This window comes from Gordonia sp. NPDC003376 (genome assembly GCF_053589235.1).
The window spans coordinates 57,672-171,008 of the sequence record NZ_JBSFRM010000007.1; the positions used below are offsets into that span (position 1 = coordinate 57,672).

General features: G+C 67.7%; 106 protein-coding genes, 1 tRNA gene, 1 pseudogene and 1 riboswitch (1 of these 109 cut by a window edge). Of the genes and pseudogenes, 69 read left to right on the plus strand and 39 right to left on the minus strand.

All coding sequences use genetic code 11. The features are described 5' to 3' along the window. From ACWDUA_RS09610 to ACWDUA_RS09670, 13 genes are all read left to right on the plus strand, one after another. Positions 1 to 32, plus strand: partial view of a class I adenylate-forming enzyme family protein gene (locus tag ACWDUA_RS09610; protein ID WP_449750787.1) — the 3' end only. The gene continues 1,633 nt to the left of window position 1, outside the view; 32 of the gene's 1,665 nt are visible here — the last part of the coding sequence; its start codon lies beyond the left edge, outside the window; the stop codon is at positions 30 to 32. Beyond that, a complete protein-coding gene (locus ACWDUA_RS09615; RefSeq protein ID WP_449750788.1) occupies positions 29 to 1,750 on the plus strand; it encodes a class I adenylate-forming enzyme family protein in 1,722 nt (573 codons plus the stop codon). The genes ACWDUA_RS09610 and ACWDUA_RS09615 overlap by 4 nt, the downstream gene beginning before the upstream one ends. After that, positions 1,747 to 3,015 carry an aromatic ring-hydroxylating oxygenase subunit alpha gene (locus ACWDUA_RS09620; protein WP_449750789.1) on the plus strand — a complete coding sequence of 423 codons (1,269 nt, stop codon included), beginning with the start codon at positions 1,747 to 1,749 and terminating at the stop codon, positions 3,013 to 3,015. The genes ACWDUA_RS09615 and ACWDUA_RS09620 overlap by 4 nt, the downstream gene beginning before the upstream one ends. A gap of 1 nt (position 3,016) precedes the next feature. Beyond that, entirely contained in the window at positions 3,017 to 3,562 is a 546-nt protein-coding gene (locus tag ACWDUA_RS09625; protein ID WP_449750790.1) for an aromatic-ring-hydroxylating dioxygenase subunit beta, read from the plus strand. Positions 3,563 to 3,630: 68 nt separating this feature from the next. Then, positions 3,631 to 3,831, plus strand: coding sequence for a hypothetical protein (locus ACWDUA_RS09630; RefSeq protein WP_449750919.1), 201 nt, complete (start codon positions 3,631 to 3,633; stop codon positions 3,829 to 3,831). Further along, positions 3,813 to 5,246: an OB-fold domain-containing protein gene (locus ACWDUA_RS09635; protein WP_449750791.1), complete on the plus strand. Its 1,434-nt coding sequence runs from the start codon at positions 3,813 to 3,815 to the stop codon at positions 5,244 to 5,246. Before ACWDUA_RS09630 ends, ACWDUA_RS09635 begins: the two co-directional genes overlap by 19 nt. Further along, on the plus strand, positions 5,246 to 6,436 hold the full coding sequence (locus ACWDUA_RS09640; RefSeq protein WP_449750792.1) for an acetyl-CoA acetyltransferase: 1,191 nt from the start codon (positions 5,246 to 5,248) through the stop codon (positions 6,434 to 6,436). Before ACWDUA_RS09635 ends, ACWDUA_RS09640 begins: the two co-directional genes overlap by 1 nt. 83 nt (positions 6,437 to 6,519) lie before the next feature. Further along, positions 6,520 to 7,221 (plus strand): nuclear transport factor 2 family protein, encoded by a 702-nt coding sequence (locus ACWDUA_RS09645; protein ID WP_449750793.1) that lies wholly within the window; start codon positions 6,520 to 6,522, stop codon positions 7,219 to 7,221. Then, complete coding sequence (locus ACWDUA_RS09650; protein WP_449750794.1) at positions 7,218 to 7,757, plus strand: enoyl-CoA hydratase-related protein; 540 nt, start codon at positions 7,218 to 7,220, stop codon at positions 7,755 to 7,757. Before ACWDUA_RS09645 ends, ACWDUA_RS09650 begins: the two co-directional genes overlap by 4 nt. A 5-nt stretch (positions 7,758 to 7,762) precedes the next feature. After that, positions 7,763 to 8,926, plus strand: a complete 1,164-nt coding sequence (locus ACWDUA_RS09655) for an acyl-CoA dehydrogenase family protein (RefSeq protein ID WP_449750795.1) — start codon at positions 7,763 to 7,765, stop codon at positions 8,924 to 8,926. A 46-nt stretch (positions 8,927 to 8,972) separates the two neighbouring features. Further along, complete coding sequence (locus ACWDUA_RS09660) at positions 8,973 to 10,289, plus strand: phytoene desaturase family protein (protein ID WP_449750796.1); 1,317 nt, start codon at positions 8,973 to 8,975, stop codon at positions 10,287 to 10,289. A gap of 54 nt (positions 10,290 to 10,343) precedes the next feature. Continuing rightward, positions 10,344 to 10,559 (plus strand): ferredoxin, encoded by a 216-nt coding sequence (locus tag ACWDUA_RS09665; protein ID WP_449750797.1) that lies wholly within the window; start codon positions 10,344 to 10,346, stop codon positions 10,557 to 10,559. 11 nt (positions 10,560 to 10,570) lie between these two features. Next, positions 10,571 to 11,800: an NAD(P)/FAD-dependent oxidoreductase gene (locus tag ACWDUA_RS09670; RefSeq protein ID WP_449750798.1), complete on the plus strand. Its 1,230-nt coding sequence runs from the start codon at positions 10,571 to 10,573 to the stop codon at positions 11,798 to 11,800. A 24-nt stretch (positions 11,801 to 11,824) separates the two neighbouring features. Here the strand turns inward: ACWDUA_RS09670 and ACWDUA_RS09675 are convergent, their stop codons facing one another. Both ACWDUA_RS09675 and ACWDUA_RS09680 read right to left on the minus strand, forming a co-directional pair. Next, positions 11,825 to 12,463 (minus strand): TetR/AcrR family transcriptional regulator, encoded by a 639-nt coding sequence (locus ACWDUA_RS09675; RefSeq protein WP_449750799.1) that lies wholly within the window; start codon positions 12,461 to 12,463, stop codon positions 11,825 to 11,827. A gap of 21 nt (positions 12,464 to 12,484) precedes the next feature. After that, positions 12,485 to 13,165: pseudogene (locus tag ACWDUA_RS09680) on the minus strand (PEP-utilizing enzyme); the annotation flags it as partial. A gap of 74 nt (positions 13,166 to 13,239) precedes the next feature. Between ACWDUA_RS09680 and ACWDUA_RS09685 the strand changes: the two are divergent. Further along, positions 13,240 to 13,779 (plus strand): PEP-utilizing enzyme, encoded by a 540-nt coding sequence (locus tag ACWDUA_RS09685; RefSeq protein WP_449750800.1) that lies wholly within the window; start codon positions 13,240 to 13,242, stop codon positions 13,777 to 13,779. Between the two features lie 71 nt (positions 13,780 to 13,850). Beyond that, positions 13,851 to 14,924, plus strand: a complete 1,074-nt coding sequence (locus tag ACWDUA_RS09690; protein WP_449750801.1) for a phosphotransferase — start codon at positions 13,851 to 13,853, stop codon at positions 14,922 to 14,924. A gap of 72 nt (positions 14,925 to 14,996) precedes the next feature. Here ACWDUA_RS09690 and ACWDUA_RS09695 read toward each other — a convergent pair whose 3' ends face one another. The 3 genes from ACWDUA_RS09695 to ACWDUA_RS09705 all read right to left on the minus strand — a co-directional run bounded on the left by ACWDUA_RS09695 (position 14,997) and on the right by ACWDUA_RS09705 (position 18,768). Continuing rightward, on the minus strand, positions 14,997 to 16,196 hold the full coding sequence (locus tag ACWDUA_RS09695) for a phosphotransferase (RefSeq protein ID WP_449750802.1): 1,200 nt from the start codon (positions 16,194 to 16,196) through the stop codon (positions 14,997 to 14,999). Between the two features lie 63 nt (positions 16,197 to 16,259). Further along, positions 16,260 to 17,963 carry a phytoene desaturase family protein gene (locus ACWDUA_RS09700; protein WP_449750803.1) on the minus strand — a complete coding sequence of 568 codons (1,704 nt, stop codon included), beginning with the start codon at positions 17,961 to 17,963 and terminating at the stop codon, positions 16,260 to 16,262. A 193-nt stretch (positions 17,964 to 18,156) separates the two neighbouring features. Next, a complete protein-coding gene (locus tag ACWDUA_RS09705) occupies positions 18,157 to 18,768 on the minus strand; it encodes a TetR/AcrR family transcriptional regulator (RefSeq protein ID WP_449750804.1) in 612 nt (203 codons plus the stop codon). A gap of 171 nt (positions 18,769 to 18,939) precedes the next feature. On the opposite strand from ACWDUA_RS09705, the gene ACWDUA_RS09710 reads away from it, so the two are divergent. From ACWDUA_RS09710 to ACWDUA_RS09780, 15 genes are all read left to right on the plus strand, one after another. Then, entirely contained in the window at positions 18,940 to 19,344 is a 405-nt protein-coding gene (locus tag ACWDUA_RS09710) for an SCP2 sterol-binding domain-containing protein (protein WP_449750805.1), read from the plus strand. Positions 19,345 to 19,381: 37 nt separating this feature from the next. Then, on the plus strand, positions 19,382 to 20,935 hold the full coding sequence (locus ACWDUA_RS09715) for an acyl-CoA synthetase (RefSeq protein ID WP_449750806.1): 1,554 nt from the start codon (positions 19,382 to 19,384) through the stop codon (positions 20,933 to 20,935). Continuing rightward, positions 20,932 to 22,191: a cytochrome P450 gene (locus ACWDUA_RS09720; protein WP_449750807.1), complete on the plus strand. Its 1,260-nt coding sequence runs from the start codon at positions 20,932 to 20,934 to the stop codon at positions 22,189 to 22,191. Before ACWDUA_RS09715 ends, ACWDUA_RS09720 begins: the two co-directional genes overlap by 4 nt. 26 nt (positions 22,192 to 22,217) lie before the next feature. Next, positions 22,218 to 23,009, plus strand: coding sequence for a coniferyl-alcohol dehydrogenase (locus ACWDUA_RS09725; protein ID WP_449750808.1), 792 nt, complete (start codon positions 22,218 to 22,220; stop codon positions 23,007 to 23,009). A 13-nt stretch (positions 23,010 to 23,022) separates the two neighbouring features. Beyond that, positions 23,023 to 24,447 carry an aldehyde dehydrogenase family protein gene (locus ACWDUA_RS09730; RefSeq protein ID WP_449750809.1) on the plus strand — a complete coding sequence of 475 codons (1,425 nt, stop codon included), beginning with the start codon at positions 23,023 to 23,025 and terminating at the stop codon, positions 24,445 to 24,447. 27 nt (positions 24,448 to 24,474) lie between these two features. Then, a complete protein-coding gene (locus ACWDUA_RS09735) occupies positions 24,475 to 25,503 on the plus strand; it encodes a spirocyclase AveC family protein (protein WP_449750810.1) in 1,029 nt (342 codons plus the stop codon). 42 nt (positions 25,504 to 25,545) lie between these two features. Further along, a complete protein-coding gene (locus ACWDUA_RS09740) occupies positions 25,546 to 26,466 on the plus strand; it encodes an MlaE family ABC transporter permease (protein ID WP_449750811.1) in 921 nt (306 codons plus the stop codon). Positions 26,467 to 26,527: 61 nt separating this feature from the next. Continuing rightward, positions 26,528 to 27,340 carry an ABC transporter permease gene (locus ACWDUA_RS09745; protein ID WP_449750920.1) on the plus strand — a complete coding sequence of 271 codons (813 nt, stop codon included), beginning with the start codon at positions 26,528 to 26,530 and terminating at the stop codon, positions 27,338 to 27,340. 3 nt (positions 27,341 to 27,343) lie between these two features. Continuing rightward, positions 27,344 to 28,393 (plus strand): MlaD family protein, encoded by a 1,050-nt coding sequence (locus ACWDUA_RS09750; protein ID WP_449750812.1) that lies wholly within the window; start codon positions 27,344 to 27,346, stop codon positions 28,391 to 28,393. Continuing rightward, positions 28,393 to 29,427: an MCE family protein gene (locus ACWDUA_RS09755; protein ID WP_449750813.1), complete on the plus strand. Its 1,035-nt coding sequence runs from the start codon at positions 28,393 to 28,395 to the stop codon at positions 29,425 to 29,427. The genes ACWDUA_RS09750 and ACWDUA_RS09755 overlap by 1 nt, the downstream gene beginning before the upstream one ends. After that, complete coding sequence (locus tag ACWDUA_RS09760; protein WP_449750814.1) at positions 29,415 to 30,407, plus strand: MlaD family protein; 993 nt, start codon at positions 29,415 to 29,417, stop codon at positions 30,405 to 30,407. The genes ACWDUA_RS09755 and ACWDUA_RS09760 overlap by 13 nt, the downstream gene beginning before the upstream one ends. A gap of 1 nt (position 30,408) precedes the next feature. After that, positions 30,409 to 31,506: an MlaD family protein gene (locus ACWDUA_RS09765; protein WP_449750815.1), complete on the plus strand. Its 1,098-nt coding sequence runs from the start codon at positions 30,409 to 30,411 to the stop codon at positions 31,504 to 31,506. Next, positions 31,503 to 32,492: an MlaD family protein gene (locus ACWDUA_RS09770; protein ID WP_449750816.1), complete on the plus strand. Its 990-nt coding sequence runs from the start codon at positions 31,503 to 31,505 to the stop codon at positions 32,490 to 32,492. Before ACWDUA_RS09765 ends, ACWDUA_RS09770 begins: the two co-directional genes overlap by 4 nt. Next, positions 32,489 to 33,499, plus strand: a complete 1,011-nt coding sequence (locus tag ACWDUA_RS09775) for an MlaD family protein (protein ID WP_449750817.1) — start codon at positions 32,489 to 32,491, stop codon at positions 33,497 to 33,499. Before ACWDUA_RS09770 ends, ACWDUA_RS09775 begins: the two co-directional genes overlap by 4 nt. A gap of 67 nt (positions 33,500 to 33,566) precedes the next feature. Further along, positions 33,567 to 34,220, plus strand: coding sequence for a hypothetical protein (locus ACWDUA_RS09780; protein ID WP_449750818.1), 654 nt, complete (start codon positions 33,567 to 33,569; stop codon positions 34,218 to 34,220). Between the two features lie 109 nt (positions 34,221 to 34,329). Here ACWDUA_RS09780 and ACWDUA_RS09785 read toward each other — a convergent pair whose 3' ends face one another. Next, positions 34,330 to 35,277 carry a hypothetical protein gene (locus ACWDUA_RS09785; protein ID WP_449750921.1) on the minus strand — a complete coding sequence of 316 codons (948 nt, stop codon included), beginning with the start codon at positions 35,275 to 35,277 and terminating at the stop codon, positions 34,330 to 34,332. 217 nt (positions 35,278 to 35,494) lie between these two features. Between ACWDUA_RS09785 and ACWDUA_RS09790 the strand changes: the two genes are divergently transcribed. Then, positions 35,495 to 36,130, plus strand: coding sequence for a TetR/AcrR family transcriptional regulator (locus tag ACWDUA_RS09790; protein WP_449750819.1), 636 nt, complete (start codon positions 35,495 to 35,497; stop codon positions 36,128 to 36,130). On the opposite strand, the gene ACWDUA_RS09795 is transcribed toward ACWDUA_RS09790, so the two are convergent. The 7 genes from ACWDUA_RS09795 to ACWDUA_RS09825 all read right to left on the minus strand — a co-directional run bounded on the left by ACWDUA_RS09795 (position 36,115) and on the right by ACWDUA_RS09825 (position 44,173). After that, the gene (locus ACWDUA_RS09795) at positions 36,115 to 36,948 is read right to left on the minus strand and encodes a hypothetical protein (RefSeq protein WP_449750820.1); all 834 of its coding nucleotides are present in this window, start codon (positions 36,946 to 36,948) and stop codon (positions 36,115 to 36,117) included. The two genes, ACWDUA_RS09790 and ACWDUA_RS09795, sit on opposite strands and share 16 nt — an antisense overlap. 24 nt (positions 36,949 to 36,972) lie before the next feature. Next, positions 36,973 to 38,157 carry a phosphotransferase gene (locus ACWDUA_RS09800; protein WP_449750821.1) on the minus strand — a complete coding sequence of 395 codons (1,185 nt, stop codon included), beginning with the start codon at positions 38,155 to 38,157 and terminating at the stop codon, positions 36,973 to 36,975. 83 nt (positions 38,158 to 38,240) lie between these two features. Further along, a complete protein-coding gene (locus ACWDUA_RS09805) occupies positions 38,241 to 38,837 on the minus strand; it encodes a TetR/AcrR family transcriptional regulator (protein ID WP_449750822.1) in 597 nt (198 codons plus the stop codon). A 71-nt stretch (positions 38,838 to 38,908) separates the two neighbouring features. After that, complete coding sequence (locus ACWDUA_RS09810) at positions 38,909 to 40,789, minus strand: DUF222 domain-containing protein (RefSeq protein WP_449750823.1); 1,881 nt, start codon at positions 40,787 to 40,789, stop codon at positions 38,909 to 38,911. Between the two features lie 224 nt (positions 40,790 to 41,013). After that, entirely contained in the window at positions 41,014 to 41,484 is a 471-nt protein-coding gene (locus ACWDUA_RS09815) for an SDR family NAD(P)-dependent oxidoreductase (protein ID WP_449750824.1), read from the minus strand. After that, positions 41,481 to 43,034 carry an acyl-CoA synthetase gene (locus ACWDUA_RS09820; RefSeq protein ID WP_449750825.1) on the minus strand — a complete coding sequence of 518 codons (1,554 nt, stop codon included), beginning with the start codon at positions 43,032 to 43,034 and terminating at the stop codon, positions 41,481 to 41,483. Before ACWDUA_RS09820 ends, ACWDUA_RS09815 begins: the two co-directional genes overlap by 4 nt. An 11-nt stretch (positions 43,035 to 43,045) precedes the next feature. Further along, a complete protein-coding gene (locus ACWDUA_RS09825) occupies positions 43,046 to 44,173 on the minus strand; it encodes a DUF5938 domain-containing protein (RefSeq protein WP_449750826.1) in 1,128 nt (375 codons plus the stop codon). A gap of 170 nt (positions 44,174 to 44,343) precedes the next feature. Between ACWDUA_RS09825 and ACWDUA_RS09830 the strand changes: the two genes are divergently transcribed. From ACWDUA_RS09830 to ACWDUA_RS09840, 3 genes are all read left to right on the plus strand, one after another. Further along, the gene (locus tag ACWDUA_RS09830; protein WP_449750827.1) at positions 44,344 to 44,973 is read left to right on the plus strand and encodes a TetR/AcrR family transcriptional regulator; all 630 of its coding nucleotides are present in this window, start codon (positions 44,344 to 44,346) and stop codon (positions 44,971 to 44,973) included. Between the two features lie 67 nt (positions 44,974 to 45,040). Further along, entirely contained in the window at positions 45,041 to 45,436 is a 396-nt protein-coding gene (locus ACWDUA_RS09835) for a hypothetical protein (RefSeq protein ID WP_449750828.1), read from the plus strand. Positions 45,437 to 45,446: 10 nt separating this feature from the next. Next, entirely contained in the window at positions 45,447 to 46,286 is an 840-nt protein-coding gene (locus ACWDUA_RS09840) for an alpha/beta hydrolase (RefSeq protein ID WP_449750829.1), read from the plus strand. An 83-nt stretch (positions 46,287 to 46,369) separates the two neighbouring features. Here ACWDUA_RS09840 and ACWDUA_RS09845 read toward each other — a convergent pair whose 3' ends face one another. Then, a complete protein-coding gene (locus ACWDUA_RS09845; RefSeq protein WP_449750830.1) occupies positions 46,370 to 47,794 on the minus strand; it encodes an aldehyde dehydrogenase family protein in 1,425 nt (474 codons plus the stop codon). Between the two features lie 164 nt (positions 47,795 to 47,958). Between ACWDUA_RS09845 and ACWDUA_RS09850 the strand changes: the two genes are divergently transcribed. The 3 genes from ACWDUA_RS09850 to ACWDUA_RS09860 all read left to right on the plus strand — a co-directional run bounded on the left by ACWDUA_RS09850 (position 47,959) and on the right by ACWDUA_RS09860 (position 49,594). Further along, entirely contained in the window at positions 47,959 to 48,279 is a 321-nt protein-coding gene (locus tag ACWDUA_RS09850) for a putative quinol monooxygenase (protein ID WP_449750831.1), read from the plus strand. Between the two features lie 128 nt (positions 48,280 to 48,407). Then, a complete protein-coding gene (locus ACWDUA_RS09855) occupies positions 48,408 to 49,133 on the plus strand; it encodes a TNT domain-containing protein (protein WP_449750832.1) in 726 nt (241 codons plus the stop codon). After that, a complete protein-coding gene (locus ACWDUA_RS09860) occupies positions 49,133 to 49,594 on the plus strand; it encodes an Imm63 family immunity protein (protein WP_449750833.1) in 462 nt (153 codons plus the stop codon). Before ACWDUA_RS09855 ends, ACWDUA_RS09860 begins: the two co-directional genes overlap by 1 nt. Positions 49,595 to 49,618: 24 nt before the next feature. Here ACWDUA_RS09860 and ACWDUA_RS09865 read toward each other — a convergent pair whose 3' ends face one another. The 4 genes from ACWDUA_RS09865 to ACWDUA_RS09880 all read right to left on the minus strand — a co-directional run bounded on the left by ACWDUA_RS09865 (position 49,619) and on the right by ACWDUA_RS09880 (position 54,385). After that, entirely contained in the window at positions 49,619 to 51,145 is a 1,527-nt protein-coding gene (locus tag ACWDUA_RS09865; RefSeq protein ID WP_449750834.1) for a DEAD/DEAH box helicase, read from the minus strand. Between the two features lie 297 nt (positions 51,146 to 51,442). Further along, positions 51,443 to 51,691, minus strand: a complete 249-nt coding sequence (locus ACWDUA_RS09870; RefSeq protein WP_449750835.1) for a hypothetical protein — start codon at positions 51,689 to 51,691, stop codon at positions 51,443 to 51,445. Between the two features lie 20 nt (positions 51,692 to 51,711). Then, the gene (locus ACWDUA_RS09875) at positions 51,712 to 53,247 is read right to left on the minus strand and encodes an alkaline phosphatase family protein (protein ID WP_449750836.1); all 1,536 of its coding nucleotides are present in this window, start codon (positions 53,245 to 53,247) and stop codon (positions 51,712 to 51,714) included. Positions 53,248 to 53,434: 187 nt separating this feature from the next. Beyond that, positions 53,435 to 54,385 carry a hypothetical protein gene (locus tag ACWDUA_RS09880; protein WP_449750837.1) on the minus strand — a complete coding sequence of 317 codons (951 nt, stop codon included), beginning with the start codon at positions 54,383 to 54,385 and terminating at the stop codon, positions 53,435 to 53,437. A gap of 49 nt (positions 54,386 to 54,434) precedes the next feature. Between ACWDUA_RS09880 and ACWDUA_RS09885 the strand changes: the two genes are divergently transcribed. Further along, entirely contained in the window at positions 54,435 to 55,895 is a 1,461-nt protein-coding gene (locus tag ACWDUA_RS09885; RefSeq protein ID WP_449750838.1) for a dihydrolipoyl dehydrogenase family protein, read from the plus strand. Between the two features lie 98 nt (positions 55,896 to 55,993). On the opposite strand, the gene ACWDUA_RS09890 is transcribed toward ACWDUA_RS09885, so the two are convergent. Next, the gene (locus tag ACWDUA_RS09890) at positions 55,994 to 56,638 is read right to left on the minus strand and encodes a GPR1/FUN34/YaaH family transporter (protein ID WP_449750839.1); all 645 of its coding nucleotides are present in this window, start codon (positions 56,636 to 56,638) and stop codon (positions 55,994 to 55,996) included. Positions 56,639 to 57,040: 402 nt separating this feature from the next. Then, positions 57,041 to 57,117, minus strand: a tRNA-Leu gene (locus ACWDUA_RS09895). 157 nt (positions 57,118 to 57,274) lie between these two features. Here ACWDUA_RS09895 and ACWDUA_RS09900 point away from each other — a divergent pair. The 3 genes from ACWDUA_RS09900 (at position 57,275) to ACWDUA_RS09910 (ending at position 61,235) form a co-directional block, all read left to right on the plus strand. Then, positions 57,275 to 59,623 carry an MMPL family transporter gene (locus ACWDUA_RS09900; protein ID WP_449750840.1) on the plus strand — a complete coding sequence of 783 codons (2,349 nt, stop codon included), beginning with the start codon at positions 57,275 to 57,277 and terminating at the stop codon, positions 59,621 to 59,623. Then, on the plus strand, positions 59,574 to 60,257 hold the full coding sequence (locus tag ACWDUA_RS09905; RefSeq protein WP_449750841.1) for a TetR/AcrR family transcriptional regulator: 684 nt from the start codon (positions 59,574 to 59,576) through the stop codon (positions 60,255 to 60,257). The genes ACWDUA_RS09900 and ACWDUA_RS09905 overlap by 50 nt, the downstream gene beginning before the upstream one ends. Positions 60,258 to 60,380: 123 nt before the next feature. Continuing rightward, positions 60,381 to 61,235, plus strand: coding sequence for a Bax inhibitor-1/YccA family protein (locus tag ACWDUA_RS09910; RefSeq protein WP_449750842.1), 855 nt, complete (start codon positions 60,381 to 60,383; stop codon positions 61,233 to 61,235). A gap of 94 nt (positions 61,236 to 61,329) precedes the next feature. Here ACWDUA_RS09910 and ACWDUA_RS09915 read toward each other — a convergent pair whose 3' ends face one another. Both ACWDUA_RS09915 and ACWDUA_RS09920 read right to left on the minus strand, forming a co-directional pair. Beyond that, entirely contained in the window at positions 61,330 to 62,553 is a 1,224-nt protein-coding gene (locus tag ACWDUA_RS09915; RefSeq protein ID WP_449750843.1) for an acetyl-CoA C-acetyltransferase, read from the minus strand. A 45-nt stretch (positions 62,554 to 62,598) separates the two neighbouring features. Further along, a complete protein-coding gene (locus tag ACWDUA_RS09920; protein WP_449750844.1) occupies positions 62,599 to 63,567 on the minus strand; it encodes an SGNH/GDSL hydrolase family protein in 969 nt (322 codons plus the stop codon). A gap of 126 nt (positions 63,568 to 63,693) precedes the next feature. On the opposite strand from ACWDUA_RS09920, the gene ACWDUA_RS09925 reads away from it, so the two are divergent. Further along, complete coding sequence (locus ACWDUA_RS09925) at positions 63,694 to 65,094, plus strand: cystathionine beta-synthase (RefSeq protein WP_449750845.1); 1,401 nt, start codon at positions 63,694 to 63,696, stop codon at positions 65,092 to 65,094. Positions 65,095 to 65,131: 37 nt separating this feature from the next. Further along, entirely contained in the window at positions 65,132 to 66,286 is a 1,155-nt protein-coding gene (locus ACWDUA_RS09930; RefSeq protein WP_449750846.1) for a cystathionine gamma-synthase, read from the plus strand. Between the two features lie 95 nt (positions 66,287 to 66,381). Here the strand turns inward: ACWDUA_RS09930 and ACWDUA_RS09935 are convergent, their stop codons facing one another. Further along, on the minus strand, positions 66,382 to 66,894 hold the full coding sequence (locus tag ACWDUA_RS09935; protein WP_449750847.1) for an SRPBCC family protein: 513 nt from the start codon (positions 66,892 to 66,894) through the stop codon (positions 66,382 to 66,384). 68 nt (positions 66,895 to 66,962) lie between these two features. Here ACWDUA_RS09935 and ACWDUA_RS09940 point away from each other — a divergent pair, with 68 nt between their 5' ends. Then, entirely contained in the window at positions 66,963 to 70,346 is a 3,384-nt protein-coding gene (locus tag ACWDUA_RS09940; RefSeq protein ID WP_449750848.1) for a BTAD domain-containing putative transcriptional regulator, read from the plus strand. Here ACWDUA_RS09940 and ACWDUA_RS09945 read toward each other — a convergent pair. The 3 genes from ACWDUA_RS09945 to ACWDUA_RS09955 all read right to left on the minus strand — a co-directional run bounded on the left by ACWDUA_RS09945 (position 70,275) and on the right by ACWDUA_RS09955 (position 72,629). Next, positions 70,275 to 71,108, minus strand: a complete 834-nt coding sequence (locus ACWDUA_RS09945) for an ABC transporter permease (RefSeq protein WP_449750849.1) — start codon at positions 71,106 to 71,108, stop codon at positions 70,275 to 70,277. The two genes, ACWDUA_RS09940 and ACWDUA_RS09945, sit on opposite strands and share 72 nt — an antisense overlap. Further along, positions 71,105 to 72,157: an ATP-binding cassette domain-containing protein gene (locus tag ACWDUA_RS09950; protein ID WP_449750850.1), complete on the minus strand. Its 1,053-nt coding sequence runs from the start codon at positions 72,155 to 72,157 to the stop codon at positions 71,105 to 71,107. Before ACWDUA_RS09950 ends, ACWDUA_RS09945 begins: the two co-directional genes overlap by 4 nt. Positions 72,158 to 72,320: 163 nt before the next feature. Then, positions 72,321 to 72,629, minus strand: a complete 309-nt coding sequence (locus ACWDUA_RS09955; RefSeq protein WP_449750851.1) for a hypothetical protein — start codon at positions 72,627 to 72,629, stop codon at positions 72,321 to 72,323. Positions 72,630 to 72,863: 234 nt separating this feature from the next. Here ACWDUA_RS09955 and ACWDUA_RS09960 point away from each other — a divergent pair, with 234 nt between their 5' ends. Beyond that, complete coding sequence (locus tag ACWDUA_RS09960) at positions 72,864 to 73,556, plus strand: DUF4352 domain-containing protein (RefSeq protein ID WP_449750852.1); 693 nt, start codon at positions 72,864 to 72,866, stop codon at positions 73,554 to 73,556. Positions 73,557 to 73,934: 378 nt separating this feature from the next. Here the strand turns inward: ACWDUA_RS09960 and greA are convergent, their stop codons facing one another. From greA to ACWDUA_RS09975, 3 genes are all read right to left on the minus strand, one after another. Next, positions 73,935 to 74,432, minus strand: coding sequence for a transcription elongation factor GreA (gene greA, locus ACWDUA_RS09965; protein ID WP_449750853.1), 498 nt, complete (start codon positions 74,430 to 74,432; stop codon positions 73,935 to 73,937). Between the two features lie 136 nt (positions 74,433 to 74,568). Next, positions 74,569 to 75,255: a queuosine precursor transporter gene (locus ACWDUA_RS09970; RefSeq protein WP_449750922.1), complete on the minus strand. Its 687-nt coding sequence runs from the start codon at positions 75,253 to 75,255 to the stop codon at positions 74,569 to 74,571. Positions 75,256 to 75,346: 91 nt separating this feature from the next. Further along, on the minus strand, positions 75,347 to 75,820 hold the full coding sequence (locus ACWDUA_RS09975; protein WP_449750854.1) for a DUF4307 domain-containing protein: 474 nt from the start codon (positions 75,818 to 75,820) through the stop codon (positions 75,347 to 75,349). Between the two features lie 141 nt (positions 75,821 to 75,961). On the opposite strand from ACWDUA_RS09975, the gene mca reads away from it, so the two are divergent. Genes mca through ACWDUA_RS09990 form a run of 3 tightly spaced genes read left to right on the plus strand, consistent with a single transcriptional unit; the run spans position 75,962 to position 79,220 of the window. After that, positions 75,962 to 76,828, plus strand: coding sequence for a mycothiol conjugate amidase Mca (gene mca, locus ACWDUA_RS09980; protein ID WP_449750923.1), 867 nt, complete (start codon positions 75,962 to 75,964; stop codon positions 76,826 to 76,828). Continuing rightward, complete coding sequence (locus ACWDUA_RS09985; RefSeq protein WP_449750855.1) at positions 76,825 to 77,196, plus strand: hypothetical protein; 372 nt, start codon at positions 76,825 to 76,827, stop codon at positions 77,194 to 77,196. Before mca ends, ACWDUA_RS09985 begins: the two co-directional genes overlap by 4 nt. A 23-nt stretch (positions 77,197 to 77,219) precedes the next feature. After that, positions 77,220 to 79,220, plus strand: coding sequence for a thioredoxin domain-containing protein (locus tag ACWDUA_RS09990; protein ID WP_449750856.1), 2,001 nt, complete (start codon positions 77,220 to 77,222; stop codon positions 79,218 to 79,220). A gap of 5 nt (positions 79,221 to 79,225) precedes the next feature. Here the strand turns inward: ACWDUA_RS09990 and ACWDUA_RS09995 are convergent, their stop codons facing one another. After that, positions 79,226 to 79,849, minus strand: a complete 624-nt coding sequence (locus ACWDUA_RS09995; protein WP_449750857.1) for a histidine phosphatase family protein — start codon at positions 79,847 to 79,849, stop codon at positions 79,226 to 79,228. 52 nt (positions 79,850 to 79,901) lie between these two features. Continuing rightward, positions 79,902 to 81,974: an ornithine--oxo-acid transaminase gene (gene rocD, locus ACWDUA_RS10000; RefSeq protein WP_449750858.1), complete on the minus strand. Its 2,073-nt coding sequence runs from the start codon at positions 81,972 to 81,974 to the stop codon at positions 79,902 to 79,904. Positions 81,975 to 82,071: 97 nt separating this feature from the next. Between rocD and ACWDUA_RS10005 the strand changes: the two genes are divergently transcribed. From ACWDUA_RS10005 to ACWDUA_RS10025, 5 genes are all read left to right on the plus strand, one after another. Further along, positions 82,072 to 82,518 (plus strand): Lrp/AsnC family transcriptional regulator, encoded by a 447-nt coding sequence (locus ACWDUA_RS10005; protein WP_449750924.1) that lies wholly within the window; start codon positions 82,072 to 82,074, stop codon positions 82,516 to 82,518. 314 nt (positions 82,519 to 82,832) lie between these two features. Further along, positions 82,833 to 83,927: a 3-deoxy-7-phosphoheptulonate synthase gene (locus tag ACWDUA_RS10010; RefSeq protein WP_449750859.1), complete on the plus strand. Its 1,095-nt coding sequence runs from the start codon at positions 82,833 to 82,835 to the stop codon at positions 83,925 to 83,927. Positions 83,928 to 83,979: 52 nt separating this feature from the next. Then, positions 83,980 to 84,188: riboswitch (cobalamin riboswitch) on the plus strand. A gap of 142 nt (positions 84,189 to 84,330) precedes the next feature. Next, positions 84,331 to 85,347, plus strand: a complete 1,017-nt coding sequence (locus ACWDUA_RS10015; RefSeq protein WP_449750925.1) for an ABC transporter substrate-binding protein — start codon at positions 84,331 to 84,333, stop codon at positions 85,345 to 85,347. A 10-nt stretch (positions 85,348 to 85,357) separates the two neighbouring features. Next, positions 85,358 to 86,413 (plus strand): FecCD family ABC transporter permease, encoded by a 1,056-nt coding sequence (locus ACWDUA_RS10020; RefSeq protein WP_449750860.1) that lies wholly within the window; start codon positions 85,358 to 85,360, stop codon positions 86,411 to 86,413. Then, the gene (locus ACWDUA_RS10025; RefSeq protein ID WP_449750861.1) at positions 86,410 to 87,228 is read left to right on the plus strand and encodes an ABC transporter ATP-binding protein; all 819 of its coding nucleotides are present in this window, start codon (positions 86,410 to 86,412) and stop codon (positions 87,226 to 87,228) included. Before ACWDUA_RS10020 ends, ACWDUA_RS10025 begins: the two co-directional genes overlap by 4 nt. Here the strand turns inward: ACWDUA_RS10025 and trhA are convergent. Continuing rightward, complete coding sequence (trhA, locus tag ACWDUA_RS10030) at positions 87,195 to 87,854, minus strand: PAQR family membrane homeostasis protein TrhA (protein WP_449750926.1); 660 nt, start codon at positions 87,852 to 87,854, stop codon at positions 87,195 to 87,197. The two genes, ACWDUA_RS10025 and trhA, sit on opposite strands and share 34 nt — an antisense overlap. A 99-nt stretch (positions 87,855 to 87,953) precedes the next feature. Between trhA and ACWDUA_RS10035 the strand changes: the two genes are divergently transcribed. The 3 genes from ACWDUA_RS10035 to ACWDUA_RS10045 all read left to right on the plus strand — a co-directional run bounded on the left by ACWDUA_RS10035 (position 87,954) and on the right by ACWDUA_RS10045 (position 91,067). Then, the gene (locus ACWDUA_RS10035) at positions 87,954 to 88,763 is read left to right on the plus strand and encodes an isoprenyl transferase (protein WP_449750862.1); all 810 of its coding nucleotides are present in this window, start codon (positions 87,954 to 87,956) and stop codon (positions 88,761 to 88,763) included. Between the two features lie 333 nt (positions 88,764 to 89,096). Continuing rightward, entirely contained in the window at positions 89,097 to 90,230 is a 1,134-nt protein-coding gene (locus tag ACWDUA_RS10040) for a lipase family protein (RefSeq protein WP_449750927.1), read from the plus strand. 90 nt (positions 90,231 to 90,320) lie between these two features. Then, positions 90,321 to 91,067 (plus strand): SDR family oxidoreductase, encoded by a 747-nt coding sequence (locus ACWDUA_RS10045; protein ID WP_449750863.1) that lies wholly within the window; start codon positions 90,321 to 90,323, stop codon positions 91,065 to 91,067. A 15-nt stretch (positions 91,068 to 91,082) separates the two neighbouring features. Here ACWDUA_RS10045 and ACWDUA_RS10050 read toward each other — a convergent pair whose 3' ends face one another. Next, positions 91,083 to 91,535 (minus strand): MarR family winged helix-turn-helix transcriptional regulator, encoded by a 453-nt coding sequence (locus ACWDUA_RS10050; protein ID WP_449750864.1) that lies wholly within the window; start codon positions 91,533 to 91,535, stop codon positions 91,083 to 91,085. Positions 91,536 to 91,594: 59 nt separating this feature from the next. On the opposite strand from ACWDUA_RS10050, the gene ACWDUA_RS10055 reads away from it, so the two are divergent. Then, a complete protein-coding gene (locus ACWDUA_RS10055; protein WP_449750865.1) occupies positions 91,595 to 91,960 on the plus strand; it encodes a cupin domain-containing protein in 366 nt (121 codons plus the stop codon). Between the two features lie 32 nt (positions 91,961 to 91,992). On the opposite strand, the gene coaA is transcribed toward ACWDUA_RS10055, so the two are convergent. Next, positions 91,993 to 92,934, minus strand: coding sequence for a type I pantothenate kinase (gene coaA, locus ACWDUA_RS10060; RefSeq protein ID WP_449750866.1), 942 nt, complete (start codon positions 92,932 to 92,934; stop codon positions 91,993 to 91,995). Between the two features lie 102 nt (positions 92,935 to 93,036). Between coaA and ACWDUA_RS10065 the strand changes: the two genes are divergently transcribed. The 8 genes from ACWDUA_RS10065 (at position 93,037) to ACWDUA_RS10100 (ending at position 102,522) form a co-directional block, all read left to right on the plus strand. Then, on the plus strand, positions 93,037 to 94,290 hold the full coding sequence (locus tag ACWDUA_RS10065; RefSeq protein ID WP_449750867.1) for a DUF885 domain-containing protein: 1,254 nt from the start codon (positions 93,037 to 93,039) through the stop codon (positions 94,288 to 94,290). Positions 94,291 to 94,359: 69 nt separating this feature from the next. After that, positions 94,360 to 95,667, plus strand: a complete 1,308-nt coding sequence (glyA, locus tag ACWDUA_RS10070) for a serine hydroxymethyltransferase (protein ID WP_449750868.1) — start codon at positions 94,360 to 94,362, stop codon at positions 95,665 to 95,667. A 143-nt stretch (positions 95,668 to 95,810) separates the two neighbouring features. Further along, positions 95,811 to 96,683, plus strand: coding sequence for an acyl-ACP desaturase (locus tag ACWDUA_RS10075; RefSeq protein ID WP_449750869.1), 873 nt, complete (start codon positions 95,811 to 95,813; stop codon positions 96,681 to 96,683). A 390-nt stretch (positions 96,684 to 97,073) separates the two neighbouring features. Further along, positions 97,074 to 98,384 (plus strand): PhoH family protein, encoded by a 1,311-nt coding sequence (locus ACWDUA_RS10080; RefSeq protein ID WP_449750870.1) that lies wholly within the window; start codon positions 97,074 to 97,076, stop codon positions 98,382 to 98,384. 176 nt (positions 98,385 to 98,560) lie between these two features. After that, positions 98,561 to 99,370 (plus strand): SDR family oxidoreductase, encoded by an 810-nt coding sequence (locus ACWDUA_RS10085; protein ID WP_449750871.1) that lies wholly within the window; start codon positions 98,561 to 98,563, stop codon positions 99,368 to 99,370. A gap of 59 nt (positions 99,371 to 99,429) precedes the next feature. Then, a complete protein-coding gene (locus ACWDUA_RS10090) occupies positions 99,430 to 100,695 on the plus strand; it encodes an acyl-CoA dehydrogenase family protein (RefSeq protein WP_449750872.1) in 1,266 nt (421 codons plus the stop codon). A gap of 35 nt (positions 100,696 to 100,730) precedes the next feature. Continuing rightward, complete coding sequence (locus ACWDUA_RS10095; protein ID WP_449750873.1) at positions 100,731 to 101,774, plus strand: phosphotransferase family protein; 1,044 nt, start codon at positions 100,731 to 100,733, stop codon at positions 101,772 to 101,774. A 58-nt stretch (positions 101,775 to 101,832) separates the two neighbouring features. Further along, positions 101,833 to 102,522 carry a TetR/AcrR family transcriptional regulator gene (locus tag ACWDUA_RS10100; RefSeq protein WP_449750874.1) on the plus strand — a complete coding sequence of 230 codons (690 nt, stop codon included), beginning with the start codon at positions 101,833 to 101,835 and terminating at the stop codon, positions 102,520 to 102,522. Between the two features lie 30 nt (positions 102,523 to 102,552). Here the strand turns inward: ACWDUA_RS10100 and ACWDUA_RS10105 are convergent, their stop codons facing one another. The 3 genes from ACWDUA_RS10105 to ACWDUA_RS10115 all read right to left on the minus strand — a co-directional run bounded on the left by ACWDUA_RS10105 (position 102,553) and on the right by ACWDUA_RS10115 (position 106,462). Further along, the gene (locus ACWDUA_RS10105; RefSeq protein WP_449750875.1) at positions 102,553 to 103,800 is read right to left on the minus strand and encodes an MCE family protein; all 1,248 of its coding nucleotides are present in this window, start codon (positions 103,798 to 103,800) and stop codon (positions 102,553 to 102,555) included. A gap of 146 nt (positions 103,801 to 103,946) precedes the next feature. Then, positions 103,947 to 105,449 (minus strand): class I adenylate-forming enzyme family protein, encoded by a 1,503-nt coding sequence (locus ACWDUA_RS10110; RefSeq protein WP_449750876.1) that lies wholly within the window; start codon positions 105,447 to 105,449, stop codon positions 103,947 to 103,949. A gap of 56 nt (positions 105,450 to 105,505) precedes the next feature. Beyond that, entirely contained in the window at positions 105,506 to 106,462 is a 957-nt protein-coding gene (locus tag ACWDUA_RS10115) for a phosphotriesterase family protein (protein WP_449750877.1), read from the minus strand. Between the two features lie 193 nt (positions 106,463 to 106,655). Here ACWDUA_RS10115 and ACWDUA_RS10120 point away from each other — a divergent pair, with 193 nt between their 5' ends. The 4 genes from ACWDUA_RS10120 to ACWDUA_RS10135 all read left to right on the plus strand — a co-directional run bounded on the left by ACWDUA_RS10120 (position 106,656) and on the right by ACWDUA_RS10135 (position 111,718). Next, complete coding sequence (locus ACWDUA_RS10120; RefSeq protein ID WP_449750928.1) at positions 106,656 to 107,660, plus strand: L,D-transpeptidase family protein; 1,005 nt, start codon at positions 106,656 to 106,658, stop codon at positions 107,658 to 107,660. A gap of 192 nt (positions 107,661 to 107,852) precedes the next feature. Continuing rightward, the gene (locus ACWDUA_RS10125; protein ID WP_449750878.1) at positions 107,853 to 108,653 is read left to right on the plus strand and encodes an alpha/beta fold hydrolase; all 801 of its coding nucleotides are present in this window, start codon (positions 107,853 to 107,855) and stop codon (positions 108,651 to 108,653) included. Next, positions 108,650 to 109,993: a hypothetical protein gene (locus ACWDUA_RS10130; RefSeq protein ID WP_449750879.1), complete on the plus strand. Its 1,344-nt coding sequence runs from the start codon at positions 108,650 to 108,652 to the stop codon at positions 109,991 to 109,993. The genes ACWDUA_RS10125 and ACWDUA_RS10130 overlap by 4 nt, the downstream gene beginning before the upstream one ends. Positions 109,994 to 110,176: 183 nt before the next feature. Further along, positions 110,177 to 111,718 (plus strand): APC family permease, encoded by a 1,542-nt coding sequence (locus tag ACWDUA_RS10135; RefSeq protein ID WP_449750880.1) that lies wholly within the window; start codon positions 110,177 to 110,179, stop codon positions 111,716 to 111,718. Between the two features lie 309 nt (positions 111,719 to 112,027). Here the strand turns inward: ACWDUA_RS10135 and ACWDUA_RS10140 are convergent, their stop codons facing one another. Together ACWDUA_RS10140 and ACWDUA_RS10145 are read right to left on the minus strand one after the other, a co-directional pair. After that, a complete protein-coding gene (locus tag ACWDUA_RS10140; protein WP_449750881.1) occupies positions 112,028 to 112,717 on the minus strand; it encodes a PIG-L deacetylase family protein in 690 nt (229 codons plus the stop codon). Between the two features lie 4 nt (positions 112,718 to 112,721). Further along, entirely contained in the window at positions 112,722 to 113,336 is a 615-nt protein-coding gene (locus ACWDUA_RS10145; RefSeq protein WP_449750882.1) for a class I SAM-dependent methyltransferase, read from the minus strand. Between the last annotated feature and the right edge of the window lies 1 nt (position 113,337).

Below are 113,337 nucleotides of genomic sequence, written 5' to 3' on the forward strand. Positions count from 1 at the left end.
AGCTTCGTGAGATCACCCCGGAGGCGAGATGAGCACCATCGACCAGCGACGTGAGGCGCTGCGCGAACGGTTCGGTGAGTGGACGCCCCGAACCCTCGACGGCCTGCTCGACGACTGCGCCGCCGAGTACGGCGACCGGCCGTTCGTCATCACCGACGATCTCACCCTGAACTACCGGGAGGTGGCCGAGCAGTCCCGGGTGCTCGCCGACGGTCTCGCCGCTCTCGGTGTCCGCCCGGGCGACCGGGTCGGCATGCTGATGGCCAACCATCCCGAGTTCGTCCCGGTCAAGTTCGCCATCGCCCGTACCGGCGCCATCGCGATCCCGTTCAACTTCCTCTACCGCACCGAGGAACTCGGCTACGTGCTCGAGCAGTCCGGCTGTTCGGTGCTGTTCACGATGACCGGTTTCGCCGGACTCGATCAGCTCACGATGCTCGACACCCTGAGCCCGGGGTGGGAGGGAGCACCGGCGATCGGTGAACTGCGGCAGGTCATCACGCTGTCCACCGACGGACGCCACCGGGACGGCGCGCTCACCCTCACCGACCTGTTCGCCCACGGTCGTGCCCACCCGGGGGCGGCGTCGGGGGCCGATCACCGACCCACCGACGTCGGCGACATGCTCTACACCTCGGGCAGCACCGGATCGCCCAAGGGCGTGATCGTCACCCACGATGCCGTCCTGCGCACCGCCTACGCGTCGGCATTGACCCGCGCCTATGGGGATGGACGACGAATCCTGTTCTCCCTGCCCTGCTACCACATGTTCGGCTACGTCGAGGGAATCCTGTCGGCGATGATGGTGGGCGGAGCGGTGATCCCGCAGACCTCCTTCTCGGCGGAGGGCTACCTCGCCGGGATCGCCCGGCATCGCGCCGACGACATCCTGTGCGTGCCCACCATGGCGGTGGCCATGGTCGAGAGCCCGGCACGCGACCGCTACGACCTCGGTTCGCTGTCGGCCATCCTCTGCGGCTCGGCGCCTGCGCCGATCTGGTTGTGGGAGAAGGTCGAAGAACTCTTCGGTGTCAGCGAGATCGTCACCGGGTACGGCATGACCGAATGTGGTGGTGCGATGACCCTGACCCGTCCGGAGGACCCGCTCGTGCTGACCTCGACCACGGTGGGCCGACCGAAACTCGCAGGTGCCGCCGGTGTTCCGGGGACCGACGAACTGTGCGTCTATTCCACCGCCGACCCCCTCACCGGTGAGGCCCTGCCCGCAGGTGACACCGGGGAGCTCGTCTCCCACGGACCCACCACCATGGTCGGCTACTGGGGCAAACCGGAGGAGACCGCGGCCGCGCTCGGCACCGATCGGGTGCTGCGCTCCGGCGATCTGGGCCGGGTCCGGCCCGACGGCTATCTCGAGGTCACCGGCCGCAGCAAAGAGCTCTACAAGAGCGGTGGAGAGCTCGTGATGCCGAAGGAGGTGGAGGACGTCGTCGCCGCCCTCGATGCGGTGAGCCAGGTGTTCGCCATCGGCCTTCTCGACGACCGGTGGGGCGAGATCGGTTGTCTGGTGGTGGTCCGGGCACCCGGCGCCACCATCACCGGTGACGAGGTCATCGCGCACTGCAAAGGCCATCTCGCCCGGTTCAAGGTGCCCAAGAAGGTGGTGTTCTGCGACGCCGACCACCTGCCGACCACTCCGACGGGCAAGATCCAGAAATTCCGACTGACCGACCTCGTGGCCAAGTCCACGACCGCCGGTGACCAGTCGACAACCCGAAAGGACGCGTCATGACCGCACTCGTCGGCCCCGACACGACGCCGGAAAGTCGCGTCGCCCATCTGATCCGACGTGATCAGGTGCACGGCTCGCTCTACACCGACCCACAGATCTTCAGCGAGGAGCTGAAGAAGGTCTGGTTCACCACCTGGGTGTTCATCGGTCACGAGAGCGAGGTGCCCGAACCCAACGACTACGTCCGCAAACGACTGGCCACCCAGGACATCGTGATGACCCGTGACCGGGACGGCGAGATCCACCTGCTGATCAACCGGTGCGCGCACCGCGGACTGCAGGTCTGCGATGACGCCCAGGGCAATTCGAGTTCGTTCCGGTGCCCGTACCACGGGTGGACCTACCGCAACACCGGTGAACTGCTCGGCTACCCGTACAACAAGGGCTATGGCGGCAAGGGCAAACTCGAACTCGGCATGGGCCGGGTGCCCCGGGTCGCGAGCTATCACGGGTTCGTGTTCGGATCGATGGCCGAGGACGGCCCCTCGCTGATCGAGCATCTCGGGGCCGCCGCCGGCGAGATCGACCGGCTGGTCGGACTCTCGCCCAGGGGTGAGGTGGCCCTCGACGCCGGCTGGCTCGCCCACAAGACAAGATCCAACTGGAAGTTCCTGGCGGAGAACGAGACCGATGGTTACCATCCCCAGTTCGTGCACGGGTCGATCTTCGGGGTCACCGGATCGCCGATCGGCGCCCTCTACAGCGACGCCTCGACGGCGGTCACCCGGGAACTGGGTAACGGGCACAGCGAGAACGACCTGCGTCCGGAGTTCCGCGGGTTCGCCGAACCGATGCGCTGGTTCGGCACCACGCCCGACCGCGTGCCGCGCTACGTCGCGGCGATGCAGCAGGCCTACGGCGACGACGCGCAACGTCGGATGATCGAGGGCGCACCGCATGTGATGATCTTCCCCAACCTGTTCATCGCCGAGATCCAGGTGTTCAACATCCAGCCGGTCGCGGTCGGCGAGTGCATCCAGTACGCCACCGCCGTGCAGCTGCGGGGTGGGGAGGAACTCAACCGCCGGATGATCTCGCAGTCCATCGGTTCGGTGGGTCCGGCCGGGATGCTGCTGGCCGATGACACCGAGATGTACGAGCGCAATCAGCGCGGGGTGTCGATGCTCGATCCCGAATGGCTCGACGTGCGGCGCGGCCTGACCCGTGAACGCACCGACGACAACGGTTTCACGATCGGTGCGGCCACCGACGAGACCGGCATGCGCGGTTTCTGGAAGCACTACCAGACCCTGATGGAGGCGTGAGATGACGACGACCACCGACCGAACCGATTCGGGTACCGCAGAACCGGGTCCGGTCCCGGAGGGCTGGACGCGCGACGAGGTCGCCGGGTTCCTCTACCGTGAGGCCAGGCTCGCCGACGAGAACGACTACGACAACTGGGAAGCGCTCTGGACCGATGACGCCCTGTACTGGGTGCCCTCCGGTGGTGCGGATGTCGATCCGCAGACCCACGTCGCGGTGATCTACGACAACCGCAGCCGGATCTCCACCCGGATGAAGCAGGTCAGGACCGGCAAGCGCTATGCCCAGGCCCCGCCGTCGGACCTGCGGCGCATCATCGGCAACATCGAACTCCTCGGTGGGCGTGAGAATGCCTCGGGTGAAGTTGATCTGGAGGTCGGCGCCAACTTCCTGGCGTTCGAGTCGCGGCTGCGGGACAACCAGCTCTGGGGTGGGCGCACGACCTATCGGTTGCGCCGCGTCGACGGTGAGATCCGGTTGGTCTACAAGAAGGTCGTGCTGGTGGACTGCGACAAGCCCATCCCCACCATGGCCTTCCTGATCTGAAGGGACGGTGAATCGTGGCGATCGAGATGAATGATCGTGGCCCCTATGACATCCCGGGGGTCGGTCCGGTGGTGGGTGGCGAGTTCGCCGAGGTGTCGGTGAACGTGGACACCACCGGCAACTCCACCCGGTTGCGGCTCGAGGATCTGAGGACCGGACGCGTCCGGTACCTCGATCCGCTGGAACTGGAGACCATCATCTGGCTCGAGGACGGGCACCTGACCGAACTCCTCGACCCCTCTGCGGACCGATGGCGGGACCGCAGTTGACCGGGACACAGATACTCGCGGGATCTCCTCGGTCGGCCGTCCTCGCCTATGGCGGGTACTTCCCGGACTGGCGTGTGGACCCGCGTGGAACGGGTACGGCCACCCGGATCACGGCCGCCTTCGACGAGGACGCGGTGACCATGGGTGTGGCCGCCGCCCGTACCGCCCTGGCGTCCGGCCCCGGCGGATTCGGGGTGGGCGCGCTGACCTTCGTGACGAGTTCGCCGCCCTACCTGGACAAGACCAACGCCACCTCGATCCATGCAGCCCTGGGATGTGACCGGACCGTGGCGGCATCCGACGCGATCGGTACCGCGCGGTCGACGATGGCCGGGCTGCGGGGAGCGCTCGGCGGCGTCCCGACCCTGCTCGTCGCGGCGGATGTTCGCACCGGCCTGCCCGGTTCGGCCGACGAGCGTGCCGGTGCCGATGCCGCGGTGGCGGTGCTGCTCGGTGCACCGACCGGTGGGTTCCCGGCCCTGGCGAACGTACTCGCCGATGTGTCGGTGACCGAGGAATTCCTCGACCGGTGGCGACCGCCGACCCAGGTGTTCGCGACCACCTGGGAGGAGCGTTTCGGCTTCGAGCGGTATCGCCCGCTGATCGTCGATGCCACCGCCCGCGTGCTCGCGGCGGCCGGACTCGAGTGTGCCGATCACGTGGTGCTGACCTGCCCGAACACCGCGGTCGCCACACGGGCCCGGACGCTGGTCGCCGGCGCCCGCTCGACGTGCGGCTCGCCGGTCGGATTCGTCGGGGCCGCGGATCCGCTGCTGGGTCTGGCACATGCACTCGACTCGGCCGGCCCGGACGAGACGGTGCTGCTCATCTCGGCGTGCGACGGTGTCGATGCGATGGTGCTGCGCACCACCGCGGCGTTGCCCGCTCGACGTCCTCCGGTGGCGCTCGCCGATCGGCTCGGCGGTGGCCAGGTCGTGCCCTACCCGACCTACCTGTCGTGGCGCGGTCTGCTCGACGTCGAGATGCCGCGTCGACCGGAGCCGGACCGGCCGGCCGCGCCGCCGTCGGCCCGTTCCGCGGACTGGAAGTTCGGTTTTCACGGGACACGCTGCACGGCATGTGGCTTCGTGCACCTCCCGCCGGTGCGGGTGTGTCGCGGATGCGGTGCGATCGACGAGATGACCGCGTTGCCGATGGCGTCGGCGCGCGGCACGGTGGCCACGTTCACCGTCGATCACCTCGCCTATTCGCCGTCGCCACCGGTGGTCGACGTGGTGGTGGACTTCGACGGTGGCGGCCGGACCACGGTCGAGGTCGCCGACGCCCGCCCCGACCTGCTCGCAGTGGGCACCCAGGTGGACATGGTGTTCCGCCGGATGTTCACCGCGGGCGGCGTGCACAACTATTTCTGGAAGGCGCGGCAGACGTCGCCGACCACAGACGAGGACATCTGATGGGCAGCAGAGGAATCGCGGGACAGGTCGCCATCGTGGCCATGGGCTGCACCCGGTTCGGCGAACTGTGGGACCGATCCACCGACGACATGCTGATCGATGCCGTCGGTGAGGCGCTGGGCAGTGTGGCGCTGACCGTCGCCGACGTCGACGCGTTCTGGCTCGGCACCCTCGGTTCGGGACAGTCGGGTCTGACGCTGAGTCGAGCGCTCGGCACCGATCACCAGCCGGTTACCCGCGTCGAGAACTATTGCGCCACCGGGTCCGAATCGTTTCGGAATGCCTGCTACGCGGTGGCATCCGGAGCGTATGACCGCGTGATGGCGGTGGGGGTCGAGAAGCTCAAGGACTCCGGGTTCTCCGGGTTGCTGCGAGCGGATCCACCCGGTGACGGTACCGCACCGGAACTGTCGGTGACCGCGCCGGCGGCGTTCTCGCTGCTCGACCCGGCCTATTGCGCCCGGTACGGTGTCGACCCCGGCGCGATGCGCGACGCCATGACGCATGTGGCGTGGAAGAACCACGTCAACGGAAGTCGGAACCCCAAGGCGCAGTTCCGGTCCGAGGTGTCCAAGACGACGATCGCCAACGCTCCCACGGTCGCCGGCCGTCTCGGCGTGTTCGACTGTTCCGGGGTGTCCGACGGCGCCGCATGCGCGCTTCTGGTGCGCGCGGAGGACGCCTACCGGTATACCGACCGCCCCGTGTTCGTCCATGCGCTGGCCCTGGCCGCGGCTCCCGGTCGCGGTTCGATGGACCCGGCGTATGACTACACCACCTTTCCAGAGGTGGTGCACTCGGCACGTGATGCCTACGCGCAGGCGGGAATCGAGGATCCCCGCCACGACATCTCCCTGGCCGAGGTGCACGACTGTTTCACGCCCACCGAGCTGGTCCTGATGGAGGACCTCGGCTTCGCCGAGTCCGGGCAGGCGTGGAAGGAGTCGTTGTCGGGGGCGTTCGACGCCGGCGGCCGGCTACCGGTCAACGTGGACGGCGGGCTGAAGTCGTTCGGTCATCCGGTCGGTGCCAGCGGGCTGCGCATGCTCTACGAGGCGTGGCTGCAGTTGCGGGGTGAGGCCGGGGAGCGGCAACTCGCCGAACCGCACACCGCCCTGACCCACAATCTCGGGGGCCGTCCCGGGGCATGCGTCTCGTTCGTGTCCATCGTCGGCCACGAACGGCCCTGATCCCCGTCGTCGCCGCTCCCGGTCGACGATCTGCCCGCGGGAGCTTCTTGCACCCATTTCTGAATTGAGGTTAAATTAAAAACGTGATCGAGATCCGCACTCCTGCCCGCACCGCCCACGCGTTGTACGACGCGCTGGCCGCCGGCGACGCCGATGGGATCCGGGGCCTGCTGACCCCCGGCTTCGTCGGGATCACCGCGGCCGGGCTCCCGCTCGGCCTCGGCGGCACCTACCACGGCCCGGATGCCATGATGGGGAAGTTCTGGTGGCCGCTCGGCAAGGTCTTCGCCGTCCGCGCCCACGCCGGCCACATCGACACGCTCGCCGACGACCGGCTTCTCGTGACCGGTACCTACCGCGGCACCTGCCGGGGGACCGGACGCCGCGTCGACGCCGCGTTCACCCACACCCTGAGCTTCGACGGCGACCGGATCTCCGAGCTGCACCAGCTCACCGACACTGCCGTCTGGCATGCGGCCCTCGACGGTGCCGAGCGCGCGACGGCGCCGGTCCACCCGGGACCCGATGTGACGCAGCTGGAGACGATCGACTATTCGGTCACCGACGGCGTCGCGCAGGTCCTCCTCGACCGACCCGCGCACCGCAACGCCATCGATCTCACCCTGGCCGAGGAATCCCTCGCGGTCGCCCGCGCCATCGCCGCGGACCCCGCGGTCCGCGCGGTGTTCATCGGCGGGAACGGTCCGGATCTGACCGTCGGCGGCGACATCGACGAATTCGTCACCGCGGCCCCGGAACACTCGGCACCCTCGCCGAGCGCATGACCGCGCCGTTCCACGAGGCGTTCCGCATTCTCGAGCGCATCGACGCCCCGATCGTCACCGCCGCCCACGGAGCGGTCGCCGGTGGCGGACTCGGCTTCGTCTACGCCGCCGACGTCGTCCTCGCCGCCCCGGACGCCGTGTTCACCACCGCCTTCAGCGGTATCGGACTCTCCGGCGACGGCGGCGGCACCTGGCATCTGCCGCGGATCGTCGGCGCCGCCCGCGCCCGCCGGATGTACCTGGAGAACCTGCGCGTCGACGCACCGACCGCACTCGACTGGGGCCTGGTCGCCGAGATCGTCCCGGCCGATGAGCTGCGGGCCGAAGCACTCACCCGCGCACAGCGATTCGCCCAGGGGCCGACACGCGGGTACGCCCGGCAGCGCCGCCTCCTGCGCGAGTCGTGGGGCACCACCCTCGCCGATCAGCTCCGCGCCGAGTCCGAGGGCATCCGTGACACCGGCAACACCGACGACGCGCACCACGCGGTGCGCGCATTCCTCGACAGAACACGTCCACGATTCGAAGGCAGGTGACCTGCGTGTCCGGTCTCATCCAGGATTCCGACGACCATCGCGCCATCCGCGAGAGCGTCGGAGCCATCGCCAAACACTTCGGGCCCCAGTACTTCCTGGACCGTGCCCGCACCGGCGGCGACATCGACGAACTCTGGGCCGAACTCGGCAAGGCGGGTCTGCTCGGCGTCCACCTACCCGAGGAATACGGTGGTGGCGGCGGTGGTACGGCCGAGGCGGTCGTCGTCGTCGAAGAACTCTCCGCCCACGGAATGCCGATGCTCGTCTGGGTGATCTCACCCGCGATCTGCGGCAGCATCCTGGCGGCGCACGCCAGTCCGGAGATGAAGCAGGAATGGCTGCCGGGACTCGCCGACGGCACCCGGAAGATGGCCTTCGGGCTCACCGAACCCGACGCCGGATCCAACAGCCACAACCTCACCACCACCGCCCGGCGTGACGGGGACGGCTGGGTGATCTCCGGCCAGAAGTACTACATCTCGGCCATCGAGCAGAGTGACGCCGTGCTGCTGATCACCCGTGACGCCGACCTGTCCACCGACGAGCGCAAGGCCCTGTCGATCTTCGTGGTCCCGACCGACACGCCCGGCCTGACATTCCAGCAGATCCCCACCTCGATCGTGTCCACCGACAAGCAGAACACCGTCTTCCTCGACGAGGTACGGGTGGGACCCGAGGCCCTCGTCGGTGAGGCGGGCAAGGGACTGCGGCAGGTGTTCGCCGGGCTGAATCCCGAGCGGATCCTGGTGGGCGCGATCTGCGGAGGCGTCGGCCGCTACGCCGTCGAACGTGGCGCCGACTATGCGCGCAACCGCAAGGTGTGGTCCACGCCGATCGGAGCACACCAGGGGGTGTCGCACCCGCTCGCGGAGGCCCACATGAACGTCGAGGTGTCCCGCCTGGCGACGCGGCACGCCGCCGAACTGGCCGATGCGAACTCGCCGGCCGTGGGCGAGGCCGCCAACATCGCGAAGTTCACCGCGTCGGAGGCCGCGCTGGCGGCACTCGATCAGGCCATCCAGGTGCACGGCGGCAACGGCCTCGCCCAGGAGTACGGCTTGTCGGACCTGTGGTTCGTCACCCGGCTGATGCGCACCGCACCGGTCAGCCGTGAGATGGTCCTCAACTTCGTCGCGCAGACCTCACTCGATCTCCCGCGCTCGTACTGAACGCGCGCCAGACACCGTCCATCCCAGCCCATCCCGGAGGAACACAGTGACCACGACAACCACCGACTTCGACGCCATCGTGATCGGCGCCGGCGCGGGCGGGCTCTTCACCGCCGCGCGTCTGGCCAAGCACGGATACCGCACCCTGGTGGTGGAGAGCCTCGACAAGGTGGGCGGACGTGCGTCCACCACCGAGATCGACGGCTTCAAGGTGAACGACGGTGCCATCGTCATCGAGGTCGGCGGGATCACCGAACGGACCTGTGCGGAGGTGGGGGCGAAGTTCGAGATCCGGGAACCGACCCCGCCCATCCTCTACCGCATCGCGGGCAAGGACGTCGATGTCACCGGCGGTGGCTGGGGCTTCCTGCTGGGCAAGCTCACCCGGCAGGGAGCAAAGCTGGTCAAGGGAATCGGCGCCGCACGCAACGATTCCGGACTGCCCGAGGACGAGTTGTCCACCGCCGACTGGGTACGCAAGTACACCAAGAACGAAGGCGTGCAGGGGATCTTCCGCAACATGTGTGCCTCGGTGTTCGCGGTGAGCTCCGAGGATCTGCCGGCGCGGGTGTTCCTGACCTACTTCACCCGCAAGAGTGCCTTCAAACGCTTCGGATTCCATCCGGAGGGATCGATCGGACTGTGGAATGCGTTGGCGGAGGCGTTCATCGGCCTCGGCGGTGAGTTGCGTACCTCCACCGAGGCCACGCGTATCCACATCGTCGACGGCGCCGTCACCGGGGTGAGCGTCCGATCCGGCGGCGTCGAGCAGACCGTCACCGCCCCGATCGTGGTGAGCGACATCGGTCCGCACGCCACGCTCGACCTCGCCGGCCGCGATGCATTCCCGGCCGGGTACGTCGACCTGGTGGAGGAGCGTCATCGTCCCTGCGCGATGATCGCGGTGAACTTCGCCGGCCGGGAACCCCTCATGGCCGCCCCCGGCATGCTGAGCTTTGCGACCTCGAAACGTCTCGCGTATGTCGCCAACTTCACCGAGACCTGTCCGGAGATGGCACCCGACGGGTGGCACCTGTACGTCGGGACATCGGTGCCCGAGCCTGCTGTCGGCGACTTCGACGAGGCGGCCGAGACCGCTCTGCTGTTCGACGACCTGAGGGAGAACATCCCCGGATTCGACCAGAAGGCAAGGATTCTCAGCACCACCATCACCCGCGACGGCTGGCCGCCGCAGCGTGCGGTCGCCGGATTCGATCTCCCGCACACCACCGATGTCGCCGGTCTCTGGAACGTCGGCGACGCGGTCAAGGAGTATGCCAACGGCGGTACCACCGCCTGTGCGGAGACCGCGGAGATCGTGACCGCGGAGATCGTCGCAGAGTTCCCACTCGGCCGTTCCTGACCCGCCGGAACCGTGACCGGGCCGGCACCCCAACCATCAGAGAAGGTGACAACCATGAAGGTGACAGTCGATTTCACCAAGTGCACCGGACTCGGCATCTGCGAGTCGCTGGCACCGGAGTTCTTCGAGGTCGACGACGACGGCGATCTCGTCCTGCTCCGCGAGGACATCGATCCCGACCAGCTGCAGGCGGTCGAGGAGGCCGTGGCCGGCTGCCCCACCGAGGCCTTGCGGATCGTGCGGGACACCGCGCGCGTCGCGCAATCCTGAGAGGATCGTCGATGACCGTGGAGAAGCTCGTCGTCGTCGGGGCGTCGCTGGCCGGGCTGCGGGCGGTGGAGGCCGCGCGCCGCACCGGGTTCGCCGGCACCATCACCCTGATCGGCGCGGAGAGACACCTGCCGTACGACCGCCCGCCGTTGTCCAAGGCGTTCCTCGAACCCGACGGGGAGGAGCCGCAGACGCCGACTTTTCGCACCGAGGAGACGCTGGCCGACGAACTCGGCGTGCAACTCGTCCTCGGGCATGCCGCCACCGGTCTCGACACCGAGGCCCGGGAGGTGCTCGTCGGGGAGATGCGATATCCCTACGACGCCCTGATCATCGCGACCGGGTCCACCCCGCGCGGAATCCCGGGCACCGAGACACTCGCCGGGGTGCATGCGCTGCGCACCCTCGACGATGCGCGGGTGGTCCGGCAGGCGCTGGCCGAGGGGGCGCGGACCGTGGTGATCGGCGCCGGCTTCATCGGGTCGGAGGTGGCCTCCGGCGCAAACAAACGGGGCGTGGACGTCACGATCGTCGAGGCGTTGCCCACCCCGCTGGTGCGCGCCACGGGAGAGCGGATGGGTCACGCGATCGCGGCACTCCACGAGCGCAACGGCACCGAATTACGTTGTGGGGTCGGGGTGTCGGCGATCGAGGGGGACGGGCGGGTCGAGCGGGTGGTGCTCGCCGACGGCTCGGTGCTCGACGCCGATCTGGTGGTCGTGGGTATCGGCGTGGTCCCGGCCACCGCCTGGCTCGAGGGCGCCGGGATCCGCCTCGACAACGGCATCATCTGCGACGAGACCCTCTGGACGGGGGTCCCCGGGGTGTACGCCGCCGGAGACGTGGCGAACTGGTTCAATCCGGTTCTCGGGGAACGGCAACGGATGGAGAACTGGACCGCCGCGGCGGAGCAGGGGGCGGCCGCGGTCCGCAACGCCCTCGACCCACAGAACGCGAAACCGTATGGCACCGTGCCGTATTTCTGGTCTGACTGGTACGACGTGCGGATCCAGTTCGTCGGTTCGCCGGACGCCGACGAAGTCCTCGTCGTCGACGGCGATCCCGATTCCGGCGGGCGCTGGGTGGCGCTCTACCGGCGGGGTGATCGGCTGATCGGGGCGCTGACCGTCAACGGTCAGGCCGTGATCATGAAGTACCGGGTCAAGATCTCCCAGGGGACCTCCTGGGACGACGCCCTGGCCTTCGCCGAGGCACGCAAGGCGAAGGCGGCCGCGGGGTGATCCCCGACGGCCGGCGGTGTCGGATCAGGCGCTGATCGCGCTCCGGACGAAGCCCTGTGCGTTCTCGACCACCTTGTCGACGCTGCCGCGGCGTGGACTCCACCATTCCGCCGCCCAGTTGAGCGAACCGAGGATGAGCATCTGCAGGATGTAGAGATCGAGGTCCTGCCGGATCACCCCATCGTCGTGGGCGTCACGGATCAGGTCGCGCCAGACCTTGCCGTACTTCGTCTCCTCGGCGACCTTGCGCTTGCGGATCTTCTCCGGGATCTGCCCGGAGTTGCGGATCGACGCGGTGGTGTATGCCGAGATCTCGAGTTCGTGGCGCAGGTGGGCCTCGACGGCCGCCATCAGGCGATCGAGTGCGTCGGTTCCTGCCGGGAGCTTGTCGAGCACCTCGGTGACGTGGCGGCGCATATCGGCCAGCCCGACCCACATGACCTCCTCGATGAGGTCCTCGCGGGAGTCGAAGTAGTAGTAGATCGCCGGTGCCTGCAGTTCGGCTACCTCGGCCACATCGCTCAGTCGCATACCCGCATAACCCTTTTGACTGAGCACGGTGGCGGCGGCGTCGAGAATCCGGGCACGGGTGCGTGCGGACTTCGTCGACGATCCGGTCTCGGTGTCGGGTAGTGCATCGGTACGGATCCTGCGTTGTGCCATGGTGCAGATTCTAATCGACCATCAACAGTTGGCCCGACTGGCGTGCTTGGCCTCGATCTCGACTGTTCCGGCGGCCCCGTCGACGACGATCAGGTCGCCGGTCTCGATGACGGTGGTGCCGTCACCGGTGTTCATCACAGCGGGCACACCCATCTCGCGGGCGACGACGGCGGCGTGACTCATCATTCCGCCGATGTCGACGACCAGCGCCGAAGCCAGGAACATCAACGACACCCATGACGGGTCGGTGGTGTGTGCGATCAGGATGTCGCCGTCGTCGAGGTCGGTCTCGGTGGGATCGTCGACGACCACGGCGCGTCCACGCACCACGCCAGGGGAGGCGCCCACGCCGGTCCGTCGGGTACCGACGCCACCGGCGCTGCCCGTCTCGGCGGTGACCGCGACGGGTTGACCTCGCCAGGTCGACGGTAGCCGGAGAGCCTGGTACTCGATCCGACGTGCCCGGCGCTCGGCGACGACGGTGCCGACGTCGTGGGGCAGCGGAGCGCGGAGCTCGTCGGCGGTGAGATAGAACGCGTCGTCCACCTCGGCGAACCGGCCGGCCGCCACGGCGTCGGCGCCGAGCCGGCGGGCACATGCCCGGATGACGTCGAGGCCCTGCAGATAGCTCACCTTGCCGACGCCGCGCAACGGGATGAACCGGCGGGCCAGGCGCAGCGTGATCCCGATCCTGGCACGTCCGGCCACCCGCGCCGATCGCAGGGCGTGTTCTGATCACCTACGACGTCGCCCGCGCCGCCGCGCGACGGCTCGGCGTGCATCTCGTGCGCCGCGGCGTCATCACCGATCCCGAACATGTCTTCCACCTCGGGTACCGGGAGGTGACCGACGGTATCTCGGGAGACCACAGCACTCGCGTCGTCGAGCGGATCGGCGAGTTCGCCCGCCACCGCGAACTGCGGATACCACAGGCGTGGGCCGGTTCTCCGGAGGTCACCAGGGCCATGGAGGTCCGGGCGAAGCCGCTCGTTCCCGGCGGGATGATCACCGGTGTCGCGGCGAGCGGCGGACGGATCGAAGGCGTCGCCCGGGTCGTCGGCGACCCCACCGTGGTGGAACTCGACGACGGCGACATCCTCGTGTGCGAGACCACCGATCCGAGCTGGGTGTCGCTGTTCCTCGTGGCCGGGGCGGTGGTCACCGACTTCGGTGGGATGCTCAGCCACGGCCCGATCGTCGCCCGTGAACTCGGTATTCCGTGCGTGTGTGGCACGGCCACCGGAAGCCGACGGATCGCCGACGGATCGCTTATCCGTGTCGACGGCGACACCGGTGAGGTCACCGTCCTCGCATGACATCCCGGCGCATCGAACGAGATTCCGGCACAGCATGTCCCGACCACCGAATATCAGGAGGAGACCAACCCATGACATCCACCATCCCCACCGACGTCATCGGACTGGACGCACCATGGCTGACCCGGGTTCTGCAATCGGACTTCCCGGGAATCACCGTCACACGGGCCGAGATCGACGAGCAGACGACCGGATCGGCGGCACGAGTGCGGATCCGGATCGATGCGCAGGGACATCCCGCCGCGCCGGATTCCGTGTTGGTCAAGGCCGCATTCACATCCGGCCTGGGTGACGACGACCTCGCCCGGGCGTGGATTCCGCTGATGGCGATGATGCACGAGACCGAGAGTGCCTGGTACACGACACAGTCGGCGTCGCTCGGTGATCGGTGCCCGCGGTGCCATCACGCCGACGTCGCGGGCCATGACGCCGTGATCGTCCTCGAGGATCTCAACAACCGCGAGGGAATTCGATTCGGCGCATTCGACTCCCCGCTCGGTGCCGGCGACATGGCCGCTGTGCTCGAGGTCCTCGCCAGGATACATGCCATCCGGTGGGATGACCCGGTGCTCGCAGCACACCCGTTGCGCGACAGCTTCGAGGCCGGCGGAATGCTGGACGGATTCCTGTCCGAGGTGAACTGGGAGCAACAGTTGTCCCGGCCACGGGGTGAGCACATTCCCGAAGAACTCACAGACCATCACACCACCACCGCGGCGATCCGCAGTGCGTGGGCGGCCAAACGCACCGGGCCGCAGTCGATGATCCACGGCGATCCGCACGTCGGGAATCACTTCTTCGACACCACCGGCGCCGGTCTGCTCGACTTCCAGCTCGTCACATCGGGGCACTGGGCCTCAGATGTGGTCTACGCCATGGCGAGTTCGATGACCATCGACGACCGGCGTACCCATGAACGGGATCTGCTCACCGGGTACCTGGACCGCCTGCAGTCCCACACCGGCGCTGCACCGACATTCGACGATGCGTGGCGCGACTATCGGAAGTTCGCGATCTGGGGCCTGGCCTCGGTGCTGACCCCTGGTGACGGGGTGCAGTCGGAGGAGTATCTGAGCGTCGTGAGCCGACGGCATGCCCAGGCAGCACTCGACCTGGGGTCGATCGACCTGCTCGCGACCATCTGATCGGCGCAGACGAGAAGCGGTGCCCGGCAGTTGACTGCCTGGCACCGCTTCTCGCCGATCGATCGTGTGAGTTCAGGACTCCCAGCGCGGTGCGCGGTCCAGCGAGTCCAGGGTCTCGAGGTCCACCATCGCCTGGGCGGTACGCTCGATCAGCAGTCGTACGTGTCCGTCCGGCTGCAGCGTGGACACCTTGCCGACGAGGAAGGTGTAGTTCCAGAAGATGAAGCCGTGGAACATCTGCTGGCGGTAGGCGAGCCAGCCCTCTTCGGATGACGGGGGCTTCCCGCCCGCCGAGGCCAGCTCGTCGAGATAGCGGGACACCAGGTCGCGCTCCCAGGATCGGCGATCGGCCACGGTGAGACCCGCACTCAGGGCATAGGCCAGGTCGAGCGCCCACCCGCCGCGGGCGATGCCCTGCCAGTCGTACAGGTTCAGGGAACCGTCGGGAAGTCGAAACCAGTTGCCTGGATGGACATCCTGGTGCAACAGGGTGTGCGGACCACTGTCGTTGTGCGCCAGTGACCGCATCAGGCCGCCGCGGATCTCCCCGCGACGGTCGTGCAGTTCCGACGGGACGAGATCACCGGCCAGTCGCATCCCGACCATGGCGCCGGAATCGAATGCGGTACGCGCGTTGAACGTCCGTTGCCACTGCGCCGCGGACTGCAGCTCCCACTCGCCGGACAGGCGCGGATCGTCCCACAGCGCACCGTGATACGAGGCCAACTCCACCACCATGCTCTCCGCGGACGCACGGTCGACGTACAACGATGTCGCATCGGCGAACTCCGCGCCCCGGTCCACGGCGATGTCCTCGGTCAGGACCATCGAACGGCAGGTCCGCGGGTCCCACGAACCGTGGTATCCCGCGGGTGCCCCGATCGGGAGATGCTCACGAATCGCGCTGTAGAACAGTGCCTCGGCACCGGCGGCCCCGGTGACACCCACCAGCAGCCGGTTGACCAGACTCGGGGTGGTCTTCGAATACGCGGTCCGCGGCAGGCCCGCAGCCTGTCCGGTATCGTTCCACGAGATCGTCAGGGCCCGGCGGGCGCTGGTGCCCACCGACCCCGAACCGAGCGTGAAGTCCTGCACCGCAGCACCGGGTACACCGCGGGCCAGTGCGAGCGTCAGCCATTCCGGGGTCAGTTGACCGACGTCGGCGGGGACCTCGTCGAGGGTGTGCACCGGGCGGCGTCCGCGGACTCGTTCCCCGGCGGCCGCCCGGGTCGCGCGTGACACCGCTCCGAGCAGTTCCATCTTGTCGCCCATCGTGTGGCGCTCCCATCGTGCGGACTCGACGTCCTCGGCGTGATCTCGGGTCGGATACCGGCGTCAGCGTGCGACCGGGAACGGATCGTTCTGGCCCCCGGCGTAGGAGTCGGCGCCGGCGCCCGCGCGACGATGCGTGAGGCGATCCCTGAGCGAGGCGAGCCGGCCGCCCTTCTCCTCGATCGCCAGGTGCTTGAGCAGCACACGGGCGGCGTTCTGGCCGGGCATTCCGCTGATCCCGGCGACCGGGTGCGTCCCCGAACCGGTGAGGTACAGCCCGTCGACCGGGGTCTTGTAGCCGGCGAAACCCGCGACCGGCTTGTTCGGACCGAACCGGCTGATCGTCGGGTCGACGTGATAGACCGAGCCGTCGATCGCCCAGAACCGCTCCTCGATGTCGGGCAACACCAACGGCCGTACCGCGATCTGGAGTTCGTCGACACCCTTGTAGTACTGCTCGGCGTCCTTGATGATGCTGTCGGTGATCTGCTTGCGGGCCACATCCCATCCTTCGGCCGGGAACGACGGGGTCAGTCCGGTCCAGAACCACCACAGATCCTGACCCTCCGGTGACATCGACGGGTCGAACGCGTTGGTCACCTGCGCGAGACCCGGGATGGCCTCGGGGACCTCTCCGCGGACACACGAACGTGCTGCCTCGAGTGCCTGCTCGTAGGTGTGGTAGCAGTTGCATGCCAGCCGCAGGTCGATCCCGTCGCCACGCCACTTCTCGTGTTTGGACATGTCGATCCGACCGCTCAGCGCCACGTTCACCTTGGCGTCGGCGATTCCGCGCTTGCGGGTGGGGATGTGGTCGGCCGCATTCTGCTTCTTGGGCTCGAGGACACCTCGCGGCAGCAGCCGTGTGAGCGTCGTCTTCGGACTACATGCGGTGAGCACGGCCCGCCGGGCCCGGATCTCTGTGCCACCGCGCACGCGAACACCGGTGCAGCGGTTGTTGGTGACGATCAGTTCCTCCACCGGGGTCCCGGTCACGACATGACCGCGATTGTCCTTGATGACACCGATCAGAGCCCTGGGCAGGGAGCCGGTGCCGCCGTGGAACATCGCGACGCCGTACCTGCTGAGCACGCCGAGGTAGATCAACGACCACCCGGACAGGTCGGCATCGAACGGCATGAACGGGAGGCTGGTCAGCAACGGAGCACGGATCATGTCGTGCTCGAAGCTCTCCTCGATCGCCTCGGCCTGCGAGCTCGACATCCAACGGCCCAGCGCCACAAGCTGTTCCCGGTTCTTCGCCAGTGCTGTCGCCGACTTGAGAATGTTGCCGATCTCCGGTTCGACGACGCTGGTCTGCATCATCGGCAGTCCGATTGCCACCGCTGCGTCGATCACCTCGTACAGCTCGAGCAGGGCCCGGGCATCCTTCTTGGAGAAGTACTCGAGCTCGGCGGCGGTCTTTCGGGGATCCCGCCAGAGGCCGAGTGACGCCCCGTCGGCGGCGAGCTGGAAGTGGGCGGGATCGATCACGGTCTGCCGCAGCCCGTACTTGCGGGACAGTTCGAGATCCGCGTCGATGGTCGTGGTGCGGAACAACGACGCCTGGATGGAGGCCTCGTTCATCGTGAATCCGGGGGCCTCCGGTTCGAACGGACTGGTCGAGGTCATGCCGCCCACACGGTCGGCGGCCTCGACCACCAGGACGTCCAGGCCGGCCTTCGCGAGATACGCGGCGGCGACGAGGCCGTTGTGGCCGGCACCGACGACGATCACGTCCGCTTCGCGTGGCAGGGGTGTGGTCATGGGATTCTCCTCTGATGGATGGGCGTGACCGGGTGATCAGGAACCGGGTTCTCCGGTGTGAGAGCGGGTGTGTGGCACCCGGGGTGACCCCGAACGTCGTTCGGGCGACATGGTTCCGGCACGGACGACGGAACGGCGCAGCTCGAGACGAGTGTAGGTGCCACGTCGGCACGGCACAATCCCCGCGGTTCGATCATCGCGCCGTTCTTCGTCGAGTGTGGTTGCGGGGGAGGGGTTCTGCGGGCAGCGCCGGGGATCCCGAACCGCTCTGCTCGTCGAGGATCTGCAGCAGCCGGACCATGACCTCGCGCAGGGCCGGACGGTTGCCGGCCAGGGAGGTCTGCTCGTACCCCACGAGCAGGAACACCGACCAGTAGGCGAACTGTTCGGCGAACGCCGGGTCCTCGGAGATCTCGGCGACGGTGGCGGACACGACGTCGAATCGCTTCTGGTCCACCAGTTTCTGTGTTTGCCGCGCACGCGGGTCGAGGTTGCTCCAGGTGCGGATCGCGCGTTCGGCGCCGTGCGGGAGCGTCAGGCCCACCTCGACGATCTGGGCGAGTCGTGCACGCGGATCTCCTTCGGCGAGAAGATCTTCGATGATTCGTACGGTGCGCATCTCGAACCAGTACCCGAGGAGTCCGGCGGTGTAGTCGGCCCAGTTCGCAAAGTAGTGATAGAACGAGCCGCTGGTGACCTTCAGGCGGGCGCAGACCTCGGCGAGTTTGAGTCCGGCGTAGCCGAGTTCGGACAGGACCGCCAGGCCGGTCTCGTAGAAGGCGTCACGCGACGTCAGGGTGGTCATGGGGTTCCCTCCTCACGGGGCCGGCCCGATCGGGCCTTGACCATAACCCATCTTATGCTATCGTCCTTGTGACGCAGCTCATAAACGGTGATCCGGCTCGGAAATCGCAGGCAGCAGGCCTGTAGATGCAGATTCAAATCAAAATTACATTCGAAAGTAGAGGTGGAACCCATGGCTTTCCATGACTCGGCCGAGGTCCGCAAGTACATCGGGGGAATCTTCGAGACCGCGTTCGATGATCCCGAGATCGGCCCCAAACTGGTCGACAGTGGCCTCGTGTTCGCCTTCGACTTCTCCGATCCGAACGCTGTCGTGGTGGTCGATGCGGTCAACAAGAAGGTCCACGACTCCTTCGACGGGGTCCGCGAACCCGACGCCACGATGATCATGAAGGCCGATCTCGGCAGTGCGTACTGGCAGGGGAAGGTCAACCTGCCGTTGGCGATGGCCAAGAAGAAGATCAGCGTGACCGGCAATGTCGCGAGCCTGCTCAAGCTGGCCCCGTTGGGCAAGCGACTCTTTCCCGTCTACATCAACAACCTGAAGTCCGACGGTCGTGAGGACCTGCTCGCCTGATCGCGCCCGAACCATCCGACTCACGAAGGAAGCACACATGTATCCCGGTACCCATGCCGCGGTGACCCCCGACAAACCGGCCATCATCATGGCGGGTAGCGGACGGACGGTCAGCTATCGCGAACTCGACGATCATTCGGCCGCGCTCGCCGCGGCATTCCACGAGCTCGGGCTCCGTTCGGGTGACGTGGTCGCCCTGCTCTCGGAGAACGCTCCCGAGTGTCTGGAGGTCTATTGGGCCGCACTGCGATCGGGACTCTACGTGACCGCCGTCAATCGGCATCTCGCGCCGGCCGAGGTGGCCTACATCGTCGCCGACAGCGGTGCCAAGGTGCTGGTCGCATCGGCGGGGATCGGTGATCTCGCGTCGGCGGTGCTCGGCGAACTCGCCGGGACCGAGCTCGTCACGACCATCGCCTTCGGCGGCGCGATCGAGGGGTTCACATCGTCGTACGACGATGTGATCAGCTCTGCCGGAACACGTCTCGTCGATCAGCCGCGTGGTTCCGACATGCTCTACTCGTCCGGGACCACCGGCCGGCCGAAGGGGATCAAGCCGGCGCTGCAGCCGATCCGGGTGGACGAGCCCGGTGATCCGATCACCGGCCTCGTGATCAACGTGTTCAAGGCCGGGCCCGACGACGTCTATCTCTCGCCCGCACCGATGTATCACGCCGCACCGCTGAAGTGGAGCGGGGCGATCCACGCCGCCGGCGGCACCGTGGTGGTGATGGAGAAGTTCGACGCCGAGGGTGCGCTCGCGGCCATCGAACGTCACGGCGTCACCATCGCCCAGATGGTGCCCACCATGTTCGTGCGCATGCTGCAGTTGCCCGAGGACGTCCGCACGCGTCACGACACGTCGTCGCTGCGGCTTGCCGTCCATGCGGCCGCACCGTGTCCGCCGGATGTGAAGCAGGCGATGATCGATTGGTGGGGGCCGATTCTCGTCGAGTACTACAGTGCGACAGAGCAGCACGGCACCACGATCATCACCACCCCCGAGTGGCTCACCAAGCGGGGATCGGTGGGCAGGTCCGCACTGGGGCCGGTGCACATCTGCGGCGACGACGGACGTGAACTGCCCGTGGGTGAGGTCGGATCGGTGTACTTCGAGCGCGAGGCACGGCCGTTCGAATACCACAACGATCCGGAGAAGACCCGCGCCGCAGAGCATCCGGAGCATTCGAACTGGACGACGGTGGGGGACCTCGGCTTCGTCGACGATGACGGCTACCTGTTCCTGACCGACCGCAAGGCGTTCATGATCATCTCCGGTGGGGTCAACATCTATCCGCAGGAGGTCGAGAACGTCCTCACCCTGCATCCCGACATCTTCGACGTCGCCGTGATCGGTGTGCCCGATCCCGAGATGGGGCAGGAGGTGAAGGCGGTGGTGCAGCTGCGAGCGGGTGTCGCCGGATCGGCGGACCTGGCCGCTCAGATCATCGACTACACGCGAGATCGCATCGCGCACTTCAAGGCACCGCGTACGGTGGACTTCGTCGACGAGCTGCCGCGCACCGCGACCGGCAAACTGGTCAAACGTGAGATCGAGAAGCGCTATCTCGCCGGGGCGGGTGCGCGATGACCGCCGCGCCGATCCGTCCCGCCCGCCCCTATGATCCGCACAGCATCTCGGCTCTCGACTTCTGGGCCGGCGACGCCGACGAGCGGGAGAAGACCTTCGCCGTCCTGCGTGCCGAACGTCCGGTCAGCTGGCACCGTCCGCTCGACGGTGCCCTGATGCCGCCGGAGAACGACGGCGTGTGGGTGGTGACCAGCCACGAGCTGATCACGTACGTCAGCAAACACCCCGAATTGTTCTGTTCGGGTGAGGGATTCCAGTTCGAGGAGATCCCCGACGACGTGCTGTCGGCGGCCGGGTCGTTTCTCGGTATGGACGACCCACGCCATGCGATGCTGCGCAAGCTGGTCAGTTCGGCGTTCACCCCGAAGCAGGTCGCCAAGATCCATGACCAGATCCGCAATCAGGCGCGGCTGATCGTCGACGGACTCCTCGCACGCAAGGAGGGGGACTTCGTCGAGTCGGTGTCCAAGCGGCTGCCGATGTGGACCATCTACGAGATGATGGGCCTCGAGGACCTCGACCAGCGCGAGGAGGCCGCCCACTTCGCCGACGGCATGGTGTCGTGGGCGGACGAGGACGTCGCGGCCGGCCGCGAGCCGGGTGAGGTGCTCAACGAGTCGCTGGTCGGACTGCTCGCGATGGGTTACGAGTTCGCCGAGGAACGTCGGCGCAACCCGAAGTCGGATCTGATGACCGGGCTGGTGCAGGCCGAGGTGGACGGTGACCGACTTACCGATGAGGAGATCGCGTCGTTCTTCGTGTTGCTCTCGGTGGCCGGGAACGACACCACCCGCAACTCGATCTCGATCACCACCAAGGCATTCCAGGACTTCCCGGATCAACGGGCATATCTGCTGGAGGACTTCGACGGCCGGATCGGCCCGGCCATCGAGGAATTCGTCCGGTGGGCGTCACCGGTGATGACCTTCCGGCGGACCGCGACCCAGGACACCATCCTCGGCGGTCAGCAGATCGCGGCCGGCGAGTGGGTTGCGATGGTCTATTCCTCCGGCAACCGCGACGAGAAGGTCTTCGACCATCCGCACCTGTTCGACATCAGCCGCTCACCCAACCCGCATGTCGGATTCGGTGGGGGAGGACCGCACTTCTGCATGGGCAGCTTCGTCGCCAAGATGCAGTTGCGGGAGATCTTCGACCAGCTGCTCCACCGGGCCCCGACCCTGACCGTCGGCACCCCCGAGTACCTGACCGGCAACTTCGTCCGGGCCGTCAAATCCCTGCCCTACACCCTGTGAGTCCACACCTCTCGAGCGGAGACCTCATGTCAGACCTCAGCAACAAACGTTTCGTCGTGACCGGTGCGGCATCGGGGATCGGCGCGGCCACCGCCGCGAAACTGCTCGCCGCCGGTGCCGAGGTGCACAGCCTCGACCGCAACACCCCGTCGGTGGCCGTCACCGGTCACACCGAGGTGGACCTGGCCAACCCCAACAGCATCGATGCCGCCCTCGAGGCGCTCGACGGCAGCTTCGACGGACTGCTGAACATCGCCGGTGTCCCCGGAACCCTGCCCGGTGAGGTGGTGTTCGCGATCAACACCCTCGCCGTCCGACATCTCAGCGAGGCGTTCTTCGACCGTCTCAACCCCGGCGGTTCGATCACCATCGTCAGTTCCACGGCCGGTTTCGGCTGGCCCAACCGCCTGGAACAGATCCGCGACCTGCTCACCACCGACACCTTCGACGAGGGCATGACCTGGTTCAAGGACAATCCGCAGGCGGGTAACACCTACAACTTCTCCAAGGAGGTCAGCACCGTCTACACCATGTCGATGGGACTGGCGGTGGCGGAGATGGGTTTCCGGATCAACGCCGTGCTGCCCGGTCCGGTGGAGACACCGATCCTGGTGGACTTCGAGGAGTCGATGGGCAAGGACACCCTCGACGGGTTGCGCAATCTGCTCGGCCGGCATGCGTCCCCGGACGACATCGCCGACACCCTGCTGTTCCTCGCGTCCGACGACGCCCGCTGGGTCAATGGCCATGCACTCGTCGTCGACGGCGGGGTCACCGGGTCGGTCCTGACCGGCGTCGTCCCCGCACCCGAGATCTGAAGGGGCACCGGATATGTCCACCCTGACCGAGGGCGATCCCGGCTCCTCTGTACCCGATACCGACCGGCGACAGGCGGTCTCGCCGACCCTGACGGAATCCCTGCGACGGACATACGCTTCCGGTCGTACGCGTGACATCGGCTGGCGGCGAGCCCAATTGGCCGCCATCGAGAACCTGCTCGCGGAGCGCGAGGGAGAGATCGCCGAGGCACTCGCCGAGGACCTGGGACGCACGCCGGAAGAGGCCTGGCTCGGTGACATCGCGTCCACCGCGGGGGAGGCGGCGTATGCCCGCAAACACCTCAAGAAGTGGATGCGGCGCCGTCGCGTCGGACTGCCGCTCGCCCAGCTCCCGGGCTCGGGGTGGGTGCAATACGAACCCCTGGGAGTCGTGCTGATCATCGGCCCGTGGAACTATCCGGTGTACCTCACACTCGGACCTCTCATCGCGGCGGTGGCCGCGGGAAACTGCGCGGTGATCAAGCCGTCCGAACTCGCGCCCGCCACATCTGCGTTGCTGGGTCGGCTGATCCCGCAGTACCTCGACCCGGCGGCGGTGTCGGTCGTCGAGGGGGATGGGGCCACCACGCAGCAGTTGCTCGCGCTCGGGTTCGACCATGCGGTGTTCACCGGTGGCACCGAGGTCGGCAAGAAGATCATGGCCGGGGCCGCGCCGACGCTGACCCCGGTCACCCTGGAACTCGGTGGCAAGAGCCCGGTGATCGTGGCGTCGGACGCGAACGTGGAGGTCGCCGCGCGCCGGATCGCCTGGGTCAAACTGCTCAACTCCGGACAGACCTGCATCGCACCGGATTACGTCCTGGTCCACCGCGACGTCGCCGACCGGCTCGTCGACCAACTGGTCCGATGCCTCCGTGAGTTCCGGTCGGGGGTTGCGGACACCTCGCTACCGGTCGTCAACCGCCGCCAGTTCGACCGGCTCGCCGGCTATCTCGACTCGACGTCGGGTACCGTTGTCGCCGGTGGTGGGACCCACCCGGGGCGGCTGCGGATCGAACCCACGATCATCGTCGACCCGGCTCCCGACGATCCGGTGATGAGTGACGAGATCTTCGGTCCCATCCTCCCGGTCCTCACCGTCGGGAGCCTCGAGGAGGCCATCGCATTCGTCAACGCGAGGCCCAAACCGCTTGCGATGTACGCATTCACCCAGTCCTCGCGCACCGGACGCCGGTTGATCGATGACATCGCATCGGGTGGGGCGGTGCTCAACCACATCGCGATGCACTGCCTCGTCCCGCAACTGCCGTTCGGCGGCGTCGGTGCCTCCGGGATCGGCGATTACCACGGGCGGTGGGGATTCGAACGACTCAGCCATCGCAAGGCGGTGCTCGCCAAGACCACCCGACCCGACATCCGCATGGTGTACCCGCCGTACTCGCGATCCGACCTCGCCATCATGCGGCGACTCTTCTGAAAGTGTAGGCAAGGAGCCACATCCGTCATGTCAGTCACTCGACCCGAGGGCCCGTCCACGCCCGTCGGGGAGTCCGGCGACCGCATCTCGACGTCGGCCCGGACACCCCTGCCACCACTCGGCCGGCAGGGGCCCGCCACCTTCCTGGCGCTCATCGGCGCGATCTGGTTCGCGGTCTGCGTCTATGTCGTGATCCGTTGGGTCACCTCGCCCACCGATTTCGCACCCGCGCCCAGACTGGGGCCCGACGAGATGGCCGACTGGCGTCTGGTCGCCCTGCGCGTGTTCGAGGTGATCAGTCTGATCGTCATGGTCGCCTTCATCTGGTTCTGCGTGATCGTCCCCTGGCGTCGCGACGGTCGCATCGGTCTCGACGGCAAGTTCGTCATCGGGGGCATCATCTGCTTCGTCGCCGATGCGTTCCTCAACGTCCAGCAGTACCTGTTCGCGTGGAACAGTGCGAACGTCAATCGAGGGGTGTGGGTGCGGTTCATGCCGTTCCACGACGGCGACGCACCCAGCCGGTACGCGGAGTCGCTCATCTGGGGCCCGCCGATGTACATCTACTTCTGTGCCGGCGTGGCGATCGTCGCCTGCCACGAGGCCGCCCGCGTACGGCGGCGATGGCCCGCGATCAGCAAGTTCCGGCTGTTCGTCCTGATCTTCCTCTTCGAGTTCGTCTTCGACTTCGTCGTCGAGAATGTCGTGATCCGCACCACCCACGCCTACGCATTCGCGAAAACATATGAGCCGCTGACACTCTGGGCAGGAGAGGTGCATCAGTTCCCGATCTACGAGTCCGTCCTGGTGGCCTTCGTGGGGTGCGTGTTCACCTGGGCCCGCCTCGAGGCGGCCGAGCGGCCGGCCGGCAGTTCGCCGATCGAGGTGGGGGCCGAGCGGTGGCGTCCGGCGATGCAGCCGTGGATCCGTGACCTCGCGGTACTGGGATTCTGCATGGTGACCCTCGTCTTCGTCTACCACCTTCCGTTCAACTGGCTGGGCCTGATCGGCAACTCCTACGCCGACCTGCCGAGCTACCTACTGCCGGGTGACTGACGCCGTCGCAGTCGAAATCAGCGAATCCATCGAGGGGGAGGGATGCAGGATCTTCGATTGACGGGTGCCGAGCTCGCGCTGCTGACCCCGCAGCAGAGTCCACCCGCACCACCGGCCCGGAGCACGTCGGGACCGGCTGTCATCGCACGGAGGGTGCTCACGCGCATCCTCACCTATCTGAGTACCGTGCCGCGCGACTGCGTCGGCACCATGGGCCGGGCGGCGGTTCTCGCCGCCCAGGTGCTGCGCTACAGCGTCACCGAGACCATCCGCATGCGGTTGCCGATGGTCGAAACCCTCGAGCAGGCATGGTTTCTGCTCACCGTCACCGCACTTCCCGCCGTCCTGATCGCGCTTCCCTTCGGCACCGAGATCTCCATCCAGGTGGGTGCGGTGGTCAATCAGGTCGGTGCCAAGTCGCTGGCCGGTGCCGCCAGCGGGATCGGCGTCATCTCCCAGGGTGCGCCCATCGCGGCCGGCCTGCTGATGGGCGGCGCGGCGGCGTCGGCGATCGCCGCCGACCTCGGCGCGCGATCCATCCGCGAGGAGATCGACGCCATGCGCGTGATGGGTGTCGACCCCGTCCAGCGTCTCGTGCTGCCGAGATTCCTCGCGATCGTCCTGATCTCGCCGATCCTGTGCGTCATCATCGTCGCCTCGGCGGTGGCCGCGGGTTTCGTCCTGGCGGTCTCGATCAACGGGGTGGTGCCGGGTAGCTTCTGGCAGTCGTTCGGTGCGTTCGCCACCCAGACCGACTTCTACTTCGCGATCGGGAAGACGATGCTGTTCGGCATCGAGGTGGTGATCATCGCGAGCTTGCGCGGGATGGAGGCCAAGGGAGGTCCGCGCGGTGTGGCCGACGCGGTCAACGCCTCGGTGGTGCTCGGCTTCGTCGCGGTGTTCGTCACCAATCTGCTGACCACACAGCTGCAGTCGATGTTCTTCCCCGGACAGGTGGGCTGAACCGATGACCACCACACCCAGCAAGTACTCCCCGCTGCCCGCACTGAGCGGATTGCAGCGCATGCTCACCACCAGTGTGTTCACCGTCGGCGAGGGAATCGGCCGGTGGACCCTGTTCACCGCCCAGGCCGTCGTACACATCCCGTTCACGGTGCGGCACTACCGCAAACAGACCCTGAACACGATGAACAGCATGGCGTGGGGCCGTGGATCGATCGTCGTCGACGGCGGGGTGATCTCACTGCTGGTGATCCTCGGTGTCGCCATCGGGATCGCCGTGGCGATCGAGGCATACAACACGCTCAACCTGATCGGCTTCGGGCCGCTGACCGGGGTGATCGGCGCCTTCCTCAACATCCGAGAGATGGGCCCGATCATGACCGGGATCGGCTTCGCCGCCCAGATCGGCTGCCGGATGACCGCGGAGATCGGCTCGATGCGCATCGCCGAGGAGATCGACGCCACCGAAACGCTCGGCATCCGGTCCATCCCGTTCGTCGTGGGTACCCGCCTGGTCGGCGGAATGCTCTGCGTCATACCGGGATATCTGCTCTCGCTGGCCATCGGGTTCGCCACCGCGAGCCTGTTCGTGAAACTGGTGCACGGCGCACCGGCCGGTACCTACGACCACTACTTCAGCCAGTTCCTCGACCCGGTCGAGGTGTTCTACTCGCTGATCAAGGCGGTGACCTTCTGTGCGGTGATCACGATCATCCACTGCTACTACGGGTTCTTCGCCTCCGGCGGTCCCGAAGGTGTCGGCCGGGCGTGTGGCCGTGCCATCCGGGCCAGCCTCGTGTTGACGATCGTGATGAATCTGGTGATGACCATCCTGCTGTGGGGTCTGCACCCTGACCTGGTGTTCAAGGGGTAGACGATGGTTTCCGGATTTCTGATCGGCTCGGAGGACGCCCGGCGGCGAACACTCCGCCGCACCGGCGGTACGGTTGTCGCGGCGGTCGTCGTCGCGATCCTCGTGGCGCTGTACGTGATACCGCGATTCGGCGATGACGACGCCGACCGGATCACCCTGACCATCGAGACCCCGGCCGTGGGGCCGGGGGTGGAGGCCGGCACCGAGGTCATGCTGCGCGGCGCACCGGTGGGGCTGGTTCGTACCCTCGACATCGACGACTACGGAACCGCCACCCTCACACTCGATCTCGACAAGAATGCGGTGAACGGCCTGGGTCGCGACTTCGTGATGGACTTCCGTCCGAAGAACTACTTCGGCATCACCGGTGTGACCATCGCCGACCCCGGAGCCGGGGCGGGTGGTGTGGTCCACGACGGTGATCATCTGTCCCGGGCAGCGGGATACGACGCCACCATGGCCGCCATGATCGAGCGCGGCTCGGATGTCGCGAACGGAACGCTCCTGCCGTCGACGACCGACGCCGTCCGCCGGGTGCTGGTGTACACCGGCGCATTCGAGCCACTGCTGCACACCGGGGTCGTGGTGGCCGACGTGGTGGCCCGTACCCAACGCGCGATGCCGCGCGAACTGCTGGCGGAGTACAACCGGATCGTGGACGCTCTGCCACCGTTCAGCGAGGGGGCGATCGGCGCGCTGTTCGCCTTCTACAACAGTGAACTGCGAGCGGCCGGCGACGAGGTGCAGAACAATTTTACGGTCACCCTCAAGGCCATCTCGGACAACTTCTTCTCCATGGTCGGACGGTTGCTCGAGTCCAACCAGGCCAACCTGACCTCGACGGTGCAGGTGGCCACCGAGGCGGCGTCGATCCTGCCGGCACTGGGGCCCGGGCTCACCCCGGTGACCGTCCGCGAACTGGTCGCGGGCCTCGACGGGGCATTCTCGACGAAGCCCGACGGCACCACGACACTCCGGATCGAACTGGCCCTGCAGAGACTCCCGGCACTGGCCGGACCGATCGCCGGCACACCGGTCACCGGAGGACGATGATGAGACACCGCTTCGCCGGAACCCTCCGGATCCTGCGTCCCCTGTGGAAGCTCGCCGCCGCCGGCGTCGTCGCCGTGGTGCTGTTCGTGATCATCACCAACGGCATCACCAACCCCGTCGCCGGTGAGACCGACTCGTACACCGCAGATTTCACCGACGTGTCCGGTCTACGGCCGAATGCTGACGTCCGGATTCGCGGTGTGAAGGTCGGCAAGGTCACCGCGGTCGACATGACACAGACCGAGGGTCGCGCGCTCGCCCGGGTGAGGTTCACCCTCGTCGAACCCAATCGGATCACCGAATCATCGAGGGCGGCTGTCAAATACGCGAACCTCTCCGGTGTTCGCTACGTCGATGTGACCGGGACCGACGAGGCGACTCCGCCAACGACGGCGGCGCCCGTCACACACCTGTCGGTGGAACAGACCGTGCCGTCGTTCGACATCACCGAACTGTTCAACGGGTTGCAGCCGGTGCTGGCGACCCTGAGTCCCGAGGAGATCAACACGTTCTCGCAGAACGCACTCACGGTGTTGCAGGGTGACGGCAGCGGGTTGGGTCCGATGCTCGAGAGCGTCGAGACGCTCAGCCGATATGCCGCCGACCGCAGGCAGGTCATCTCGGTGCTGGTGGACAACATGTCCCGGATCGCCGACACGCTCGGCGGCAAGTCCCCGCAGATCCTGGAGTTCCTGCACGACATCGAGGTCCCCGTGGACTCCACACTCACCGTGCTCGACGAGTTCCGTAAGGCCAGTGAGTACGGGCCGTCGTTCATGGGAGTGGTGAACTCGATCCTCGCGGGGGTCGGGATCGACACCGACACCGACATCGACCGCGAGCTCACCGCGGCCTTCCCGACCGTCGACAACCTCTGGCGCTCACTGGAACTGCTGCCGACGGTGCTCGACGGGCTGCAGGCACCGGTGACCGCGGCGGCGCCGACGAGACGGTGTACGCACGGACGACTCGAACTCCCGGCTCTGGCCCGGGTCCTGGTGAACGGCAGTGGGGTGGTCGTATGTCGCGGCTGAGCAAGCGGTGGGAGCGGGTGCGCTCCAACGATGTCGGGATGGGTCTGCTCGCGCTGGCGGTGGCGGCCGCCGTCCTCGTCGGCGTCACCTACTTCTATCTCTCCCCGCCCGGCCGCCAGATGATCACCTTCACCACGCGGGACGCGGCATCGCTGAGTCCGGGGATGGATGTGCGCGTCGCGGGTATCTCGGTGGGCACGGTGGCCGATGTCCGACTACTCCCGGAGAACGTCGCGGTCGACCTCGACGTCGACGGTGAGGTCGGAGTGGGTGACCGCAGTTCGGTGAAGGTCCAGTTGCTGACCGCCGTCGGTGGGTACTTCGTGTCACTCGTCCCCGGTGGCCGGGTGACCGAGGACAGTTCGACGATCGCCGCGCAACGTGTCTCGGTTCCGTACACGATCGCCGACACCTTGCAGGAGCTGCCCCGGATCACCGATGAGGTGTCCGGCAACACGATCGAGCAGTCGCTGGCCCAGCTCTCGAAGGGGCTCGGTGACAACACCGCATCGGTGCGGGCGTTGATCGGCGGGCTTCACTCGCTGGCGTCGGTGGTCGACGACCAGCGACGCCAGGTCGACAAGGTGGCGGCCCTGGCCGCCGAGTACACCACCACCTTCGACAACAGCCGGGCGTTCGTGTTCGAACTGATCCGCAAGGTCAACGTCGCGCTGTCGCAGTTCTACACCTACCGTGCGGGATTCTCCGAGGCCTACCGACAACTCGGTGGTGTGCTCGAACGACTCGGTGCGGTCTCGACGTTCTATCTGAACCACTCAGATCAGATCTATCCCGCAGTCGTCGCCGCCCGCGACACGGCCCTGCGGATGCGCGACGGGATGGATGCGATGATCACCAATCTCGGCCCACTGCAACAGAATCTGACATCCCTGGTCAGCACCGCGGCCTCGCCGGGAGCGCAGCCGTTCGTGATCGACGCCACCAGGATGTGCTTGCCTGTCCCCGGACGGAGTTGTTGACATGCGGAGATCAGTGACCGTCGCGACGGTGATGGGTGTCGTCGCCGCACTCGCGATCACGGTGACCGTGCTCGGTTCCGGTCGCGCCGCTGCCGGCACGGCGACGAAGACCTACTGTGCCGTCCTGCCCGACGCGATCGGCCTGTACACCGGGAATCCGGTGACCCAGATGGGGGTACGGGTCGGCCGGATCGGCGCCATCGACCCCGGCGACGACGGGGTGACGGTGTCGTTCACCGTCGACGCCGACCGTCCGTTGCCCGCCGGGGTGTCGGCGGTGACGCGGTCGAAATCGGTGCTCGCCGACCGGTCGCTGGAACTCGTCGGCAACTATCGGGGCGGAAAGGAACTCGAGCCGTCCGGCTGCATCCCGATCGAACGTGGTCATACCCCGCAGAGCATCTCGCAGATCACCGGGTCGATCGCCGATCTCGTGGACCAGCTCGCCCCGGCCGGCGACACCCGATCGATCGAGGGATCGATCACGGCGATGTCGGATGCGCTGGCCGGCACCGGGCCGCGGATCGCGACCCTGATGTCGACCGCGGCGAGCGCGGCGCGCAGCCCGGATCAGACGATCGCCGACATCGGGACCATCATCACCGCGTCGGCACCGCTGACCACCGACGCCCTGGCCCACTGGGGCGACATCGCCTCGATCATCACCAAGCTGCCGGAGGCGACCGACGTCGCGGCACGCGTGTTGTGGCCGGGGACGGTGCACATGATCTACGGCATGCAGCCGGTGCTGCAGTTGATCTCCGACATCGAGCCGCGCTATGGCAAGGACTACTTGTATCCCACGCTCGATGCCCTGGCGGGTGCGCTGCACGTGGCCGCGGCACACGTCGGCGACATCAGTGGAGCACTCGACGCGATCCCGGCGCTGGCCGGGGCCACCGCGCTGGTGGCCGAACGCGGCCGCGGGGTGGGCCTGCAGGTGCGACCACCCCAGGTGCGGGTGGCCACCGCCGACGGTGGGGCGTGGTGTCGACGACTGAACACGATGAGTTCGGGGAGTTGTGTGGTGGAGAGCGGACAGACCCGGCTCGTCCGGGTCGGGGCGCTGGACCTGCTGGTTGCGGGGGTGCACCGGTGAGGGCGCGGTTGTTCACGATGGTCGCGGTACTCCTGGCCGCCACCGGGGTGCTGTCCGGATGCGGACTCAACCCCGGCGAGATGGCGTCGTCGGTCCGTTCGACCGGTGACGGCGACCGGCTGACACTGCAGTTCACCGACACCCTGAACCTGCCCGAGGGCTCGGATGTGACCCTCAACGGCAGCAAGGTGGGGTCGGTGACCCAGGTACATCTGCAGCCGGGTCACGTCGATGTCGACACCACATTGATGTCGGGGGTGCGGATTCCGGCCGCGGCGAGAGCGTCGATCCGGCAGAACACCGTCCTGGGCGACCCGTACGTGGCAGTGGTCTCCACCGGTGTCGATCCCGGGCGCATGCTCACCTCCGGTGGAATGATCCCGTTGTCGCAGACCACTTCTCCACCACCGCTGGAAGACACCCTCGCGGTGGTGGCCACCTTCGTCAACGGCGGCAGCATCCAGACCATGCAGGATGTGATCCGAAAGATCAACGAGGCCTTGCCCGATGCCACGCAGACCAAGCGGGTGGCGCGGATCTCCGCGATCGACCTCGGCGACCTGTCGCAGGGCACCACGCTGATCGATCAGACGATTCGCGGACTGGACGCCACCGCACGCACGATCGCGGCGCGGGCACCGGACATCGACGCGATGCTCAGCCCGGAGGGCATGCACTACTGGAGTCAGCTGTCGAAACTGTTCTCCGGCATCGGGGTGGTGCTCCCGAGTATCGGCAGTGTCTTCGAGGGTGGGTACTGGCTGATGCCGTTGCTCACCGAGGTCGACGGCTCCATCGGCACCGTCCGATCGACCATCGACGCCATCGGGGCGAATCCGCCGGCGCTCGAGAAGTTCTTGTCGCAGAGCCTGTTCCCGTTCATCCGTAAACCCGGCTTGGAGATCGTGTCGGCGACGACGCCGGATGGACGGGAACTGATCGGCGATGTCACGAAACTACTACGCATGCTGGGGGCGATCGGATGAGCAGGTGGCGGGCCGTTTCGGCACCGGACCGCAAGACGGTGGTGTCGATCGCCGCGATGCTGGCGCTCGTCGTCGTCTCGCTGGTCTACATGAACTCCTTGGGACTGAGGGTCGCCGAGGGTCGTGACACGCGGACGGCGGCGATGACGGTGCCCCACACCAACGGGCTCGTGGTGGGCTCCAAGGTCCTGCTGCGCGGGGTGACGATCGGCCGGGTCACCGCGGTGGAGCCCTCGGTGTCGGGGGTGCGGATCGCGTGGGACTACCGCGATCGCTATCAGATCCCGGTGGACTCGGAGTTCCGCGTGGACAATCTCTCGGCGCTGGGGGAGACCTACCTGGGGATCATCCCGCGGACCGATCACGGGCCGCGGCTGTCCGATGGTGTGGTGCTGACCGCGAGTTCGGTGACGGTGCCGACCACCGTCGACGAACTGGCGAACCGGGTCACCCGGTTCCTCGAACAGATCAACAGCAAGCGGGTGGCGGCGATCGTCGACGAGGTCAACACCGGCCTGGTGGCCGATCAGCAGATCCTGTCGCGGATCGCCGAGGCGAGCGCGTTACTGGAGACCACGGTGCTGACGACGCGCGGTTCGCTGACCGAACTGCTGACCCAGGTGCAGCCCCTGCTCGGACGCGGCGCGGACGTCGCCGACGACCTCGCCGCATCCGGTGATCCGGTGGAGCGGTTCGGCGTCGGCCTGGCGAAGTTCCTCAGCGAGGGCGGTAAACGGGCGGCGACGAGTGCTGACGGCCAGGACGGCTTCATCGTGGCGACCAACGCACCGTTCTCGTTGGACGACCAGGCCAAACCGTTGCTCGAGAACATACAGCGATTCCTCGATGCCGCGTCGCCGGATCTGCGTGTGCTCGGCGACGCCGCGCTGCCCGCGGTGGCCGCCGGTGCCGCCGGCCTGCGCGCCGTCGATCTCTCGGTGCTCACCCGGACGGCGCTGGCCACGGTCGGCGACGGCAACGGCCTGGTGATCGGGGTCGGACCGTGATCACGACGCGCACAACCCATCACCCGCTCACCGCCGACAACCGGCGCAGGGAACAAGGAGGAACACGATGAGCCAGCTGATCGAACTCGACGACGAGACCGACGCACCGGAACCGCAGTCGCACGACGAGGCGTCGCCGTCCGCCGACGGCGACGCCTCGTCGCGTGCCGGGTCGGGATCGTCGGTCCGGAAACGCCTGTCGGACCGCACCATCGGACTGCCACAGATGGCGATGGGGGTCACCGCGGCGGGGCTGGTGGCCGCGGTGGGCGTGCTGGGGTACGTTGCCGCCGACCAGTCGTCGCAGATGGATGCGATGCGTTCGGCGGCGGCCGACGGGTCGCATGCCGAGCAGGTCGCGCTCGACTATGCGACCGGGGCGGCGAACATGAACTTCAAGGACCTGCCGGCCTGGAACACCGCGCTCACCGCCCACACCACACCGGAACTCACCGCCAAGCTCAAGGAGGCGGCGTCCTCGATGGAGCAGGTGATCGTGCCGCTGCAGTGGACCTCCACGGCCCGGCCGATCGCGGCGAGCGTGAAGTCCCACAACGGCGATGTGTACGTGGTCAACGCCTTTGTCGCGGTGACCACGAAGAACGCCCAGGCGCCCGACGGCGTGCAGTCCACCGCGAGCTACACCGTCACCCTCGACAGCGCGCAGGACTGGCAGATCACCGACGTCGGCGGTGTGGACGGCGCCCTCGCACCGAAGTAGTTCCGCTCGGTGTGGCTCCGCGGATTCACCCGGCAGATCCGACGACGACATGAGCGATGCCCGGCACCTGCGAGGGTGCCGGGCATCGTTGTCGGGAAGGGGCCGGGGATCAGACCGGCTGCGGTTCGGACGTGCGCTGCGGCTGGTCGATGACGGCCTGCGCCGGGTCCTCCGGATCCGTGGCGAGGACGGCGTGAGCGTCGGGGCCGGCTTCGTCGATCATCTTGTCCCACAGGTTCTGCCGTGATGACTTCGTGTGCAGCACCCACGTGTAGAGGAACATGCGGGGTAGCGTCCAGTGCGGTGCGGCCTCGGTGTCCTTCCGGCCCATGAGATGGTGCAGGACGAACATCCATCCGACCATCATCACCATCATCACCGTGGTGGCGATCCAGCGCGCCCACGTGGGCAGCGTCGAGTTGTGGGCGAGGATGTGAATCCAGCCCACCCCGAAGTAGGCGACCATCATGCCCGCGGGGGCGGCGAACAACAGCAGGAGCTTGCCGTAGCCGACCAGACGCGGTGCGGCATAGGCGATGATGGCACCGACGGTCACGAAGGAGCCTCCGTTGATGAAGCCCCACCAGTACGGAAAACCGAAGAGCTGGAACGGTTGCACACCGTAGTACTCGTAGACGCCCAGATTGATGCCGATGGTCTCCATCACGGCGTCGGTGATGATGCCCATGCCCAGCAGCATGACGAAGTGCCTGCGGTGGGCGCCGTTGCGGATCACGAAGTACGCGAAGTACGACTCGAGTCCGAGGAACGCGACGTAGCAGAGCGGGATCAGCGCAGGCACGGTGATGCCGAAGTTGGTGAATGCCGGGATCAGGTTCTCGGCCCAGTGCAGGTGACCGAGCAGGTCGAGCATCGGTTCGAGGAGGCTACAGATCAGGCCGCTGCCGATGATCAGCAGCGGAACGTAGTTGCGGCTCTTGACCGCAGCCTTGATGGCCCACGGCAGCGCGAAGAGGACCACGGCTGCGCCGGCGATGAAGAAGAACGAGACCTCTTGGGCGAGTCCGACCGAGAAGTCGCCGGGGCTGGGCAGCATGTTCGGCGGCCACCCCTCCTCGGTCACCAGTGGCCAGCTGCCGGCCAGATTCAAGGGAGTACTCACGGTGGAACCTTCCTGTGATGTCCGCCAGATACACGGCGAGATATGTACCAGGTCACACTAGCAAAAGCTAAACAGCATGTATAGCTATTTTCTACATCGGGATAGATTTCATGGCCGGGGGCGCGGTCGGTGCGCGGGTAGGGTGGCGGCCGTGGCAGATGGAGTGCGAACCCGGGGACCGCAACGGACCCCGGAGACCGAGGGCGAGATCGCCGACGAGATCTATGCGGCGACTCTCGAATTGATGGCCGAGCAACCCTTCGGCGAGCTCAGCGTGGCCCAGATCCTCAGGCGCGCAGCGGTGTCGAGGGCCACGTTCTATGCCTACTTCCCGTCGAAATTCGCGGTGCTGCGCGGTCTGCTCGAGCGCGCGATGATCGACATCTCGGCCACCGTGTCACCGTTTCTGCAGCGCGATTCCCACGAGCCCCCCGAGGCGGCGCTCGAGCGCAGTATCCGGGCGGTGACACACACCTGGGGGCGGCATCGACTGGTGCTGCAGGCGGTCACCCTGCATTGGCCCACCGAGCCCGAGATCCGTGACATGTGGCTCACTCTCGCCGACCGCCTGATCGACTCGGGTGCCCGTGAGATCGAGCGGGAGCGTGCGGCCGGATTGCTCACGACCGGCGTCGGCAGTCGTAAGCTGGCCGCGACGCTCTTCTGGGGCACCGAACGAGTGCTCTACATCGCGGGACTCGGCTTCGACGACGACCTGGAGGACGAGGACTCCCTTGTGGATTCGCTCGTGGCGATGTGGAGTGGAACGCTCTACGGCACCCGGTGAGGTGATACCGAGGGTGTGGCGTCATCCGACGGCTGTGGGCGTAGCGAAGGGTGCTGTGGTTCGCGGCCTGCGACGAGGTGTGTACCGAGTGTGCCGATGGTCCAGGCGATCCCGCCGACCACGGTCAGAGCCGACAGCCAGAGCAGCACGGTCGGAGGGGAATTCGAGTGCCGCACCGACAGATACAGGATTGCCGAGCCGAACAGCCCGGCCGCGAAGGCCACCGGGACCAGGGTCACCAGGTAAGCCTGGGCTGCGCCGCGCAGGACCGGTGCGAGACGGTAGACGACGATCCCGGTGACCACCGCCGACATCGCATTGGTGAAGCCGAGGAAGATCGGGTAGCCGAGGACGACGAAGGGCTGCCGGTCGTGGTAGCTGTAGACGTCCAGGATCGAGATGTAGGTGATCTCGGCGATCAGCGCCATGGCCGCGATGGCGGCGTACATCCGCCACACGGTGCGCATGTCGGGGGAACGGGCCAGGGTGCGGGCGATGATCACCGTGGCGCCGCCATAGAAGGCGATGTAGGCCGCGGGAACCCAGACCGGCTGGGCGCTACCGAAGGTGGTGTACAGGTGCCACTGGCCGGGTTCGTAGAACCAGAGTCCGTAGAGATGGTCGAAGAGCGGCTCCATCAGGCACGTCAGGCCACCACTGACGAGAACCAGTGCGGGCCAGACGATGCGCTCGCGGAGGCAGATTCGCATCACGTAGACGATCGCGGCCACCGCGAGCGCGTAGGTGAGGCCGGTCGCGATCCACTGTCCGGTCTCGTTGACCGGGGTGTCGATCCAGCCGCTGGTCACCGGTGCCATCGGTTTCTCCTGTGGGTGAGTGGGTCAGATGAGTGCGTCGAGGGTGTCGGCGTCGGCCACCGCGTGGGCGAGACGCTCGATGTTGAGTAGGCAGTCCTTCTCGTCGTGCAGATCGGGCTGCAGTCGGCCGGCGCCGATCGTGGCGAGCCAGAAGATCAATCCGTGGATCGACTGTTCCCGGTAGAGCTGTCGGGCCTCGGTCGCCGAGGGTGCGTCGACACCGGCCTCGGCGAGTGCGCAGCGGTAGCGGTCGAGGAGTTCGGGTAGCCAGGTGCGTCGATCCTCCACCTGCAGGCCGCAGTTGACGGCGTACGCGAAGTCGATCGCCCAGGTCCCCTTGACCACGGTCTGCCAGTCGTAGAGGCCCATCCGGCCGTCGTCGGTGAGATACCAGTTCTTGGAATGGACGTCGTGATGCAGCAGGGTGACCGGTCGACGGGACTTCCGTTCGAGCGAGGCGGCGAATGCCGGCCAGATGTCGGCCTGGCGTCGTGAGACGGATTCGGGCAGAACGGATTCTGCCCGAACAAGACCTCGTCGAACCATCGCCTCGGTGTTGATCATCGCGTCGAGGTGGCGTTGCCAGTCCTCGCTCGAGCGTAGCCATGTGAGGTCGTCGAGCATCGGTGAGTCCCAGAACTCCGCATGGTAGGTGGCCATGACCTCGACCATGTCGACCGCGCGGGTGTGGTCGATGTGCAGGGTCTGCGGTGATCCGAAGACCGCGCCTTGGGTGCGCGCCACATCCTCCATGATGATGATCGAGCGGCAGCTGCGGGTGTCGAAGGCTGCGAAATACCCTATCAGGCTCTCGATCTCGAGTTGCCGGCGAAGAACGTTGTAGAAGTTCGCCTCGCCGACGAACAGGTTGGTCAGCCCGGTGAACAGTCGGGTCACCAGATCGGGCGTCGTCTTGGTGAACAACTGCTCGGGAAGTCCTGCCGCGGTACCGATGTCGTTGTAGGTGACGGTCAGGCTGCGGCGCGCACTGGTTCCCGATGTGGTGTCACCCAAGGTGAAGGAGTCGACCGAAGCTCCCGGTGTACCGCTGCACAATGCTGCGGAGAGCCACTCTGTGGTCAGGTCGTCGGTGCGGACCGGCACCTCACCGGGGCGTGGCGGCCGGCGAGCTGACACGGACTCGGTCAATCGGTATCCGGCGATACGGCCGGCCTGGACGGCGAGCCCGAGTCTCTCACGTGCGCCCATCGGCAGACCTCCCGCGCAGTTTTAACGACGCTTAGAAAGCTACCATAAGGGTGTTTATGGTGTGGCCGATCCCACACTTCGGTTCAGTGGTGGGCCGGCTTCCGGTCGACCGTCGAGGTGCGGGAGCGACGCATCCGGCGGACGTCGGCGGTCAACGACCGGATGATCTGCTGTGCGCTCCACTCGAGCGTGTCGACGTCCGGCGGCAGGGTCGCCTGCTCGTAGCCGGTGAGCAGATACATCGACCAGCTGGCGTACCGGTGTGCCGCGTCGGCGTCATCGAGCAACGCGAGGACCGACTCGTAGACGATGGTGTACCGTTCGCGATCGGCCTGGCGTAGTACTGTTGCGACCGCCGGATCGATTGCGGCCCACGTTCGGATGGCGGCCTCCGCGCCGTGCGGCAGCTGAAGACCGAACGCTATGAGGCCCTTGATCCGGTGCAGCGGATCGGCATCGGTGCGCGCCACCGACATCTCGATCTCGGTTCGCGAGCTGTACCAGTGGGAGAGCAGCTGTTCGGTGAAGTCAGACCAGTTCTTGAAGAAGTGATAGAACGAGCCGGTGGTCACCCCGAGGCGTTTGCAGATCGCGCCCATCTTGAACGATCCGTACCCGGACTCGGACAAGACGGCGAGACCGGCCTCGAAATAGGCCTCACGCGACGCGGTTGCTGACATGCGACCACGGTAGCGAACCCGGTTCGAGGCCCGGGTTTGCGTCGACGTTCTCGATGAGTGCGGCGAGGCCCTCAGAAGGGTGGGTCGGGTGAGTCCTCGTGGCCGGCGGGTGTCTGGTTGCGGGCACGGTTGCGTTGGCGTTCGAGTCGTCGGCGGCGATGTTTTCGGGCCAGCGCGGATTCCCGGTCCAGGAGTCGTTCCCCATCCGGTTTGCGGTGCGCACCCGGTGTCCCCGGTGGGGCTGGTGGTCCTGGTGGGGCTGGTGGTGGGTCGTCGAACCGGTATCGGCGGAGGCCGGGGAAGAAATCTTCCATGGTCTCCGCGGGTCCGGGCAGGATCAACCCTTCGGGGGTGGTGTAGTCGATGACCAGCCGGCCGGTGTGGGGGTCACGGTATTGGTCGTCGATCCACCCGGAATGGGTTTTGTGGAGATGATCGAACCGGCATTTCGGATTCAACCCGATCGGGGTGGTCTGCCCACCCGCCGCCGGGTTGTGGTGATCGTATTCGGTGACGTGGTCGAGATCGGCATCGAAGGAGCTTCGGGTGCACGCCACATCGGCACACGTGCCATAGGACAGACGCACGAATGTGTCGAGGGCTGCTGAGGGCCGATACGGATCGGAGGGCAGGGTCGGCGGCAACACCACATCCTCGGGCCGAACACCTGAGGGGACCAGTCGTGTGAATCGGGCATTCGGGTGGGAGGCGAGGTCCCGCACGAACTCCGGGGCGATGACACCTTTGCCGAACAGGTAGCCGGGTGCGGCACCGGCGGGCAGGTCCGAGGAATCGGTCGACGCCACAGTCGGTGGAACATCGGGTGTGGCAGTCGGATTCGCGGCCGTGTCGATACCGGTCGGTCCCGACTCGACTGCCGCGTCACGCTCGCGGCGGGCCGACCGACGGGTGTCATCAGGTGTGGGAGTGTCGTCGGGCTGCTCGGTGGCACCGGTCGCAGTGACGTCGAGATCGAGCTGCCGTTCAGAACTGTTGTCGCTGTGAACTTCCGGCTCAGGTTCGGGTCGGGGTCGGCCGGTGACGGTGTCGAGGTCGGCGATGGTGGCCTCGTTGGCCAACAGGTGGATGACGTACTGCACGTGCGGGATCGACCCGGCCTCGGGGATCTCGGCCGGGCAGTCCTCCCGACCACAGTCACACTCGAACTGGGTCCCCGACAGGAGAGCGAACATGGCATCGGATTTCCGGTTCTGTGGTGTGCGTCCATCGTGTGGGCACACCGTGTTCGCGAGTTCGCTGATCACGAGGCCGCACAACTCGACGCGGTCGGCAGCCATGGTGCCGGCGATCTCCCCGGTCCCGTCATTGCTGAACGAGGTCCACACGCCACGTTTGTCCAGGCATCGTTCGCGGGCTTCACGGACGGCGTCACGGTCGTGGCGGAACACGACTCGGTCGGTCATGTCGGTGATGGTTTTCTTCGACCACAGTCGTCGGCGTCGGCGGATCAGCTCGGCGATCTCGGCGTCGACTTTGGGTGCTGATTCGCGACCGTGTACCAGCGCGGTCCGTGACACCACCACCTTCATCAACTCGGGGGTGATCCAGCCGTCCCGCAATACTTCCGCCACACGGGGGAGGTGGTGGAGAACGGCGATGGATTCGTCCATGAGGAGTTCGGCGGCGCGTTGGGTGATGCCACGCACACGGGAGATCTTCTTGGCCAGATCGACGAACCCGGATGGTGCCCCGGCCACACCGTGGTCGGCGTCGACGTGGCGGCCGATGAGTTCGATCACCGACTGGTAGGTCGACCAGGCGAGGAACGATCGTCCCCGATCGATCTCGCGTAACCCGATCAACAAGTCGTTGGTGGAGGATTGTTCGGGTGTTTTCGGGTCGACCCCGCCCAGTAGGTTGGCATTGGTGTGTGGGAGTTGTGGCCAGGGGGAGTCGGTGAACGACAGTGATGTCGTGGGTGTGGCCGTCATCTGATTTCCTCCCCCCGGAGTGCCTGTGACCTGCAGTAAAGAACTGTTGTTCGATTACAGGCCACGGTACACGAGGCCACCGACAAACCGGGCAACTCCGCCATTCGTGAAGACTGTTTCAGAAGGCTGTTTCAGAAGGCTGTTTCGATCGGTGCATCGTCGTCGACGCCCTCCGAAAGTAGGGGAAGGCGACCTTCCCCGACTTTCGTGACCTTCCCCGTGTTTCACCACGGGGAAGGTCGGAAATCTAGGGGAAAGTGACCTTCCCCCAGTTTCGGGCTGGCGTTTGGGCGGCGAGCAGGGAGCAGGGAGCAGGGAGCGGGGGCAGGGGCGGGCGCCGGGGTCTTCCTGCACTTCGGCCTGGACATCATCGCCACGGTGGGGGGACTCGCGCTGCTCGGGGCACTGCAGAGCGCGTTCCGGACACCGGCGGCGCCGATCTCGGTGGCGGTCGACGCTGCGGCCGTCTCGTCGCGGTCGCTGACCACGACCGACGCGCCACGCTCGATGAACAGGGCCGAGATGGCCTCCCCGATCTCGGCGCCGGACCCGGTGGCGGTCGACGCTGCAGCCGTCTCGTCGCGGTCGCTCACCACGACCGACGCGCCACGCTCGATGAACAGGGCCGAGATGGCCTCCCCGATCCCGGCGCCGGACCCGGTGACGAACACGCGCTTGCCGGACAGTTCACTCACTGCTCTCCTTGCTGCAGGGTGTCTCGGATCTCGTTCTTGAGGATCTTGCCGACCTTGGAACGGGGGAGATCGGGCCAGATCTCGATCTGTTTGGGGGTTTTCACACTGCCGATCCGTTCCTTGACGAAGGCGATCAACTCCGCGGGGGTGACAGTCTGGTCGGGGCGTAGTTGCACTGCGGCGGTGACCCGTTCACCCCACTTCGCATCGGGCAGGCCGACCACGGCACTCTCCTTGACCGCCGGATGGGCGAACAGCGCCTGCTCGACCTCGGCGGAGTACACATTGAATCCGCCGGTGATGATCATGTCCTTGGCCCGGTCGACGACGTAGAGGAATCCGTCGTCGTCGAGGTAGCCGATGTCGCCGGTGTGGTGCCACCCGAACCGGCCGACCTCGGCTGTGGCCGTGGGATTCTCGTGATACCCATCCATCACCAGCGGCCCGCGCGCCACGATCTCGCCGCGTTCGCCGTGATCGAGCAGCCGTCCCGCATCGTCCATGATGGCCACGGTGGTCAGCGGGGTGGGACGTCCCGCGGAGCGGAGTCGCTCCGTGGCGATGGAACCGTCCGGACGGAGATGGTCGGCGGGGGACATCGTGGCGATCATGTTGGGTGCCTCGGTCTGGCCGAAGAGCTGTCCGAGTACCGGGCCGATCCGGATCAGGGCCTCCTCGAGCCGGGTCGGTGACATCGGCGCGGCGCCGTACCAGAGGCATTGAAGCGACGAGAGATCGGTGCGCTCGAGGGTCGGGGTGTCGAGGAGCCCATAGATCGCGGTCGGCGGGAGGAAGGCGTGTGTGATGCCGTGTTCCTCGACGAGCGCCAGGAACTCGGTGAGATCCGGCGCGCGCATGATCACCACCTCGCCGCCGAGACTCAGGATCGGGAAGGTGAGCACACCCGCCGAATGGGTGAGCGGTGCCATCGCCAGATAGCGGGGTCGACGTCCGAACGGGTACGACATCAACGCCAACGCCGTGGACGTCATCAGATTGTCCTCGGTGAGCCGAACGCCCTTGGGTCGTCCCGTCGTCCCGCCCGTGCCGGCGAGCATGCACAGACCACCGTCGGGATGACGCTGCGAGTCGAGCTCTCCCGGATGCTCGGTGAGCCAGCGGTCGAACGGCACCGCCCCGTCGATGTCGTCGCCGGTGTCGTCGTCGAGGCACACCAGCCACTCCAGACGGGGCAGCCGATCGCGGATGCGGGCGACGAGACCGGTGAAAGCGCTCTGGAAGAACAGGAATCGACAGCCGAACAGGTCGAACAGTTGCCGATTCTCGTCGGCCTCGTTGCGGGGGTTCACCGGACACCACACCGCGCCGGCCCGGGCGATCGCGAAGACGCAGGTGAGAGCCAGCGGATCGTTGGCCGACAGCACCGCGACCCGGTCTCCGGTCTGGATTCCGTTGTGCTGCAGCGCAGCCGCTATGCTCACGGTCTGGTCGTAGACCTCACCGTAGGTGCGTGTTCGGGTGCCCGCGGTCAGGCACGGCGCCTCCCGGCCGAGCGATACACCTTTGTCGAGATAGTCGGACAGTCGCATCGTCGAGCTCCTCAGCCGTGGGCGGTGACGATCGGGTCGAGCACGAGACCGAATGCGCGCAGCACCCCGAGCAGCTCACGATGACCGAAAACCTGACAGCCCGAGACGAATCCGACCGCACGCGGTGTGGCCTGCAGCAGATGCGCCGCACCGTAGGCGTTGAGCAAGGCGGTCTGCTTGTAGTTGCAGTTGCCGTGGATCACACAGTGCACGCGACCCAGGGGGCCGGAGGCATGGACCGAGTCCAGTGAGGTGTTGATCCGCGGGTTCTCCCGGGGCGGGGTCTCGCTGCGCACCGACGCCGAGACGGTATCGATGATCTGGAACTTCTCCGCGTCGGACTTTCCCTCCATCTGTTCGAGCGCCGCCGCCACGATCTGCGGGACCCCCAGCATGAGCGGCCGGTTGATGACGCCGCCGAGTGCCTTCGCGTTGGCGACGCGCGGATCGTTCTTGAACCACACCGGATGCGACGTCCCACCCCAAGGAAGGGCGAGGCCCAGCTCGTGCTGCCCGGGCACGACGACGTCGTAGATCCCGGCGTCGGCAGGCCATTCCACGTACTCGTTCTGCTCCAGGTAGTAGGCCTTGGCGAACGCGGCGTTGGTCAGGATCGTGTTGGTGGAGGCGACGGTCGGATATCCCTTCCAGAACACCTCGATGTCGAGGGTGTCGAGGCCGGGCGTCTCCAGGCAGATGTTCGCCGCGATCTCGCCGAGGGTGTACATCTGGGCCAGGCCAGGGGTGAGAACCAGTCCACGCGAGGCGAATTCGGCACCGTAGCGCTTCTCGACGTCGATCATCCAGTTCTGCTCGCCGTTGGTGTCGGTGTAATGGGCCCCGATCTCGAGGCATGCCTGCACCACCGGGTCGCCCCACCGCGCGAACGGGCCGACGGTGTTGAGCACCACCTCGGCGCCGCGGAAGGCATCGACCAGCGCTTCGGTGGAGTGCTCGACGTCGACGATCTGGTGGTCGACGGTGTCGATGCCGGGCACCGCGTCGACGACGGCCTTCAGCCGACCGGAGTTCCGGCCCGCGGCCAGGAACGGAATGGTGTACTCACGCAGGTATTCACAGATCAGGCGTCCGGTGTACCCGGATGCGCCATAGACGACGACGCGCTTGTCGGTGGGCATGGTGTTGCTCCGTTCGTCGAGAGTGTGGTGCAGATCACACCCTAGGATGTTTTCTTGACAGTCGTCAAGGAAACTCTGGACGATTGTCAAGAAGATTGGTGCAGGTAGCGGGGCTAGACTGGGATCTCCGGCCGTGGTGCGGCCGGGTCGACGTGGAGGTGGGTGACGCCATGATAGGACCGAGTGCAACGCGTGCCCGCATCGACGAGCGGGCTCGGGACAAGTTCTCGGCCAAACGCACCGAGCTGGCGTTGGCCACCCTGCACACGCTCGCCGAACTCGGATATGCGCGCACGAGTCTGCGGGAGATCGCCCAGAACTCCGAGTACTCCCACGGTGTGCTGCACTACTACTTCTCCGACAAGCTCGACCTGATCGCCCACGCCGTCCGCCAGTACGAGGCGGTGTGTGTGACCCGCTACGACGACGTGGTCGATACCGCCACCGGAGCAGAGGAGTTGCGAAAGACGTTTGGCGACACCTATTTCGGGACTCTTGTCGCCGATGCTCCGATCCACCGGCTCTGGTACGACCTGCGTAACCAGAGTCTGTTCGACGACGCCTTCCGGGCGGATGTCCTCGAGATCGAGGCCCGGCGCGAGGAGATGATCTGGCGGGTCGTCACGCGCTATTGCGAGCTGCTGGGAACGCGCTGCGCCCTGGACTCCGCCACCGCCTACCTGTTGCTCGACGGGATCTTCCAGCGGACCCTGCTGCACCACCTGGCCGGTGACGACGCCGAGGTGGATGCCGCCAGGATCCGGTTGGGTGCGGTGTTCGGGGTGCTGGCCGGTCGTTGAGCCTGCATTCGGCGGCGGCCCGCCGAATCCCCTCCGTGTGCCGCGGGCGACCGGGATAATCGCCTCCATGGCCGACAAAGGGGTTACGCAAGGAGCGGTGGCGCGTCCGGGGGAGCGGCAGCGGTTCCGCAAACTGGCACAGGCCGCATTGAACGCGGATGTCACCGTCGAACAGGTCGACACCATTCTCACCGACATGGGTTCGGCACTGGACGGATTCGGCAACACCCTCGGCGATCTGGACGAGACCATCGAGAAACTCGACACCACGCTGTCGCAACTCACCGGCACGCTCACCCGCGTCGACGACACGGTCGACCGGATGGTCGCCGTGGTGGCACGACTGGAGACCGTGGTCAGTCGGGTGGAGGCGCTCGTCGGTATCGGCGAGACGGCACTGCGTCCGCTCGGTGCGATCGAGTCGGTGGGACGCAGTGTGATGAATCGGATCGGATTGGGCTGAGAGGGTAGGGATGACACAGGTGGAGCATGAGTTCATCGGTCGGCACGGCGAACGGATCGTCTTCGACGTCTTCGACCCGGCGACGGCACCGCGGGCGGTGGTGGTGATCGCCCACGGAATGGGTGAGCACGGGCGTCGTTACGCCCACGTCGTCGAGATACTCACGGAGGCAGGCTATCTCGTTGCCGTTCCCGATCATCTCGGACACGGCCGGTCGGGTGGGCGACGTATGCAGGTCAGCGGCTTCGAGGACTACACCGACGACCTCCACCGGGTGATCGGCGAGGTGCGCGTCGACGGCATCCCGCTGTTCGTGGTCGGGCACAGCATGGGCGGCTGCATCGCCCTGGACTACGCCCTCGACCACCCCGACCGCCTCGACGGCCTGGTGCTGTCGGGAGCCGCGGTGATGCCCGGTGACGATCTGCCGGGGCCGTTGATCGCGGTGTCGAAGCTGGTCGGGAAGATCGCGCCCGGGCTGCCGACCATGGCGCTCGACGCCGGCAGCATCAGCCGGGATCCGGCGGTGATCGCGGCCTACGAGGCCGACCCGCTCGTGCACCGTGGCAAGATCCCGGCGCGTCTGGGCGCCGAGATGATCTCCACGATGCAGTCCTTCCCGGCGCGGCTCCCGTCGTTGCGGATGCCGGTCCTGGTGATGCACGGCAGCGAGGACACGCTGACCAATCCTGAGGGCAGCCGGCTCGTGGAACGGCTCGCGTCGTCGGAGGACAAGACCCTGGTGATCTGGGAGGGGCTGCGGCACGAGATCTTCAACGAGCCGGAGAAGGACGACGTGCTCGGCACCCTGCTGCGGTGGATCGACGGACACACCCCGACGCAACGCTGAGAACGGCTCGGCCCCGACGACATCACCGGCGGGTGCATCCGATGTGGATGCCCCGCCGGTGTGGTGAGAGGGTGATGCGAGCGTCAGGCGCCGAAGCCCAGCAACGACTTGACCTCGAGGAACTCGTCGAAGGCGTAGTCGCTCCACTCGCGGCCGTTACCGCTCTGCTTGTAGCCGCCGAACGGTGCGGACGGATCGAGCTGCGCGCCGTTCAGCGAGATCGATCCGGCACGGATCCGGCTGCCGACCTCGCGGACCTTGTCGGTGTCCTTGCCCGACACGTATCCGGCGAGGCCGTATTCGGTGTCGTTGGCGATCTCGACGGCGTCGTCGAGATCGTCGTAGCCGATCATCACCAGCACGGGACCGAACACCTCGGTGCGGGCGATCTCCATGTCGTTGGTGACGTCGCGGAAGACCGTGGGGCGCACGTAGTAGCCGGTCGGCAGGTCGTCGGGACGGCCCGGACCACCGAAGACCGGGGTCGCGCCGTCGGCGATGGCCCGCTCGATGAGTCCCTGGATCTTGGTGAACTGCGGCTCGGACACCACCGGGCCCAGGCGCACCTTGCCGGTCGGATCGCCGACGGTGAGAGTGGGCTCCACCGACCGGGCGGCCTCGGTGGCCTCGTCGAGTCGGCCCGCCGGTACCAGCATCCGGGTGGGGGCGTTACAGGACTGGCCGGAGTTGACCATCATCGAGGCCACGCCGGCCGCGACGTTCTGGGCGAGGTCCTCGTCGTCGAGGATCACGTTGGGGCTCTTGCCGCCGAGTTCCTGCGCCACGCGCTTGACGGTCGGTGCGGCGTTGCGGGCCACCTCGATGCCGGCGCGGGTGCTGCCGGTGAAGGACACCATGTCGATGCCGGGATGGGTCGACAGAGCGGTGCCGACGCCCGGCCCGTCGCCGTTGACGAGGTTGAACACACCTGCGGGAACACCTGCGGTATCGAAGATCTCGGCGACGATCGCGGCGCTGAACGGCGAGACCTCCGAGGGCTTGAGCACCATGGTGCAGCCGGTGGCGAGTGCCGGTGCGACCTTGCACATCACCTGGTTGAGTGGCCAGTTCCACGGCGTGATCAGGCCGCACACGCCGATCGGCTCCTTGACGATGCGCGAGGTCCCGCGGTCCTCGGCGAAGGCGTACCCGGGCAGTGCGGCGGCCGCGGTCATCAGGTGGCCGAGGCCGATGGGGACCTGGACGTTCTTGGACAGGAAGTCGGGGGCACCCATCTCCTCGGTGACCGCGGCCGACAGGTCGTCCATCCGTTTCTGGTACTCGGCGATGATCGCGTTGAGCACGTCCAGTCGTTCGGCGGGAGTGGTGTTGCCCCAGGTCGTGAAGGCGCGGCGGGCGGCGGCGACCGCCACGTCCACGTCGGCCGCGGTGCCGATCGCGACATGGCCCGCGGCCTTCTCGGTTGCCGGATTGACGACGTCGATGAGGTTGAGCTCGATCGGGTCGACCCACTGGCCGTCGATGTAGAACTGGGTGATCTCGCGCATGCTTGTCCTCCGTGTCGGGATGGTCACCACGAACTGTGTCGTACCCCACACTATGCCTGATGGCAGACGAGGCCGAGTGAGCGGTCGCTAACCGTCCGTCCCTCGCGTGCGGGCGTCGCGGATTGAGACCGTCGAACCGGGCGGGCCGGGCTAGGGTCGGGCCCATGATTCACATCGTCGCAGTGTGGAAGATCAAGTCCGAATACGCCGATCGCTGGCCCGAGATCAGTGCCGAGTTCACCCGGGCCACCCAGGCCGAACCGGGTAACAAGTGGTTCCAGTGGTCCCGCAGCATCGCCGACCCCGACGAGTACGTGCTCGTCGAGGCATTCGACGACGATGCCGCAGTGGCCCACGTGACCAGCGACCACTTCACCCAGGCGACCGCGGAACTGCCGGCCTACCTGGCGTCGACTCCGAAGATCATCAACACCACCGTCGACCAGGACGGCTGGTCGGAACTGGGCGAGATGTCGGTCGACTGATTTCTGTCGTACGATAGGTGTTGTCCCGGAACAGATTCCGGATTCCGCCGCGCGTTCGATGGTCGTCCCGGTATGCTGCAACACCAGCTCGCCATGGTGACGGGCACCTTCGGTTGAAAGGCGCGGCCATGGTTCGTCGCAATGCTCTGTTCGCCATCGTCTCGGCCTTCATCCTGCTGTTCTCGGGCGGTGGAATAGCCTGGGCTGCACCGCCTTCGGCATTCGGATCGCTGGACCTGGGTTCCTCGGGGCCGGGTCTGCCCGGGCAGCACGGCTGCTCCAGGGAACTCGTCGACGATGACTGGCGCCTCGGACCGGTGACGCTGTCGAATCAGGCGCCCGTGGGACCACAGGTGGTCGGGTACAAGCGGACCGGAGATCTGTCGAACTCGGACTTCCTCATCAAATGGTGGAATGACAAGGTGTCGCCGAAGACGTGGAAGTGGCCTCCGGAGGACGGTTACGTCCTCGACGGACAAGGCCGACCGATCAAGAGCGAGATCACGCTGACCCCTGGCACGCGGATGGATCGGTATGGCGGCGAGACCGGGACCTTCCTCGCCCCGCCGGGCACCCCGTACGCCAAACGTGCACTGCCGCCGGCGAATCTGGGGGCCGCCGATTACCCGGAGTACTGCAACTACCACGTGTATCAGGTGCTCAAGCCGTTCAAGGTGTACACGGGCAGGATCGCCAAGGCCTTCGAGCAGCCGGGCGGCGGCACCCAGTACGAGATGGTCGCCGCATTCGTCCCGGCGAACCCTGCCTGTGAGTCGCAGGTGGCGCCGACGGCGAGTGTGCGGTGGCTGATCTGTTCGGGCTATCTGCAGAAGACCTACCCCGGACCGCAATAGTGGCGGGAGGAACGGCCGCCGGTGGCGACGACGCCGAGGCGCTCGACGCCCGGATGCGAGGCCGCATCGAGGATCTGGCCCGTCGGATGGACGCCGGGCCGGGAGATGCCCCGGAGCTGCGGTTCGTTCGGGACGACGGCCATCCATCGTGCTGGTCTGCCCCGGACGGCTCCTGGCATCTGACGATCCGCGAACGTGCGCATGTCCTCTCGGATCGATCCACCACGGACTCCGTCGAATTCCTGCGCATCGTCGCCGAGACCATCGCCGACCTCCGGGCCCGACGGATGTATCCGTCGGGCACACCGGATGATCGTCGGGCCGCCTGGGCGACCCAGTACGCCTCACTCACCGCGGTGGACCGGACGTGGGCCCGGCGCTGGCTCGAGACGACCCGATCAGACCTCGTCGCCGCCGGTGCGGACAGAAGCACACTCGCGCTGCTGCCGGCCGGCGGCTGACGTCGATCTACGGGTGACGCGGGATCAGTGGGTGGGGGCGGAGGTGCGTCGACGCGCGGCCTGGCCGTTGCCGTTGCGACCGTTGCCGCGACGCGCGGGGCCACCGGCGTGGGCATCCCGGGTGCGGGTGCCACCGGCGTGGCCGGTGCCGCCGGAACGGGTGGTCGAGCCCGAACGCGCGGCGCCCCCTTCCGGATGGCCGCCCGCCGACCGGCGCGAGTTGCCCGACCGTGTCCGTGAACCCTGCGAGCCGCCGGTGCCGGACTGCTCGCCGCGGCTGCGGCCGCGGCCGCTGCGGTTGTCACGTGCGCCGGACTGGCCGCCGGAGCGACGCGGACCGCGCGGCTGACGCTGCTGGACGGGCTGCTCGGGGGCGGGCTCCACATACGCGGCGCGCTCGCCGACGAGGGTGACGACCGCCTCGGAGGAGGCGTCCACCCGCTGCGGGGTGACGGTGATCTTGGCCTTGCCCAGCAGCTGTCGAAGGTCGCGGCGCTGCTCGGGCAGGCACAGGGTGACCACGTCACCGGCACTGCCGGCGCGGGCGGTACGACCCGAGCGGTGCAGGTATGCCTTGTGTTCGGCCGGCGGGTCGACGTGGACGACCAACTCGATGCCGTCGACGTGCACACCGCGGGCGGCGACGTCGGTGGCCACCAGCACGCGGACGTTGCCGCCACCGAAGGCCGCGAGGCTCCGATCACGTTGTGCCTGGCTGAGATTGCCGTGGAGATCGACCGCGGGGATGCCCTCGGCGGTGAGCTTCTTGGCGAGCTTGCGGGCCTGATGCTTGGTGCGGGTGAACAGGATTCGCCGTCCGGTGCCCGACGCGAGGGTCCGGATGACGTCGTTCTTGGTCGAGGCGTCGGCCAGCTCGTAGACGTGGTGGGTCATCTTCTCCACCGGCGACGACGCGTCGTCGACGGAGTGCATCACCGGATCGTGCAGGAAGCGGCGGACCAGCTTGTCCACACCGTTGTCGAGGGTGGCCGAGAACAGCATGCGCTGTCCGTCGGCCGGCGTCGATGCGAGGATTCGGGTGACCGCGGGCAGGAAGCCCAGGTCGGCCATGTGGTCGGCCTCGTCGAGAATGGTGATCTCGACGTCGTCGAGCCGAATGATCTTCTGGCTCATGAGATCTTCGAGTCGTCCGGGGCAGGCGACGACGATGTCGGCGCCGCGGCGCAGGGCCTGCTCCTGGCGGCTCTGCTTCACACCGCCGAAGACGGTGGTGACACGTAGGCCCACGGCCTCGGCGAGCGGGGTGACGGCGTCGGCGATCTGGGTGGCCAGCTCGCGGGTCGGGGCCAGCACCAGGCCGGTCGGGGCACCCGGGGTGCGCGCGACCTCGAGGTCGGCCAGTCCGGCGACCAGGGGGATGGAGAAGGCCAGGGTCTTGCCGGACCCGGTACGGCCGCGGCCGAGGACATCGGCGCCGTCGAGGGTGTCGGGCAGGGTGTCGGCCTGGATCGGGAACGCCTCGGTCTTTCCGTCGGCGGCGAGAACCTCGACGAGGGCGTTGGGTACACCGAGATCGGCGAAGGAGGTCACAATCATGCCTTTCGGGCAGGGATCGACACCGAGTGGAACACCCACATCGCGACGATCGGATGGCGAAGGCGCGGGGTCGCGCATTCGTTCGCCGTATGAAGTGGAGTGATCGAGGCGGCGCTCCGGAAGTTCGGGCGTCCCGCCGACAACAGTCGTTCTACGACGCAGTGATGCTGCTCGAGGCGCATCACGATGTACCGACCGTACACGCTCGGGCCGGTATCCGACGAATCGGGTGACCTGCGACACCATCGGCACCCGGTGCCCTGGCGAGATGCCGGTTCGCGCCGAGAAGGTTCAGACGATGCTGCTGGCCACCGCGACCACCACACCCGCGACGGTGAGGATGCCGACGATCACCGCGCTGATGATCGCGCGCCGCCGCCGCCCCTGCCGGGCGGCCGTGAGCCCCACCCCGACCGCGATCAGGATGGCCGCCGCATACACGGAGATGCCGATGGTCAGACCCGCGACGGCGCCGTCACCCAGTGCCAGGATCTGTGGGCCGGGGACATGCGGGCCGGCGGACACACCCGAATCGGTCATGGCTCGAGTACATCACGGCCCTAGCCGGTGGGCGCGCGGCGGGTTCCCGGCTGCTGGGTGGGCATCCGATTGGGCGGCACCGGGTAGGGTGTGCCCTGGCCGAGGGTTCCCGCGGCCACATTCGGACCACACGTGACCAGGGCATTCTGTGCGGCGGGTACCGGGTCACCGAACCTGGGCCGGGTGGTGTCGGGGCGGTGGCCGAAGTCGAATGCCGAGGTCATGTCGCCGACTGTGGAGCGACGCCACGCGGTGAGATTGGGCACCGGTACCCCGAACCGTTTCTCGATCAGCCGTAGCTGCGAGGTGTGATCGAAGGTCTCGGTGGCCACCAGGCCACCCCGGCTGTACGGGGAGATGACGAAACACGGCACGCGATAGCCCAGCCCGATCGGCCCCCGGATGCCCTTGGCCGAGGACACCTTTCCCAGGTCGGGGACGCTCACGTACTCGCCAGGGGTACCGGGCGGTGCTGTCGGCGGGGTGACGTGGTCGAAGAAGCCGCCGTTCTCGTCGTAGCTGATGATCAGCGCGGTCTTCTCCCAGACCGCCGGATTGGAGGTCAGGATGTCGAGCAGCTGCACGATGCCGACCGCGCCGAGTGCCGCCGGGAGCGCGGGATGCTCGCATTCCATCGCCGGCGGGATGACCCACGACACCTTGGGCAGGCGGTTCGCCTTGACGTCGGCGGCGAAGTCGGCCGGGTAGGTGGGATCGATTCCGCGGCGGGCGAGTTCGGAGTTCGGGTTCTGTGCCTGCGTGAAGCAGCCCATCATGCCGTCGAGGATCACCGACGACACCGGGCCGAAGTCCTTGTTGTTGTAGATCTTCCAGCTCACCCCGGCGTCGCGGAGGTTCTCGGGCATGGTGCGCCACGTGTAGACGAACTTCGGGATGAGCGTGGGGGTTTCGAGCAGCGGTCCGCCGTGCTTGCCGTCGGGGTCGAGGGTGCCGCTCATCCAGTACAGGCGATTGGGGTCGGTGGGGCCGAGGACCGAGCAGTGGTAGGCGTCGCACAGGGTGAACGCCTCGGCCAGCGAGCGGTGCACCGGGATGTCGGCGCGCTCGTAGTACCCCATCAGTGCGGGGGCGTTCTCCGGCCCGACCGACGAGATCGACATCGGCAGCCAGCCGTCGTTGCGTCCGTTGTTCCACGCCTTGTGCAGACCGGCCCACGAGTGGTCGGGATCGTTGATGCACTGCCCGTCGAGGTTGGCGTCGTGCGCGGTGTCGAGGCGGAACGGCATGGTGTATCCGGACGGGGTGGGACCGACGTCCGGTGCCCAGCCGTACTGCTTCCATGCGGCCGACTGCTCGCCGAAACCCCTTACGCCGGAATAGCTCCCGAAGTAGTGATCAAAACTGCGGTTCTCTTGCATGAACAGCACGATGTGCTCGATGTCGGACAGGGAGCCACTCCCGCCGGGATCGGCCGAGGCGTATGCCTTGTCGATGATCGGGGCCGCCCACGACGTCAACAGTCCTGCGCCGCCGGTGGCGGCGACACGGGCCAGGAAGTCCCGTCGCGAATATCCGGCAAATCCGGCGTTGCTCACCCTGTGCTCCTCGCAGTCGAGCGGTCGCACCGAACGGGCTGGTCCGCAGACAAGGTGATGCGGCCGCTCGCAGAGTGTAGGCAGAGTTCGGTGGGTGTGCGGTGAATCCCGGATGAACACGACTCCGATCCGTCCTCGGGTGCGCAGTCTCTGTGGTCCACCTCTCGGTGTCCGGTCCGGTTCGCGATCAGTGTCCGACGATCCGGACGGCGGCCCGCAATCGTCGGAGGTCGCCGGTGCGCCACCCGAGGAGCAGCCACATGACCACCACGTATCCGGTCACGGTCAGGGCAGTCCACAGGTGCGCCGACCCGGGGAGCAGATCGGCGATGACCTCGTCGCGCGGCGTCCCGTCGACCGTCGCGGGCAGCCAGGCGTCGAGCAGTGTCCGGGTGAGCGCGATCGGTTCGAACGGGCCGACCGTGGCGGCCAGGTGGAACGCGACCAGTGTGATCAGCAGACCGCCCACCGACGCGATCACCTTCACCTGCGAGCCCAGGATGGCGGTGGCGGTGCGCAACGCCTCCACGGTGAAGGCCAGCACCAGGGCGAGTAACAGGCAGGCCACCTGGGCGCTCAACAGTCGGGCGAGAACCGAGTCCTCGTCGTCGGTGGATTCCAATCGCGGCAGTGCGATCGCCAGGGAGACCAGGCCGGAGATGAATGCGATCAGGGTGACCGACGACGAGATCCCGGTGATCCGGTCGAACGAGGCGCGCGCCGCATGCTCGGTGGTCATGGTCGCCGTCTTCGGCGACGCGTGGTAGACCACCAGCACCACCAGCCCGGCCAGGACCGTCGCCAGCAGCCAGGCGATCGTCGTGGTCGCGACCGCGGCAAGGGCGAACGACCCGATCAGCGGGCCGAAGACCGCATCGGAACCCAGATGCGTACCCACCAGCGGCAGAATCCCGACGATGGCGATCGCGATCCCTGCGACCAGCAGCGGACCCGAGTACTCGGTGATGGCGATGGGGTCGAGATCGGGATCGTGGCCGCGGATCACCCGCCACTCGGCGGCCAGGATGCGCCGGGTGCCCCGGATCCAGTGCACCTCGTCCGGGCGGTTCGACGTCGCGGCGGTGCCCGTGTCCGGCTCGTCCGGCGTCGAGGGGCCCTGATGAACGCTGTCCGACATGACTGTCGATCATGCCTGGCGAAGGGCACTCGGCGCCTACCGTGGTCACATGAGTCGTTCGGAAGATCGCACGGACACCTATGACGTCGTGGTGATCGGCGCGGGCCCCGCCGGGGAGAACGCCGCCGACTACGCCATCCGCGGTTCCGGTCGCACCGCGGTGATCATCGAAGACCAGCTCGTCGGCGGCGAGTGCTCCTACTGGGCGTGTATGCCGAGCAAGGCGCTGCTCGGTGCGGGGGCGGTGCTCGAGGCCGCCGCCGGACTGCCCGGCTCGGCGCCTCAGGTCACCTCGACCCGGCCCGACCGCGACGCGCTGCTCGGCTGGCGCGACACGATGACCTCGCACCGCGACGACGCGTCCCAGGTCCGATGGCTCGACGGCGCGGGTATCGACCTGGTGCGCGGCCGGGCATGGCTGACCGGTGAGGACGGTGTGGTGGAGGTGGACGGCCGTCGCATCCGGGCACGGGAGGCGGTGGTGCTGGCAACCGGCAGCACGGCGTCGATCCCGGACATCCCGGGACTGCGTGACGCGGCGCCCTGGACGTCCCGTGACGTGACCGCCCTGGTCGAGGTTCCGGAACGGGTGGCCGTACTCGGCGGCGGGGTGGTGGCCTGTGAGGCCGCCACCTGGCTCACCGATCTCGGTGCGACGGTGACGATGGTCGTGCGCGGGCAGGCGCTGCTGCCGGCCATGGAACCGTGGGCGTCGACGCTGGTGGCCGAGGGCCTGCGAGCCCGCGGAGTGGACCTACGCTTCGGCGAGACGTTCGGGCATGTGCAGCGGGAGAAGACCCGCGACACCGGCCCCGGCCGTGTCCACGGTGGGCCGGTCCGGATCTCGCTGACCGGGGCCGACGGCTCGCGGGCCGATGGACTCGAGGTCGACGAGGTTCTCGTCGCCGCCGGACGCCGACCCGCCACGGTGGGACTGGGACTGGAGACGCTGGGGATCGATCCGACCCAACCCCTCGACGTCGACGATCACCTGAATGTGGCCGGCCGACGATGGTTGTATGCGGTCGGCGACACCAACGGGCGTGCTCCGCTGACCCACATGGGCAAGTACCAGGCGCGGGTGGTGGGCGATGTGATCTCCGCCCGCGCCGAGGGATACCGGCTCGACGGCCCCCGGTATCGGGCGCTCGCCGACCATTCGGCCGTCCCGCAGGTGGTGTTCACCCGCCCCGAGGTGGCCTCGGTGGGAATGACCGAGCAGACCGCGCGTGCCGCCGGGATCGAGGTCAGGACAACCGAACTCGACATCGCCGTCGCGGGATCGGCGCTGGTGCGGTCGGACTATCGCGGACACGCGGGACTCGTGATCGACGCCCTGCGGGAGGTGATCGTGGGTGCCACCTTCGTCGGTCCCGACGTCGCCGAACTGTTGCACTCGGCGACCGTCGCCGTGGTCGGAGAGGTCTCGCTGGACCGGTTGTGGCATGCGGTCCCGGCCTATCCGACCGTCAGCGAGGTGTGGCTACGGCTCCTGGAGAGCCTGCACTGACCTGCGCGCACGCGCGCAGGATTTCGTGTGATCGGGCGAAAATGCCTGTGACGCCGCCACATCCCCCGTCGAGGAGGTGGCGGCGTCGGCCAGGTGGATCAGGCCAGGACCGGCCGTCCCATCGGGAGTGCCGGCCCGCCGGTGGACGTCGACATGGCGTCGAGGAACAGGTAGGCGCCGACCGCGGCGAAGGCGAACACCACACAGCCGGCGGCGGTCTGGATCGCGGTGCTGCCCTGGGCCGTTGCCAACAGCACCAGGACGAGCGCGATGTCGATCAGGACGAACAGCAGGGTGAACGCGAACGGGAGCCGTAGGGTCGCCACGGTCAGCAGACCCACGACCACCAGCCATGAGGTGAGGAAGACCTCTTGGGTGGCAACGGCATCCGCGTCACCGACCCCGAACCATCCGTGGGTGAGGCCGAGGACCAGGACCGCATAGCTGAGCCAGAATCCGCTGAAGATGCCGAAGATCGCGGCAACGGCGTTCTGTCCCGCCGACGATGCCCAGATCGCCGCGATCAACTGGCCGATGCTGGTGGCGGCCAGGATGATCGGGATGGAGGCCCCGGTGGCCGGGACGAATCCCGCCAGCACCATGCCGAGGGCCACCGACCCGACGATGAAGGTGGGCACACCGATCGCGGCGGGATTCGCGGGTGGGGCAGGGGGAGTGGCCGATTCGACCGATCCGGTCGGTGGGGTGAACGTCTCGGGTGGAGCCATGGCAACGTCGGTCATCGTGATCCCTTCATAGATCTCGACATTCGGTGGTGATGTCGCTCGCAAATCTAGGGATGATGTGTCGGTGATCACAACGGCTACGGAATCGACCTGACCCGCGACTGTCCGGCAGGGCAGTGGGTCAGGTGGCCGATCGGGTCGTGGGGTGACCGGATTCGGGCGCACTCCGGCCGGAGGCCGGCAGGGGTGTGATGGTGCGCCCTCCGGGATGCCAGTTGAACTCAGTGGGCGCACTCCGGCCGGAGGTCGGCAGGGGTGTGATGGTGCGCCCTCCGGGATGCCAGTCGAACTCAGCGGGCGCACTCCGGCCGGAGGCCGGCAGGGGTGTGATGGTGCGCCCTCCGGGATGCCAGTTGAACTCAGTGGGCGCACTCCGGCCGGAGGCCGGCAGGGGTGTGATGGTGCCCCCAGTCGGACTCGAACCGACACTGTGCCGGTTTTAAGCCGGCTGCCTCTGCCGATTGGGCTATGGGGGCGTGGGCATCAGCATGCCATCGCCGACCGTCCGATGCGCGTGGGGGTGGTGTGTGCCGGATGGGGGACCACCCCTTGACCAACGGGACTTATCGTCGTTAACTTAACATCGATAAGTCAAACTGCAGGGATGGATCGACCAACAGGTCTGGGGGACCCATGTTGACCCGAATTGCACAGCTCGTGACGGCTGCACCCAAACGTGTTCTGGCTGTGGTGTTCCTGGTTCTGGTGGGGGCCGGAATCTATGGCGCGTCGGCGTCGCAGTACCTGTTGTCCGGCGGATACGAGGACCCGCATTCCGAGGCGGCCACGGCCGCGCGGGTCGTCGACGAGACCTTCGACCGAGGCGGTCTGCAGATCGTCTTCACACTCGACGCCCCGCCGGGCACCGACATGGCCACCGATCCCGTCGGCATGCGCACCGGACGGGAGATCATCGCCGAGCTCGAGGCGAATCCTCATGTGCAACGGCCGATCCTGTCGGTCTGGCAGCAACCTGCGCTGGCGCCGTCACTGCTGAGCAAGGACCGTTCGTCGGCCCTGATCGTGGCCACGCTGTCCGGCGGCGACAACGAGGCCCCGCGGTACGCCGCGGATCTCGAAGACCAGATCGTGGGTGAACGCAACGGGATCACGATCCGGGCGGGCGGTCAGGCGCTCGTCTTCCGGCAGGTCAACGAACAGACCAGCCGCGACCTCGCGATCGCCGAGGGGATCGCCATCCCGATCAGCTTCCTCGTGCTCATCGTGGTGTTCGGCGGGGTGGTGGCCGCTGCCCTGCCGATCGCGGTGGGGGTGTTCGCGATCGTCGTGACCTTTGCTGTCCTGCGCCTGATCGGCAGCGTGACCGATGTGTCGATCTTTGCGCTGAACCTCACCACCGCAATGGGTTTGGCGCTGGCCATCGACTACACACTGCTACTGGTGACGCGCTACCGGGAAGAACTCGCGGCCGGCCGTGGGCGTCCTGAGGCGATCGTGGTCATGATGAACACCGCCGGCCGCACCGTCGCGTTCTCGGCGGTGACGGTCGCTCTGTCGCTCTCGGCGCTCGCGATCTTCCCGATGTACTTCCTGCGGTCGTTCGCCTATGCCGGGCTCGGTGTGGTGATCGTCGCCGTCCTCGCCGCACTCGTCGTCACGCCCGCGCTGCTGATGCTCCTCGGTCCGCGCATCGACGCCCTGGACGTGCGCAAGGCCTTACGCAGACGCCGGGGCCGCCCCGAACCCGCATCCCTGCCGATCGAAGAGAGCGGCTGGTATCGCTTCGTGCAGTGGGTGTTGCGTCATGCCGCGACCGTCGGCGCCGGGGTGATCGTCGCGCTGCTGGTACTCGGCGCGCCGTTCCTGTCGATCAGGTTCGGGTTTCCCGACGACCGGGTGCTGCCGGCTTCGGCGACCGCACACGAGGTCCAGCAGGAGATCCGTGACGAGTTCACCGACGACCTGTCGGGCACCCTGACCGGTGTCGTCGTCGGCGATGCCGATCCCGCGGTCCGCGCCGAGTATGCCGCCGCGCTGTCCCGGATCGACGGGGTGACGTCGGTGTCGGGAGCGTCCGGGACCTTCGTCGACGGCGTCGCGCGGGGACCCGCAGCTCCGGCCGACGTCCACACCGCCGACGACGGGAACGTCACCGGGCTGCTGTCGATCTCCACCGAGGTCGAGCCGCTCAGCGACGCCGGCTCCGATCAGCTCGCGTCCCTGCGCGCGGTGCCCACACCGCCGGGCCTCACCGCGTCGTTCACCGGCCTCGCGGCGCTCAACGCCGACACCGTCGACTCCATCTACGCCCACCTGCCGTGGGTGCTCGCGGTGATCGCGATCGCCACATTCGTCCTGTTGTTCCTGTTCACCGGCAGTGTGGTGCTGCCGCTGAAGGCGCTGGTCCTCAATGTGCTGTCGTTGTCGGCGACCTTCGGCGCGATGGTCTGGTTCTTCCAGGAAGGTCACCTCGGTGGCCTCGGCACCACGGCGACCGGCTACCTCGTGGCGACCATGCCGGTCCTGATGTTCTGTATCGCCTTCGGGTTGTCGATGGACTACGAGGTGTTCCTGCTCGGCCGGATCCGGGAGGAGTGGCTCGCATCCGATCGCAGCCGGGCCGCCAACGATCACGCGGTGGCCGTGGGCCTGGCCCGCACCGGACGTGTGGTCACCGCCGCGGCGCTGTTGATGAGCATCGTGTTCGCCGGGATCGCCGCCTCCCAGGTGTCGTTCATGCGTATGTTCGGGGTGGGTCTGACCCTCGCGGTACTGATCGATGCGACCGTCATCCGGATGCTGCTGGTCCCGGCGTTCATGCGGCTGGCCGGTCGCGCCAACTGGTGGGCGCCCGCACCCCTGCGGGCCCTGCACGACCGGATCGGGCTGTCGGAGGAAGGTGACCACGGACTTCCGGCGGCGCCCGCCGCGAGCACGACGGCCGGAACGAAGACAGCGGAACAGGAGAGCAGTGAGCACGACGTCGCGACGCAGGACGCGGTCCCCCCGCGGCTCCGGTGAACTCCTCGCCGAGGAGATCATCGATGCCGCCACCGAGTTGCTCCTCGACGAGCAGGACAGCAGCGCGGTCTCGATCCGGGCGGTCGCGACGAAGGTGGGCGTGACCCCGCCCTCGATCTACCTGCACTTCGCCGACAAGGAAGAACTGCTCGACGCGGTCTGCGCCCGCTACTTCGAGCAGCTCGACGACCAGATGGCCCAGGCCTGTGCGGGCATCGACGACCCGATGGAACGCGCCCTGCAGCAGGGACTGGCGTACGTGCGGTTCGCGGTGGCCACCCCGGTCCTCTACCGGCAGGCGTTCTCCCGGACCACCGTCGACACCGGCACGAAGGTCGACATGGTGCTCGCCGTGTCGGCGTTCGTCCGTTTCACCGATACCGTCACCGAACTCGCCGACGACGGCCTGTTCGATCCCGACGACATCGCCGACGTGGTTCTCGAGTTCTGGGCCGCCGCCCACGGCGTGGCCTCGCTGATGATCGCGAAACCCGTACTGAACTGGGGTGACGAGCAGCAGCGCGCCGCCACCCTGCTCCGTGCGGCATGTCTGGGACGTGTGGTGATGCGGGCGGTGGACGGTCCCGATCCCGACGCCGTCCGGCGGCTCGTCGACCGGCTCCGTCGACCCTGACCGCAGACCCGGCGATACGGTTCCGGCATCGATGGTCAAGAAAAGGTAAAGTCGGAACTCATGGGGGTTCGTCCCCGTTGAACAGTTCAGACGTCCACTCACGTCCAGACAAGGGAGCATCAGGTGCGAGACAGTAGCAATCCGGTGATGCGCGGCGTTGTCCGTGACAATCAGTCCGGTGGCTATGCAGGCTTCGGTAGCGGTGCTGCCGGTGCCGGACAGGCCGCCATGTACAACCAGTACGGTCAGCAGACCCCGTACACCCCGCCGGCCGCACCGCCGAGCACACGCCAGCTGACCATCGACGATGTCGTCACCAAGACGGCCATCACCCTCGGTGTGCTGACCATCTCGGCCATCGTGTCGTACTTCCTCAGCTCGTCCAACGAGGCCCTCGCACCGGTGCTGTGCGGTGTCGGCGCCATCGGCGGTCTCGTGCTCGTGCTGATCGCGAGCTTCGGCCGTAAGCAGGACAACCCGGCGATCGTCCTGGGCTATGCGGTCCTCGAGGGCCTGTTCGTCGGTTCGCTTTCCTACGTCTTCGCCAACCTGGTGGTCAGCGGCGCCAACGCCGGTGCGCTCATCGGCCAGGCCGTACTCGGCACCTTCGGTGTGTTCTTCGGCATGCTGCTGGTCTACAAGGTCGGCGCGATCCGCGTGACCCCGCGCTTCACCCGCATGCTGTTCGCGGGTCTGATCGGCGTGATCGTGCTGATGGTCGGCAACCTGATCATCGGCCTCTTCACCGGCAGCGCAGGCATCCTGCGTGACGGCGGCCCGATCGCCATCATCTTCTCGCTGGTGTGCATCGCGCTCGCCGCATTCAGCTTCCTGCTGGACTTCGACGCCGCCGATCGCCTGATCCGCGCCGGTGCCCCCGACCGTGCCGCCTGGGGCGTGGCGCTGGGCCTCACCGTCACCCTGGTCTGGCTCTACGTCGAGATCCTGCGCCTGCTGAGCTACTTCCAGAGCGACTAGGGATCATCTGGCGCGGTCGCCACACGCACGAGACACGAAGAACCCCGCTCCGACCGGAGCGGGGTTCTTTTCGTCTGTCTCGACCGTGATCGGATCAGCTCAGGCGCTCGAGCACCATCGCCATACCCTGGCCGCCGCCGACACACATCGACTCGATACCGAAGGTCTTGTCATGGGTCTGCAGGTTGTTGAGCAGCGTGGTGGTGATGCGGGCGCCGGTCATGCCGAACGGGTGGCCCAGCGCGATCGCGCCACCGGAGACGTTGAGCTTGTCGTGATCGATGCCCAACTCGTCGGCCGAACCCAGCACCTGCACGGCGAAGGCCTCGTTGATCTCCACGAGGTCGATATCCGACAGCGACATCCCCGACACCTTGAGCACCTTGCGGATCGCCTCGATCGGGCCCAGACCCATGATCTCCGGCGACAGGCCGGTGGCCGCGGTGGCCACGACACGGGCCAGCGGGGTCAGGCCCAGCTCCTTGGCCTTCGTGTCGCTCATGATCACCAGCGCGGCCGCACCGTCGTTGAGCGGGCAGGCGTTGCCTGCGGTGATGGTGCCGTCGGGGCGGAAGACCGGCTTGAGCTGCGACACCTTCTCATAGGTGGTGCCGGCGCGAGGGCCGTCGTCGGTGCTGACGGTGGACCCGTCGGGCAGGGTGACCGGGTCGATCTCACGGGCGAAGAACCCGTCGGCGATGGCCTTCTCGGCGCGGTTCTGGCTCAGCACACCCCAGTGGTCCTGGTCCTCCCGGGAGATGCCGGTGAAGGACGCGACGTTCTCGGCGGTCTGGCCCATCGCGATGTAGACGTCGGGCAGGATGCCGTCGGCGCGCGGATCGGTCCACTTGCCGGCGCCACCCTCGGCGGTCTTCTCGGTGCGGGCGACGGCCTCGTCGAAGATCGGGTTCTTGGAGTTCGGGGCACCGTCGGCGCCGCCGGAGATCCCGAAGCTCGAGACGCTCTCCACACCACCGGAGATGAAGACATCGCCTTCACCGGCCCGGATGGCGTGCAGCGCCATGCGGGTGGTCTGCAGCGACGACGAGCAGTAACGGTTGACGCTGACACCGGGGATGTGGTCGAAGCCCAGCTCGACGGCGATCACGCGGGCGATGTTGTATCCGCCCTGACCGCCGGGCTGGCCGATACCCCAGTGGATGTCCTCGATGTCGGCGGGATCGAGGCCCGGGACCTTGGCGAGGGCGGCGGCGACCATCTGTCGGGACAGCTCGTCCGGGCGGACGTCCTTCAGAGATCCCTTCCCGGCGCGGCCGATGGGGGAGCGGGCATGGGCGACGATGACAGCTTCAGGCATGTGAAACACGTTACTTCACAGCTGCCCTGAGGGTCTGGGCACGGCCTATCCGAAACGGCCGTGCGGCATCGGCACATGCCGCACCGTCCGGACCACCCGCAGCAGACGTTCGGTGAACTTGCTGTTGTCCACCGACGGCGAGATCTCCGGCGGCTCCGGGAGCGGTTCGGGTCCCCACTCGCCGAGCGCGGCCAGCACCTCCGGCATCAGGATGTCGGCGGCCAGTTCGTAGCCGGCATTCGACGGGTGATAGCGGTCGAAAGAGAACATCCGGTCCGGCGCCTCCCGGAACTCCTCGGACAACAGGTCGGCCATCGGGACCGCTCGACCGCCGGCGGCGACGACGGTCGACTTCTGCGACGCCGCGAGCCGCAGCCCCCACAGTCGCAACAGCGACCGCAGCGGCTGCGGCACAGCGGTGATCACACCCATGTCGGGACACGTGCCCACGACCACCTGGGCGCCGATCGTGCGCAACCGGTCGACCGCCTTTCCGACCCGGATCGCCGACGACCGGATGCCGTTACGTGCGGTGACGTCGTTGGCGCCGATCAGGATGACCGCGATGTCGGGCCGGTGCCCGGCGATCAGCATGGCGTCGATCTGCGAGTCGAGGCCCTTCGAGGTGGCGCCGACGATCGCCTTGTTGCTGTACCGGACCACGTTGCCGGTCTCGGCGGCGACCCGGCGCGCGAGCTGCGCCCCCGGGGTCTGGATGCCGGTGTCGGCGCCGAGTCCGGCCGCAGTGGAATCGCCGAAGACCGCGAGGTGGAGGGTGGCGTCGGCGGCATTGGCGCGGGTGACCCGGGCCGGGCCGGTGCCGTCGGGTCGGTAGAGGCCGTCGCCGTCGGGTGCGTTGTCGGTGCGATGCGGGATCACCGTGCGGGCCTTCTGCGCCTGCCAGACCAGCAGGTTGTAGCCACCCCAGGTGACTCCGGCGGCTGCGGACGTCGCTGCCACCGTGGCGCCGATGTCACGGAGGAGACGATGGTCGGTGTGACGCGGTCCGGACACGTCTGTCAGCTTAGCGATCACCGAGGAGGCGACGGTCGGGCGCGCCGTCCCCGGCCCGTCGCCGACACCGGGCGGACAACCCGAGTCGGCTGTCGGCGTCGCGGGGCACTCTGGGACGATGGACGCATGCGCATCGCCAACTCTGTCGTGGACCTGGTGGGCAACACCCCGCTGGTCAAGCTCAACTCGGTGGTCAGGCCCGGATCGGGTCTCGTGGCGGCCAAGGTCGAGTACCTCAACCCCGGCGGCAGCAGCAAGGACCGGATCGCCCTTCGGATGATCGAGGCGGCCGAGAAGTCCGGTGAGCTGAAGCCCGGCGGCACCATCGTCGAGCCCACATCCGGCAACACCGGTGTGGGACTGGCGCTCGTGGCCCAGCAACGCGGTTACAGGTGTGTGTTCGTCTGCCCGGACAAGGTGGGCGAGGACAAGCGGAACGTGCTGCGCGCCTACGGCGCCGAGGTCGTGGTCTGCCCCACCGCGGTCCCGCCGGAGCACCCCGACAGCTACTACACCGTCTCCGATCGTCTGGTCACCGAGATCGACGGTGCCTGGAAGCCCAACCAGTACTCCAACCCGGCCGGCCCACAGAGCCACTACGAGACCACCGGTCCGGAGATCTGGGCCGACACCGACGGCAAGGTCACCCACTTCGTGGCCGGGGTCGGCACCGGCGGCACCATCACCGGCACCGGCCGCTACCTCAAGGAGATCTCGGACGGCGCGGTCAAGGTGGTGGGCGTCGACCCGGAGGGCTCGGTCTACTCCGGCGGCACCGGACGGCCGTATCTCGTCGAGGGCGTGGGTGAGGACTTCTGGCCGGCCGCCTACGACCCGAGCATCCCCGACGAGATCATCGCCGTCTCCGACGCCGACTCGTTCGACATGACCCGCCGCCTCGCCAAGGAGGAGGGCCTGTTGGTAGGTGGGTCCTGCGGGATGGCCGTCGTCGCGGCACTGCAGGTGGCCGAGCGTGAGGGTCCCGACGCCGTCGTCGTCGTGCTGCTGCCCGACGGTGGTCGCGGCTACATGGCCAAGATCTTCAACGACGAGTGGATGAGCAGCTACGGCTTCCTGCGCACCCCGCTCGACGCCAAGACCCCCGAACCGCTGGTCGGGGATGTGTTGCGTGGCAAGACCGGGGCGCTGCCGGATCTGGTGCACACCCACCCGCAGGAGACCCTGCGCGACGCCATCGAGATCCTGCGCGAGTACGGGGTCTCCCAGATGCCGGTGGTCGGGGCGGAACCGCCGGTCATGGCCGGTGAGGTGGCCGGTGCGGTCACCGAGCGCGACCTGCTGTCGGCGGTGTTCGAAGGTCGCGCCAGCCTGGCCGACCCGGTGTCGGCGCACATGGGCGAGCCGTTCCCGCTCATCGGTTCCGGTGAGCCGGTGTCGGCGGCCACCAAGGCGCTCTCCGACACCGATGCCCTGATGGTGGTCGAGGACGGCAAGCCGATCGGTGTCATCACCCGGCACGACCTGCTGGCCTTCGTCAGCACCCATCCCACCATCACCGCCGGCTGACCGCCGACCAGAGCCCAACTCAGCGAGGAGTTTTCACGTGAGTGATCAGCAGCGTCGGCGCGGATTCGCCACCGAGGCCATCCATGCCGGCTACGACCCGGACCCGCGGACCGGTGCGGTCAACGTGCCGATCTACGCCAGCTCCACCTTCGCCCAGGACGGCGTCGGCGGACTGCGCGACGGATTCGAGTACGCCCGTACCGGTAACCCCACGCGCCGGGTGCTCGAGGCCAACATCGCGGCCATCGAGAAGGGCGCCCACGGACGGGGATTCTCGTCGGGTATGGCGGCCACCGACGCCGTGCTGCGCTCGCAGCTGCGCCCCGGCGACCACCTCGTGATCCCGAACGACGCCTACGGTGGCACCTTCCGCCTGATCGACAAGGTGTTCACGCAGTGGGGGATCACCTACTCGGTGGCGCCGGTGACCGACGTCGACGCGGTGCGTGCGGCGATCACCCCGCAGACCAAGCTGGTGTGGCTGGAGACCCCGACCAACCCGCTGCTCAACGTCGGCGACATCGAGGCCATCGCCGCGGTGACGCACGAGGCGGGCGCGAAGCTGGTGGTGGACAACACCTTCGCCACGCCGTACCTGCAGCAGCCGCTCACCCTGGGCGCCGACATCGTGCTGCACTCGACCACCAAGTACCTCGGTGGACACTCCGACGTCGTCGGCGGTGCACTCGTCACGAACGACGCCGCGATCGACGAGGCCGTCGCCTTCCTGCAGAACGGTGCCGGCGCGGTGCCCGGTCCGTTCGACGCCTACCTCACCATGCGTGGCATCAAGACGCTCGCGGTGCGAATGGACAAGCACTGCGACAACGCCGAGGCCGTCGTCGACTTCCTGGCCAAGCACCCCAGGATCGAGTCCGTGCTGTACCCGGGTCTGCCGTCGCATCCGGGGCACGCTGCGGCGGCCCGGCAGATGTCGCGGTTCGGTGGCATGGTGTCGGTGCTCGTCGCCGGTGACATCGAGGATGCCAAGAAGTTCTGCGCGCGCACCGAGGTCTTCACCCTGGCCGAGTCGCTCGGCGGCATCGAGTCGCTGATCGAGCATCCGGGTGCGATGACCCACGCATCGACCGCGGGGTCGCTGCTGGAGGTCCCCGCCAACCTGGTGCGGCTGTCGGTGGGCATCGAGGACATCGACGACATCCTGGCCGACCTGGAGCAGGCGCTGCAGTAGCCCGCGAGAAGCAGATTGATCGGCCAAACCCTCCACACTTACGCAGAAACCCCCGGAAACTCCGGGGGTTTCTGCGTAAGTGTGGAGGGTTTGCGTCAGGCCTGGGGCGTGAGATGGGCGAAATGCCGTAGCGTGTCCGACTCGATGCTGCGGAACACCGGCGTCGACATCGGGTTGGAGATCGCGGTGACCGGCCACGACGACGAACCGAGCTCGAGTGCGAACACCCACACCAGCCGCGAACCCACCTCGGATGGGCCGATCTCGGTGTACTCACCGAACCGCCGTATCCCCGGGACGTTCACCGACTTCACCCGAAAGGCGTTGTGGTAGATACCCGTCGCGGGGTCTTCGGTCCAGTCGAAGAACTCCTCCGACAGCGCGACATATCCCGGGGACAGCTCGGCCCGGCGGGTGGTACCCACACCGAACGGCGCTGACGAGGTGAACGTGATGGACTTGATCGCCTTGCACCAGTCCAGGGTGCCGGGGCGGGTCAGCTCGGCCCAGGCGCGTTGCGGGGTGACCGGGATGTTGACGTCGATCCGGAAGGAGATCGGCGCGTTGTCGAAGAAATCGAGGTCGAAGGGCTCGAGGTCGTAGGCCATGGCCCGACGATAGCCACTCGGGAGGCCGTGGGGAACGGTTTCCCGCCGGGGTGGACTAGCCTGGCGTGGTGGTGGACGGCGGGGTGCTGATCGTCGGCGTGTGGGGTCCGGTGGCCGTCATCCGTGCATCGGCAACCGGTGTCCTGGATGCCGACGCCGACCTCACCGTGGTCCCCGGCCTGCGCGCCCGCCGGCTGCTGGTGTCGCTGGCCCTGGCCGACGGACGCACCCGCTCGGCGACGGCGTTGATCGACGACGTCTGGGGTGACGACCCACCTCGATCGCCGACCGCGGCGCTGCACACCCAGATCTCCCGCCTGCGCCACCTGATCGGTGCTGCGCATCTCGAGGCCACCGGGACCGGATATCGGTTGGTCGGTTGCCGCACCGACATCGACGTGATCACCGAGCTCGCCGATGCCTCCGGCGACTCCGGCGAGGCGGTGGCCGCCGCACGGGCCTGGCGACGTGGTGTGCCCGGCGACGATCTGGGATCCGACGGCCCGGACGGGCTGGTCTCGGAGGTGCGGGTACGTGCGGCGAGGGTGCAGGATCGGATCGACCGGCGCGAGTTCGACGCCGCGATGGGCGCCGGAGCCGCCGATACGGCGCGGTTGGTGGCCGAGAGGCGTTGCCGTCGTGGAACTCTCGACGAGTCGGCCCATCTGGATCTGATGCGTGCCCTGGTCGCCGGTGGGCGGACCGCCGACGCCGTCCTCGTCTTTGCCGACCTGCGCCGTCGCCTCGTCACCGAACTCGGAGTCGATCCCGGGCCGCAGATCGCCGCACTCCACGCGGAACTGATCGCCGCACAAGATGGTCGGGGTGACCCGTCGAGGCCGACCGGTCCGGGACGCGGTGTCGGTCTGCTCGCCGCCACCACCGAGCTCGTCGGCCGTGCCGACGATGTCGACGCACTGGTCGATCTGCTCCGTGCCGGTCGCCTGGTCACCGTGCAGGGCCCGGGTGGCGTCGGCAAGACGCGCGTCGCGTCGACCGTCGGGCATCGACTCGTCGATGCCGGTGCCACCGTCTTCTACGTCCCGCTCGCCCCGATCCGCGACGCCGACGACCTCGTGCCTGCTGTCGCCGCCGTGCTCGGCGTCGGCGAATCCGAACTCGCCGCGTCTGGCCGACCCCGTCGAACGGTGGGCGATCTCCGCGCGCGCCTGATCGATTCGATCCGCGGCCGGGATGTGGTGCTCATCCTCGACAACTGCGAGCAGGTGATCGACGGATGCGCTCGGCTCGTGGGCGAGTTGCTCGTCGCCGACGCCCGCATCCGGGTGCTCACCACCAGCCGAGCGCCGCTGTTGCTCTCCGGCGAGCAGATCTATCAACTGCCGACCCTCGACGTCGACGCCGAGGGATCGGCCGTCGAACTGTTCGTGACGCGGGCCCGCGCCGTCCGTCCCGATGCCGATCTGCGCCCGGACGCCGTTGCGGCGCTGTGCGCACACCTCGACGGGCTGCCACTGGCGATCGAACTCGCCGCCGCCCGCATCCGCACCATGACCGTCGACGAGATCGCCGACGGCCTCGTCGAACGGTTCGCCCTGCTGCGCGGCACCGACCGGACCGCGCCCGACCGCCATCGCACGTTGTATGCGGTGATCGAATGGAGCTGGGACCTGCTCGACGACGACGGCCGTCGTGCGCAGTGTCGACTCTGCCGTCTTCCCGGCGGATTCACCGCTGACGCCGCCGCAATCATCTTGGGGTTCCGTGGTTTCCGACTCCACGATGTACTCACGGCACTGGCGAACCAGTCACTGCTGGCGGTCACCGAGTCCGACGGACGGGTGCGGTACCGCATGCTGGAGACGGTCCGCGAGTTCGGCGAGCGCACGCTGGCGGCGCAGGCCGACGAATCCCTCGCGGTGGACACCGCGATGCGCCGGTGGGCGCGACAGCTGGCGCTCGAGGCAGTCGAACAGTACGAGACGCGGGTCGACGCACATCTGGTGCGCCGTCTCGCCGACGACTCCGAGAACCTGGTCTGGGTGCTGCGCGACTGTCTGCGCCTGCTGGAGGCCCGTGACGACGGTGGCCCGGCGGGGGTCGACAGCGCGGTGGTCGCCGATGCGCTCGACACCCTGATCCGCGTGTTCCCGGTGCTCGCCGCCTACTGGATGGCGCGCGGCCTGCACGCCGAGGTGGTGACGTGGGGTGCCCGGGTGCTGGTCACCGTGCCGGCCCCGCCCACCGGCCTGGACGACGAACGGCTGCGACGTGACTGGATGGCGACCGTCGAGACCGCCGGGGCGCATCAGCTGGTGCGCGGCAATCTGCGTCTGATCGCCCGGGGCCGGTACCACCTGCGCAGGCTCCACCGGCCGGAGAAGACCTACGACGACGCCGTCGAACTCGCCGCGGCGTGTGTGCTCAGCCGCACCCCCACCGCCGCGATCGCGCACATGGTGAGAGGCGCGCGGGTGAGCGACCCGCGGGTCGCCCTGACCGCGCGTGTGGCCAGGATGAATCTCGCCGAGAACCTCGGGGATCTCGATGCGGCGATGCGAGACGGCCTCGAGGTGATCGACCGGGCCGTCGAACTCGGCGACTTCTGGATGTCGGGGATGGCGCGTGTGGCCCTCGCCGGCCTCCACGGGCAGCAGGGACGGTGGCAGCGGGCGATCGCCTCCTACCGGGCGGGACTGGTCGACCTCGTACGGCTCGATGCCGAGGACGACGTCCTGCAGTCACGCAGCTATCTCGTCGCGGCGCTCGTGTCCGCCGGTGATCTCGCCGCCGCCGACCACGAGTTCGCGATCCTGTCGGGCGGATGGACGCCGCCCGATCCCGATCCGCAGGGCGGCCCGGAGACCGCCGGACTGATCATGCTGATCGCCGCCGAACTCGCCTTCGCCCACGGTGAGATCGAGGTCGCGGGAACGCTGTACCGGCGGGCGACGACGACCCTTCGTCGCGATCATCCCCTCGGCGTCCAGGATCCGGCGGTGTCGATGATGCTGGGCGTGATCGTCGTCGGGCTGTGGCGATGCGGTCTGATCGCCGACGCGCGTGCACTGGTCGGTCTGCTCGTCGAGGCGGTGGGGCTGACGCTGGCGGGGTCGGCGTGGCGCGACCTTCCGCAGGCGGGAACGGTGACGCGGGCGCTCGGCTGTGTCCTGTGCACCGACGACGTCCTGAGCTCGGACGGAGCCCGCCTGCTGGTGCTGTCGCAGGTACTGCGGGCGCGTCGCGACATTCCCGGATGTGCCGCCGTCGACGAGGACCTGATCGCGGTCTCCGGACTGTCGGAAGCACAGTGGGACAACGAGACCCGAGGCCTACGCAATCTGTCGCGACGCCAGGCGGCCGAACGTGTCCGGTCGATCCTGGCGTCGCGGGCGGACGATGTCGATCGGTTGGGCAGATCAGGTGTTGCGCATGTAGGCACGCACGGCCAGCGGGGCGAAGATCACCACGATGATGGCGGCGCCGAGTAGCGCCCACACCACGTGGATGCCGGCGTGACCGGAGTCGGTGAGCTCGCGAACCGCGGTGACGAGGTGGCTGACCGGATTGATCTTGACGAATCCCTGCAACCAGCCCGGCATGGTGTCCACCGGGACGAAGGCATTGGACATGAAGGTGAGCGGGAACATGATCAGCATCGAGATGCCCTGCACCGCAGAGGCCTTGCGCATCAGGCAGCCCATCAGCGCGAAGATCCAGGACACCGCGAAGCTGCAGATCATCACCAGGACGGCGGAGGCGACCACGCCCCAGATGTCGGGCCGCCAGCCCATGATCACGCCCATCGTCACGGTGAGGACGGTGGCCACACCGTACCGGATCACGTCGGCCAGCAATGCCCCCGACAACGGACTGATCCGGCTGATCGGCAGTGATCGGAACCGGTCGAAGACGCCCTTGTCCATGTCCTCGCGTAGCTGGGTGCCGGTGACGATCGATGTCATCACCACGGTCTGGACGAGGATGCCCGGAATGATCACGGGCAGATAGGCATTCACATTCCCGCTGATCGCACCGCCGAAGATGTAGGTGAACATCAGGGTGAAGATGATCGGCTGGATGGTGACGTCGAACAACTGCTCCGGGTTGTGCCGGATCTTCAGCACACCGCGGTAGGCCATGGTGAGTGACTGCCGCGCGGTCTCGGCGAGGCTCACCGAGGTCTTGGCGCGGGTGCGGACCTCGCGGGTGGTGATGGGTGCCGCAGGGGTGTGGTCGAGGGTGGTGGTCATCGGATCGCCTCTTCGGAGGAATCGTCGGCGGTGGTGTCGGTGTCGGTGTCGGCGGGGTCGGGGTCGGCCGGTTTGCCGGTCAGGGTCAAGAACACCTCGTCGAGACTGGGCTTCTGGACGGTGATCTCGTCGACGGCGATCCCTTGCTCGCGCATGGCGATCAGGACGTCGGGGACGAGGTCCGGGCGATGCAGTGATGCCGAGATCCGGCCCGCCTCCGCCGACAACGCGGCCGGTTCACCGAGCACGTTCTCGACGATCACCGCCACACGTGGGGCGTCGGCGCGATCGGCGGGCGCCAGCTGCAGGGTGGCCGCGCCGATGGAGTCCTTGAGTCCGTCGGCGGTGTCGTCGGCGACCACCCGGCCGTGGTCGATCACGGCGATCCGGTCGGCGAGCTGATCGGCCTCGTCGAGATACTGCGTGGTGAGCAGCACGGTGGAGCCGCCGGCGACGAGCCTGCGGATGGTGTCCCACATCTGGGCGCGGGTGCGCGGGTCGAGACCGGTGGTCGGCTCGTCGAGGAACAGCAGGGGAGGGGTGTCGATGAGGCTGGCGGCGAGGTCGAGACGCCGGCGCATGCCGCCGGAGAAGTTCTTCAGCGGGCGGTCGGCCGCCTCCGTGAGCGCGAACTCGTCGAGCAGTTCGTCGGCTCGCGACCTGGCGGCCGCACGGGAGAAGCCGAGGAGCCGTGCGAAGACGACCAGGTTCTGGGTGGCGGTCAGGTCCTCGTCGACCGAGGCGTACTGCCCGGTGACGCCGACGAGCGAGCGGACGGCCACGGCGTCGCGGACGACGTCGTAGCCGAAGACGGTGGCGCTGCCCGAGTCGGGGCGCAGGAGGGTGGCCAGCATGCTGACGGTGGTGGTCTTCCCGGCGCCGTTGGGGCCGAGCACGCCGTACACCGATCCGGTGGGGACGGCCAGGTCCACGCCGTTGACGGCGCGGGTCGATCCGAAGAGCTTGACCAGTCCGTGGGCCTCGATCGCGAGGTCGGTGCCGAGACCGCCTCGCGTCGAGACCGGGCCGGTGGTGGTTGCTGTGGTCATGGTCGACCACTGTGCTCTGCCCGGCTGTCGTGGCCCTGACATGCGCTCACACGAGGTCGCGGCCGCTGTCGCCGGCCCTGTCGTCTGCGCCCGGCCGCTGTCGCCGGCCCTGTCGTCTGCGCCCGGGCGTGTCGTCGGCCCGGGTCCGACGTCGACAGTGCGGTCAGGCGGCGTGCGGGACCGGCGATGTCGGAACGTCGGAGGCATACCGGACGACGGCACCGACGGTGCCGAGGCGCCGCTCGACGGTGAGGATCGCGTCGGCGAGCTGGGCCGGGTCGTCGATGTCGGCGACCAGGGCGACGGTGTGGCCGTTGTTGTCGAGCATGTACGGCACGACGTCGGAGTAGTAGGCGCTGATCACCGCGAGCGGGACGTCGGCGTCGAAGAGGTGCTCGGCATAGGAGCGGACGACGACGTCGTCGGTCAGCACGATCAACGGCACGGTGGGGGCGGGCTTGTGGGTGCGCATCGGACTCTCCTCTCCGGACCCCTGTCGGTCCGTGCATTCCACGATGAACTCCGAGGTTGTCGGGGGTCTGCAGCACCGCTGTGGATTGGCTGTGACCAGGGCCGGGAGGTGTCGTGAGAGGCGGCCTTCATTTGGGTGAACGACGGGTTTGCCCGAGTTGTCGGTGGGGCTGCGGAGAGTCATGCGCGTGGCGGCACCGACTTCCCCGGAGCCGCACCAGTGAAGGAGAACTCGATGACCGATCCGCAGAACACCTCGCCGTACGGCGAGCAGCCCCAGTACGCCGGTGCACCGAACTACGGTGCGCCGAATTACGGTGCGCAGTACGGGGTTCCGCCCCACATGTCCCAGCCGCCGGTGCCGACCCCGCCGAAGAAGAAGCGTAAGTGGCCGTGGATCGTCGGCGCGCTGGTGGTGCTGATCGTCATCATCGCGGTGATGTCGGGGACCTCCGGTGACGACCAGGCGTCGAAGTCCGGGTCGTCGACCACCGCTCAGGACGGTGGGTCGGGTGGCGGCGACCAGACCCCGGGGCTGAACACCCCGGTGCGTGACGGCAAGTTCGAGTTCGTCGTGACCGGGGTGGAGAAAGGCCTGAGCAGTGTCGGCGACAACCCGTACCTGACCGAGAAGGCCCAGGGGCAGTTCGTGATCGTGACCATGACGGTCAAGAACATCTCGGACAAGGCCTACAGCTTCTCGCCGACGGATCAGAAGCTGTTCGACGCGCAGGGTCGCAGCTTCGAGCCGAGCACCAGCGCGCAGATCGCGTTGGGTGATTCGGGCATCCCGGTGTGGGACAACATCAATCCCGGCAACACGGTGACCGCCAAGGTCGTCTACGACATGCCCGCCGATGCACAGCCGGCATCCATCGAATTGCACGACTCGCTGTTCTCGGGCGGCGCGAAGGTCACCGTGTCCTGATACGCCGACGTCACTATCGTCCACAACCCGATAACGGGTGTGCGACAGGCATCACAACCCGACCACTCCATCGTGCAACGGCGCAGCATGGCCACCCTCGGATGGATGGCTCAATCATCCACTGGCCGTTGATGGTTGAGCCGACGAGGAGCGCAGCGACAAGTCGTGTCGAAACCTTCTCCGGCCGAGTTGTCGACGGGTCACCTCGGAGGTGGTCACCGCCCGACGTCGGCTGCGGAGATCTCGACTCGGGTCCTCGCCCTTCGGGCTCGGTCCCGGCTCGATCATCGAAGGTGGCCCACCGGGGCAGGAAGTGACGGCCGCCGTAACGACGAACGCCGCCACCCAAGCGGGTGGCGGCGTTCGTTGTTCGTTCGATCAGCTGTGGTACGGCTCCGCCTTGACCAGGGTCACCTTGATGGTGGCGCCGCTGGGCACGGTGTACTCGCGCGTCTCGCCGGTCTTGGCGTCGATCAGTGCCGCGCCGAGCGGAGAGCTCGGTGAATAGGTTTCGAGCGAACCACCCTGGGCGCCGCCCTCTTCGCGGGTCGCGATCAGGAAGGTCTCGGTGTCCGACTCGTCGCCGTCGTAGTAGACGGTCACGACGGAACCGGGCAGGGCGACACCCGACTGCGTCGGGGCCTCGCCCACCTTGGCGGTGTTCAGCAGTTCCTGGAGCTGGCGGATGCGTGCCTCCTGCTGGCCCTGCTCCTCGCGTGCAGCGTGGTATCCGCCGTTCTCCTTGAGGTCGCCCTCTTCGCGACGCTCGTTGATCTCGGCAGCAATGACCGGACGATTGGCGATCAACGAGTCCAACTCGCCCTTGAGGCGGTCGTGCGACTCCTGTGTCAGCCAGGTCACCTGGGTGTCGGTCATCGGTCACTCCTTTGTGTCGTCCGCGTCCCGGCGAGCGGTTCGCCGGGACGTGTGGACTGCTCTAAATGCAGCAACACGACCCCTCGCGGAGCCGTGTATCAACACAGGATAGCAGTGAATGGGGATGAGGGCGAGTTCACACTTCGTCGGACTGGGCTTTCTCCAATGCGATGGCGTAAGAGGGCTCGGCACGCTTGAGCCAGCCGACGACGAGATAGGTGATCGGCATGACGATCACCTCGACGAGGGTCTTCCAGACGAATCCGACGACGGTGTAGTTGATGAAGTCACCCCAGGTGGAGATGCCCAGGGCACTCGCGGCGACCGAGCAGAACACCAGGGTGTCGGCGAACTCGCCGACCACCGTGGATCCGATGAGTCGCGCCCACAGGCGCTTCTCGCCCGCCCGCTCCTTCATCTTGACCAGCACGAACGAGTTGAGGAACTCGCCGGCCAGGTATCCCAGGAGCCCGGCGAGAAGGAACTGCGGGACCACCCCCGCCACCGTCTCGAAGGAGCTCTGACCCTCGTAGAAGGGGGCTGCGGGCAGGTGGATGGTGAGCCAGAAACACGCCGAGGCGATCAGCAGGACGACGAAACCGGCCAGGATCGTCCGGCGCATGGCACGGAAGCCGTACACCTCGCTGATCACGTCACCGAGTACATAGGCCAGGGGGAAGAGGAAGAATGCGCCGTCGGTGACCAGACCGTCCATCTGGATGGGGCCGACATCGATGTGCAACCACTGGTCGAACAGCAGGACGCCCTTGGTGCCGGTGACGTTGCTGATCAGCATCACGCCGACGAAGATCGCCGTGAGCATCGGCAGGTAGGGGCTCGAGATCGAGGCGAATACGGCGCGCGGTTTGCGTTCTTCGGTGACTGTCACTGTGCTCGGATCGCTCTTTTGCCGGTCACCGGGTCTGTTCGGTCAGATAGGCCGGGACGTCGGTGGTGCAGCCGAAGACCTCACCGATCACCGGGGGCTTGGACGTGCTGACGTTCACGCGGTGCCCTTCCTGAGCCACTCCCGGGGCGATCAGGACCTCGCGTCGGCCCGTCTCGTCGCCGTCGATCGAGCGCGCCCGCACCACGCAGGCCACCGGCTGCGTCGGATCGGCACGGTTGACGGTGAACTGTACCGCCACGGTCGAGGGGTCGAGGATCTCATAACCGGTGGCCTGACCCGATACGTCCGGGTCGGCGAACTTCTGGTAGCCGATGAGGGCCAACACCACACCGGTGATGACGACGAGGGCGGACAATCCGAGGAACCAGTAGCGCTTGCTGCGTGCCGATTGTTCGACGGGGTAGGTGGCCCGCGGACCGCTCTGTGGGCGATCGTGCAGGTCGGGGCCTTGTGGTGTGCCCCCGTCTGAACTGTTCACTCGTCAATACCTACCATGAGATGAGTACCGATCCGAAGGCGAGGAACTGTGAGCGACACCCAGACCGCCGAACCCGGACCGTCGACCACGTCGACATCCGGCTCCCCGAGCGCGTTGAGGGCAGCCGGCGGGTTGCGTCTGATGGCCGTGCATGCCCATCCCGATGACGAGTCGAGCAAGGGTGCGGCCACGTCCGCCAAGTATGCCGCCGAGGGCAATCAGGTGATGGTCGTCACCCTGACCGGGGGTGAGCGGGGCGACATCCTCAACCCGGCGATGGACCGTCCGGGCATCAAGGAACGCATCCACGAGGTGCGCAAAGAGGAGATGGCCGCCGCGGCCGCCGCACTCGGCGTGGAGCAGATGTGGCTGGGCTACGTCGACTCCGGTCTGCCCGAGGGCGACCCGCGTCCGCCGCTGCCGGAGGGGTCGTTCGCGACGCTCCCCTTGGCAGAGCCCACCGAGGCCCTCGTCAAGGTGGTCCGTGACTTCCGTCCACACGTGATGATCACCTATGACGAGCACGGCGGATACCCGCATCCCGATCACATCCGCTGCCACGAGGTCTCGGTGGCGGCCTACGAGTCGGCCGGCGATCCCGAGGCGTTCCCCGACGCGGGGGAGCCGTGGACGGTCTCCAAGCTCTACTACACGCACGGCTTCATCCGGGACCGCATGGTCCTGTTCTCCGACGAGTTCGAACGTCACGGGCAGGAGAGCCCGTTCAAGGAGTGGCTCAGCCGGTGGGATTCGAGTCGCGGAGACCTGATGGCCCGCGTGACCACCCAGGTCGAATGCGCGAAGTACTTCCCGCAGCGCGACGACGCCCTCCGTGCGCACGCAACCCAGATCGACCCCAACGGGATCTTCTTCGCGGTACCCCTGGAATGGCAGCAGCGGTTGTGGCCGACCGAGGAATTCGAACTCGCACAGACGCGGGTGACCACCTCGATCCCGGAGAGCGATCTGTTCACCGGCGTCGACGCAGCAAGTGAGGCGCAGCCATGACCACCGCTCTGTACACCACGATCCTCGCCGCACAGCAGGAACCGCAGGGCCCGGAGTTCGGCAAGGCGTCCCCCCTGGGCCTGCTGGTGATCATCGTGCTGCTGATCTGTACCGCGCTGCTCATCTGGTCGATGAACCGCCAGCTCAAGAAGCTGCCGAAGAACTTCGACACCGATCATCCCGAAGCCGATCAGGCCTTCGACGAGGGCACCGACTCGGTGACGCCGGAGTCGGTGGGCGATGCCGACACGGTGGTGGAGACGCCGGCGGACAAGAACGCGGCGGACAAGAACGCGGCGGACACGAAGGCGGCAGACACGAAGGCGGCAGGGACGAAGTCCGTGGAGAAGAAATCTGCGGGCACCTGAGCGCCGACACCACCGGAGGGCCGATGCGCAACGAGCTGGGCGGATCGACGAGTCCCTACCTCCGCCAGCACGCCGACAACCCCGTCGCCTGGCGCGAATGGGGTGAGCACGTGCTCGCCGAGGCCCGCCACCGGGACGTCCCGGTGCTGCTGTCGGTGGGATATGCGGCGTGTCACTGGTGCCATGTGATGGCACACGAGTCGTTCGAGGACGAGGCGACGGCCGCACAGATGAACCGGGACTTCGTGTGCGTGAAGGTCGACCGCGAGGAACGCCCCGACATCGACGCGATCTACATGAACGCGACGGTCGCGATGACCGGTCAGGGCGGCTGGCCGATGACCTGCTTCCTCACCCCGGGCGGGGACCCGTTCTATTGCGGCACCTATTACCCGTCCGGCCCGCGGGGCGGGATGTCGTCCTTCCGGCAGGTGCTGTCGGCGGTCACCACCGCGTGGACCGACCGGCGGGAAGAACTCGAGAACGTCGGCGCCAAGGTCCGCGATCACCTGAACGCCAACGCCGCAGCGCTGCCGGCCGGCGCGCTCGACGTCGACGACCGCTTGCTGGCACATGCGGTGAGCACCGTCCTCGGCGAGGAGGACCGGGAGAACGGCGGATTCGGCGGGGCACCCAAGTTCCCGCCGTCGGCGCTGCTCGAGGGTCTGCTGCGGCACACCGAACGCACCGGCCTGCCCGATGCCGCCGCGGCCGCGGTCCGAGCGTGTGATGCGATGGCGCGCGGCGGCATCTACGACCAGCTTGCCGGCGGCTTCGCCCGATACACCGTCGACGCCGCCTGGGTGGTCCCGCATTTCGAGAAGATGCTCTACGACAATGCGCAGCTGCTCCGGGTGTACGCACATCTCGCACGGCGCACCGGTGAACCGCTCGCCGTCCGCGTCACCGAGGAGATCGTCGGGTTCCTGCAGCGCGATCTGCTCGTCGACGGCGGATTCGCGTCGGCGCTCGATGCCGACGCCGACGGGGTGGAGGGATCGACCTATGTGTGGACTCCCGCACAACTGACCGAGGTGCTCGGTTCCGACGACGCCACCTGGGCCGCAGAGGTCTTCGGGGTCACCGCCGCCGGAACCTTCGAACACGGCACCTCGACCCTGCGGTTGCCGTTCGACGCCGACGACCCGGACCGGTTCGCCGGTGTCCGCAGGCGACTGCTCGCCGCACGCGCCGACCGGGTTGCGCCCGCGCGTGACGACAAGGTGGTCACCGGCTGGAATGCGCTCGCGGTGACCGCACTCGTGGAGGCCGGGACCGGCGCACGCCGCGCCGACTGGGTCGCCCTGGGCGCCGGTGTCGCCGATGCACTGCTGGCGCGGCACATCGTCGACGGCGCCCTGCGCCGGTCGTCGCTGGGCGGGGTGGTGGGGCGCCCCGCAGCCGCCCTCGACGACCACGCGGCACTGTGCACGGCCCTGCTCACCCTGTATCAGGCGACCGGCGAGAAACGCTGGGTTGATGCCGCTCTCACACTCCTCGACACCGCGATCGAGACCTTCGGTGATCCCGCCGAAGAAGGCAGCTGGTTCGACGCACCCGTCGGCGACCTGATCGCCCGTCCGCGCGACCCGGTCGACGGTGCAACTCCGGCCGGGGCGTCGTTGCTGGCCGAGGCGCTGCTCCTGGCGTCGACGTTGGCCGGGCCGGACGCGGCAGGACGCTACGCCCGACTCCTCGATGCGACGTTGTCCCGCGGTGCGGTGTTGCTGGCCAAGGTGGCACGCTCGGCCGGGCACTGGCTGACGGTGGCGCAGGCACGCGTATCGGGGCCGCTGCAGCTCGCCGTCGCACAGGATGCCGCGACCGACGGCGAACTGGCCGCCCGGGCAAGGCAACTCGCGCCGGGTGGGGCGATCGTGGTGGCGGGACAACGGGATTCGATCCCACTGCTCACCGGTCGGGGGCCGGTGGACGGCGCCGACGCGGTCTACGTGTGCCGCGGCACCGTCTGTGGTCTCCCGGTCACCTCCGAAGCGGAACTCGCTGCCGCGCTGGGTCTCTGACGCGATCAGATCGACGCGCCCGAGGCCCAGTATCCCTCCGGTCCGCGTAGTTCCGACAGTCGCCGATCTCCGTCGGGCTCGGCCAGCAGTGCCGAACCGGCCGGGCGGAGGTCGACCGCGGCGCCCTGCACGAGCGGCCAGCCGAGGAAGCGGCAGATGAACGACCGCGAGAAGTGCCCGTGGGACACCACGATCACGTCCGACTCCGGCAGTCGCACCTGGACATGGTCGACCGCGGCGTCGACCCGGCGGGTCATGTCGGCCACCGACTCGCCGCCGGGCGCGCCGTGCGTCCAGATCGTCCACCCCGGCTCGTGGTCGCGCTGGATCTCCGCGCGGGTGAGTCCCTCGTAGTCGCCGTAGTCCCACTCGGCGAACAGGTCATCGGTCTCGTCGACGTGGAGTCCGGCCAGCTCGGCGGTCCGCTGTGCACGGCGCCGTGGTGAGGCGATGACGTACGGACGGCACAGACCGATCCGGTCGGCGAGGCCGGTCAGCGCCGCCGCGTCCTGTTCGCCGCGCGGCGTCAGGTCGATGTCGGTGCGTCCGGTGTGCTGATTCGACAGCGACCAGGCGGTCTGGCCGTGCCGGATCAGCAGGACGCGGCGGGTGCGGGCGGCGGTGGTCATCTCACCGAGCCTAGTCCGGCCCGGGGGATCGCCGGGTCACGATCGGCCGCGATCAGTGGCGGGTGCGCAGCACCTCGGCGAATCGCTCGACCATCCAGTCGATCTCGTCGGGGGTGATCACCAGCGGTGGGGCGAACCGGAGGGTCGAGCCGTGGGTGTCCTTGGCGAGCACCCCGGCGTCGGCGAGTGCGAGGCAGACCTGCTTGCCCGTGCCCAGCGCCGGGTCGATGTCGATGCCCGCCCACAGGCCCTTGCCGCGGACCTCGCGGACGTCGGGGCCGACGAGCTCGGCGAGCGCGGCATGCAGCCGGGTTCCGAGGGTGGCGGCCCGGGCCTGCCAGCTGCCGTCGGCGAGCATCCGGACGACGGTGTGTCCGACGGCCGCGGCGAGCGGATTGCCGCCGAAGGTCGATCCGTGCTCGCCGGGATGGAGGACGCCGAGGACGTCGGTGTCGGCGACGACCGCCGAGACCGGCAGGATGCCGCCACCGAGGGCCTTGCCGAGCGTGTACACATCGGGGACCACATCCCAGTGCTCGCACGCGAAGGTGGTGCCGGTGCGGCCGAGTCCCGACTGGATCTCGTCGGCGATCATCAGCACGTGGTTGTCGGTGCAGAGTCGCCGCACCGCGGGGAGGTAGTCGTCGGGCGGTACGACGATCCCGGCCTCGCCCTGGATCGGTTCGACGAGCACCGCCACGGTGTGGTCGGTGATCGCACCGGCCACCGCTGCCGCATCGCCGAAGGGGACGCGCACGAATCCCGGTGTGAACGGACCGAATCCGCCTCGAGCATCCTCGTCGTCACTGAAGCCCACGATGGTGATGGTGCGGCCGTGGAAGTTGCCCCCGGCGACGATGATCTCGGCACGACCGTCGGGTACTCCCTTGATGTCGTAGCCCCACTTGCGGGCCACCTTGAGTGCCGACTCGACGGCCTCGGCGCCGGTGTTCATCGGCAGCACCATCTCCTTGCCGCACAGCTCGGCCAGTGCGGCACAGAAGGGTTCGAGCCGATCGGAGCGGAAGGCGCGGCTGGTCAGGGTGACCCGGTCGAGTTGGGCGCGTGCCGCGGCCACGATCTCGGGATTGCGGTGGCCGAAGTTCACCGCGGAGTAGGCGCCCAGGCAGTCGAGATACCGGCGACCGTCGACATCGGTGATCCATGCGCCCTCGGCGGACGCGGCCGTCACGGGTAGCGGTGAGTAGTTGTGTGCCACATGAGGTTCGGCGAGGTCCGGCATCGTTGCCTCCGTTCGGTGGGACACCGCCCGGCCGGGATCGGGCAGGCGTAGCTCCAGTGTGCAGCATTTGACCCCGCCACCACCTGCGAGCAGCTCGGACAGATCGACGCCGATCGGTTCGAACCCCGCGTCACGGAGTCGGTCCGCGAGACCTGGTGCGGCATCGGTCATCACGACGTTGTGCCCATCGGAGACCAGGTTGAGTCCGAGCGCCTCGGCGTCGGCGTCGGTCGCGATGATCGCGTCCGGGTAGAGCTCGGCGAGCAGTCGTCGTGACGCCGCGGAAAAGGCTGGTGGGTAGTAGGCGATGGTGTGCTCGTCGAGCACGCCGAGGGCGGTGTCGAGGTGGTAGAACCGCGGGTCGACGAGTTCCAGCGTGATCACCGGCAGCCCGGTGATCCCGGCGACCTCGGCATGCGTGGCGGGATCGGTGCGGAACCCCGTACCGGCCAGGATACGGTCGCCGACGACGAGGAAGTCGCCCTCTCCCTCCTGCGTCCCGACGGTCTGGCGCACCTCGCCCAGGCCTGAGGCGGTGAACCACTCGGCGTAGTGGCCTGCCTCGTCGGCGCGCTCGGGAAAGGTGAAGCGCGCGGCGATCGCCCGACCGTCCACCACGAGCCCGCCGTTGGCGGCGTAGACCATGTCGGGCAGACCCGGCTGGGGGTCGACGAGGTGCACCGTGTGCCCGAGACGGCGATAGATCCGGCACAACTGTTCCCACTGGGCGACCGCGCGGCCGGTGTCGACCGGGACGGTCGGGTCCATCCACGGGTTGATCGCATAGGTGACGGTGAAGAACGTCGGTGGGGTCATCGCAAAGGTGCGAGGACGGGCGATTCGGGGTTCGGACACGGCAGGGCGCGAGCTGGTCAGCGTCATGAATCGAGCGTAGGGTCGGCATCTGATGCAATCAATCGTCACAGATTGCGCATCTGTTGAAGATTTCGATCGCAATCTGCGGACAAGGATGGATGTCTTGCGCGAGCTCGACGATCTGGACGAGAAGGTGCTCGTCTGCCTCACCCGGGACGCCCGCGCCACCTACGCCGACATCGGTGCGCAGGTGGGGTTGTCGGCGCCCGCGGTGAAGCGGCGCGTCGACCGGCTCGTCGCCGATGGCGTGATCATCGGTTTCACCACGGTGATCGATCCGGCCGCGATGCAGTGGAACACCGAGGCCTATGTGCAGGTGTTCTGTCGGGGCAACATCTCGCCGGAGGAGCTGCGGGTGTCGTGGGAGCCGATCCACGAGGTGGTGTCGGCGGCGACGATCACCGGGCAGGCCGATGCCATCCTGCGGCTGATGGCCCGTGATGTGCACCATCTCGAACGGGCCCTCGAACGCATCCGGCAGGCCGGACCGGTGGATCGGACCGAGTCGATCATCGTGCTCAGTCACCTCATCGACCGTGGTCATCCGTAGGTCGGGTGGTCCGCCGTGCACGCGCGACCGTCAGCCCGGCGAGTGGTCGTCGGTGCGATATGTGACCACCATGTTTCGCCTGGTTGCGTAGATGTGTGCTAGCCTCGGCGACGTGATCCACTCCGTGCGCGTGTATTGGCGCTTTATCGAGGCTCCGGGTGAGCCTGCGATGAAGCGCTGACTGCGCACACCACACAACCCGGAGCCCGAGCAGTGACCAGAACGGTCGCTGCTCTTGTCATTTCAAGGGCCTCCGATGACGACAGCCGGTGGCCGGCGGGATGACAGGCCCGCACACCCGCGAAAGGCACACCGTGACCACCCTCGGAGATCTGCCCCGGACGTCGACGTCCATCGACACCGTCGAGAACACCTCGGACCGTAGGGTCAAGGCCTTCCGTTCGATCCCGTCGCCGGATGTGATCCGCACCGAACTGCCGCTGACCGCACGCCGCGCCGTGGCCGTGCAGCGTGATCGCGACGAGATCGCCGCCATCCTGGCCGGTGCCGACGATCGGCTGCTGGTCGTCGTCGGACCGTGTTCGGTGCACGATCCCGTGGCCGCTCTCGACTACGCCCGGCGCCTGGCGCCGCTGGCCACGCAGTACGAGGGCCGCCTCAAGATCGTGATGCGGGTCTACTTCGAGAAGCCGCGCACCACCGTCGGGTGGAAGGGTCTGATCAACGACCCCGGCATGGACGGGACATACGACGTCGAGCGGGGACTGCGTACCGCGCGCTCGTTGCTGCTCGACATCATCGATCTCGGACTGCCGGTGGGCTGTGAATTCCTCGAGCCGACCAGCCCGCAGTACATCGCCGACGCGGTGGCGTGGGGAGCGATCGGCGCCCGCACCACCGAGTCGCAGGTGCACCGCCAGCTCGCCTCCGGCCTGTCGATGCCGATCGGGTTCAAGAACGGTACCGACGGCAATGTGCAGGTCGCCATCGACGGTGTGAAAGCCGCTGCGGCGCAGCATGTCTTCTTCGGTGTCGACGACTTCGGGCGTGGTGCACTGGTGGAGTCGGCGGGTAACACCGACTGTCACATCATCCTGCGCGGCGGCACCCCCGGCCCGAACTACGACGAGGTGTCGATCGCCGATGCGGTTGCGGCACTGGACAAGGCGGGCCTGCCCGCTCGCGTCATGATCGACGCCAGCCACGCCAACTCCGGCAAAGATCATGTGCGCCAGGCGCAGGTGGCCGCCGAGATCGCGGCGTCGGTGCGTGCGACTCGCGCGGCCGGCCGCGAACCGGTCATCAGCGGTGTGATGCTGGAGAGCTTCATCGAGGCCGGGGCGCAGTCGCCGGACGCCGAACCGCTCGTGTACGGCAAGTCGGTGACCGACAAGTGCATGGACTGGGCGGTCAGCGCGGCGGTCCTGGCGGATCTGGCACGCGGCTGACACCCCGCGCCCGTCCGGACCCGGGTGCCGGAAATGTCGCAATCGACGGCTGATAGGCTCGCCCCGCGTCGGTCCGGCCGGGGAATCGCCTCGGCCGGCCAAGAGGGAATCTGGTGAGAATCCAGAGCTGCCCCGCAGCGGTGACGGAAACGATGGTGGCCAGGGCACTGGGTCGGTGACGACCCGGGAAGCGGCCATCGGTAGGTGGCACGAAGGTGCCGGGTCCGGAGTCCGAAGACCTGCCGACGTCACCGTGGAACACCTCCGCGGTGCACATCGACCTCGCGGGATATGGTCGGTGCGTTCGCGTCCGGGCCGGTTGGGTGGCCGCCCGGTGTCCTGACGCCCCGGTGTGCCCGCATGACGAAGGGCGCAGGTGGGTCACCTGATCTCACAGACGTCGATGCGGCGATCGCTCGCGATCATCGGATCGTTGACGATAGCGGCTGCCGCAGTGGCATGTTCGACCGATTCCGACGGTGACGACGCCTCCGCGGCGGCGGTCTCGATCGAGAACTGCGGCCAGACGGTGGCCGTCGAACAGGCCCCGCAGCGCGTGGTGTCGCTGAACCAGGGCTCCACCGAGATCCTGCTGTCGCTGGGGCTCGCCGATCGCATGGTGGGGACCGCGACCTGGACCGATCCCGTGAAAGCCGATCTGGCACAGGCGAATGAGTCGGTCCCGCGCCTGGCCGACAACAAGCCGTCGCTGGAGACGGTACTGGCCACCGAGCCCGACTTCGTGACCGCGTCGTTCGGCGGAACGCTCGGTCCCGGCGGCGTCGGCGACCGCGACCAGTTCGAACGGCTCGGCGTGGGCACCTACCTCTCGCCGACCGACTGCGTGGGGCGCGCGGCGACCAGCGTGAACGCCGACGGCGCGCGTTCGGAACCGCTGACCATGGACCTGATCTACCAGGAGATCCGTGAGCTCGCCCAGATCTTCGATGTCTCCGACCGTGGTGAGGAGCTGATATCGTCTCTGCGGCAACGGTATTCGGCGGCAGCCATCACCAGGACGGATGACGACACCTCGCTGGTGTACTGGTTCGCCGACACCCGGACGCCGTATATGGCCGGGTGCTGCGGATCGTCGGGTGTGATCTCCGGTTCCGTCGGCGCGACGAACATCTACGCCGACACCACCGACGAGTGGCCGCAGGTGAGCTGGGAGAGTGTGGCCGACCGCAATCCCACCGCGATCGTGCTCGCCGACCTCAGCCGCCGCAGCATCGACGGCGACGCGCTCGACAGCAAGATCGCCTTCCTGGAATCGAATCCGGTGACCAGCAAGATGGAGGCGGTGCAGAACAAGCGGTACATCGTGGTCAACGGCGCCGACCTCAATCCGTCCATCCGCACCGTCGACGGCGCCGAGAAGGTCTCGGCCGCATTGCGCGGCTGGAACCTCGCAGGCTGAAAGGCCCCCGATGACGACGACACTGGAGCGTCCGCCGGCCGGGCAGCGGGCCTCCACTCTTGCGCGGTCGGCGATCTGGGTGATCGGACCGATCGCGTTGGTCGCCTCGATCGCGGTGTCGGTGACCATCGGCGTCGCCGACCTGTCGGTGGCCGATGTCTACCGCGTGATCCTGGCCCACCTCGGCGGCCCCGACTCCGACCTCTCGCCGGTCCGGCAGGGCATCGTGTGGGAACTGCGCTTTCCGCGGGCGCTGATGGCAGCGGTATGTGGTGCGGGGTTGGCCATGTGCGGTGTGATCATGCAGTCGCTGCTGCGCAATCCGCTGGCCGACCCGTACGTCCTCGGTGTGTCGTCGGGCGCCTCGACCGGCGCCGTCGTGGTGGTGGTGCTCGGTGTGGGCGGCGGGGTGCTGTCGTTGTCGGCGGGTGCCTTCGCCGGTGCCATCGTCTCGTTCGTCGTGGTGATGGCCCTGGCGATGGGCGCAGGCGGCGGGACGTCGCGGATCGTGCTCGCCGGTGTGGCCGGAACCCAGCTGTTCTCGTCGCTCACCTCCTTCATCGTGATCTCCTCGGCCGATGCCGAGCGGACCCGTGGCATCCTGTTCTGGCTGCTGGGGTCGATGTCGGGGGTCACCTGGAACCAGGTCGCGCTGTGCGCGGTCGCCACCGGCCTCGGGTTCGCGGTGTGTCTGGTCCGTGCGGCCTCGCTCGACGCGTTCACCTTCGGGGCCGGTGCCGCGGCGACACTGGGCGTGTCGGTGGGCCGTGAGCGGGCCCTGCTACTGACCATCGTCGCGGTGGTGACCGCCACGCTGGTCAGTGCGGTCGGTGCGATCGGCTTCGTCGGGCTCGTGCTCCCGCATGCCACCCGGCTGCTGGTCGGGATCGGGCATCGGCGGTTGCTGCCCGCGGTCGCGGTGACCGGCGGGGTCTTCATGATCTGGGTGGACGCGTTGTCGCGGACGGTGTTCGCACCCCAGGAGATCCCGGTCGGAGTGGTGACCGCGCTCATCGGTGTCCCGGTGTTCGCGGTCCTGTTGATCCGGATGCGGAGGCCTTCATGACCTTGACCGCGCACGAGATCCGGTGGAGCCGCGGCGGCCACCTCATCCTCGACGGTGTGACGCTGCAACCGGAGCCGGGGGAGACCGTCGGAATCCTCGGCCCCAACGGGTCCGGGAAGTCCTCGCTGATCCGCGCGCTGGCCGGGGTGACGCGGCCGGACTCGGGGACGGTGCGCCTCGACGGCACCGAAATCGGTTCGCTCCGGCGACGGGAGATCGCCCGCCGCGTGGCGGTGGTGTCGCAGCACTCGGCCACCGACACCGACATCGAGGTGGTGGACGTGGTCCGGCTGGGCCGGATTCCGCACGCGTCGATGCTCGGCGCCGATGCCGGCGGTGACGATGTGGTGGAGCGGGTGCTGGCACAGACCGGTCTGACCGACAAGGCGCACCGGATGTGGCACACCTTGTCCGGCGGTGAACGTCAGCGTGTGCAGATCGCACGGGCGCTCGCACAGGAGCCGGCCGAGTTGCTGCTCGACGAGCCGACCAATCATCTCGACATCGCCCACCAGCTCGACGTCCTCGCGTTGGTCGCGGATCTGCCGGTGACCAGCTACGTCGCCTTGCACGACCTCAACCTGGCGGCCCGGTACTGCGACCGGTTGCTGGTGATGCGGGCAGGACGGGTGGTGTCGTTCGGTCCGCCCGCCGAGGTGCTGACCACCGAGCTGATCGCCGATGTATACGGCGTGCAGACGCGTATCTTCACCGACGACGGCGAATTCACCGTGGTGTACAAGCGCTCCCTCGGGGCGGGTGTCCCATCGGATTGCCCGGGTCAGCCGGCGACCACGAGCCACACCGCGACATAGTGGGCCAGCGCCGCGATCGCGGTGCACACATGGAACACCTCGTGGTGACCGAAGACCGTCGGCCACGGGTCGGGCCATCGGATCGCGTAGAGCACGCCGCCGACGGTGTAGAAGACCCCGCCGAGTGCCAGCAGTACCAGCACGGTGACGCCGGCATGCGCGACCAGGACCGGGGCGACGGCCACGATCACCCAGCCGAGCAGGACGTACAGGGTGACCCCGAGCCATCGGGGGGCTGCGGGCCAGGCGATCTTGAGGACGACGCCGCTGAGTGCGCCGGCCCAGACGATGCCGAGCACCCACCAGCGGGCGGGGTCGGGTAGCGCCATCACGCAGAACGGGGTATAGGTGCCGGCGATGAAGACGAAGATCATCGAGTGGTCGGCGCGCTTCATCCGGATCTGGGCGCGCAGCGATCGCCACGGGATGCGGTGGTAGCTCGCCGACACCGCGAACAGGCCGACGATGGTGACGGCGTAGACGGTGCACGACGCCGCGGCGGCGGTGCCACGCAGGACCGCGGCGCCGACGATCACGGCGATGCCGCATGCCGCGGCGACGAAGGCCGCGTACTGGTGTATGACGCCTCGCAGGCGGGGTCGCTCGGCGACCGGCGTCGTCAGCATGGAGGACACGGAACCTACGGTACCGTAACCGTAGGTCGGAGCGTCGGGTTCGTGTCCGACGCCTCGGCGACGGGCGTATGCGGACTAGGGTGGACGACGATGAAACTGCTTCCCGACCGCCTGCGTGGACCGATGCTCACCGTGTACGAGCGGCGGCTGATCCAGTTGATGGATACCACCCGGTTGCCCCAGCACGTCGCCATCATCTGTGACGGCAACCGTCGCTGGGCAAAGGAGGCGGGGTTCGAGGACGTCAGCCACGGACACCGGGTCGGTGCACGGCGGATCGCCGACATGCTCGGCTGGTGCTCGGAGCTCGGCATCGCCACCGTCACCATCTACCTGTTGTCCACCGAGAACCTGCAGCGCGACTCCGAGGAACTCGACGCGCTGATGCAGATCGTGCCCGACATCGTCGACGAGATCTCCGGGCCGGTCTCCCATCCCGGCACGGACGGGGCCACCGGCCCCTGGCGGGTGCGGATCGTCGGCACACTCGACCAGTTGCCCGACGACGTCGCCGACCGGCTGCGCGCCGCATCCGAACGCACCGCCGGACACACCGGGATGAACGTCAACGTCGCCGTCGGATACGGCGGGCGGCAGGAAATCGTCGACGCCGTGCGCGCCCTGCTGACCGAGAAGGCCGCCGACGGCGCGTCACCGGCGGAGATGATCGACGCGGTCACCGTCGAGGCGATCGACCGCAATCTCTACACCAAGGGCCAGCCCGACCCCGACCTCGTGATCCGCACGTCCGGCGAGCAACGGCTGTCGGGGTTCCTGCTGTGGCAGAGCGCCTACTCGGAGATCTGGTTCACCGACGCCTACTGGCCGGAGTTCCGTCGGGTGGACTTCCTGCGCGCGCTCCGCGACTACTCCGCCCGCAATCGGCGGTTCGGCAAGTAGAGGCATCCGTCGTGACGGCCCTCACGACCGGTGCCGATCCGTGACGCGTGCGCGCGGATCGGTTCCAGCGGATGCGGCCGGTCACGGGTCTCTGGTACCCAGAGATGACCGGGTGCCGACATCTGCTGGTCGAGGACATGTCGACCGACGACCGATGTCGCCCGGCCCATCGATTCTGCCGATCGCCGCCGTCGCGGCGGTCCCCAGCGGGAGGCCTCACCGATGATCCATCGATTCCGACACGACCGGCGATCTGCTCTGGCGGCACCGAGGTGGCGCAGACCGTTTGCCGCGGTGTCGGCGACGCTGGCGGTACTCGCAGGTGCGGTGTCGATGTCACCGGGGCTCGCCCACGCCGACGACACGACCCCGGGCCGGGTGACGTCGACCGCGCCGCTGACTGCCCGCGCAACGCTTCCCGGTTCCGTCGACGGCAAGCGAATCATCTACTGGACCAAGGGGATCAAGGGTGCCCCCGCGCAGTCCAGTGCGGCCGTGTACTTCCCGCCCGGACAACCCCCGGAAGGTGGCTGGCCGGTCATCGCGTGGGCGCACGGCACCACCGGGCTCGACGATGCCTGCGCCTACTCGATCAACGGGCCGATCCTGCCCGACCGCGACTGGGCATATCTCGGACGCTGGATGCAGCAGGGCTATGCGATCGTCGCCGCCGACTACGTCGGGCTGGGAACCCCGGGCGCGCATCCCTATCTCGACGGGAAGACCGAGGCGCACAGTGTGGTCGACGGGGTGAAGGCGGCGACCGCGACCTACCCGTCGCTCGCCAGGAAGTGGGTGACGGTCGGACAGTCACAGGGCGGCGGCGCGGCGATGTTCACCGCACGCTACGCCGACGACTTCGGCGGCAACTCCGGGGGCCTGTCGTATCGAGGTGCTGTCGCGACCGGGGTTCCCGCCTACATCGAGGACGCCATCCCCTTGGTGGCACGGCCCGGGGTGGTACCCGTCCAGCTCGGGAACACACTGCCCGAGACGACCAGCTACGTCCTCTACATCCTGTCGGGTCTGCGTGCCTCCTTCCCCGAATGGAACGTGGACTCCTCTCTGACGCCGTATGGCCGGCACTGGGTGGACGAGGCGGAGGGGCCGCTGTGTGACACCACCGAGGGGCCGGGGCAGGACTACGGCTTCGGTGATGTCATCCGGAAGTCGAATGTGATCACCGGGAACTTCTACAGTCGTCCGCTCGATCGCATCGCGGGGTTCGCCGGTGCGCTGAAGAACTACATGGGGATCCCCGAATCCGGCTACCACCAACCGGTTCTCATCGGTCAGGGGCTCAGGGACACCGATGTGAATGCGGCGGGGACGCTCCTGCTGGCGCAGCGTATGAAGAACAACGGTCAACCGGTGACGCTGAAGACCTACGACCTCGACCACAGTGGAACGGTCAACGCCTCCCTCGACGACAGTATCCCGTTCGTCCATCGGCTCTTCTCGAAGTGATCGGTCCCAGACCCTGATTGCCGCTGTCGTCGGTGCCGATTGCCAGTAGCGTGGACTGCGACCACTCGGCGTAGATCGATGGAGGGTGTCATGCGCGTGACGGTGTTCGGAGCGAGCGGGGAGATCGGTCGCAGACTGGTCGGCGAGCTCGAGGATCGCGGCGTGGATGTGGTTGCCGCACAACGGTCGACCGGGGTCGATGCCTACGCGGGTGCCGGTCTCGACGAGGCCTGTGCCGGAGCCGACGTGGTGGTCGACGCGATCAACGTGACCACTCTCAAGGCGAACGTCGCCGTCGACTTCTTCTCGACGTCGGCCGCCAACATCGCCGCGGCCGCGCAACGCGCGGGGGTGCGACGCGTGGTCTGCCTGTCGATCATCAACGCCGCCGACGAGCAGGTGAACGCCAAATTCGGCTACTACCAGGGAAAGGCGGCCCAGGAGCGCGTCTACACCGACGCCCTGGGCCCTGGAGTGCTGCGGATCGTCCGTTCCGCCCAGTGGTTCGAACTCGCCGAGCAGATGCTGTCGACGGCGAGGTTCGGACCGGTCGCGGCGGTCCCGCACATGCGCTGCCGTCCGCTCGCCGCCGGCGACGCCGCGCAGGTGCTCGCCGATGCGGTCACCGACCAGGCGAGTGGGGATGTCGAGGTGGCCGGGCCGGTTGAGATGGACCTGGCCGACATCGCGAAAAGTCTTGCCCGCAAACAGGGATCACCACGTTGGGTGTTCACGGTCAACGTCGGCGGACCGGCGGTCCGCGGCGGCGGGCTCGTTCCGCGCGGGGAGTTCATCCAGACCTCGACCACCGTGGAGCAGTGGCTGGCCGCCCGATAGGGCGCAGACCGACTCTCACCACACCGATCGGGGTGGCGTCCCGGCACCCAGCTGCCGGAGGGCGTCGAGGAAGGTCTGCGAGTTCTCCTGTCCGAGAATCTCTTCCAACGACCGTGTCTCGGCTGCGGCGGCGTCGGCGGCCACCCGGGTGATCTCGCGCCCGAGTGGGGTCAGCTCGATGAGCACCGCGCGCCGGTCGGTGGGGTGGGGGCGCCGGACGACGATGTCCGACCTCTCGAGGCCGCCGACGATCGCGGCGGCGGATTGTTTGGTGATGCCGAGGTGGGCGGCGATCTCGTTGATCGTGGCGCCGCTCGACGCGATGCGGCCGAAGACCAGACCGTGTACCGGGCGGAGTCCGGGATGCCCGGCGGCCCGGACTGCGTCGTCGATCCGCTCGGCCACCGCCGACGTGGCCGACATCAGCAGGAACGGCAGTGCATCACGTGGGGGACGGGGCCTTGACATATCGACAGGGTAACTGTCTGAATATAGACAGTCATTTTGTCTAATCGGAAGGTATCGTCATGCACATCACCGAACCCGTCCGGCATCGTCTGCACGGAGCCGACTTCGACTCGTTCGTGTCGCCCTCGTCCGGCAGTCGGGAACTGTGCGCCTGGCGCACCACGATCGGCCCCGGCCAGGCCGGGGCCGAGCACACGATCGACCACGAGGAGGTCTTCCTCGTGCTGGCCGGCGAACCGGTCATCCGGCTCGACGGCGCCGCCGCGACCCCGACGTCGGGAGAGGTGGTGTTCGCTCCCGCCGGGTCGTCGGTGGCGGTGGACAACCCGGGTCCCGATCCGGTGACGATGTGGGTCACCACCGTGGTCGGGCTCACCGCCACGATGGCCGGTGGCGACCCGATCAGTCCGCCCTGGGCGCGCTAGCCACGACGCCGCGCCACGCCGGCGACGCGGATTCACAACTTACGCAGGCGAACCCGGTTGATCGAGTGGTCGGCGTCCTTGCGCAACACGAGGGTCGCGCGCGGCCGGGTGGGCAGGATGTTCTCGCGGAGATTGGGCAGGTTGATCGACGTCCAGATGTCGCGGGCGGCGATGGTCGCCTGCTCGTCGGTGAGAGATGCGTAGTAGTGGAAGTGCGAGTTGGGGTCGGCGAACGAGCCCGACCGCATCTGCAGGAACCGCGAGATGTACCAGCGTTCGATGTCGGCGGTCTTGGCGTCGACGTAGATGGAGAAGTCGAACAGATCCGACACCATCAGGTTCTCGCCGGTCTGCAGGACGTTGAGCCCCTCGATGATCAGGATGTCGGGCTGGCGCACGTAATGGCGCACCTCGGGCACGATGTCATAGGTGATGTGCGAGTAGACCGGTGCGGTGACCTCGCGGGCACCCGACTTGACCTCGGTGACGAACCGCAACAACGCCCGCCGGTCGTAGGATTCGGGGAATCCCTTGCGATGCATGATCCCCCGGCGTTCGAGCTCCGCGGTCGGCAGCAGGAAGCCGTCGGTGGTGATCAGGTCGACCTTCGGGTGCGACTCCCACCGCGCGAGCAGTGCCGCGAGCACACGTGCGGTGGTCGACTTGCCCACCGCCACGCTGCCGGCGATACCGATCACGAACGGGACCTGCTTGTTGGTCTGACGCTCGCCGAGGAACGTCGACGTCGCGGCGAACAGTCGTTGGCGCGCGGCGACCTGCAGGTGGATCAGACGCGAGAGGGGCAGGTAGACCTCGGCGACCTCGGTGAGATCGATCTGCTCGCCGAGGCCGACGAGCTGGTCGAGCTCGTCGGAGGTGAGCACCATCGGCATCGATTCGCGGAGTTCACGCCACTGCTTGCGATCGAGTTCCAGATAGAGGCTCGGATCGCGCCCGGTCGTGTCGCGCGCCATCAGCCGGCGCGTCCCGTCGGGGCGAGGTCACACAAGACCCGAGATGTCATGCGCTACAGCTTAGGACCACGTGTAACCCGCGCCATGGGTAGCCTTCCTTCCATGCCTCCCGAACACGGTCACCGACCCATCTCGCCGCTGGTCACCGACTATCTGCGCCTCGGCCTCGCGTTCGACCGGCTCGAAGAGGGCTTCGTCGACGCCTATACCGGGGATCCGTCGCTGCGGGCCGAGGTGATGAGCGGACCGGCCCCCGATCCGGCGCAACTGGCGCAGGTCGCGCAGGGTCTGCAGGCCGACCTCCCGGGCGATCTGGACCCCGATCGCGCGGCCTTCGTCGGGGCACATCTGCGTGCGTTGGAGTGCTCGGCTCGCACCTTCGCCGGCGAGGACATCTCCTTCGTCGACGAGGTGCGCGCCTACTTCGACGTCGACATCACCCTCGGCGACGTCGAGACCTATCGGGCGGCGCATGCCGAGCTCGCCGTCGCCCTCGGCGTACCGGACGCCACCGCCGACCGTCTGCTGTCGACCTACACCGCCTACCGGCGTGCCGACGAGATCCCGGCGGAGCGGGTGGACGAGTGCGTGCGCGCGTTCAGCGGTGCGCTGCGGGAGAAGGTCCGCGACGTCTACCCGCTGCCCGACGCCGAGATCGTCGAGTTCGAGGTGGTCACCGACAAACCGTGGTCGGGATTCAACTACTACCTCGGCGACTACCGGTCGCGGGTCGCGATCAACGCCGACCTCACCCAGTACATGTCGAATCTGCCACACCTGATCGCGCACGAGGCGTACCCCGGCCACCACACCGAACACTGCCGCAAGGAGCAGCGACTCGTCGGGGGCGGTCAGGACGAACAGACCATCTTCCTGGTCAACACCCCGCAGTGCCTGATGGCCGAGGGCCTCGCCGACCACGCCCTGCAGGCGATCGTGGGCCCCCAATGGGGATTCTGGGCCCAGGAGATCTACGCCGACCTCGGGCTGCGGTTCGACGGTGACCGCGCCCAACGTGTGGGGCGGGCGTCCGGCGAACTGATCGGTGTGCGCCAGGATGTCGCCCTGATGCTGCACGACCGGCACGTCGACGCCGACGAGGCCGCGGCCTTCCTGCAGCGATGGCTGCTCGCCCCGGAGGCCCGCGCCCGGCAGATGCTGCGTTTCCTGACCTCGCCGCTGTGGCGTGCGTACATCTCCACCTATGTGGAGGGCTATCGACTGCTCGAGCGGTGGCTCGACGCCGACGCGCCGACCATCGCCGGCGATTCTCGTGCGGCACGGTTCGGGCGGCTACTCGACGAGCCGCTGATCCCGGCGTCGTTACGAGCCGAACTGGCGGGTGCGCCCGCCTGAGGGTGTGACCTGCGACAGCACCGAGGCCGGGTGTCGGCGACCGGCGGGTCAACCCATAGACTCGACCCCATGACCGAGAACTCCCAGTCCGTCAACTCGATGTCGTTGGCCGACCTCGACCCCGACGTAGCCGCGGCGATGAACGGTGAGCTGAGCCGTCAGCGCGACACCCTCGAGATGATCGCCTCGGAGAACTTCGTGCCGCGCGCGGTGCTGCAGGCGCAGGGCAGCGTCCTGACCAACAAGTACGCCGAGGGCTACCCCGGACGTCGCTACTACGGTGGCTGCGAGTACGTCGACGTCGTCGAGGACATCGCGCGCAACCGGGCCAAGGACTTGTTCGGTGCCGACTTCGCCAACGTGCAGCCGCATTCGGGTGCACAGGCGAATGCCGCTGTGCTGCAGGCACTCATGGAGCCGGGGGAGACCATGCTCGGTCTGGATCTCGCCCACGGTGGCCACCTCACCCACGGTATGCGGCTGAACTTCTCGGGCAAGCTGTACGAGAACGCCTTCTATGGCGTGAGCAAGGAAGACTTCCGTGTGGACATGGACGAGGTGCGCAAGATCGCCCTCGACACCCGCCCCAAGGTGATCGTGGCCGGGTGGTCGGCCTACCCGCGCATCCTCGACTTCGCGGCGTTCCGCGAGATCGCCGACGAGGTCGGCGCGCACCTGTGGGTCGACATGGCACACTTCGCCGGCCTGGTCGCCGCGGGTCTGCACCCGTCGCCGGTGCCCCACGCCGACGTCGTCTCCTCGACCGTGCACAAGACCCTCGGCGGCCCCCGCTCGGGCATCATCCTGGCCAGGCAGGAGTGGGCCAAGAAGCTCAACTCGGCGGTGTTCCCCGGTCAGCAGGGTGGTCCGCTGATGCACGCGATCGCCGGTAAGGCCGTCGCCCTCAAGATCGCCGGGACCGAGGAGTTCGCCGAGCGTCAGCGCCGCACCCTCTCCGGTGCCGCACTGCTGGCCGAGCGGCTGACCGGTGCCGACGTCGCCAAGGCCGGTGTCTCGGTGCTCACCGGCGGTACCGACGTGCACCTGGTGCTCGTCGACCTGCGCAACAGTGCCCTCGACGGCCAGCAGGCCGAGGACCTGCTGCATCAGGTGGGCATCACCGTCAACCGCAACGCCGTGCCGTTCGACCCGCGTCCGCCGATGGTCACGTCGGGCCTGCGCATCGGCACCCCGGCGCTGGCCACCCGTGGATTCGGTGACGAGGAGTTCACCGAGGTCGCCGACATCATCGGCACCGCGCTCGCCACCGGCCAGGCCGCCGACGTCTCGGCGCTGCGTGCGCGCGTGTCCAAGCTGGCCCTGGACTTCCCGCTGTACGAGGGCCTGGAGTCGTGGGGTCTGATGAGCCGCGCCTGATCATCCCCGCCAAGCGCTGACCGCACCCCCGGTGTGCCGATGGGTACGCCGGGGGTGCGTCGTCCGACGTGCTCGTTCATGCCGTTGTATGGGCGATGTGACCCGATTGCCCTGGAGGGTTACGGATCCGTATCCTGGACGCGATGAACGCACTCACCGAAGACGACCTGATCATCGCGCTCGAGAAGGCGCTTCCGGAGATCGCCGAGGGCCACCAGGCGGCCGCGGTCGTGTGGAACCCGCACGACTACGTCCCGTGGAAGGACGGCCGCAACTTCGCCTTCCTCGGCGGCGACGACTGGGATCCGTCGCAGGCCACCCTGTCCGACGAGGCGCGCGCGGGATCGCTGGCGCTGCTGCTGACCAAGGACAACCTGCCGTCCTACCACCGCGTGCTGGCCAAGTACTTCCCCGCCTTCTCCGACTGGCGGCAGCTGGTCGGCGTGTGGACCGCCGAGGACAACCGTCACGCCGTGGTGCTGCGGGACTACCTCGTGGTGCGTCGGGCCATCGATCCGGTGGACTCGGAGGAACGCCGTCGCGACCACGTCACCAAGGGCTTCCGGCAGACCCCCGAGCTGGTCGACGAACTCGGCCCGCTCGACGTGTTGGCGCTGATGGCGGTGCACGAGTACCAGTGCGTGCATTTCACCAAGCGACTCGCCACCGTTGTCGGCGACGACGTGTACAGCGAGATCCTGCACAAGATCGCCGGTGACGACGCCCTGCAGGGCGTCACCTTCGGCAACTTCCTGGACGCGGCGCTGGTCGCCGACCAGGACGCCACGGTCATCGCGGTGGACCGGGCGCTGGCGCGGCTGGTCGACGAGCCGCTCGGATACGACATCGAGAACTTCGACGCCGAGCGTGCACTGATCGGCGGCTACGAGACCGACGAGACCCGTGCCGCGATCGCCGCGAGCCTCGCCGATGCGCTCAAGCTCGACTCCGTGCAGGGACTCGGTGACGACGCCGAAGCGGCGCGCACGCGCATCCTGACGCTCGCCGGTCGCTGACCCGAAGAACCACGTCTGCGGTCCCACACTTCTCACATCACAGGGCCCCGCTCGCACTCGCGAGCGGGGCCCTGTGACGGTGAACGGCCGCGAAATCCCAGGTGACGCACTCTGTGCGACAGTGACTTCCACGCTACGTCCGTTAACGCGAAATTCACGCCGACACACCCTGCCCACCGCGCCGTCATGCCGGTTCCCGCGTACGTTGACCAGTGACGGGTCGCGGGGAAGCGGCTCGTCCGGGAGGTTCGATTCGTGGTTTGCACCAGCAGCGCGAGGGGGCCGGCCCCGGTCCTCGTCGCTCTCGGCTGACGCCGAGAGAGCACCGACAAGAACCGACCGGTCGACCTGAACAGGTTTGTGCGGGCGCCGCACAGACGAGGAGCCCACGTGACCACTCGCACTTACGTCCTCGACACCTCCGTGCTCCTGTCCGATCCCTGGGCGGTCAAGCGCTTCGCCGAACACCATGTGGTCCTGCCGCTGGTCGTGATCAGCGAACTCGAGGGCAAACGTCACCACCACGAGCTCGGCTGGTTCGCCCGTGAGGCCTTGCGTCTGCTCGACGACCTGCGACTCGAGTACGGTCGCCTCGATCTCGCCCTCCCGATCGGCGACGACGGCGGCACCCTGCAGGTGGAGCTGAACCACACCGACCCGGCGGTGCTGCCGGCCGGTTTCCGGACGGACTCCAACGACTCGCGGATTCTGGCCTGTGCGCTGAATCTGCGGGCCGAGGGCCGCGAGGTCACCCTGGTCTCCAAGGACATTCCGCTGCGCGTGAAGGCCGGTGCGGTGGGCCTGGCCGCCGACGAGTACCACGCACAGGACGTGGTGGTCTCGGGCTGGTCGGGGATGACCGAACTCGACGTGGAGCAGCAGGCCATCGACACCCTGTTCACCGATGGTGTGGTCGACATCGACGCCGCCCGGGAGATGCCGTGCCATACCGGCGTCCGGCTGCTGGGCCATGGGTCGTCGTCGGCGCTGGGCCGGGTGAACGAGGCCAAGCAGGTGCAGCTGGTCCGTGGTGACCGTGAGGCATTCGGACTACACGGCCGCTCGGCCGAGCAGCGCGTGGCCCTCGACCTGCTCCTCGACGAGAGCGTGGGCATCGTCTCGCTCGGCGGCAAGGCCGGCACCGGAAAGTCGGCGCTGGCGTTGTGCGCCGGCCTGGAGGCCGTACTGGAGCGCCGAACCCAGCGCAAGGTGGTGGTGTTCCGTCCGCTGTATGCCGTCGGTGGTCAGCAGCTGGGCTATCTGCCCGGTGGTGAGGCCGAGAAGATGGGACCGTGGGCACAGGCCGTGTTCGACACCCTCGAGGGTCTGGCGTCCCCGGAGGTGATCGAGGAGGTGCTCAGCCGCGGGATGCTGGAGGTCCTCCCGCTGACCCACATCCGCGGGCGGTCGCTGCACGATTCCTTCGTGATCGTCGACGAGGCGCAGTCGCTGGAACGCAATGTGCTGCTGACGGTTCTCTCGCGTCTGGGAACGGGATCGCGGGTGGTGCTCACCCACGACGTGGCACAGCGCGACAACCTGCGGGTGGGTCGCCATGACGGTGTCGCCGCGGTGATCGAGAAGCTGAAGGGGCATCCGTTGTTCGCGCACATCACGTTGACCCGCAGTGAGCGGTCGCCGATCGCGGCGTTGGTGACGGACATGTTGGAGGAATTCGGGCCGGGCGCACCGGGAGCGTAGCGAGCGGGCGCGGTGTGGCTGCACCGGGAGCGTAGCGAGCGGGCGCGGTGTGGCTGCACCGGGAGCGTGGCGAGCGGGCTGGTTCTGCTGGGCCCCGGGGTCGGTTCGACCCCGGGGCCTTGCTCTGTCCGGAACAGGTCCTTGAACTTGAAACCGGGTTCAAGTACGTTCGATTCATGGAGATCGAGAACACAGTTGCCGTCGTCACCGGAGCGGGTGGCGGGATCGGCGGCGCCATCGCCCGGGCCCTGGCCGTACGCGGCGCCCGCGTCGTCGTCACCGACCTCGACGAGGCGTCGGTCGCCGCGACGGCCGCCGATATCGAGAAGGCCGGGGGTGCCGCTCGCGCGCTGGCCGGGGATGCCGCGTCGCAGGAACACATCGAAGCTGCGATCGCTGCTGCAGCAGAGGCTTTCGGGCCGGTTGATCTCTACGTGGCGAATGCGGGGATCGGCGGTCGCGGTGGGATCGACGCCACCGACGCCGACTGGGAGCGGGCGATCGACATCAACCTGATGGGCCACGTCCGTGCCGCCCGTCTCCTCGTGCCGGATTGGCTGGAACGGGGCAGTGGCTACTTCTTGAGCACCGCGTCGGCAGCGGGGCTGCTGACCCAGCTCGGATCGGCCACCTACTCGGTCACCAAACATGCCGCGGTGGGATTCGCCGAGTGGCTCTCGGCCAGCTACGGCGACCGCGGCGTCCGGGTCAGCTGCCTGTGCCCGATGGGCGTCGACACCAAACTGCTGCGCCCGGAGGCCATGCCGGACGACCCGAACGGTGACCTGATGCAGCGTGCGGTGGAGACCGCCGGGGCCGTGCTCACCGTCGAAGAGGTCGCCGAGGTCGTCCTCGCGGCGATCGGCGACGAGCGATTCCTCATCCTGCCGCACCCGGAGGTCCTCGAGATGTACCGGCGTAAGGGTGCCGACTACGACCGCTGGCTGCGCGGCATGCGCCGATTCCAGGCCTCGCTGCTCTCCTGAGCGGCGCCGTGTCTTGCACGGCCACAAAGACTTTCAACCGGAGAGATCAAGGAGTGATCATGACGTTGTTCGACCCGTCGCCGCGTGCCGAGGAGTACCGGCAGAAACTGCTGGACTTCATGGACGCCTACGTCTACCCCAACGAGGGCGTCTACGAGGAGCAGTTGCGCGCGCTGGACAACCCCCACGGGATGCCCGCGATCCTCACCGAGCTCAAGGGCCGGGCCAAGGAGGCCGGTCTGTGGAACCTCTTCCATCCGCACGCCGAATGGGCGCCGGGCCTGACCAACCTGGAGTACGCGCCGCTGGCCGAGATCATGGGGCGCGTGCACTGGGCGTCGGAGGTGTTCAACTGCAACGCCCCCGACACCGGCAACATGGAGGTCCTCACGCTGTTCGGGACCGATGAGCACAAGCAGAAGTACCTGCGCCCGTTGCTCGACGGTGAGATCGCCTCGGCGTTCGCGATGACCGAACCCGACGTCGCGAGCTCGGACGCCACCAACATCGAGCTGGCCATGGTCCGCGATGGTGACGAGTATGTGCTCAACGGACGGAAGTGGTTCGCGTCGAATGCTGTTCGACCTGACTGCAAGGTCCTGATCGTGATGGGCAAGACCGACCCGACCGGTCCGCCGCATCGCCAGCAGTCGATGATGGTGGTGCCGACCGACGCCCCCGGCCTGACCATCCTGCGCAACCTGCCGGTGTTCGGCTACACCGACCGGGAAAGCCACGGCGAACTCGTCTTCGAGAACGTGCGGGTGCCCGCGAAAGATGTGCTGAAGGGTGAGGGTGAGGGATTCGCCATCGCCCAGGCCCGCCTCGGCCCGGGTCGTATCCACCACTGCATGCGCACCATCGGCATGGCCGAGCGTGCTCTGGAACTGATGTGCGCGCGGGCCACCCACCGCACCACCTTCGGTGAGCCGCTGGCCAACCGCGCCAATATCCAGGACTGGATCGCCGAGTCGCGCATCGACATCGAGATGGTGCGACTGCTCACGCTGAAGGCCGCGCACATGATGGACACCGTTGGCAACAAGGCGGCGGCCACCGAGATCGCCGCGATCAAGGTCGCCGCCCCGAACATCGCGCTGAAGATCATCGACCGCGCCATCCAGGTGCACGGCGGTGGGGGCGTCACCGACGACTTCCCGCTCGCCGCGGCGTACGCCGGCATCCGCACCCTGCGGCTGGCCGACGGTCCCGACGAGGTGCACAAGCGGGCCATCGCCCGGCGTGAGCTGCGCCGGTATCGTGACACCCCCGCACCGGAAACCGTGCCGGGTGTCTCCGATGCCGCACTGAGCGCCCGGTTCTGACGGGCACCGGAACAGAAAGGACGAACGGCAACACCATGACGACGAGTGGACTGGCGGTGATCCCCGAGGTGGATTCCGGTGCACTGCAGCAATGGTTGCGTGACATCGGCGTCGACGCCGACGGCGAGATCACCTGCAAGCGGGTGGGAATCGGTCAATCGAACCTCACCTACCTGGTCTCCGACGACGCCGGTGGCCGCTGGGTTCTGCGTCGGCCACCGGTGGGACACCTGCTGGCGTCGGCGCACGACGTGGTGCGCGAGGCGCGGATCCTCTCCGCCCTCGGCCCCACCGATGTGCCGGTCCCGCAGGTGCTCGGCGTGTGCACCGAGGAGTCGGTGAGCCCGGTCCCGCTCGTCGTCATGGAGTTCGTCGACGCCGTGGTGCTCGACAACCTGCCGGCCGGGGAGGCGCTGGACCCCGCCATCCGCGCGCGGGTCGGCGAGTCGATGATCGACACCCTCGCGCGTATCCACGCCGTCGACATCGAGGCCGTCGGACTCGACGACCTGGCGAGCCACAAGCCCTACGCCGCGCGTCAGCTGAAACGGTGGAGTGCGCAGTGGGAGAAGTCCAAGACCCGTGAGATCCCGGCCCTGGACGCGCTGACGCAGCGGCTCATCCGTGGTGCGCCCGAACAGCACGAGACGCGACTCGTCCACGGAGACTTCCACATCCGCAACGTGATGATCGACCCGGCCACCGGCGAGGTCCGCGCGGCGCTCGACTGGGAACTGTCGACCCTGGGCGATCCACTCGCCGACATCGGCAGCACCCTGGCGTACTGGCCGGGGCCCGGCGAACCGTCGCTGACCGGCGCGCCGGTGGAACTGCTGGAGGGATTTCCCGACCGGGCGCAGCTGGCCGAGAGCTATGTCGAGCGCACCGGTCGCGACCCGCGCGCCCTCGAGTTCTGGCACGCGCTGGGGCTGTGGAAGGTGGCGATCATCGCCGAGGGCGTGCTGCGCAGAGCGGTGGACAACCCCGCCAACCGGGCGTCGGCGGGCGTTCCGACCGGTGAGGTGATCGACGTCCTGGTGGCGAAGGCGACCGCAGTGGCCGACGCCGCGGGACTCTAGGCGCGCTCATGGGGTACTCGGTGTGCGTGGCGGCGTCGGTGGGTGTCAGGATGTCACGATGACCGCAGAATCGAGGGGGTCCGACCTGGTCGGTGCCGATCTGCCGCGAATCGCCGTCGCGGGCACGGAGAAGGCACCGCCGGCCACCGCACGCGGGGAACGGACCCGCGCGGCGCTCATCGCCGCCGCCCGGCAGATCTTCGAGCGCGACGGGTTCTCCGATGCCCGGCTCACCGACATCACCGTGGCCGCCAGCTGCTCGACGGGTACCTTCTACACCTACTTCGACTCGAAGGAGGAGATCCTCGACGCGGTCCTGGCGGAGGCGCACGAGGACATGCTGCATCCCGGGTTTCCGCATGTGGAGTCCGGATCGGAGGATGATCCGATCGCCGTCCTCGAGGCCGCCAACCGGGCCTATTTCGAGGCGTACAAACGCAATGCGAAGCTGCGTCTCGTGCTCGAGCAGGTGACCGCGAACATGCCGGAGTTCCGGGAGAAGCGGCGCCAGCGCGGCCTGGTGTTCGCACGTCGCAACGCACGCCACATCGAGAAGCTGCAGGAGACGGGACTCGCCGACCCGGACCTCGACGCGATGGGTGCGGCCCAAGCACTCTCGGGGATGGTGTCGCGAATGGCCTACCAGGCCTTCGCGATCGGTGTCGACGAGGTGTCCATGGATGATCTCACCTTCACCGCAACCCGGTTGTGGGCCAACGCGATCGGGTTGCGGCCGCCGAAGTCCTGAGCGGCGTGGACGGTGATGTGCGGACGGGCGTCAGTCGGTCCGCACGCCCAGCAGTGTGGCAAGTTGCCGCGCAAGCGGATTCAGGTTCAGTCGGTCGGGATCCTTCTTCGGTGTGGTGTCCCACGGCTGTGTCGCGGACGGATCGGCATACCGGGTCCGGTCGGCGCTGCGCACACCCGTCGGATTGCCGAACGGAACGGCACACCGGGCGTCGGTGTTGAACGGGAAGTCGTCGTACCGGATGTCGAAATCCGGTGTGGTGCGCTTCATCTCGTCGATGATCCGCTGCGTGCTCTCATAGCCGCGGGTACAGGCCGGCGGGTTGTTGGTCTCGAGCACCACCCCGAAGTGGATCTGCCCGTCACCGGGCGCGGGGGAGTGTGCACCCGCCGACAGCTGTGACAGCAATGCGAAGGTCATCGACGTGGTGTAGGTGGCCGGCTCGATGGTGCGTGCCACATCGGCGAGCTGACCGACGACGGTGGCGAGGTCACCGCCGTTGCGCTGCACCAGTTCCGAGATCTGCGTGGCCGACGCGGAACCGGTGGTCAGCAGTCGGCGGACGTCCGGGTCGGCGGTGGCGAGCGTCGCCGACACCAGGTCGAGTCCGCGCGACCACGACAGGATCGCATCGGACTGGTCGGCCTGGGTGGCCAGGACGGTGTCGGCGTTCCGAAGCAGGCCGATGGTGGCCGGGATGTTGTCGGCGCCGGCCGCGGCGAGCTTCGACAGCGAGTCGATCAGCCGGGGGAGATTCTCGTTCTGACCACCGAAACCCTTGCCCAGCTCGGTGATCACGGTGTGCAGGTCGTCCAGCGGGATCGACTCGGAGAGATCGATCGCCGACGCCACGACGTCCTCGACCTTCGGTGGGATCGACGCCCGGGTGATCACCGAGCCGTCGGCGAGGTACCGGCCGTCGATCTTCGACGGCTGCAGGTCGATGTACTGCTCGCCGATCGCCGAACGCGCGGCGACCACGGCGACCGACGACTCGGGGATGTCGGGGGCGCTCGAGTCCAACTGCAGGTCGACGTCCACGCCCTCGGCGGAGAGTCGGAGTTCGCCGACCCGGCCGACCGGTATGCCGAGATAGGTCACCTCGGCGTTGGTGAAGATCCCGCCGGAATCGGGCAGTTGTGCGGTGACGGTGTAGACCCCGATCCCGACCACGCGATTGACGTGCACGTAGCGGATTCCGGCGAAGACGCTGACCGCCAGTCCGATCACGAGGATCGCGGCGATCTGCAGTCGTGCGAGACGACTGAGCGGTGGCATGTGAGGAGGACCCGACCCTTCCGCCCCGGCCGGGGCGGAGTCAGGTTACCCACGGGTCAGTTGGACGCGCCAGAGGATCGTGACAACGTCCGTGGGTACGTTCGGCTGTGGGGGCCGTCACATGCCACCGCCGGATGATCCGGAGATCAGCCCGCCGGTGCGGTGAGCTCGGACCGGTCGATGGCGCGTTTGAGGATCTTGCCGGTCGCGCCCTTCGGAAGCCCGTCGACGAACTGGATGATGCGCGGCACCTTGTAGGCCGAGAGACGCTCTTTGGTCCACGCGCGCAATGCATCCGGATCGATCTCGGCCCCCGGACGCGGTGTGATGACCGCGGCGATCTCCTCACCGTAGTGGTCATCGGCGACGCCGATCACCGCCACCTCGACGATGTCGGGATGGGTGTAGAGGACCTCCTCGACCTCGCGCGGGTACACGTTGTAGCCGCCGCGGATGATCATGTCCTTGGTGCGATCCACGATGCACACGTCACCGTCGGCGTCCATCGTGCCGAGATCGCCGGTGCGGAACCAGCCGTCGACCAGCTCGGCCGCGGTGGCGTCGGGTCGGTTCCAGTACCCCTTCATCACCGTCGGTCCCTTGATGAAGATCTCGCCGATCTCGCCGACGGACACCGTATGGCCGTCGGGATCGCGGACCTCGACGGTGAACCCGGGCAGTGCCGGACCCACGGTTCCCACCTTTGGTGGACCGTCCAGATTGCGGAAGGTGGTGGTGCCCGCCGTCTCGGTGAGTCCGTAGCCCTCGAGGATGGAGCAACCGAATCGTTCGGAGAACTCCCGGATCACCTCCCCGGGCAACGACGCGCCGCCGGAGCAGGCCAGTCGCAGATCGGCGAAGTCATCAGGGGTGTATCCCTCGGTCACCTGCAACATCGCATTCCACATGGTGGGGACACCGCACGCGATGGTGATGTGTTCGTCGCGCAGGCAATCCATGAAGGCGGTCGGGGTGAACGGACTCAGCAGCGAGAGGGTGCCGCCGCCGGACAGCGCGTTGTGCATGACGACGACCTGCCCGAAGCAGTGGAACAGGGGCAGTGCGGTGGCCCACCGCTCGTGCTCGCCGACCTGCAGTGCGGTCCGAAACGCGGCCGGGGCGGCATCGATGTTCGCGACGGTGAGCTGGGCGCCCTTCGGCCGGCCGGTGGTGCCGGAGGTGTAGAGGATGACCGCGGTGTCGTCGGCCTCGCGGTCGACGGGTGTGGTGGCCGCGGCGCCGTCGTCGGGTTCGTTCTCGAACTCGGTGAGTTCGAGCACCGGGAGTCCGCGTTCGGTGGCAGCCGAACGCGCGGCGCCGGCGCACTGGTGCCAGGCCAGCACCAGTGATGTACCGGAATCGTCGATGACATAGCCGATCTCCGCGGACGTCGACATCACGTTCAGGGTGATCACCGTTGCGCCGACGGACTGCAGGCCGTAGTAGGCGATGGCGAACTCCGGGATCGACGGGGCGATCAGCAGGACCCGATCGTCGCGGGAAACCCCGGTGTCGGCGAGTCTGGTTGCCGCACGGGCGATGCGGTCACGTAGTTCGGTATACGACAGGACGCGGTCGCCGGCACGGACCGCGGGTCGATCGGGATGGATGTCGGCGCACTGCCGCAGGGCGGTGACGATGCTGGCCATGGGGTCCGTTTCTCCTTCGGAGGGGTTCAGTGATCGGGGCCGGTGGGGCGGCGGGATCACTCGAAATAGCGGCGGGGGACGTCGACGAGCATCGTGGTGATCTGCTCCTCGGTGACGCCACGTTCGCGCAGGGCCGGCAGGACGTCCTCGCTGATGTGGCGAAAGTTCCACTTGGGCACGGCGACCCGCTTCGCGTCGGGATCGAACCAGTCGATGAAGCACGATGCATCGTGGGCCAGCGCCATCCGGTCGGCGTAGCCACGACCGACCAGCTCGACGACGGTGTTGATCCGGTCCTCGAAGGGAAGGAGGACGTCGAGACCGAAGCGGTCCATGCCCAGGATCGACCCGGCGTCGGCGACCTGCATGAGGTAGTCGAGGTCGGTGCTGTCACCGGAGTGGCCGATCACCACCTTGGTGAGGTCGGCGCCCTCCTCGGCCAGGATCTTCTGGGCCACGAGACCGGACTGGGTGTGCGGGTTGGTGTGGACGGTGATCGGCGCGCCGGTCTGCGCGGAGGTGATGCCGACGGCGCGCATCACCCGCTCGACACCGGGGGTGAGTCCCGGCTCCTCGATCGCGCACTTGAGGAAGGCCGCCTTGACGCCGGTGTCGGCGATGCCCTCGGTGAGGTCCTTGGTGAAGTACTCGACCAGCGGTTCGGGCACGTCGAACAGCAGGCCCGGGCCGGTGTAGTGGAACTGGAACGGGATGTCGTTGTAGGTGTAGAGCCCGGTCGCGACCACGATGTTCAGGTCGGTCTGCGCGGCGATCCTCTGGATGCGGGGGATATAGCGCCCGAGGCCGAGCACAGTGGGGTCGAAGATCGTGTCGATTCCCAGGCCCTTGAGCTCGTTCAGGTCGCGCACCGCGTCGGCGATCTTCTGCTCCTCGTCCCACTCGGCGTAGTTCTGGCGGAACTCCTCGCCGAGGACGAAGACGTGCTCGTGGACGAGGGTGGGGCCGAGATCGGTGGAGTCGATCGGGCCGGTGACGGCGTTGACGACGGACATGCGCATCCCTTCGAAGTGGAGGTGACCCACATCCGGCACGGAATGTGGGATGAATCACTCTGGCGACCGACACTACTTGAGCCTGATGTCAGATTCAAGAGTCCTCGGTAACCGGATCCATGTCGCACCGTGACCGTTGCGAGACTCAACACCTCTTGCCTTTTGTCACACTGGTGTGGTGCAGAAGTTGCTGATGAGGTTTTTGGGACTAATGGGACTGATGCTGGCCGCCGTGCTCGCAGCCATCGCGGGCGGGAGCGGTGTGGCACTCGCGGCGCCGCAGGCCACCCCGGGCACCACGACCCCCAGTACATCCACACCGGGCACATCAACACCGGGGGTACTCGGGGGGATCTCCATTCCCGAAACCGGGATCCCCGAGCTCGACACGATCCTGAACAAGCTCTCCGGGGCCGGTTCATCGGAGCTCGGACCCCAGGCCGGCGAGAGCAGTCAGATGATCGTGGTCACCGCGCCGAAGGCAAGCGACCAGACCGCGACGCTGACCGCCTTCCAGAAGGAGGACAACGGGACCTGGCGGCCGGTGTTCGGCCCCACCAAGGCATTCGTCGGCGAACTCGGTATGGGCCAGCCGCAGGACAACGTCTACCGGACCCCCGAGGGCACCTTCGCGCTCGACCAGGCGTTCGGTCGGCTGGCCAACCCCGGCACCAAGATGCCCTACTTCAAGACCGATACCCAGGACTGGTGGGATTCCAACACGAGCTCACCCACCTACAACACGCACGTGCGTCAGGTGCAGAGCCCGGGCGCCGACAGCGAGAACCTGTACAACTCCGGCGCCGCCTACGACTACGCGGTGAACATCGCACACAACCCGCAGCGCGTTCCCGGCAAGGCATCGGCGATCTTCCTGCACGCCAGCACCGGCGAGCCCACCATGGGTTGCGTCTCCATCGACAAGGACATCCTGCGCCAGATCCTGGTCTGGCTCGACCCGGCCAAGAATCCGCGGATCACCATCGGAGTCAACCAGCCCGCGCCCACCGGTCAGGCCCGTGCGACCACTCCCGAGGGCGGCGCCACGCCGCCTGCGACGACCACCCCGACCACCCCGGGGTCCACCTCGCCGGGCACGACCACACCCTCGACCGGTATCGGCAACTCGGATGCCCTGACCCAGTTGCTCAATCAGCTCGTGGGAGTGCTCCCGGCACTGCTCGGTGTCGGTGGCTGACAACCGACCACCGGTGAAGTACGCAGCGCCGTCGGTCCGATGACCGGCGGCGCTGTGCTGTCTCCCCTGAGAATCGGGATGGGTCATACCCTGGCGACCCCCTCGGTGCCGGGTGAATGCTCTGTGGGTTGCCGACAGCTCGTGCGACGACACGGGGCGCGAAACCCGTCGGGCCCCGGAAAGGAGTGAGCCATGCCGTATTTCGACGGTGCGCAGGGCCGGGTGTTCTATCGCCAGTGGCCGGCCGACACCACACCGACCGCAGCGTTGATCTTCCTGCACGGATTCGGCGAACACTCGGGTCTCTACCACCGGTACGCCGCCGAACTCGCCACTCGGGGCATCGAACTGTGGGCACTCGACCAGCCGGGCCACGGCCTGTCCGAGGGCGCACGCGGGAACGTCGGCTCGTACGACGCTGTCGTCCACAACGCGCGTCTGCTGACCGATCTCGCCGCCGCCCACCGCCCCGACGTCCCCCTGGCGATCGGCGGCCACTCACTGGGCAGCCTCGGCGCGGTGTTCGCGGCACTCGACCGGCCGGACCGGTACACGAGTGTCGTCATCTCGGGTGCGCCATTGTCCCCGCTGCCGTGGCTGCAGACCGCGGTCGAGGCCGACGATCCGTTCGAACTCGATCTCGACGTCCTGTCCGCGGACCCGTTCTACCGCGATGAATTGACCAACGATCCGCTGGCGTTCACCGCCGCCGACATCGGTGCCGAACTGAGCCGACTGTTCACGCCCGCATGGGAACGGCTCGACCGTGACCTTCCCGCGCTGGCGATCCCGCTGCTCGCCGTTCACGGCAGCAACGACGCCGTGGCACCGATCGACGGTGTCACCGCGTGGCGGGACCGCCTACCGGCGCTGCGGCTGGAAGTCGTCGACGGAGGCGCCCATGATGTGCTCAACGAGGTCGCCCACGCCCACGTCGCCGAGGTGATCGGCCGGCACATCGCCCACAGCGTGCCCACGGCGGTGTCCTCGTGACGACCGCGGACCCGGCCGTCCTCGACCTGACGGAGGGCGAGCGCCGCGCCCTTGCCGACCTCGCCGCCTTTCCGCTGCTCGGCGCGATCACCGGTCGTCGATCCCGTCGCTTCCCGGTCGGTGGCCACATCCCCGCCGGGGAACTCGCCTTCACCAGCAGCAAGCCGGTCCAACCGCTCAGCGAGGTCGAGCGTGCCCTGGTCCTGTCGGTCGTCACCGGCGTCACCGGATGGCATTTCGGCATCAGCCACCATCCCGGATATGCACCGGCGCTGCCGAACTACCCGGGTTCTGCCGCGGGACGCACGTTTCCGTCCGCCGCCGGGTTCCACACCACGGAGTTCTTCTTCACCGATGACTCGGGCACCTACTTCCTGTCCAGTCGCGACGACGCCCCCGCTTCCCGTGGACGCGGCGGGGACATCGGGGACGGGGGTAGCGGGGACGGGGGTAGCGGGGACGGGGGCATCGAGGACTGGCTCGCCGAGACGGTCGGCCGCTATCACAAGATCTCGGATGAGCGAATACACCTCCCGCGTGAGGAACCGTATCTGGAAGGCCACAACACCTGGATCGCCAATCATCCCGGCTCGCTGTTGGTGATCCCGGTCGCCGACCTCGCCCAGCATTTCATCGCGAACGTGGCGTTCTTCCTGCAGAACGGATACGGGCTCTACGACGACATCCACGATCGCGAGATCCCCGGTGCCACGGACGCTTCGCTGCGTCATGCGGGAGATCCGTTCCCACTGTCGTTCGTCGAGCAGTACACGCTCGCCGAGGCGAGTGCGGAGCTGGTCACCGCCGCCTACAACGGCCATCTCGTCCTGGGTGCACTCGGTCTGGGCGGATGGACCTTCGACGGGATCGACCGATTGTCGGTCCTCGGTGCCTCCGGTGACCCGGCGGTACCCGGCCTGGGCTTCGATGTACAGACCGACGACAGGTGGTCGCTGCCCAATCCCACTGGGCTTCCCGGCGTCTTCGAGACGCTGTCACGCCCGCACGTCGCCGATGCCGGCGAGGCGGTGGCGCGCTTCACGGAACGGAAGTTCGGCCCCGGCGGGCCCTTTCACCCCGACACCGACGGACCGTGGCGGGACACCCCGCGGGTGCGGGCATCCGCGGCGACCTATGACGAGCGGTTCACCGAGCTGTTGACCGGCCAGATCGCCTACGTGGACGACGTGTTCGGCAAGATACCGGGAACCGTACCGACCGTGCACATCCTGAATTACCTTCAGGCGCAACACATCGACACCGACTTCTATGACCATCACTTCGATCCGGGTGCCTACCTGCCCACGCATCGTGACCACCGGGACGTGTGGCACTCCTGAGGATCCCGCTGGTCCCACGGCGCCCCTTCGTGTCTCCCATATCGATAGAACTCGCGAGAACCAAAGGGGGGTAGGGGATATGGCGATGGGAAATACTCCTAGGCGTCAATGCACGATCGGTGCTCGCGTGGAAGGTGAAGTGTCATGTCGATTGGGGTACAGCCTGATTCGTCTGGGAGTGAGGTGAGTCGCGCAGAGGGTGTCGGAGTCCGGGAACGTGGTGGGCAGACGGTGAGTCTGGGCGGCCGGCGGCTCACCGCGGCCGAGGACACCGGACTGGCGCGAGGTGCGCTCGGCCACTGGGGAGTGTTCGCACAGGGACTGGCCGCGGCCGCACCCAGCGTCGCGATCGCCTCGGTGCCGTTCTCGCTGTACACCGCATCGGGCAAGGGCGCGGCCTGGGCGGCGATCGTGGGCCTGGTGATCGCGGTCCTCATCGCCGCCACCATCGGCTTCCAGGCCCGGCGCACGGTGACGTCGGGGTCGCTGGGAACCTACACCGGAAACGGTCTCGGGCCGGGATTCGCCTTTGCCGCCGGATTCAGTCTGCTGTTGGGCTACATCGGATTCGCCACCACCGGCACGCTCGGTGGCGTCTTGTACGTCGACGCCTTCCTCGAGGAGATCGGGCTGGGGTCGCAGGCATCGTGGTTCCGGTTGCTTCTGGTCGCCGTCGTCGTCGGTATCGGGGTGTACCTGCCGTTGCGCGGTGCCTCGCTGGCCGCCAAGTACGAGCTGATCTTCGAGGTCGTCGCCGTCGCGGCGATATTCGTGATCATCGTGGCGTCGTATGTCAGCTACGGCTGGCAGATCGACACCGCCCAGTGGAATCCGAGCAACCTCGGGCACAGTTCGACCTTCGTCGCGGCGGTGACCGCGGTCGGCGCATACGCCGGCTTCGAGAGCGTCGCATCGTTGGGGGCGGAGGCACGTGATGCCCACCGCACCATCGCACGGTCGCTGCTGCGGGTCGTGATCATCCTCGGGGTGCTCTACATCCTGGCGACCTACCCGCAGGTGCTGCACTTCAGCGGGATCGACGGCGACAAGGCGGTGCTGCCGCAGCTCGCGGATGCCTCGCACGTGTCGTGGATCAACCCGGTGGTCAGTGCCGCGGTCTCGGTGGCGTTCATCGTCTTCGTCACCGCGGTCACCACGTCGGCGGCGCGATCGCTGTTCACGCTCGCCCACGAGGGCGCCCTCCCGCAGGTCTTCGCCAAGGTCCATCCGCGGTACAAGACGCCGTGGGTGGGTGTTGTGTTCGTCGGCGCGTTGGCCCTGGCCTTCGCCGTCGTGGCCACCTTCTCATCGGCGGGCCGGCTCGTGTTCGACGTGTACGGCGGCTACGTCGCGACCTGGGGATTCCTCGTGAGCTACCTGCTGGTGGTGATCGCCACCCCGATCTGGCTGTACCGGATCAAGGCCTTGACCCCGGCGCGTGCGATCGTGTCCGGCCTGGCGATCGCGGCCCTCGGGTATGTGATCGTCAGCAACGTCTACCCGGTGCCGGAGTTCCCGTTCAGCATCCTGCCGTTCGTCTTCCTCGGCATCCTCGCCCTCGGACTCGCATGGTATGGCTACCTCCGCGTCGCCCGCCCCGAGATCGCCGCCCGGGTCGGCAGCATCCAGACGCTGTCCACCGAGGAACAGGAACGGCTGGCCGATCTGGGCATCCTCGAGGTACTCGACGAGGAGGCGCCCGGCCACAGCGCCGTCGACCGGTAGATCGGGCCGTCGAAGCCTCTGTCGAGCGTGGGGCGCAGGCGCCGCCGTCGAGGTGGTCGGGTCGGTGAGTTCGGCTGCGGAGGTTTCGACTCGATGTGTCGCTGCGCTCCGTGTCGGATCAACCACCTTGTGGCACTTGGTGGTCGGGCTTCTGGCTGTTGCTGGGATCGGAATTCGGATCGCCTATTGTGTGGGAGATGTTGTGGCACTTGGTTGTTGAGCCGGAACCGAGCCCCTGGGCGAGGACCCGTGTCGAAACCCGGTGAGATGTGTTTGTCCGCAACGGCATCCGACATCCGATGACCAGGCTCAGTCGGTCACCCGTTTGAGTTCGAAACACGCCGCGCGGCGACCATCGAAGTCGTCGCGCGGCGCGGTCATCTGATCCACCTGTGCCCGGGCCTGATCGGCGACCGGCGTCGTCGGGTCGAGCACCTCCAGATACACCCGGTGCGCCGACAACGCATCGATCGCGATCGGTACCTGTGCGCCGACGTCCACCGCGTGTGTGGGGTGCGGGCCGTTCTCGAACAGCCAACGTGGACGAGTGTCGGCGGGTAGTGCGTCGTATGCGTCGAGCACCGCCGCGGAGAACTCCATGTGATCCCGCTGGTTCGGGGCGCCCGGCGCCCACTCGGGGCCGCCGTAGAGGGACAGGACCACCTGGGGTGCGACGCGTCGGAGGGCGGCGGTGATCTGATCCCGGAGTTCGGGCGTGTTGCGGATCTCACTGTCGGGAAAGCCCCAGAACCCCACCTCGTCGACCCCGACGATCCGGGCAGACTCCCGCTGCTCGTCCTCCCGCAGGGGTCCGGCCTGTGCGGGGGCCATGCCCGCGATACCCGCCTCACCGCTCGACGCCAAAGCGTAGACGACCCGCCGGCCCTCGCCGGTCCAGCGGGCGACCGCCGCGGCCATCCCGTACTCGAGGTCATCGGGGTGGGCGACGAGCGCCAGTGCGGTCTGCCAGTCGGTGGGGAAGTCGGCGAGCCCGGTCACGGCGTCACGCCCGATCCGTACGGTGCCGCAGAACCGTCACCGCGAAGTCCGCCCCGGGGTGCCATGCGCGCAGATCCCATGTGGCGAAACGATGTTCGACGCACAGGTCGGTCTCGGACACGGCGGCGTCGAAGGCTTCCAGGGTGAGGTCGCGGTTGGTGTGGAAGCCGACCACCAGCACGCCGTCTTCCGTCAGATGTGCCGACAGTCGGCGCAATACCTGTGCTTCGGTGCCCGGTGCGAGGAACACCATCACATTTCCCGCGCACACGATCGCATCGAACGGATCGGTCTCGCCGTCGTCGGTGAGGCCGAGTTCGGAGAGATCAGCGACCAGCCAGCGAGGACCGGGGTGATCGGCCTGCGCGGCGGCGATCAGTGCCGGGTCGACGTCCACACCGACCACGGTGTGTCCGGCTTCGGCAAGAACGGCGCCGATCCGGCCCGGCCCGCACCCGGCGTCGAGAATTCGGGCGCCACGCGGCACCATCGCGTCGATCAGGCGGGCCTCGCCGCCGAGGTCGGCACCCTGACGGGCCATCGTGCGGAACCGTTCGATGTACCACGCGCTGTGGCCGGGTTTGGTGTCGGTGAACCAGCGGGGCGGAGTCGTGGCCATG

Excerpts from the sequence above, each read along its gene's own strand:
- ACWDUA_RS09615 (WP_449750788.1), top strand. The coding sequence starts at position 29 with ATGAGCACCATCGACCAGCGACGTGAGGCGCTGCGCGAACGGTTCGGT.
- ACWDUA_RS09620 (WP_449750789.1), top strand. The coding sequence starts at position 1,747 with ATGACCGCACTCGTCGGCCCCGACACGACGCCGGAAAGTCGCGTCGCC.
- ACWDUA_RS09625 (WP_449750790.1), top strand. The coding sequence starts at position 3,017 with ATGACGACGACCACCGACCGAACCGATTCGGGTACCGCAGAACCGGGT.
- ACWDUA_RS09635 (WP_449750791.1), top strand. The coding sequence starts at position 3,813 with ATGGCGGGACCGCAGTTGACCGGGACACAGATACTCGCGGGATCTCCT.
- ACWDUA_RS09640 (WP_449750792.1), top strand. The coding sequence starts at position 5,246 with ATGGGCAGCAGAGGAATCGCGGGACAGGTCGCCATCGTGGCCATGGGC.
- ACWDUA_RS09650 (WP_449750794.1), top strand. The coding sequence starts at position 7,218 with ATGACCGCGCCGTTCCACGAGGCGTTCCGCATTCTCGAGCGCATCGAC.
- ACWDUA_RS09665 (WP_449750797.1), top strand. The coding sequence starts at position 10,344 with ATGAAGGTGACAGTCGATTTCACCAAGTGCACCGGACTCGGCATCTGC.
- ACWDUA_RS09670 (WP_449750798.1), top strand. The coding sequence starts at position 10,571 with ATGACCGTGGAGAAGCTCGTCGTCGTCGGGGCGTCGCTGGCCGGGCTG.
- ACWDUA_RS09675 (WP_449750799.1), bottom strand. The coding sequence starts at position 12,463 with ATGGCACAACGCAGGATCCGTACCGATGCACTACCCGACACCGAGACC.
- ACWDUA_RS09690 (WP_449750801.1), top strand. The coding sequence starts at position 13,851 with ATGACATCCACCATCCCCACCGACGTCATCGGACTGGACGCACCATGG.
- ACWDUA_RS09695 (WP_449750802.1), bottom strand. The coding sequence starts at position 16,196 with ATGGGCGACAAGATGGAACTGCTCGGAGCGGTGTCACGCGCGACCCGG.
- ACWDUA_RS09700 (WP_449750803.1), bottom strand. The coding sequence starts at position 17,963 with ATGACCACACCCCTGCCACGCGAAGCGGACGTGATCGTCGTCGGTGCC.
- ACWDUA_RS09705 (WP_449750804.1), bottom strand. The coding sequence starts at position 18,768 with ATGACCACCCTGACGTCGCGTGACGCCTTCTACGAGACCGGCCTGGCG.
- ACWDUA_RS09710 (WP_449750805.1), top strand. The coding sequence starts at position 18,940 with ATGGCTTTCCATGACTCGGCCGAGGTCCGCAAGTACATCGGGGGAATC.
- ACWDUA_RS09715 (WP_449750806.1), top strand. The coding sequence starts at position 19,382 with ATGTATCCCGGTACCCATGCCGCGGTGACCCCCGACAAACCGGCCATC.
- ACWDUA_RS09720 (WP_449750807.1), top strand. The coding sequence starts at position 20,932 with ATGACCGCCGCGCCGATCCGTCCCGCCCGCCCCTATGATCCGCACAGC.
- ACWDUA_RS09725 (WP_449750808.1), top strand. The coding sequence starts at position 22,218 with ATGTCAGACCTCAGCAACAAACGTTTCGTCGTGACCGGTGCGGCATCG.
- ACWDUA_RS09730 (WP_449750809.1), top strand. The coding sequence starts at position 23,023 with ATGTCCACCCTGACCGAGGGCGATCCCGGCTCCTCTGTACCCGATACC.
- ACWDUA_RS09735 (WP_449750810.1), top strand. The coding sequence starts at position 24,475 with ATGTCAGTCACTCGACCCGAGGGCCCGTCCACGCCCGTCGGGGAGTCC.
- ACWDUA_RS09740 (WP_449750811.1), top strand. The coding sequence starts at position 25,546 with ATGCAGGATCTTCGATTGACGGGTGCCGAGCTCGCGCTGCTGACCCCG.
- ACWDUA_RS09745 (WP_449750920.1), top strand. The coding sequence starts at position 26,528 with ATGCTCACCACCAGTGTGTTCACCGTCGGCGAGGGAATCGGCCGGTGG.
- ACWDUA_RS09750 (WP_449750812.1), top strand. The coding sequence starts at position 27,344 with ATGGTTTCCGGATTTCTGATCGGCTCGGAGGACGCCCGGCGGCGAACA.
- ACWDUA_RS09755 (WP_449750813.1), top strand. The coding sequence starts at position 28,393 with ATGAGACACCGCTTCGCCGGAACCCTCCGGATCCTGCGTCCCCTGTGG.
- ACWDUA_RS09760 (WP_449750814.1), top strand. The coding sequence starts at position 29,415 with ATGTCGCGGCTGAGCAAGCGGTGGGAGCGGGTGCGCTCCAACGATGTC.
- ACWDUA_RS09765 (WP_449750815.1), top strand. The coding sequence starts at position 30,409 with ATGCGGAGATCAGTGACCGTCGCGACGGTGATGGGTGTCGTCGCCGCA.
- ACWDUA_RS09775 (WP_449750817.1), top strand. The coding sequence starts at position 32,489 with ATGAGCAGGTGGCGGGCCGTTTCGGCACCGGACCGCAAGACGGTGGTG.
- ACWDUA_RS09780 (WP_449750818.1), top strand. The coding sequence starts at position 33,567 with ATGAGCCAGCTGATCGAACTCGACGACGAGACCGACGCACCGGAACCG.
- ACWDUA_RS09785 (WP_449750921.1), bottom strand. The coding sequence starts at position 35,277 with ATGCTGCCCAGCCCCGGCGACTTCTCGGTCGGACTCGCCCAAGAGGTC.
- ACWDUA_RS09795 (WP_449750820.1), bottom strand. The coding sequence starts at position 36,948 with ATGGCACCGGTGACCAGCGGCTGGATCGACACCCCGGTCAACGAGACC.
- ACWDUA_RS09800 (WP_449750821.1), bottom strand. The coding sequence starts at position 38,157 with ATGGGCGCACGTGAGAGACTCGGGCTCGCCGTCCAGGCCGGCCGTATC.
- ACWDUA_RS09805 (WP_449750822.1), bottom strand. The coding sequence starts at position 38,837 with ATGTCAGCAACCGCGTCGCGTGAGGCCTATTTCGAGGCCGGTCTCGCC.
- ACWDUA_RS09810 (WP_449750823.1), bottom strand. The coding sequence starts at position 40,789 with ATGACGGCCACACCCACGACATCACTGTCGTTCACCGACTCCCCCTGG.
- ACWDUA_RS09820 (WP_449750825.1), bottom strand. The coding sequence starts at position 43,034 with ATGCGACTGTCCGACTATCTCGACAAAGGTGTATCGCTCGGCCGGGAG.
- ACWDUA_RS09825 (WP_449750826.1), bottom strand. The coding sequence starts at position 44,173 with ATGCCCACCGACAAGCGCGTCGTCGTCTATGGCGCATCCGGGTACACC.
- ACWDUA_RS09830 (WP_449750827.1), top strand. The coding sequence starts at position 44,344 with ATGATAGGACCGAGTGCAACGCGTGCCCGCATCGACGAGCGGGCTCGG.
- ACWDUA_RS09835 (WP_449750828.1), top strand. The coding sequence starts at position 45,041 with ATGGCCGACAAAGGGGTTACGCAAGGAGCGGTGGCGCGTCCGGGGGAG.
- ACWDUA_RS09840 (WP_449750829.1), top strand. The coding sequence starts at position 45,447 with ATGACACAGGTGGAGCATGAGTTCATCGGTCGGCACGGCGAACGGATC.
- ACWDUA_RS09845 (WP_449750830.1), bottom strand. The coding sequence starts at position 47,794 with ATGCGCGAGATCACCCAGTTCTACATCGACGGCCAGTGGGTCGACCCG.
- ACWDUA_RS09850 (WP_449750831.1), top strand. The coding sequence starts at position 47,959 with ATGATTCACATCGTCGCAGTGTGGAAGATCAAGTCCGAATACGCCGAT.
- ACWDUA_RS09855 (WP_449750832.1), top strand. The coding sequence starts at position 48,408 with ATGGTTCGTCGCAATGCTCTGTTCGCCATCGTCTCGGCCTTCATCCTG.
- ACWDUA_RS09870 (WP_449750835.1), bottom strand. The coding sequence starts at position 51,691 with ATGACCGATTCGGGTGTGTCCGCCGGCCCGCATGTCCCCGGCCCACAG.
- ACWDUA_RS09880 (WP_449750837.1), bottom strand. The coding sequence starts at position 54,385 with ATGTCGGACAGCGTTCATCAGGGCCCCTCGACGCCGGACGAGCCGGAC.
- ACWDUA_RS09885 (WP_449750838.1), top strand. The coding sequence starts at position 54,435 with ATGAGTCGTTCGGAAGATCGCACGGACACCTATGACGTCGTGGTGATC.
- ACWDUA_RS09890 (WP_449750839.1), bottom strand. The coding sequence starts at position 56,638 with ATGACCGACGTTGCCATGGCTCCACCCGAGACGTTCACCCCACCGACC.
- ACWDUA_RS09900 (WP_449750840.1), top strand. The coding sequence starts at position 57,275 with ATGTTGACCCGAATTGCACAGCTCGTGACGGCTGCACCCAAACGTGTT.
- ACWDUA_RS09915 (WP_449750843.1), bottom strand. The coding sequence starts at position 62,553 with ATGCCTGAAGCTGTCATCGTCGCCCATGCCCGCTCCCCCATCGGCCGC.
- ACWDUA_RS09925 (WP_449750845.1), top strand. The coding sequence starts at position 63,694 with ATGCGCATCGCCAACTCTGTCGTGGACCTGGTGGGCAACACCCCGCTG.
- ACWDUA_RS09935 (WP_449750847.1), bottom strand. The coding sequence starts at position 66,894 with ATGGCCTACGACCTCGAGCCCTTCGACCTCGATTTCTTCGACAACGCG.
- ACWDUA_RS09945 (WP_449750849.1), bottom strand. The coding sequence starts at position 71,108 with ATGACCACCACCCTCGACCACACCCCTGCGGCACCCATCACCACCCGC.
- ACWDUA_RS09950 (WP_449750850.1), bottom strand. The coding sequence starts at position 72,157 with ATGACCACAGCAACCACCACCGGCCCGGTCTCGACGCGAGGCGGTCTC.
- ACWDUA_RS09955 (WP_449750851.1), bottom strand. The coding sequence starts at position 72,629 with ATGCGCACCCACAAGCCCGCCCCCACCGTGCCGTTGATCGTGCTGACC.
- ACWDUA_RS09960 (WP_449750852.1), top strand. The coding sequence starts at position 72,864 with ATGACCGATCCGCAGAACACCTCGCCGTACGGCGAGCAGCCCCAGTAC.
- greA (WP_449750853.1), bottom strand. The coding sequence starts at position 74,432 with ATGACCGACACCCAGGTGACCTGGCTGACACAGGAGTCGCACGACCGC.
- ACWDUA_RS09970 (WP_449750922.1), bottom strand. The coding sequence starts at position 75,255 with ATGCTCACGGCGATCTTCGTCGGCGTGATGCTGATCAGCAACGTCACC.
- mca (WP_449750923.1), top strand. The coding sequence starts at position 75,962 with ATGGCCGTGCATGCCCATCCCGATGACGAGTCGAGCAAGGGTGCGGCC.
- ACWDUA_RS09985 (WP_449750855.1), top strand. The coding sequence starts at position 76,825 with ATGACCACCGCTCTGTACACCACGATCCTCGCCGCACAGCAGGAACCG.
- ACWDUA_RS09990 (WP_449750856.1), top strand. The coding sequence starts at position 77,220 with ATGCGCAACGAGCTGGGCGGATCGACGAGTCCCTACCTCCGCCAGCAC.
- ACWDUA_RS09995 (WP_449750857.1), bottom strand. The coding sequence starts at position 79,849 with ATGACCACCGCCGCCCGCACCCGCCGCGTCCTGCTGATCCGGCACGGC.
- rocD (WP_449750858.1), bottom strand. The coding sequence starts at position 81,974 with ATGACGCTGACCAGCTCGCGCCCTGCCGTGTCCGAACCCCGAATCGCC.
- ACWDUA_RS10015 (WP_449750925.1), top strand. The coding sequence starts at position 84,331 with ATGCGGCGATCGCTCGCGATCATCGGATCGTTGACGATAGCGGCTGCC.
- ACWDUA_RS10020 (WP_449750860.1), top strand. The coding sequence starts at position 85,358 with ATGACGACGACACTGGAGCGTCCGCCGGCCGGGCAGCGGGCCTCCACT.
- ACWDUA_RS10025 (WP_449750861.1), top strand. The coding sequence starts at position 86,410 with ATGACCTTGACCGCGCACGAGATCCGGTGGAGCCGCGGCGGCCACCTC.
- trhA (WP_449750926.1), bottom strand. The coding sequence starts at position 87,854 with ATGCTGACGACGCCGGTCGCCGAGCGACCCCGCCTGCGAGGCGTCATA.
- ACWDUA_RS10035 (WP_449750862.1), top strand. The coding sequence starts at position 87,954 with ATGAAACTGCTTCCCGACCGCCTGCGTGGACCGATGCTCACCGTGTAC.
- ACWDUA_RS10040 (WP_449750927.1), top strand. The coding sequence starts at position 89,097 with ATGTCACCGGGGCTCGCCCACGCCGACGACACGACCCCGGGCCGGGTG.
- ACWDUA_RS10045 (WP_449750863.1), top strand. The coding sequence starts at position 90,321 with ATGCGCGTGACGGTGTTCGGAGCGAGCGGGGAGATCGGTCGCAGACTG.
- ACWDUA_RS10050 (WP_449750864.1), bottom strand. The coding sequence starts at position 91,535 with ATGTCAAGGCCCCGTCCCCCACGTGATGCACTGCCGTTCCTGCTGATG.
- ACWDUA_RS10055 (WP_449750865.1), top strand. The coding sequence starts at position 91,595 with ATGCACATCACCGAACCCGTCCGGCATCGTCTGCACGGAGCCGACTTC.
- coaA (WP_449750866.1), bottom strand. The coding sequence starts at position 92,934 with ATGGCGCGCGACACGACCGGGCGCGATCCGAGCCTCTATCTGGAACTC.
- ACWDUA_RS10065 (WP_449750867.1), top strand. The coding sequence starts at position 93,037 with ATGCCTCCCGAACACGGTCACCGACCCATCTCGCCGCTGGTCACCGAC.
- glyA (WP_449750868.1), top strand. The coding sequence starts at position 94,360 with ATGACCGAGAACTCCCAGTCCGTCAACTCGATGTCGTTGGCCGACCTC.
- ACWDUA_RS10075 (WP_449750869.1), top strand. The coding sequence starts at position 95,811 with ATGAACGCACTCACCGAAGACGACCTGATCATCGCGCTCGAGAAGGCG.
- ACWDUA_RS10085 (WP_449750871.1), top strand. The coding sequence starts at position 98,561 with ATGGAGATCGAGAACACAGTTGCCGTCGTCACCGGAGCGGGTGGCGGG.
- ACWDUA_RS10090 (WP_449750872.1), top strand. The coding sequence starts at position 99,430 with ATGACGTTGTTCGACCCGTCGCCGCGTGCCGAGGAGTACCGGCAGAAA.
- ACWDUA_RS10095 (WP_449750873.1), top strand. The coding sequence starts at position 100,731 with ATGACGACGAGTGGACTGGCGGTGATCCCCGAGGTGGATTCCGGTGCA.
- ACWDUA_RS10100 (WP_449750874.1), top strand. The coding sequence starts at position 101,833 with ATGACCGCAGAATCGAGGGGGTCCGACCTGGTCGGTGCCGATCTGCCG.
- ACWDUA_RS10105 (WP_449750875.1), bottom strand. The coding sequence starts at position 103,800 with ATGCCACCGCTCAGTCGTCTCGCACGACTGCAGATCGCCGCGATCCTC.
- ACWDUA_RS10110 (WP_449750876.1), bottom strand. The coding sequence starts at position 105,449 with ATGGCCAGCATCGTCACCGCCCTGCGGCAGTGCGCCGACATCCATCCC.
- ACWDUA_RS10115 (WP_449750877.1), bottom strand. The coding sequence starts at position 106,462 with ATGTCCGTCGTCAACGCCGTCACCGGCCCGATCGACTCCACCGATCTC.
- ACWDUA_RS10120 (WP_449750928.1), top strand. The coding sequence starts at position 106,656 with ATGAGGTTTTTGGGACTAATGGGACTGATGCTGGCCGCCGTGCTCGCA.
- ACWDUA_RS10125 (WP_449750878.1), top strand. The coding sequence starts at position 107,853 with ATGCCGTATTTCGACGGTGCGCAGGGCCGGGTGTTCTATCGCCAGTGG.
- ACWDUA_RS10145 (WP_449750882.1), bottom strand. The coding sequence starts at position 113,336 with ATGGCCACGACTCCGCCCCGCTGGTTCACCGACACCAAACCCGGCCAC.